The organism is Pigmentiphaga sp. NML030171, assembly GCF_002188635.1.
GTDB lineage: Bacteria > Pseudomonadota > Gammaproteobacteria > Burkholderiales > Burkholderiaceae_B > Pigmentiphaga > Pigmentiphaga daeguensis.
On the sequence record NZ_NINX01000018.1, the window covers coordinates 1 to 85153 of the forward strand.

General features: G+C 67.6%; 73 protein-coding genes and 1 pseudogene. 29 read left to right on the forward strand and 45 right to left on the reverse strand.

The features are described 5' to 3' along the window. Together CDO46_RS27900 and CDO46_RS04465 are read left to right on the forward strand one after the other, a co-directional pair. A partial coding sequence (locus CDO46_RS27900; RefSeq protein ID WP_140416819.1) for an IS3 family transposase occupies positions 1-91 on the forward strand: 91 nt, incomplete at its 5' end. A 220-nt stretch (positions 92-311) separates the two neighbouring features. Next, on the forward strand, positions 312-2924 hold the full coding sequence (locus tag CDO46_RS04465; protein ID WP_087837364.1) for a hypothetical protein: 2613 nt from the start codon (positions 312-314) through the stop codon (positions 2922-2924). A 291-nt stretch (positions 2925-3215) separates the two neighbouring features. Here CDO46_RS04465 and radC read toward each other — a convergent pair whose 3' ends face one another. Next, complete coding sequence (gene radC, locus CDO46_RS04470) at positions 3216-3725, reverse strand: DNA repair protein RadC (protein ID WP_087837365.1); 510 nt, start codon at positions 3723-3725, stop codon at positions 3216-3218. A 406-nt stretch (positions 3726-4131) separates the two neighbouring features. Between radC and CDO46_RS04475 the strand changes: the two genes are divergently transcribed. Next, positions 4132-4494, forward strand: coding sequence for an AlpA family transcriptional regulator (locus CDO46_RS04475; RefSeq protein WP_087837366.1), 363 nt, complete (start codon positions 4132-4134; stop codon positions 4492-4494). Positions 4495-4519: 25 nt separating this feature from the next. On the opposite strand, the gene CDO46_RS04480 is transcribed toward CDO46_RS04475, so the two are convergent. The 8 genes from CDO46_RS04480 to CDO46_RS04515 form a co-directional block, all read right to left on the reverse strand. Beyond that, positions 4520-4762 (reverse strand): transcriptional regulator, encoded by a 243-nt coding sequence (locus CDO46_RS04480; RefSeq protein WP_087837367.1) that lies wholly within the window; start codon positions 4760-4762, stop codon positions 4520-4522. Between the two features lie 35 nt (positions 4763-4797). Next, the gene (locus CDO46_RS04485; RefSeq protein WP_087837368.1) at positions 4798-5742 is read right to left on the reverse strand and encodes a nucleotidyl transferase AbiEii/AbiGii toxin family protein; all 945 of its coding nucleotides are present in this window, start codon (positions 5740-5742) and stop codon (positions 4798-4800) included. Further along, complete coding sequence (locus CDO46_RS04490) at positions 5726-6547, reverse strand: type IV toxin-antitoxin system AbiEi family antitoxin domain-containing protein (protein ID WP_087837369.1); 822 nt, start codon at positions 6545-6547, stop codon at positions 5726-5728. The genes CDO46_RS04485 and CDO46_RS04490 overlap by 17 nt, the downstream gene beginning before the upstream one ends. A gap of 155 nt (positions 6548-6702) precedes the next feature. Beyond that, on the reverse strand, positions 6703-7962 hold the full coding sequence (locus tag CDO46_RS04495; protein WP_087837370.1) for a site-specific integrase: 1260 nt from the start codon (positions 7960-7962) through the stop codon (positions 6703-6705). A gap of 302 nt (positions 7963-8264) precedes the next feature. Beyond that, positions 8265-9893 carry a glutamine-hydrolyzing GMP synthase gene (gene guaA / locus CDO46_RS04500; protein WP_087837371.1) on the reverse strand — a complete coding sequence of 543 codons (1629 nt, stop codon included), beginning with the start codon at positions 9891-9893 and terminating at the stop codon, positions 8265-8267. Positions 9894-9896: 3 nt separating this feature from the next. Next, on the reverse strand, positions 9897-11357 hold the full coding sequence (gene guaB / locus CDO46_RS04505) for an IMP dehydrogenase (RefSeq protein WP_087837372.1): 1461 nt from the start codon (positions 11355-11357) through the stop codon (positions 9897-9899). A 122-nt stretch (positions 11358-11479) separates the two neighbouring features. Beyond that, positions 11480-11818: an RnfH family protein gene (locus CDO46_RS04510; protein WP_087837373.1), complete on the reverse strand. Its 339-nt coding sequence runs from the start codon at positions 11816-11818 to the stop codon at positions 11480-11482. Then, on the reverse strand, positions 11811-12242 hold the full coding sequence (locus CDO46_RS04515) for a type II toxin-antitoxin system RatA family toxin (RefSeq protein WP_087837374.1): 432 nt from the start codon (positions 12240-12242) through the stop codon (positions 11811-11813). Before CDO46_RS04515 ends, CDO46_RS04510 begins: the two co-directional genes overlap by 8 nt. A gap of 57 nt (positions 12243-12299) precedes the next feature. Here CDO46_RS04515 and smpB point away from each other — a divergent pair, with 57 nt between their 5' ends. The 4 genes from smpB to CDO46_RS04535 all read left to right on the forward strand — a co-directional run bounded on the left by smpB (position 12300) and on the right by CDO46_RS04535 (position 17733). Continuing rightward, the gene (gene smpB, locus CDO46_RS04520) at positions 12300-12761 is read left to right on the forward strand and encodes an SsrA-binding protein SmpB (RefSeq protein WP_087837375.1); all 462 of its coding nucleotides are present in this window, start codon (positions 12300-12302) and stop codon (positions 12759-12761) included. A gap of 186 nt (positions 12762-12947) precedes the next feature. Then, on the forward strand, positions 12948-14180 hold the full coding sequence (locus CDO46_RS04525; RefSeq protein ID WP_087837376.1) for a CaiB/BaiF CoA-transferase family protein: 1233 nt from the start codon (positions 12948-12950) through the stop codon (positions 14178-14180). Beyond that, positions 14177-15388, forward strand: coding sequence for a CaiB/BaiF CoA-transferase family protein (locus CDO46_RS04530; protein ID WP_087837377.1), 1212 nt, complete (start codon positions 14177-14179; stop codon positions 15386-15388). The genes CDO46_RS04525 and CDO46_RS04530 overlap by 4 nt, the downstream gene beginning before the upstream one ends. A gap of 23 nt (positions 15389-15411) precedes the next feature. Further along, the gene (locus CDO46_RS04535) at positions 15412-17733 is read left to right on the forward strand and encodes an acyl-CoA dehydrogenase (RefSeq protein ID WP_087837378.1); all 2322 of its coding nucleotides are present in this window, start codon (positions 15412-15414) and stop codon (positions 17731-17733) included. Between the two features lie 12 nt (positions 17734-17745). Here CDO46_RS04535 and CDO46_RS04540 read toward each other — a convergent pair whose 3' ends face one another. Both CDO46_RS04540 and CDO46_RS04545 read right to left on the reverse strand, forming a co-directional pair. Beyond that, positions 17746-18675, reverse strand: coding sequence for an SPFH domain-containing protein (locus CDO46_RS04540; RefSeq protein WP_087837379.1), 930 nt, complete (start codon positions 18673-18675; stop codon positions 17746-17748). A gap of 53 nt (positions 18676-18728) precedes the next feature. Further along, positions 18729-19157 (reverse strand): NfeD family protein, encoded by a 429-nt coding sequence (locus CDO46_RS04545; RefSeq protein WP_087837380.1) that lies wholly within the window; start codon positions 19155-19157, stop codon positions 18729-18731. Between the two features lie 146 nt (positions 19158-19303). Between CDO46_RS04545 and CDO46_RS04550 the strand changes: the two genes are divergently transcribed. Then, complete coding sequence (locus CDO46_RS04550; RefSeq protein ID WP_087837381.1) at positions 19304-21232, forward strand: serine hydrolase; 1929 nt, start codon at positions 19304-19306, stop codon at positions 21230-21232. A gap of 295 nt (positions 21233-21527) precedes the next feature. Here CDO46_RS04550 and ppsA read toward each other — a convergent pair whose 3' ends face one another. After that, entirely contained in the window at positions 21528-23891 is a 2364-nt protein-coding gene (gene ppsA / locus CDO46_RS04555; protein WP_087837382.1) for a phosphoenolpyruvate synthase, read from the reverse strand. Between the two features lie 248 nt (positions 23892-24139). Here ppsA and CDO46_RS04560 point away from each other — a divergent pair, with 248 nt between their 5' ends. Continuing rightward, the gene (locus CDO46_RS04560) at positions 24140-24988 is read left to right on the forward strand and encodes a pyruvate, water dikinase regulatory protein (protein ID WP_087837383.1); all 849 of its coding nucleotides are present in this window, start codon (positions 24140-24142) and stop codon (positions 24986-24988) included. A 1-nt stretch (position 24989) separates the two neighbouring features. Here CDO46_RS04560 and CDO46_RS04565 read toward each other — a convergent pair whose 3' ends face one another. Continuing rightward, on the reverse strand, positions 24990-25904 hold the full coding sequence (locus CDO46_RS04565) for a LysR substrate-binding domain-containing protein (protein ID WP_243724336.1): 915 nt from the start codon (positions 25902-25904) through the stop codon (positions 24990-24992). Between the two features lie 306 nt (positions 25905-26210). Here CDO46_RS04565 and CDO46_RS04570 point away from each other — a divergent pair, with 306 nt between their 5' ends. The 8 genes from CDO46_RS04570 to CDO46_RS04605 are packed head-to-tail and all read left to right on the forward strand — an operon-like array spanning position 26211 to position 33307. After that, positions 26211-27161 carry a tripartite tricarboxylate transporter substrate binding protein gene (locus CDO46_RS04570; RefSeq protein WP_087837385.1) on the forward strand — a complete coding sequence of 317 codons (951 nt, stop codon included), beginning with the start codon at positions 26211-26213 and terminating at the stop codon, positions 27159-27161. 38 nt (positions 27162-27199) lie between these two features. Beyond that, positions 27200-28156 (forward strand): tripartite tricarboxylate transporter substrate binding protein, encoded by a 957-nt coding sequence (locus CDO46_RS04575; protein ID WP_087837428.1) that lies wholly within the window; start codon positions 27200-27202, stop codon positions 28154-28156. A gap of 53 nt (positions 28157-28209) precedes the next feature. After that, positions 28210-28989: a creatininase family protein gene (locus CDO46_RS04580; protein WP_087837386.1), complete on the forward strand. Its 780-nt coding sequence runs from the start codon at positions 28210-28212 to the stop codon at positions 28987-28989. Between the two features lie 9 nt (positions 28990-28998). Continuing rightward, positions 28999-29781, forward strand: coding sequence for an HpcH/HpaI aldolase/citrate lyase family protein (locus CDO46_RS04585; RefSeq protein WP_087837387.1), 783 nt, complete (start codon positions 28999-29001; stop codon positions 29779-29781). A gap of 32 nt (positions 29782-29813) precedes the next feature. Next, positions 29814-30602 carry an aspartate/glutamate racemase family protein gene (locus tag CDO46_RS04590; protein ID WP_087837388.1) on the forward strand — a complete coding sequence of 263 codons (789 nt, stop codon included), beginning with the start codon at positions 29814-29816 and terminating at the stop codon, positions 30600-30602. Beyond that, a complete protein-coding gene (locus CDO46_RS04595) occupies positions 30599-31849 on the forward strand; it encodes a Zn-dependent hydrolase (protein ID WP_087837389.1) in 1251 nt (416 codons plus the stop codon). Before CDO46_RS04590 ends, CDO46_RS04595 begins: the two co-directional genes overlap by 4 nt. 21 nt (positions 31850-31870) lie before the next feature. Further along, positions 31871-32863: a hydroxyacid dehydrogenase gene (locus tag CDO46_RS04600; protein WP_087837390.1), complete on the forward strand. Its 993-nt coding sequence runs from the start codon at positions 31871-31873 to the stop codon at positions 32861-32863. Between the two features lie 30 nt (positions 32864-32893). Continuing rightward, a complete protein-coding gene (locus tag CDO46_RS04605) occupies positions 32894-33307 on the forward strand; it encodes a VOC family protein (protein WP_087837391.1) in 414 nt (137 codons plus the stop codon). Between the two features lie 3 nt (positions 33308-33310). Here CDO46_RS04605 and CDO46_RS04610 read toward each other — a convergent pair whose 3' ends face one another. The 17 genes from CDO46_RS04610 to rpsB all read right to left on the reverse strand — a co-directional run bounded on the left by CDO46_RS04610 (position 33311) and on the right by rpsB (position 51673). After that, a complete protein-coding gene (locus tag CDO46_RS04610; RefSeq protein WP_087837392.1) occupies positions 33311-35431 on the reverse strand; it encodes a LamG-like jellyroll fold domain-containing protein in 2121 nt (706 codons plus the stop codon). A 117-nt stretch (positions 35432-35548) separates the two neighbouring features. Then, on the reverse strand, positions 35549-36343 hold the full coding sequence (locus tag CDO46_RS04615) for an RNA methyltransferase (protein ID WP_087837393.1): 795 nt from the start codon (positions 36341-36343) through the stop codon (positions 35549-35551). 30 nt (positions 36344-36373) lie between these two features. Then, positions 36374-37102 (reverse strand): ribonuclease HII, encoded by a 729-nt coding sequence (gene rnhB, locus CDO46_RS04620; protein ID WP_243724362.1) that lies wholly within the window; start codon positions 37100-37102, stop codon positions 36374-36376. Between the two features lie 37 nt (positions 37103-37139). Further along, positions 37140-38264, reverse strand: a complete 1125-nt coding sequence (gene lpxB, locus CDO46_RS04625; RefSeq protein ID WP_087837429.1) for a lipid-A-disaccharide synthase — start codon at positions 38262-38264, stop codon at positions 37140-37142. A 41-nt stretch (positions 38265-38305) separates the two neighbouring features. Beyond that, positions 38306-39094, reverse strand: coding sequence for an acyl-ACP--UDP-N-acetylglucosamine O-acyltransferase (gene lpxA, locus CDO46_RS04630; protein ID WP_087837395.1), 789 nt, complete (start codon positions 39092-39094; stop codon positions 38306-38308). Between the two features lie 12 nt (positions 39095-39106). Continuing rightward, positions 39107-39553, reverse strand: coding sequence for a 3-hydroxyacyl-ACP dehydratase FabZ (gene fabZ, locus CDO46_RS04635; RefSeq protein ID WP_087837396.1), 447 nt, complete (start codon positions 39551-39553; stop codon positions 39107-39109). Between the two features lie 52 nt (positions 39554-39605). Then, positions 39606-40727: a UDP-3-O-(3-hydroxymyristoyl)glucosamine N-acyltransferase gene (lpxD, locus tag CDO46_RS04640; RefSeq protein WP_087837397.1), complete on the reverse strand. Its 1122-nt coding sequence runs from the start codon at positions 40725-40727 to the stop codon at positions 39606-39608. Positions 40728-40770: 43 nt separating this feature from the next. Next, positions 40771-41334 (reverse strand): OmpH family outer membrane protein, encoded by a 564-nt coding sequence (locus CDO46_RS04645; protein WP_087837430.1) that lies wholly within the window; start codon positions 41332-41334, stop codon positions 40771-40773. 157 nt (positions 41335-41491) lie between these two features. Next, positions 41492-43765: an outer membrane protein assembly factor BamA gene (gene bamA / locus CDO46_RS04650; RefSeq protein ID WP_243724361.1), complete on the reverse strand. Its 2274-nt coding sequence runs from the start codon at positions 43763-43765 to the stop codon at positions 41492-41494. Positions 43766-43906: 141 nt separating this feature from the next. After that, entirely contained in the window at positions 43907-45241 is a 1335-nt protein-coding gene (gene rseP, locus CDO46_RS04655) for an RIP metalloprotease RseP (RefSeq protein WP_087837399.1), read from the reverse strand. A 167-nt stretch (positions 45242-45408) separates the two neighbouring features. Further along, on the reverse strand, positions 45409-46617 hold the full coding sequence (locus tag CDO46_RS04660; protein WP_087837400.1) for a 1-deoxy-D-xylulose-5-phosphate reductoisomerase: 1209 nt from the start codon (positions 46615-46617) through the stop codon (positions 45409-45411). Next, on the reverse strand, positions 46614-47465 hold the full coding sequence (locus tag CDO46_RS04665; protein ID WP_087837401.1) for a phosphatidate cytidylyltransferase: 852 nt from the start codon (positions 47463-47465) through the stop codon (positions 46614-46616). The genes CDO46_RS04660 and CDO46_RS04665 overlap by 4 nt, the downstream gene beginning before the upstream one ends. A 4-nt stretch (positions 47466-47469) precedes the next feature. Continuing rightward, positions 47470-48249 (reverse strand): polyprenyl diphosphate synthase, encoded by a 780-nt coding sequence (gene uppS / locus CDO46_RS04670; protein ID WP_087837402.1) that lies wholly within the window; start codon positions 48247-48249, stop codon positions 47470-47472. A gap of 36 nt (positions 48250-48285) precedes the next feature. Further along, positions 48286-48846 carry a ribosome recycling factor gene (frr, locus tag CDO46_RS04675; protein ID WP_087837403.1) on the reverse strand — a complete coding sequence of 187 codons (561 nt, stop codon included), beginning with the start codon at positions 48844-48846 and terminating at the stop codon, positions 48286-48288. A 28-nt stretch (positions 48847-48874) separates the two neighbouring features. Further along, entirely contained in the window at positions 48875-49606 is a 732-nt protein-coding gene (pyrH, locus tag CDO46_RS04680) for a UMP kinase (RefSeq protein WP_087837431.1), read from the reverse strand. A 197-nt stretch (positions 49607-49803) separates the two neighbouring features. Continuing rightward, positions 49804-50685, reverse strand: coding sequence for a translation elongation factor Ts (gene tsf, locus CDO46_RS04685; RefSeq protein ID WP_087837404.1), 882 nt, complete (start codon positions 50683-50685; stop codon positions 49804-49806). A gap of 238 nt (positions 50686-50923) precedes the next feature. Beyond that, entirely contained in the window at positions 50924-51673 is a 750-nt protein-coding gene (gene rpsB / locus CDO46_RS04690; protein ID WP_087837405.1) for a 30S ribosomal protein S2, read from the reverse strand. Between the two features lie 421 nt (positions 51674-52094). Here rpsB and map point away from each other — a divergent pair, with 421 nt between their 5' ends. The 4 genes from map (at position 52095) to gstA (ending at position 58837) form a co-directional block, all read left to right on the forward strand. Next, entirely contained in the window at positions 52095-52907 is an 813-nt protein-coding gene (gene map, locus CDO46_RS04695; protein WP_087837406.1) for a type I methionyl aminopeptidase, read from the forward strand. 16 nt (positions 52908-52923) lie between these two features. Further along, positions 52924-55524 (forward strand): [protein-PII] uridylyltransferase, encoded by a 2601-nt coding sequence (locus CDO46_RS04700; protein WP_087837432.1) that lies wholly within the window; start codon positions 52924-52926, stop codon positions 55522-55524. A gap of 135 nt (positions 55525-55659) precedes the next feature. Further along, positions 55660-58176, forward strand: a complete 2517-nt coding sequence (locus CDO46_RS04705) for a glycogen/starch/alpha-glucan phosphorylase (RefSeq protein ID WP_243724335.1) — start codon at positions 55660-55662, stop codon at positions 58174-58176. A 55-nt stretch (positions 58177-58231) separates the two neighbouring features. Then, the gene (gene gstA, locus CDO46_RS04710) at positions 58232-58837 is read left to right on the forward strand and encodes a glutathione transferase GstA (protein WP_087837408.1); all 606 of its coding nucleotides are present in this window, start codon (positions 58232-58234) and stop codon (positions 58835-58837) included. 89 nt (positions 58838-58926) lie between these two features. Here gstA and CDO46_RS04715 read toward each other — a convergent pair whose 3' ends face one another. The 4 genes from CDO46_RS04715 to smc form a co-directional block, all read right to left on the reverse strand. Next, positions 58927-59688, reverse strand: coding sequence for an S-methyl-5'-thioinosine phosphorylase (locus CDO46_RS04715; protein WP_087837409.1), 762 nt, complete (start codon positions 59686-59688; stop codon positions 58927-58929). Positions 59689-59722: 34 nt separating this feature from the next. Further along, positions 59723-61780: an NAD-dependent DNA ligase LigA gene (ligA, locus tag CDO46_RS04720; protein ID WP_087837410.1), complete on the reverse strand. Its 2058-nt coding sequence runs from the start codon at positions 61778-61780 to the stop codon at positions 59723-59725. A gap of 20 nt (positions 61781-61800) precedes the next feature. Next, complete coding sequence (locus tag CDO46_RS04725) at positions 61801-62892, reverse strand: cell division protein ZipA C-terminal FtsZ-binding domain-containing protein (RefSeq protein WP_087837411.1); 1092 nt, start codon at positions 62890-62892, stop codon at positions 61801-61803. A gap of 61 nt (positions 62893-62953) precedes the next feature. Continuing rightward, a complete protein-coding gene (smc, locus tag CDO46_RS04730; protein ID WP_087837412.1) occupies positions 62954-66484 on the reverse strand; it encodes a chromosome segregation protein SMC in 3531 nt (1176 codons plus the stop codon). A gap of 275 nt (positions 66485-66759) precedes the next feature. Between smc and queF the strand changes: the two genes are divergently transcribed. Together queF and lplT are read left to right on the forward strand one after the other, a co-directional pair. After that, positions 66760-67179, forward strand: coding sequence for a preQ(1) synthase (gene queF / locus CDO46_RS04735; protein ID WP_087837413.1), 420 nt, complete (start codon positions 66760-66762; stop codon positions 67177-67179). Positions 67180-67307: 128 nt separating this feature from the next. Continuing rightward, positions 67308-68627, forward strand: a complete 1320-nt coding sequence (gene lplT / locus CDO46_RS04740) for a lysophospholipid transporter LplT (protein ID WP_087837414.1) — start codon at positions 67308-67310, stop codon at positions 68625-68627. Between the two features lie 18 nt (positions 68628-68645). Here the strand turns inward: lplT and CDO46_RS04745 are convergent, their stop codons facing one another. From CDO46_RS04745 to CDO46_RS04760, 4 genes are read right to left on the reverse strand one after another with little or no spacing between them, the layout of a single operon-like run. After that, positions 68646-69509, reverse strand: coding sequence for a uracil-DNA glycosylase (locus CDO46_RS04745; RefSeq protein ID WP_243724334.1), 864 nt, complete (start codon positions 69507-69509; stop codon positions 68646-68648). Then, positions 69499-70032, reverse strand: a complete 534-nt coding sequence (gene rimI / locus CDO46_RS28785) for a ribosomal protein S18-alanine N-acetyltransferase (protein WP_243724333.1) — start codon at positions 70030-70032, stop codon at positions 69499-69501. Before rimI ends, CDO46_RS04745 begins: the two co-directional genes overlap by 11 nt. After that, positions 70029-70808 carry a tRNA (adenosine(37)-N6)-threonylcarbamoyltransferase complex dimerization subunit type 1 TsaB gene (gene tsaB, locus CDO46_RS28790; protein WP_087837415.1) on the reverse strand — a complete coding sequence of 260 codons (780 nt, stop codon included), beginning with the start codon at positions 70806-70808 and terminating at the stop codon, positions 70029-70031. Before tsaB ends, rimI begins: the two co-directional genes overlap by 4 nt. A gap of 54 nt (positions 70809-70862) precedes the next feature. Further along, the gene (locus tag CDO46_RS04760; protein WP_132978780.1) at positions 70863-71288 is read right to left on the reverse strand and encodes a hypothetical protein; all 426 of its coding nucleotides are present in this window, start codon (positions 71286-71288) and stop codon (positions 70863-70865) included. 121 nt (positions 71289-71409) lie between these two features. Between CDO46_RS04760 and ompR the strand changes: the two genes are divergently transcribed. Genes ompR through CDO46_RS04780 form a run of 4 tightly spaced genes read left to right on the forward strand, consistent with a single transcriptional unit; the run spans position 71410 to position 74564 of the window. Further along, complete coding sequence (gene ompR, locus CDO46_RS04765; protein ID WP_087779290.1) at positions 71410-72138, forward strand: two-component system response regulator OmpR; 729 nt, start codon at positions 71410-71412, stop codon at positions 72136-72138. 17 nt (positions 72139-72155) lie between these two features. Continuing rightward, positions 72156-73517 carry an ATP-binding protein gene (locus CDO46_RS04770; protein ID WP_087837417.1) on the forward strand — a complete coding sequence of 454 codons (1362 nt, stop codon included), beginning with the start codon at positions 72156-72158 and terminating at the stop codon, positions 73515-73517. A gap of 49 nt (positions 73518-73566) precedes the next feature. Next, positions 73567-74124 (forward strand): redoxin domain-containing protein, encoded by a 558-nt coding sequence (locus tag CDO46_RS04775; RefSeq protein WP_087837418.1) that lies wholly within the window; start codon positions 73567-73569, stop codon positions 74122-74124. 2 nt (positions 74125-74126) lie between these two features. Continuing rightward, entirely contained in the window at positions 74127-74564 is a 438-nt protein-coding gene (locus CDO46_RS04780; protein ID WP_087837419.1) for a gamma-glutamylcyclotransferase, read from the forward strand. Positions 74565-74579: 15 nt separating this feature from the next. Here the strand turns inward: CDO46_RS04780 and CDO46_RS04785 are convergent, their stop codons facing one another. Next, on the reverse strand, positions 74580-76814 hold the full coding sequence (locus tag CDO46_RS04785) for a bifunctional (p)ppGpp synthetase/guanosine-3',5'-bis(diphosphate) 3'-pyrophosphohydrolase (RefSeq protein ID WP_087837420.1): 2235 nt from the start codon (positions 76812-76814) through the stop codon (positions 74580-74582). Between the two features lie 83 nt (positions 76815-76897). On the opposite strand from CDO46_RS04785, the gene CDO46_RS04790 reads away from it, so the two are divergent. Next, complete coding sequence (locus CDO46_RS04790) at positions 76898-77752, forward strand: zinc-dependent peptidase (RefSeq protein ID WP_087837421.1); 855 nt, start codon at positions 76898-76900, stop codon at positions 77750-77752. A gap of 29 nt (positions 77753-77781) precedes the next feature. On the opposite strand, the gene CDO46_RS04795 is transcribed toward CDO46_RS04790, so the two are convergent. The 6 genes from CDO46_RS04795 to CDO46_RS04820 form a co-directional block, all read right to left on the reverse strand. Beyond that, positions 77782-78129 (reverse strand): RidA family protein, encoded by a 348-nt coding sequence (locus CDO46_RS04795; RefSeq protein WP_087837422.1) that lies wholly within the window; start codon positions 78127-78129, stop codon positions 77782-77784. A gap of 60 nt (positions 78130-78189) precedes the next feature. Further along, positions 78190-79086, reverse strand: coding sequence for an alpha/beta fold hydrolase (locus tag CDO46_RS04800; RefSeq protein ID WP_087837423.1), 897 nt, complete (start codon positions 79084-79086; stop codon positions 78190-78192). 46 nt (positions 79087-79132) lie between these two features. After that, positions 79133-81568 (reverse strand): DNA internalization-related competence protein ComEC/Rec2, encoded by a 2436-nt coding sequence (locus tag CDO46_RS04805; protein WP_243724331.1) that lies wholly within the window; start codon positions 81566-81568, stop codon positions 79133-79135. Positions 81569-81644: 76 nt separating this feature from the next. Further along, positions 81645-82454, reverse strand: coding sequence for a TatD family hydrolase (locus CDO46_RS04810; protein WP_087837425.1), 810 nt, complete (start codon positions 82452-82454; stop codon positions 81645-81647). Positions 82455-82526: 72 nt separating this feature from the next. Further along, positions 82527-83222 carry an ABC transporter ATP-binding protein gene (locus CDO46_RS04815; RefSeq protein WP_087837426.1) on the reverse strand — a complete coding sequence of 232 codons (696 nt, stop codon included), beginning with the start codon at positions 83220-83222 and terminating at the stop codon, positions 82527-82529. Further along, positions 83215-84483 carry a lipoprotein-releasing ABC transporter permease subunit gene (locus tag CDO46_RS04820; RefSeq protein WP_165962978.1) on the reverse strand — a complete coding sequence of 423 codons (1269 nt, stop codon included), beginning with the start codon at positions 84481-84483 and terminating at the stop codon, positions 83215-83217. Before CDO46_RS04820 ends, CDO46_RS04815 begins: the two co-directional genes overlap by 8 nt. 109 nt (positions 84484-84592) lie before the next feature. Between CDO46_RS04820 and CDO46_RS04825 the strand changes: the two are divergent. After that, a pseudogene (locus CDO46_RS04825) lies at positions 84593-85153 on the forward strand (hypothetical protein); the annotation flags it as partial.

The window sequence follows — 85153 nt, forward strand, 5'->3', positions numbered from 1 at the left end:
CGACTACATCGAGCGGTTCTACAACACAAGGCGCCAGCACTCAACGCTGGGATACGTCAGCCCCATGCAGTTCGAGGCGGCGGTTTGTTAGGTTAAACAACCTGTCCGGAGAGGCGGGGCAAGCCCATTCCTTTCTGACGTCGAAGACTACTTACTATCGCAAGCAGTCAATGAGAGCATATATGGAGGCATAGCTGCTCCGCGCGAAACCGCTATCGTCTAGGCCATTAGCCTGACATAACCTCGTCAATAGAGCACTGCAGAGCGGGACGCCCCTTCCTTAGCCGGTGCTACACACAAATAGGGAAATCATGGAAAAGTCAGAGTTCGACGTTGCCATCGCCATAGCACAGACGCTAAGGGTCAGCCTTGATGATTTTGCACCGGGCGCCCGGGCCATCGAGTGGGAGGGGGAGCTATGGATTTTCGTCAACGATCCATCGATCTCGACACCTGAAGATCTGAAGCGAACGCCGAGCATCACCCAGGCATCCCTGAAGGAAAGCGTCGTTGCAATCCACTACGTACTGGTCGACTGGATTCCCACCGGCCAGGAACGGGTCACACTGGGACTAGGCCGCACTGCTGAAACAGTAAGGATGGCGCTTCGCAAACTTCTCGACCTTCCTTCCACGTTTGACGCTTCACAGGAAGGGCTGATCAAAGAGGCGCTCGAACCCATCAGCGCGCTGGGAATCGCACCGGTACAAATGACCTTGGTAGACCAGAGCGGCGAACGGAAGCCTAACGCTGCGGATACGTTAGCGCAGCACGTTGGCTCCGATGCAGGTATGGTCTTCATTGAGGCCGAGGCAGGAAAGGGCAAGACTGTATTGCTAGCATCCGCAGCCCAGACGCTGCGGACGGATAAACGAGGAAAGCTTCCAGTCTTCATCCCGCTGAGAAGACTGCCTCTCACTGCTGGTATTGGGTGGGACAGCATTACTCAATTGATCGGCATCGTCGGCGAGGGCTCGGACCGATTAGTCCGAGCCATCAAATCTGGACTGGTCTCGGTATTCCTGGACGGTATTGACGAGGTTGCCGGCCGATATGATAAGAATCTCATTCGTGACTTGCTCGAGTTGATCACCCAACGCCTAGGTTCCCAGGACTCGATGGTCATCCTCTCTGGCCGACGGACCGAGGCTCGTCATCTCGATAGCAGTGACTGGACGATCCTCAGCGTGGATTTGCCCGAGGCCGCGAGTGCCGACTTCAAAGCTTACGTAGGCGCCGTGTTCGATGGCCTCGTATCGCAGAGCAAAGCCACCGGCGCAATCGAACTGCCACAGGAGTACGAAGATCTGATCGGCACTAGGCCGGCTGACGAGCAAGTCGTCCGAGAGAGGGATGACATTGTAGATTGGATCCTCGGAGTCTTCCCCGACGTGGCAAAGGAGCCATCGCTATTCTTCGTCCAGGGCCTAGCAGCGATAGCCATCGGCCGTCGAGCCGGCAACCGTGCGCCACTGCGTAACGACAATGGGATTTTTGTTCCGAGAGTCTGGGACGTTTGCCTCAGCGCAGCTGTATTCGCTTGCATTCGAGAAGCATCAAAGGTAGACAGCATCGCCGCTCAAGAGTATTCGGTTAAGAATCAAATGCGGGTGCTGCAGGGCTTGGCTGCGCTCTCATCATCCCCACCCGGGACCATCGCGCCGACACCGAATGAGCTCGTTCCGGGCGCGTTCGAAGTTGACCCTGTCAATTCGCCCGAAGTTCTTGTCGCCATCACGCGGCAAAACGCAAAACACGCACTTCTTTACGCTACGGAGGCGGCGGGAGGATATCGCCCGCAGTTCCTTAGCGATTGGATACGCTGCGCCCTTCTGGCCCAGACATTTAGGGCCAACAGTTCGCTGGGGCACATGGGTCCTGAGGAAACCTTGGAGCTTGCCGCCTCGGCAGAGCAAGCAAAGTACACATTCGAGTCGCTCCTGCCATCTGCTCTCAATGACGACGACGTGGTTGATCGGTGGCGCCAAGCGTTCGACCGTGCAATCGCAGCCGGACGTGAGTCAGCAAGTGCAAATCTATGGTTCCTTCGGGCAGGAGTGGGTGATGAGCGCTTGTCAGCCCCAGTGCACCCTCCACTGCCCCTAGCAGAGATTACAGACGTCGAGTTCTCAGGTTTTGTTATCAATGACGAATTGAGCGGCAGCGACTTTCTCCTCGACGGTACACGATTCGTGAATTCCTCCATTTCCAATGTACGTCTCAAAGACGTCTCCCTGCGTGACGTCTCGTTTGAGAACTGCGTAATCACGAACATTGAGCTGCTCGACTGCGAAGGTCCAATTTCTTTCGAAGGCTGTAACCTGAACGAAGTAAAGATCACGAACACTAGGTCTAAGAAGAAACCAGCGCTGAAGTTTTCTGACTGCACATTCATCGGCAATAAGAACTCGCTCACCCAAGACGTGGCGACCTATGGCGAGTCCGACTATGGGCCGCCCGCCGTGTTCGAAGAGTGCGTGTCGGATGTTGACATCGACCAATTGATCTATGGTGAGTGGTCTGCCAAGGAAAACGCTGCGAGGGGCATCAGCACAAGGAGCGTGAAGACCTCTAGTGACGCGGAAGCTTGCTTGCGACGCGCGCTGCGTGCCTTTTTTCCGTCGCATATTGGAGACAGCAAAGCTTTGCAGGCGCGTCGCTACATACGGCTATCTGCACTTGGTCGAGGAAGCATGCCTGCTGGTGCCCCCGGTCAAGAAGAACTGCAGCAAATCTTTGAGAGCGTTGGCTTCACGACCGGTGGCAGGTCTAACCACCTGTATGCCCCATGGTCGAGCGTGGTCGGAGCAAGTAAATCTGGCATGGAGCTCAGGACCGAACTGATTGATTTCCTTCGCGATGGAACCCAGCGCGGCCCGGCTGTCGATCAAATGATTTCTCGGCTTGAAGGCCATTTCTCATGACGTTCTGCGTTTCGTTGGCATTGCGCTATTCGGGAGACTGCCATCGCGCCGTTCAACCCGATGCAATGACCCGTTCCGTATCGGTTAATGAAAGAAGGCAGTTCTGTTGTAAGGGGCGCCCCCGCTGAGGAAGCAAGGGGCTCGACAGAAGTCCGGAACAAGGCTTCGCGCGCGAAACAGACGATCGGGGCCACTACCCTAGGCCTCCGCATCATGCAAAACGAGGACCAAAGCTGCATCACCTAGCGCAACAAAAAGAGCGCAGCAAAAAGGGGGCCGAAGCCCCCGAAGTCAGAGCAGACCGCGCTCTGCAAATGATGTAGTAGCACCGCCGGCAACGATGATGTGGTCCAGCGTGCGCACATCCACCAGTTCCAACGCTGCCTTGAGCTGCCGCGTCAGCGCCCTGTCCGCAGTGCTGGGCTCTGGATGCCCACTGGGGTGGTTGTGTGCCAGGATCACTGCCGCCGCATTGGCCCGCAGCGCCTCCTTAACGACCTCGCGCGGATGCACGGATGCGCTGTCGATGGTGCCGCGGAACATCTCGGTGTACTCGATCAAGCGATGCTGTGTGTCGAGGAACAGGACGGCGAACACCTCATGCTCAAAGCCTGCCAGTTTGGCGCGCAGGTACTCCTTCACCACGGCTGGTGAACTGAACTCGGTACCGCGCTGCATCTTCTGGTCGATGGCCTCGCGTGCCGCTTCAAGGATCTGTTCGACAGAGGCCAGCCGATAGCGGCCTTGGGTATCGCGCACGTGCAGCAGCGAATCGAAAGAGGAAAAGGACAGTTGCGACATGATCGTGCTCCGGTTGCTCGGGCGGAATTGCCCGGAACCGGCGCCTCACGGCGCAGCGCAAGCAGTCAGGGATCACAGACGGCCGACAGGCCGCAAGCGTGCGAGCACGCGCAGTCATTGACGGCGAGAACGCCGTGATACGGTGAAGGGAACAGCAAGCCCGCCCCCTCCATCTCCAACGAAGAATTGGAAAGCAAGCGCAGCGCGCAGGCCCGGATCAGCGATCCAGGCCGGAGGCATCAGGGATCAAAGCCGGATGGCCGCGACTCGCAGAGGCGCGGGGCGCAGCCCGCGAGCCCGACGGCGGGATGCTCCTTTCCTACGCCCGGCCTTGCTCCAGCAAGTTGTCCCAATCGCCACCGATAGCCACCATGACGTTCATTGCGAACTCCATGGAATCTGGACGATGGCTGCCGACTCAGAACCGCTCAGGATCTCAGCACAACCCACTGCTTCCCTGCCCCGCCCCGGCACCGAGCAGTACGCCGAGCTTCCGCAGTTCCCGAAGGGCTCGCCGCTGCCTTTTCGCCGCACGATCCGCCGCCGCGAACTGCATCAGATCGTGCCGTTGGCGGAAACCACCATCTACGAGATGGAGCAGCGCGGCGAGTTTCCCCGGCGCTTCCGGCTGACGCCGCGCTGCGTGGCCTGGGATCTGGAAGAAGTCGAAGCCTGGATAGAAGGCCGCAAGCAAGCCTCGCGATCATCAGAGACCGACATATCGCCAGGCCCGGACGTGAGGCTGCGTCGGCATCGCCCTGTTCGATGAAATCGCCGTCTAGCGTCCACGGCGACTACCCGACATCCACCCTGACCAGTTCTGCCCCGGGCAGCACCTGTGCCATCTGAGCCGCGGCAAGCGCGACCGCAGCATCGCGGCCCATTGCCTCCCGGCTGAAGGCCAGCGCAACGTGCCCAGGCCGACCCCAACCCACCGTGGCATCGGCACAGTCGCTGCCCGCCAGCCGGCGCAGGATCTCATCCTGCAAATCCAGTTCAGGATTCAACGCATAGACCAGTGTGAAATCGTGAACCACCGCGATCTCTCCATCCGCTTGTATTACCCCCTGTGTCAGCGCGCCTTGATGCGTGCCAGCACGTCCGCCAACTGCCCACGATCCGCCGCACGTTTGGCGGCCGTGCGCTGTGCCAGGTTGTGCAGCTTGCGCCGCACGCCGGGCAGATCGGCCGCATGGGTAAGGCCGATCAACCCGAAGTCCGGCTGCTCATCCTCAACCGATTCCAGAAAGGCGCGCGATGGCTCGTCCAACCAATGCGCCACGCGCGCCAACAGGCGCTCGCGGCTTTCCAACAAGGCTGTCGCTTCAATGGGCTCAGCCGTCATGCCCTTGAAGTGAGCGTCGAAGGTGGCCTCGAAATCCGCAGGTACGCGCGGCGCCAGCATTTCCCATGCTGGCTTAGGACTGCACGTCAGGTACACGAGAAAGGTCCGCCAAAGACCTGCATCCGCCCGCTCATCCTCCAGCAGCAAGCCCACGTCGAACAGATCGCGCGGATGCTGCCGCGACAATGCCGCCGCCAGCTTTCCGGCATACAGGTCGGCGAAGTCCAGTACCTGCACTTCGGCGAAGCCGAACGCCTCCTCCACCTTCGGGCGCACGACCATGGCCCGCACCGGATGCACCGTCCCGCGCATCACCGGCGTCGTCTCAATCTGCACACGCGCTCGGCCGCGACTGGCTACCAGCCGGGTGACCGCCCCGCCTTCGCCCGCTGAAGCTTGCACCTGCAATTGCAAAGGCCGGGCGCGCATCGCGTCGGCCAGTCGTCCGAGTGCTTCGGCGATCAGCTTCGCATCCTCGGCATAGTCGTGCACCGGCAGCCAGGCCAGGTCGATGTCCACCGACAAGCGCGGCAGGTCATGCTCGAACAGGTTGATGGCGGTGCCGCCCTTGAGCGCGAAGCGCGGCTCTTGGGCCAGCACCGGCAGGATCTCGACCAGCAGCCGCACACGGTCCGTGTAGCGCCGATCCCCTCGATCAAGCCAGGTGCTCATCGAGGTCTCCCGGCAAGGTGATCTGGTAGGTCGGATGCAGGCGCCCGCCGGGCACCAGCGCGCGCTTGCCCCGGCCCAGATCGACATCTTCCAACAACACATGCGACAACCACGCATGCCGATGACGATCGGCCAGCGCCAGGAACAGCCGCTTGGTCTTGATGCTGCGGCAGTGACGCAGCAGCAGGCCGACGCGCTGCGGGCGCAGCGTGGTCATGGCCTGCATCAGCGCATCGGCCTCGTAGACCCCCGCCGCATCCGACACGCCATCGCACAGCTCCAGCATGGCCCGCTCGGGGGTCGAGCAGACCAAGGCATCGACACCAGGTGCGGCAGAGTGCAAGGCCAGACCTACCTTGGATAGCGCCGTCTCGGAGACTTCCGCAGTGAAGGACACGGCCGGCAGATCGAACGGCCCTTTGCCCTGGTACTCGAAGCGCTGCTCCATGGACAGCTTGCCGACCCAGCCCGGCGGAGGCTTCGATCCGTAAAGCGTGATCGTCCCAGCATCGCCCAGGCGCAAGTAGTGCTCGTGCCCTTGCAAGGCCAGCGCAAAGCGTCCCCCGACATGCAGTGGCATGCCCTCCCCGACCTGCAGGCTGCGGACCACCCCATCCCATTGCAGCCGCCCGCCGGCGCGCATGTACACGCCACGCGCCGGCGACACCAGCCAGCCGCTGTCCACATAGCGCGCGACCAGGCTGTTGGAGTAGTCATGCGCGCGCAGCCAGCGGCTGGACACCAGGCGGGTATCGCCGAGTTCGGCCAACAAACGGTTCAATTTTCCTGAATTTTGAGTATCCATAGTGCTCAAAATATCAGTTTTATAAACCTCCGCCAAGGACCATGAGTTTGAAACTTCAGTAAAAGGATCATCCAGAGTGATCTCTTTCTGACAAATGCAAACCCCGGTCTGCCAACCAGAAGGGGTTCCAGTTAAGGTCATCATGCGCTCCTCCCTCACAAAGCCGGGCTGAGCACCGGGACCGACACGTCCTCCGGCACCAGCTTCGGCACATGCGTGCGCCCATCGACCCACGCCTCCACCATGTCGGCCCACTCTTGGAGCATGTGCCGTCGCGGCCCGGCGTACTCAGCCTTGTTGTAGACCGAGCGCGACGTCCGGCTGCCTTCTTCGTGCGCCAGGCACTTCTCGATCCAGTCCCCGTTGAAGCCCACCTCGTTGAGCAGTGTGGAAGCGGTGCGCCGCAGGTCATGCACCGTGAATGGCTCCAGCGGCAACCCGGCTTCCTTCGCGCGGGAGCCAATGAGCTGGGTCACCCGGTTAAGCGTTGCATGCGACATGCACCGGTCGGGGTCATAGCGCGACGGCAGCACGAATCGCGAGCCAGCCGCGCAGGTGTGTAGGGCCACGAAGATGTCCATCGCCTGTCGCGACAGATAGACCACATGCGGCTTGCGTCCCTTCATCCGCACCTTCGGGATCGTCCAGGTGGCGTTCTCGAAATCCACCTCGTTCCAGGTGGCCTCGACCAACTCGCTTTTGCGCACCATCGTCAGCAGGATCAGGCGCAAGGCCAACCGGATGGTCGGATAGGACGCGATGGTCTCCAGTTGGTGGAAGGCCAGCCGGATCTCCGCCGGCGACAGCGCCCGGTCCTTGGGAACGAAGGTCGCAATCGAGGCCGCCTTCACGTCGTCGGCCGGGTTGGCGAGCCGTTCGCCATGCAGGATGGCGAAGGCATAAACCTGCTTCACGATGTCTCGGACGTGGATGGCGGTGGCCGGTGCGCCGCGCGCCTTCACCTTGTTGCACAACGCCCGCAGGTCGTCGGGGGTGACTTCCTTCAGCTTCCGATTCTGGAAGACCGGCAAGATGTCGCGGTCGATGATGTGCTTGCGCATTGCCCGGGTACTGTCGGCCATGCGGGCGTCGGCCAGCCAGCGTTCCGTCATCTCGCCGAAGGTCCTGGCGGCCGTCAGCCGCCGCTTGGCCCGCTGCTTCTCCAGCGCAGGGGAAAGGCCCTGATCGACCGAGCGCTTGGCGTCGAGCAGCCGCTCCCGCGCCATGGCCAGCGACATGCCGGCCGGTCCGTACCGTCCGAGCGTGAGCGTCTCGCGGCGCCCGTTGAGACGGTAGTCGTAACGGAAGGTGATGGTACCGGCGGTCGATACCGCCACGTACATGCCATCGCGGTCAAAAACCTTATAAATCTTGGACTTAGGCTTGAGGTTACGCAGTGCTGTGTCGGTGAGCATTGAGGGTGTTCCTCCTGTTCGTGACGGCTTTTACCGTCAGGGACCTGGAGACCCGTTGATGCTCGGAAAGCCGCATGAAATAAGCTTTCCTGAAGAGTTTTTTACCGTCAAAGACCGGTTCGGTCTCAATAGTAAACAGGAAGGTCTGGATCCGACCTTCGGGGGCTTACCGTCAGTTCTGTCGCCGACCCGTTCTGCTGGCCGGCGATAGCCACCGATAGAAAACGCAACTTATACATTTAAAATCAACAAGTTAAGTCACTTCTACCGATACCTGGCGATAGCCTTCGAAAGACGCTCCGTCATTCCCACTCGATCGTCGCCGGCGGCTTTCCCGACACGTCATAAACCACCCGATTCAACCCCCGAACCTCATTGATGATCCGGTTCGAAGTCCTTCCCAGCAACGCATACGGCAAATGCGCCCAATGCGCCGTCATGAAGTCGGTGGTCTGCACCGCGCGTAGCGCGACGACGTAGTCGTACGTCCGCCCGTCCCCCATCACGCCCACGGACTTCACGGGCAGGAACACGGCGAACGCCTGGCTGGTCAGGTCGTACCAGTTCTTCCCGACCTCCTCGGCCGCGCACAGGCCCGCTGCGGCATCCTGTTCGGTTGCCCGGGTGCCTCGCAGTTCTTCGATGAAGATCGCGTCCGCGCGGCGCAGCAGGTCGGCGTATTCCTTCTTCACCTCGCCCAGGATCCGCACGCCCAGGCCCGGCCCGGGGAACGGATGCCGGTAGACCATGCCGTGCGGCAGGCCGAGCGCGATGCCGAGCTTGCGCACTTCGTCCTTGAACAGCTCGCGCAGCGGCTCGAGCAGTTTCAGGTGCAGGGTATCGGGCAGGCCGCCGACGTTGTGGTGCGACTTGATGGTGACGGCCTTGCCGGTCTTGGCGCCGGCCGATTCGATCACGTCGGGGTAGATGGTGCCTTGCGCCAGCCACTTGGCGCCCTTGAGCTTGGCGGCTTCGCGCTGGAAGACTTCGACGAATTCCTTGCCGATGATCTTGCGCTTGGCCTCGGGGTCGGTTTCGCCGGCCAGCTTGCCCATGAAGTCGTCGGTGGCGTCGACGTGGATGATCTTCAGGCCCATGTTTTCGGCGAAGGTCTGCATGACCTGCTCGCCTTCGTTCAGGCGCAGCAGGCCGTGGTCGACGAAGACGCAGGTGAGCTGGTCGCCGATGGCCTTGTGGATCAGTGCGGCCGCCACGGAGGAATCGACGCCGCCGGACAGGCCCAGGATGACTTCGTCGCTGCCGACCTGTTTGCGGATGGCCTCGACGGCTTCGCTGACGTAGTCGGGCATGTTCCAGTCGGTGCCGCAGCCGCAGATGTCGTGCACGAAGCGCGACAGCAGGGCCTGGCCCTGGACGGTGTGGGTGACTTCGGGGTGGAACTGGACGGCGTAGTAGCCGCGGTCGACGTCGGCCATGCCGGCGATGGGACACGAGGCGGTGGAGGCCATGAGCTTGAAGCCGGGCGGCAGTTCGGTGACCTTGTCGCCGTGGCTCATCCAGACCTTGAGCATGCCGTGGCCTTCGGGGGTGGCGAAGTCCTGGATGCCGTTCAGGAACGGGGTGTGGCCGTGGGCGCGGACTTCGGCGTAGCCGAATTCGCGGTGGTCGCTGAAGCTGACCTTGCCGCCCAGTTGCATGGCCATGGTCTGCATGCCGTAGCAGATGCCGAGCACGGGCACGCCGGATTCGAACACGGCCTGGGGGGCGCGCATGGAGGCTTCGTCGTAGGCCGAGGCGTGGCTGCCGGACAGGATGACGCCTTTGAGGCCCTTGGCGAGCTCGCCGCGGACGAAGTCGTCCGAGACGTCGTAGGGGTGGATTTCGCAGTAAACCTGCGCTTCGCGCACGCGGCGGGCGATGAGTTGGGTGACTTGCGAGCCGAAGTCGAGAATCAGGATGCGGTCGTGCACGCTTCAGTCCATCCGGTAGTTGGGAGCTTCTTTGGTGATCTGCACGTCGTGGACGTGCGATTCGCGGATGCCGGCGGCGGTGATCTGGACGAATTCGCTCTTGGTGCGCATTTCGTCGATGGTGGCGCAGCCGCAGTAGCCCATGGAGGCCCGCACGCCGCCCACCAGTTGGTAGATGATGGCGATGACGCTGCCCTTGTAGGGCACGCGGCCTTCGATGCCTTCGGGCACGAACTTGTCGGAGTTGTTGGCCGGGTCCTGGAAGTAGCGGTCGGCCGAGCCGTCGGCCATGGCGCCCAGGCTGCCCATGCCGCGGTAGGACTTGTACGAGCGGCCCTGGTACAGGACGATTTCGCCCGGAGCTTCGTCGGTACCGGCGAACATGCCGCCCATCATGACGGTGTAGGCGCCGGCCGACAGGGCCTTGGCGATGTCGCCGGAGTAGCGCACACCGCCGTCGGCGATCAGCGGGACGCCGGTGCCTTCCAGGGCCTCGGCCACGTTGGAGATGGCGGTGATCTGGGGCACGCCCACGCCGGCCACGATGCGGGTGGTGCAGATGGAGCCGGGGCCGATGCCGACCTTGACGCCGTCGGCGCCGGCCTCGACCAGTGCGCGGGCCGCGGCGCCGGTGGCGATGTTGCCGCCGATGACCTGCAGTTGCGGGTAGTGTTTCTTGATCCAGCGGACGCGGTCGAGCACGCCGGCGGTGTGGCCGTGGGCGGTGTCGACGATGAGGACGTCGACGCCGGCGGCGACGAGCTTCTCGACCCGTTCGTCGGTGCCCTCGCCCACCCCGACGGCGGCGCCGACGCGCAGCTTGCCGTGCTCGTCCTTGCTGGCGTTGGGGTTCTCGGTGGTCTTGATGATGTCCTTGACGGTGATCAGGCCGCGCAGCTCGAAGCTGTCGTTGACGACCAGCACGCGCTCCAGGCGGTGCTTGTGCATCAGGGCCTGGGCCTCGTCCAGCGAGGCGCCTTCGCGCACGGTGATGAGGCGCTCGCGCGGCGTCATGACGGTGCGGATGGGCTCGTCGTAGCGGTCTTCGAAGCGCAGGTCGCGGTTGGTGACGATGCCGACCACCTGGCGGCCCTCGACCACGGGCAGGCCGGAGATGCCGTGCTGGCGCTGCAGCTCGATGACTTCGCGCACCTTCATGTGGGGCGCGATGGTGATGGGATCGAGCACGACCCCGGCCTCGTAGCGCTTGACCTTGGCGACTTCGCGCGCCTGCTCGTCGGCGGTGAGGTTCTTGTGGATGATCCCGATCCCGCCTTCCTTGGCCATGGCGATGGCCAGGCGCGATTCCGTGACGGTGTCCATGGCGGCGGACACCAGGGGAATGTTCAGCGAGATTTCACGGGTCAGACGGGTTCGAAGACTGGTGTCGCGGGGCAACACCGCAGAGTATGCGGGCACCAACAACACGTCATCGAAAGTAAGCGCATTTTGTACGAGACGCATCGAGTAACCCCTGGCCGCAATAAACCTAGTATTGTAAATCAGAGCGGGGGGCTGCGCTGTTCAGCCTTGCTGTCAAGAGGGTTTATATGCGGGAAAACCCACGGTCCACACGCCGGGCCCGTCTAGCGGCCCGGTCCGCCCCGCCTGGCGCCTGCCGACGCCGCCTTGTGCGCGGCTCGCCGGCGGCGGGATTCCTTGGGGTCGAAGACCAGCGGGCGGTAGATCTCGACCCGGTCGTGGTCGTGCAGCACATGGTCCAGCGGCCGGCGGCGGCCATGGACGCCGGTGCCGGCCTGGGCGGGGTCCACGCCCGGGTAGGCCTGGCGAAAACCGCTGGCCAGGATGGCGTCGGCCAGGGTCGCGCCCCGGGGCAGGACGAGTTCCCGCATCCAGGTTTCCGACGCATCCGCATAACAGACGCTGACGGCCACGGTGCCGCCCCGCCCCGCCTGGCTATCCATAGCAGGCTTCGGCCCGCTGGGTGAAGGCGTCGATGAAGCTGGTGGCGATGCGGTTGAACACGGGGCCGACCAGGGTTTCCAGCGCACGGCTGGAGAACTGGTACTGCATGGTGAAGACCACCTTGCAGGCGTCGTCGGCCAGGGCGTGGAATTCCCAGACGCCTTCCAGCAGCGAGAACGGCCCGTCCACCAGGTCGAGCTGGATGCGGTCGGGATAGTGGTGGGTGTTGCGGGTGGTGAAGCGCTGGCGCAGGCCCGCGAACTGGATCACGACCGAGGCGCGCATGCCGTTCTCGTCGCGCTCGTGCACCTCGGTTCCGCCGCACCAGGGCATGAATTTGGGGTAGTCCTCGACCTTGGCCACCAGGTCGAACATCTGGGCGGCGCTATAGGGGACCAACACCGAACGTTGCACTTTATGCATGCGTAGATGATCCGATTGGGCAAATTGCTAGAATGACCCATTTTAACGGCGTGACGAATGAGCATCATTGAGAACCGCAAGGCATTCCACGACTACTTCATCGACGAGCGTTTCGAGGCCGGCCTGGTACTCGAAGGCTGGGAGGTGAAGGCGATTCGTGCCGGGCGTGTCCAGCTCAAGGAAAGCTACGTCATCGTCCGCGATGCCGAACTGTACCTGCTGGGCATGCACGTCAGCCCCCTGGAGACGGCCTCCACCCACGTCCATCCCGACCCGACCCGCACGCGCAAGCTGCTGCTCAAGGCCGAGGAGATCCACAAGCTGATCGGCAAGGTGGAACAGCGCGGCTTCGCGCTGGTGCCGCTGAACCTGCATTTCAAGAACTCGCTGATCAAGCTGGAATTCGGGCTGGCGCGGGGCAAGAAGCAGTTCGACAAGCGCGACACCGAGCGCGAGCGCGACTGGCTGCGCGAGAAGGCGCAGATCATGAAGCACGACACGCGCAAGCACTCCTCCTGATCCCTCAGGCATATCAGCTTTGGCGCCGCGGTGATGAACAGCCGCGCGGCGGCTACCTATACTCGTGCCAGCCATCCATCGCACGAGACCGGACCCGGATCCGGCCAGGAGACGCCTCATGCCGCGCCGCATCGCCCCTTTCCCCACTGACCTCCCCTGCCGCCCCGCCCACGGCGCGAGCCGGCCATGAGCAGCCTGGCGGGCGTGAAGGTCCTGGACCTGAGCCGGGTGTTCTCGGGCCCCTGGGCCGCGCAGATGCTGGCCGATTTCGGGGCCGACGTGATCAAGGTGGAGCGGCCCGGACGCGGCGACGACGTGCGCCACCAGGGCCTGCGAGCGCGCGGCGAGGACGGCGGCGAGGTGGGCGAGACCTCGTCCTTCATGTCCATGAACCGCGGCAAGCGTTCGGTGGCCATCGACCTGTCCAGGCCGGCCGGCCAGGCGCTGGTGCGCGAGCTGGCCATGCGCTCGGACATCCTGATCGAGAACTTCAAGGCCGGCGACCTGGCGCGCTACGGGCTGGACTACGCGTCGCTGTCGGCGCTGAACCCCCGGCTGGTGTATTGCTCGATCAGCGGGTTCGGGCAGACCGGTCCGTACAGCCACCTGCCGGGCTACGACCCGCTGTTCCAGTCCATGAGCGGGCTGATGAGCATCACCGGCCACGCCGACGGCGAGCCGGGCGGCGGGCCGCTGCGCGTGGGCTATTCGGTGGGGGACATCACCGCCGGCTTCTATGCCGTCAGCGCCATCCTGGCCGCGCTGCGCCACCGCGACGTGGTGTCCGGCACGGGACAGCACATCGACCTGGCCCTGCTGGATGCCCAGGTGGCGTCGATCTCGCACGTGGCCATGATGTACCTGGTGTCGGGACGGCAGCCGGAGCGGCTGGGCAATGCCTCGCCCATCACCTGCCCCTGGCAGTCCTTCGACTGCGCCGATGGCCAGATCGTGGTCGCGGTAGGCAACGACACGCAGTTCGCCGCCATGTGCGAAGTGCTGGGGCTGCCCGGGCTGCCGGGCGATCCGCGCTATGCCACCAACCCCATGCGGGCGCGGCACCGGCTGGAGCTGGTGCCGCTGCTGGAGCGGGCCATCGTCCGGCATCCCGTGGCGCAATTGCGCGCGGCCTTCGACGCCGCCGGCGTGCCCTGCGGACCCATCAACGACTTCGCGCAGGTGTTCGACGATCCGCAGATACGCCATCGGGAAATGCTGCTGCGCATGCCCGCGGACGCGGGGCGCGATATTCCCCAGGTGGCCAATCCGGTCCGCTTCTCGGACACGCCGGTCGAATACCGGCGCGCCCCGCCCGCCCTGGGCCAGCACACGGACGAGGTGCTGCGCGAGGTGCTGGGCCTGGAGGCGGCCGAGCTTGACGCCCTGCGGCGCGACCGCATCATCCAGGCCGCCCCATGACCGCCCCGCTGCACGGCATCCGCGTACTGGACCTGAGCCGGGTGTTCTCGGGCCCGTTCGCCACCCAGATGCTGGCGGACCTGGGGGCGGACGTGATCAAGGTCGAACGGCCGGGTGTGGGCGACGAAGCGCGCTACCAGGGTGCGCCCCTGCGGGACGCCGACGGCAGGCCGCTGGACTGGACCTCATCTTTCCTGGCGATGAACCGCGGCAAGCGGTCCATCGCCATCGACGTCGCCAATCCCGAGGGGCAGGCACTGGTGCGCGGCCTGGCGCGGCAAAGCGACGTCTTCATCGAGAACTTCAAGGCCGGCGACCTGGCCCGCCACGGGCTGGACTACGCGTCGCTGCGTGCGGTCAATCCGCGCCTGGTCTATTGCTCGATCACGGGTTTCGGCCAGGATGGGCCGCGTGCCCGCCAGCCCGGCTATGACCTGGTGTTCCAGGCCATGAGCGGCATCATGAGCATGACGGGCGAACCCGACGGCCCGCCGCAGCGCGTGGGTTATTCGGTGTCGGACATCACCGCCGCCTACCATGCGGTGATCGGCATCCTGTCGGCGCTGCACGCGCGCCAGGCGGGTCTGTGCGAAGGGCAGCACATCGACATCGCGCTGCTGGACTGTCAGCTGGCCGCCGCCTCGCATGTCGCGATGGGCTATCTGCTGTCGGGTTCGCAGCCGGCGCGCATAGGCACGCGTTCGCACTTCATGGTGCCTTACCAGGCTTTCGACTGCGCGGACCAGCCGCTGGTGGTGATGTGCGGCAACGACGACCAGTTCCGCCGCCTGGCCGCCGCGCTCGGACTGCCGGGGCTGGCGGACGATGCGCGCTACGCCGCCAATCTCCAGCGCATGCGGCACCAGGACACGCTGGTGCCCCTGCTGGAAGATGCACTGCGCGCCCGCCCGCGCGCCCATTGGCTGGAAGCGCTGGACCGGGCCGGCGTCCCGTGCGCGCCCATCCAGGACTTCCAGCAGGCCTTCGACGACCCGCAGGTACGGCACCGGCAAGTGGTCACGCGCCTGCCCTTCGCGCCCACCGGCACGCTGCCCATGGTGGCCAATCCCGTGCGCCTGTCGGAGACCCCGGTCGAGTACCGGCGCCCGCCACCGGCCCTGGGCGAGCACACCGAGGAAATCTGCGCGCAGCTGCTGCAAGTGCCGGTGGAGCGGCTGCGGGCCTTGCGCGAGCAAGGCATTCTTTGACGGGGCATGCCCCAGGGAACTTCATGGACGATACTCTGCGGGAATTTCGCGACAGCGCCGCCGACTACCTGGGCGCGAACGACCAGCGGCAGCGCATGCGTGCGCTGGACGACAGCGCGGGCGGACACGATCGCGAGGAATGGCGCCGCATCGCCGAACTGGGCTGGCTGGCGGTGCTGGTGGCCGAGGACGACGGCGGACTGGGCCTGGGTCTGCCCGAGCTGTGCGCGATCGCCCAGGAAGCCGGCCGCCATCTGCTGCCCGAACCGCTGGCCGCGGCGGGCGTGCATACGATGGCGCTGCTGGCCGGCCTGCCCGCCACGCCGCCGCGCGCATCGCTGCTGGAGAAGGCCATGTCGGGCGCCCTGCTGCTGGGCGTAGCCTGGCAGGAACGCGCGGGCCAGCTCGATCCCGACGCCCGGCCCGGTTCATGCGCCACGCGCGGGGCCGGCGGCCTGCGGCTGGCCGGCCGCAAGCGCTTCGTCCAGCCCGGCGCCGACGTCGATGGCTGGCTGCTGGCCGCCACGCTGGACGAAGAAGCCGCGCTGCTGTGGCTGCCCCGCGAACGTCTGGCCCGCGCTCCCATCACCCGGCGCCTGGTGGACGGCAGCGCGCAGGCGGACCTGGACCTGGACGGTACCGTGCTGGATGCGGAGCACGTGCTGGCCACCGGCCCGGCGGCCAGCGAGGCCCTGGCGCGCGCCAACGACGTGGCGCGCCTGGCCCAGGGCGCGGAGCTGGCGGGCATCGCCCGGCGGGCGCTGGAACTGACGCGCGACTACCTGGCGACGCGGGAGCAGTTCGGTCGCCCGATCGGCAGCTTCCAGGCCTTGCAGCACCGCATGGTCGACGGGCTGATACAGGTGGAACTGGCCGAGGCCTGCCTGCGCGAGGTGCTGGCGCAGGCGGCGCCGGATGCTCCCGCCACGCGCCTGGGGCGCCTGGCCAGCCGGGCCAAGGCCCGCTGCGCCCACGCGGCGCTGGAGATGACCCGCATGGCGATCCAGTTGCACGGCGCCATCGGCACGACCTACGAATACGACATCGGCCTGTATTTCCGCCGCGCGATGGCGCTGTCCGCGCACCTGGGAAATGCCGAGGCGCACCGCGTGCGCTACGCCACGCTGGCCGCTCCGGAAGCGGACGATCCCGAAGCCGGGCCGGCCCCCGCGCCCATCACCGCGTTTCCCGCCGACGCGGACTGGGGGGCGATGCCGGAAGCCGAATTCCGCCGCCTGGTCCGCGCACTGTTCGACACGCACTACCCGCAGGACCGGCGGCACATGCCCTACCGCCAGACCTGGGCCGAGACGCGCGACTGGTACCTGACGCTGGCCCGCCTGGGCTGGCTGGCGCCGGCCTGGCCCCGCGAGCATGGCGGCATGGGCCTGCCGCCCGACAAGCTGATCGCCTACATCGAAGAAGCCGAGGCCTACGGCGTCGCGCGGCCGCCCGACCAGGGGCTGAACATGGTGGGGCCGATCCTGATGCGCTTCGGCACCGAGGCGCAGCGCGCCCGCTTCCTGCCGGCCATCCTGAAAGGCGAGCACGTCTGGATTCAGGGCTATTCAGAACCCAACGCCGGCTCGGACCTGGCCGCCGTGCGCACGGAAGCCGTGCCCGACGGCGACCACTTCGTCGTCAACGGCCAGAAAACCTGGACCACCTGGGGTTCGGACGGCACGCACATGTTCATGCTCGTGCGCACCGACAAGACGGCCAAGAAGCAGGCCGGCATCAGCTTCCTGCTGGTGGACCTGAAGACACCCGGCATCACCGTTCGCCCCATCCGCAACATCGCCGACGAGCGGGAATTCTGCGAGGTGTTCTTCGACAACGTCCGCGTGCCGCGCGAGAACCTGGTGGGAGGCCTGAACGAGGGCTGGACGGTGGCCAAGGCGCTGCTGGGCTTCGAGCGCCTGTTCACCGGCAGCCCCAAGCATTCCCAGCACACGCTGCGGCAGGTGGAGAAGCTGGCGCGCCAGCGCGGGCTGTTCGACGACCCGGCCTTCGTCGCGCGCCATACCGCCTTGCAACTCGACACGCTGGACCTGGGGGCGGCGTACGGCGGCTTTGCCGACCTGGCCAAGCGCGGGGCGGCCATTCCGCCCACCGTGTCGATCCTGAAGATCTGGTCCACCGAGACCTACGAGCGGCTGGCCCTGCTGCTGATCGAGGCCGCCGGCGAATACGGCGCGGTGCGCGACCACGCCGGCACCGACGAGATCGACCTGCACGTGGTGGCGCCGCTGTTCAACGCGCTGGGCGCGAAGATCTTCGCCGGCAGCAACGAGATCCAGCGCAACATCCTGGCCAAGGCCGTGCTGGAGCTGCCCTCGGGCTGAAGGCGGCGGCGTTCAGCCCTGGCCGGCCTGGGTGCCCTTGACCACGGTCAGCGCCGAGGCGATCAGGCCGCTGATGTCGCTGACGTTGGCGGGCACGATCAGGGTGTTGTTGGTCTTGGCCAGGTTGCCGAAGGCGTCGACGTAGCGCTCGGCCACCTTGAGGTTGACCGCTTCCATGCCGCCGGGGTGCTTGATGGCCTCGGCCACCTGGATGATGGCCTTGGCGGTAGCATCCGCCACGGTCACCACGGCGGTGGCCTCGCCCTGGGCCTGGTTGATCTGGGCCTGCTTCTCGCCCTCGGAACGCGCGATGGCGGCCTCGCGCTCGCCGGTGGCGATGTTGATCTGTTCCTGGCGGCGGCCTTCGGAGGCCGCGATCAGGGCCCGCTTCTCGCGCTCGGCGGTGATCTGGGCCTGCATGGCGCGCAGGATCTCGGCCGGCGGCGTCAGGTCCTTGATCTCGTAGCGCAGCACCTTCACGCCCCAGTTCAGCGCAGCCTCGTCCAGCGCGCTGACGATGCTGCTGTTGATCTGCTCGCGCTCCTCGAAGGTGCGGTCCAGTTCCAGCTTGCCGATGACCGAGCGCAGCGTGGTCTGGGCCAGCTGGGTGATGGCGACGATGTAGTTGGACGAACCGTACGAGGCGCGCATCGCGTCGGTGACCTGGAAATACAGGATGCCGTCCACCTGCAGCTGGGTGTTGTCGCGCGTGATGCAGACCTGGCTGGGCACGTCCAGCGGGATTTCCTTGAGCGAATGCTTGTAGGCCACGCGCTCGATGAAGGGGATGACGAAGCCGGCGCCGGGCGACAGCACGCGGTCGAACTTGCCCAGGCGCTCGACCACCCACGCATGCTGCTGCGGAACGATGGCAATGGCCTTGACGACGATGAGGATGGCCAGGAAAACGATGACCAGCAGGACGATGGTGGATGCGCTCATGGTGCTTCCTTATGAGTGATGCCAGCGATACGGGAAGGCCGTCCGCAACGGCCTTAGCGAGTGGGCGAAAGAACGAGGCTGTTGCCGCGCATCTCGGTAATCACGAACTGCCCGGCGACCGGCTCGGCCCCGGGAGCGAGCTCGGCCTGCCAGTGCGCCCCACGATACCAGACACGTGCGGTGCGGTCTTCGTTCCAGGCGTCGACCTTGACGGTCTGGCCGATGTCCATGTTGACGTTGGCGTTGGAAGACGGCGGTCCTCCCCGTTTCTTCAGCACGTTCAGGCGCTTGAGCAGCAGCGTGCAAAGCACCACCGCCGCCGCGCACAGCACCAGTTGCCAGGCGATGTCCACGCCCAGCCAGGCCGCGATGCCGGCCACGGCGAAGCCCACGGCCACCATGAGCAGATAGAAGGTGCCGGTCATGACTTCGCCGATCAGGGCCAGGGCCATCAGACCGAACCATACCCAGGCGGGGTTCATTGCTGCCTCCTTCGAGCGAGAGCGGACGCGGCCCGCCGGCTCGGCCGCGCGGCACGAAACGTGCCACAGTGACGTATCTGCCTCTATTATGCCTGCCTGGGGGAAATGCCGCCCGGCCCCGCCCCCCGGCCACCGGAGGAACCCCCATGCGCATACCGCCCGCCCCCACTCCCGCCTATCCGTCATCCGCCAGCCGGCGGCAGTTCCTGGGCTATGGCGGTGCCGGCATGCTGGCCGCGGTCCTGCCCGGCTGCGGAGGGGGCGACGGCCCGACGCCCGCCGCCTATGCGCAAACGATCGAGTGGGGCCGGCAGGAAATCGCGCGCGCCCTGGCCGGCGATCCCGGCAACGTGGCCGCGGTCTCGATTGCCCTGCTCAAGAACGACACCGTAGTCTGGCAGCAGGCCTTCGGCCGCGCCTCGGTCCAGGACAACGTGGCGGCCACCGTCCTGACCCGCTTCAACATCGGTTCGGTCAGCAAGGTGCTGGCGGCGCTGGCCGCCATGATCCTGCGGGACCGCGGACTGCTGGACCTGGACGCACCCGTGGCGCGCTACCTGCCGGGCTTCGCCATGCTGTCGCCCGAGTATGCGCTGATCACGACCCGGCACCTGCTTTCGCATTCCTCGGGCCTGCCGGGCACCAGCATGCGCGATGCCTTTGCCTTCGAACCCATACCGGGCTACGCGGCCCATGCCGAAGCGGCCCTGGCCGATCAGCACCTGAAGCACCTGCCGGGCGAACTGGCGGTCTATTGCAACGACGGCTTCACGATGATCGAACGGGTGGTGGCGGCCCTGGCCCGGCAGGACTACGCCAGCTTCGTCCAGGCCAACATCCTGACGCCGCTGGGCATGGCCGACTCCGGCTTTCTGACGAAGAAGCCCACGGGCGGCTCGTTCGCGCTGCCTTATTCGGGCGGCAGGCAATATCCCCAGGAGTTCGTCAATCCGCTGGCCACGGGCGGCCTGGCCGCCACGCCCGGCGACATGATGAAGCTCGCCCGCATGCTGCTCGAACGCGGCACCTACCAGTCGCGGCGCATCGTGTCGGCCGACGGCATCGCGCAGATGGGCACCGACCAGACCACGGGCCTGGCCATCAATCCCTCGCCGGAATGGGTGTGGGGGCTGGGCTGGGACAGCGTGCGGCATCCCGGGCTGGCCGCGGCAGGCGTCCGGGCCTGGCAGAAGAATGGCGGCACGACCTTTTTCTCGAGCGACTTCTACGTCCTGCCGGACCAGCGGCTGGCCCTGATGGTGACCGGCAACACGGGCAACGCGCAACGCCCCGATACGTATCGCGCCGGCGCGCTGGCCGAAGGCGTGCTGCTGCGCGCCCTGGTCGAGGACGGCACGATACGCGCCCTGCCGCCGCTGGTCGCCCATGCCGCGCCGCCCGCGGCGGCATCGCCCGGGCTGGCCGACGCCGTGGGCGTGTACGCCAACTACAACCAGCCCACCCGGGTCACCGCCAACCAGGACGGCAGCTTCTCGCTGTCGTCCTGGAACGGCACCGCCTGGCAGCCGATGAACGGCGGTGCCAGATACAGTTATCGCAGCGACGGCTGGTGGTGGGGCAACGACGCCCCCATCAGCTACCGCTTCGAGGTCGTGTCCGGCACCGACGCGAACGGCCAGCCCTACCGCTATCGCTACCTGATGCTGCGCGGCCCCCTGTTCGGCGCCGGCTACAGCGAAACGACGCTGCCCGTGGGCCAGCAACTGCTTCCGCTGGCGCCGCTGGGCGCCGCCTGGCAGGCGCGGCTCGGCAAGACCTGGACGGTCATCAACGAATCCCCCACGACCATGCCGTCCACCCTGGGCGGCACACCCTATGCCACACTGGGCAGCCTGCCCGAGCTGCCGGGCTACATCCTGGTGCGCAACAGCAGCTACGACGACGGCTCGCCCGAATACCAGCTCCTGGCCCCGCTGGCCGCCGACCGCGCCGGCATGACCGTCAAGATCCCCGCCAACGCCGGCCGCGACCTGTACGAACTGCACTTCGCCACGGCTGGCGGCAAGGAAACGCTGACCATAGGCAGTTGGACCTACGAAGCAGCCACGGGCTGACCTCAAAAAATGCTCCCACGCTAGGCCTTCGGGCCGTCGCTGCCCCCCGAGGGGGCGTTTTTGCCTTGGGGCGGCCCGGCGGAAAAAATGCCCCCACGCTAGGCCCTTCGGGCCGTCGCTGCCCCCCGAGGGGGCGTTTTTGCCTTGGGGCGGCCCGACGGCAAAAAAAACGGCGCTCCAAAAGGAACGCCGCTCTCCACGAGCCCGGTTTTACCCCAGGATGCGGTGGATCCGGCTTTGCCGGTCCACCCGCATCGCCCCCTGGGGGGCGCGCGTCAGCGCGTAGGGGGGGATCCTATTCAGCCAACTTCTTCCAAGTATCGACCACCGTATCCGGATTCAGCGAGATCGACTTGATGCCCTGGTCCTTCAGCCAGACCGCGAAGTCTGGATGATCCGAAGGACCTTGGCCGCAGATGCCGACGTACTTGCCCGCCTTCAGGCAAGCCTCGATGGCACGCTGCAGCAGCGCCTGGACGGCCGGATCGCGCTCGTCGAAGTCTGCGGCCAGCAGTTCCAGGCCCGAGTCGCGGTCCAGGCCCAGGGTGAGCTGGGTCAGGTCGTTCGAACCGATCGAGAAGCCGTCGAAGTATTCGAGGAACTGCTCGGCCAGCACGGCGTTGGACGGGACTTCGCACATCATGATCAGGCGCAGGCCGTTCTCGCCGCGCTTGAGCTGGTTGTCGGCCAGGAGGCCGACCACGCGCTCGGCCTGCTTGAGCGTGCGCACGAAGGGAACCATGATCTCGACGTTGGTCAGGCCCATGTCCTGGCGCACGCGGCGCAGCGCCTCGCATTCCATGCGGAAGCACTCGGCGAACTCCTCAGCGATGTAGCGCGAGGCGCCGCGGAAGCCCAGCATGGGGTTCTCTTCCTCGGGCTCGTAGCGCGAGCCGCCGATGAGCTTGCGGTATTCGTTCGACTTGAAGTCGGACATGCGCACGATGACCGGCTTGGGATAGAAGGCCGCCGCGATCGTGGCGATGCCCTCGGCCAGCTTGTCGACGAAGAACGCGCGCGGGCTGGCGTAGCCCCGGGCCACCGATTCCACCGCCTTCTTCAGGTCGCCGTCGACATTCGGATAGTCGAGGATGGCCTTGGGGTGGATGCCGATGTTGTTGTTGATGATGAATTCCAGGCGGGCCAGGCCCACGCCGCCGTTCGGGATCTGCGCGAAGTCGTAGGCGAGCTGCGGGTTGCCCACGTTCATCATGATCTTGACGTCGATGGCGGGCATTTCGCCGCGTCGGACTTCCTCGACCTCGGTTTCCAGCAGGCCGTCGTAGATCCGGCCCTCGTCGCCTTCGGCGCAGGACACGGTGACCATGGCGCCGTCGGCCAGCACGCTGGTGGCGTCGCCGCTACCGACGACCGCCGGGATGCCCAGTTCGCGCGCGATGATGGCCGCGTGGCAGGTCCGGCCGCCACGGTTGGTGACGATGGCCGAGGCGCGCTTCATGACCGGTTCCCAGTTGGGATCGGTCATGTCGGTGACCAGCACGTCGCCAGGCTGGACCTTGTCCATGTCGGCGATGTCGGCCACCAGGCGCACCGGGCCCGAGCCGATCTTCTGGCCGATGGCGCGGCCCGTGACCAGCACGTTGCCGGTGGCCTTCAGGCGGTAGCGCTGCTGCACGTCGTTGCCGGACTGCTGCGACTTCACGGTTTCCGGGCGGGCCTGCAGGATGTAGATCTTGCCGTCGTTGCCGTCGCGGCCCCATTCGATGTCCATGGGACGGCCGTAGTGCTTTTCGATGATGACGGCGTAGCGCGCCAGCTCGATCACGTCGTCATCGGACAGCGAGAAGCGGTTGCGCTGTTCGGGCGCGACGTCGACCGTGCGCACGGCGCGGCCTTCGGTGCGGGCCGGGTCGAATTCCATCTTGATCAGCTTGGAGCCGATGCGGCGGCTGACGATGGGATACTTGCCGGCTTCCAGCGTGGGCTTGAAGACGTAGAACTCGTCGGGGTTGACCGCGCCCTGCACCACCGTCTCGCCCAGGCCGTAGGACGAGGTGATGAAGACGACGTCGGGGAAGCCCGATTCGGTGTCGATGGTGAACATGACGCCGGCCGCGCCGGTGTCGGAGCGGACCATGCGCTGGATGCCGGCGGACAAGGCCACGTCGGCATGGGCGAAGCCCTTGTGCACGCGATACGAGATGGCGCGGTCGTTGTACAGCGACGCGAACACGTGGCGGATCTTGTCCAACACGTCGTCGATGCCGACCACGTTCAGGAAGGTTTCCTGCTGGCCGGCGAACGAGGCGTCGGGCAGGTCTTCGGCGGTGGCGGACGAACGGACGGCGAACGAACCCTTGCCGTCGGCGTCGAGCTTGGCGAACGCTTCACGGATGTCCTTCTCGAACTTGGCCGAGAACGGAGCATCGACGATCCATTGCCGGATTTCCGCGCCGGTTTCGGCGAGCGCGCGCACGTCTTCCGGATTCAGGGAAGACAGGCGTTCGTTGATCCGGGTATCCAGGCCCGAATCCTTCAGGAAATCGCGGAAAGCCTCTGCCGTCGTGGCAAAGCCCCCGGGCACGCGGACTCCGGCGCCGGTGAGCTGGCTGATCATCTCTCCAAGTGAGGCGTTCTTTCCTCCTACCGAGTCAACATCCGTCATCCGGAGTTGCTCGAACGGCACAACATAAGACATGAAAGTCCCCTATTACAATGGCAAGAAAGCTTGTTTGGCGAGCACACGCGCCGGGCGATTCCGCGCCGCAATGCATGGTGTGCTGGCCAAACCCGCCTCCGCCGCGGCCCAGGGCTCCGTAAGCCTGGGCGTGCGCCATGCGTAACCGGGGTAATCCCCGGATTGTACGCCGGCCGCCGGCCTTTCTGCACATTGCTTGCTTCGTTTGCCTTTCCCATCCCCGGAAACCCTGTTTTTGCGAGATATCCATGCCTCAACCCGCCCCCGCCGCGAATTCGTACCTGCGCACCGTATTCGTGGTCTCCGACGGCACCGGCATCACCGCCGAGACCTTCGCCCACTCGGTCCTGGCGCAGTTCGAGAACGCCCGCTTCCGCCATATCAGGCTTCCTTTCATTGATTCGGTGGACAAGGCCGCCGACGTGGCCGCGCGGATCGACGCCGCCTTCACGGCGGACGGGCAGCGCCCCATCGTCTTCAGCACCCTGGTCAATTCCGAGATCAATACCCGCGTGCGCCAGGCCAACGGCCTGTTCCTGGACCTGTTCTCGACCTTCGTCGAGCCCATCGAGCAGGAACTGAACATCAAGTCCAGCCATTCGATCGGCCGCTCGCACAACATGGCCAACACCAAGCAGTACCAGAGCCGGATCGAGGCCATCAACTTCAGCCTGGCGCACGACGACGGACAGTTCATCAAGGGCCTGGAACAGGCCGACGTGATCCTGGTGGGCGTGTCGCGCTGCGGCAAGACGCCCACCAGCCTGTACCTGGCCATGCAGTACGGGATCAAGGCCGCCAACGTGCCGCTGATTCCCGACGACTTCGAGCGCGACGCCCTGCCCTCGGCCATCCTGCCTCACCGCAACAAGCTGTTCGGGCTGACCATCCAGCCCGAGCGCCTGGCCGAGGTCCGCAACGAGCGCCGCCCCGACAGCCGCTATGCCTCGCTGGAGCAGTGCCGCTACGAGGTGGCCGAGGCCGAGAAGCTGATGCGCCGCGAAAGCATCCGCTGGCTGTCGACCACCACCAAGTCGATAGAGGAAATCTCGACCACCGTGCTGCAGAAGATCGGGCTGGAAGGCCGGTTCTATTAAGTCAGGAAGCAGGCCGCGGCGGGCGCGCCAGCGCCTCGCTTTCGGCCGCATGGGGCCGGGCCGCGACCTCCAGGCACTCGCGCAGCACGTTCAGCAGTTCGCGCCGCCTGGGTTCGCGGGGCATGACCAGGCCCAGCTCGCGGTGGAAGACGTCCTTGCCCAGCGAGACCGCCCGGACGCCCGGCGGCAGGCTGTTGCTGCGCGTGATGGGCACCAGCGACACGCCCAGCCCGGCCGCCACCATCGCCACCATGGCATCCACGTCCTCGATGTCCAGCATGGCCTCGACATGCAGGTCGTGCCGGCGCAGGAAATGCTCGACCCCCCGCCCGCCGAACGAGGCACGGTCGTAGCGGATGAAGGGGTGGGCGGCCAGCAACTGGCGCCAGTCCTCGCCCGGGACGCCCTCCGGCACCGCCAGCACGAAGGGTTCGCGCACCAGCGGCTGCCATAGCAGCTCGCGCGGCAGCATGAAGGGCGGCGCGATCATCAGCGCGGCGTCCAGCTCGCCGCTGTCGACCTGGCCGATCAGGAACAGCGACGAACCGTGCACCAGCCGCACCGATACCAGGGGATGGCGGCCCCGCAGGATGCCCAGCGCCGTGGGCAGCATGCCCACCTGGGCGGTCTGGATCGCCCCCATCCTGACCGTGCCGCGCAGTTCGCGGCTGGTCACCCGCACGGCCAGCTCGTCGAACAACCCGACGATCTGGCGAGCCATTTCCACCGCTTCCTCTCCCGCCTCGTTCAGCGTGGCCGAGCGTCCGGTCCGGGTGAACAGGGGCGCGCCCAGCGCCTCCTCCAGGCGTTGCATCTGGGCGCTGACGGCCGACTGCGTCAGGCCGATGCGGGCCCCCGCCGCGGCGAACGTGCCCCAGCGCACGACCGCAAGAAACGTCTTCAGCTCGCGCAGCACGACGGCCTTCTCCAAATGATCAAAAAAATTTGACCTCAGACGAAAAACAAAGCGTTTTAGTTTAAGGATTTTTGTTTATACCATGGCTGTCATGGATGCCTGCCTTGGCGTCGCTTCCCACTTCGAACCCCTGGACACTGCCCTCCCCGCAGCGGGGCTAACTTCGCCCAAAAACAATTAAATCAACTAAAAACCAAATAAATACATCAAACTTCTTTCAACTTCATGGCACAGCACTTGCTTGATAACCCAGGAGACGGCGCGCAATCCCGCGTTCGCCCCTCTCTCTTGAATGGAACAGCAGGTATGAAGATCCCCTCCTTTCTAGCGGCCGCCGCGCTGGCCCTGACCCTGGCCCTGCCGGCCCATGCCTACCCGGACCGGCCGATCACCATCGTGGTGCCGTTCTCGGCCGGCGCCGGCACCGATCTGACCGCCCGCCTCCTCGCGCGCACCATGGAGAAGCACGCGGGCCGCAGCGTCGTGGTGGTGAACCGCGCCGGCGCCGGCGGCGAGATCGGCATGGCGTCGGTGGCCAACGCGGCGCCCGACGGTTACACGCTGTCCATCCTGAACACGCCCAACGTGCTGACCATTCCCATCGAACGCCGGGCGCAGTTCAGCCTGTCCAGCTTCGACGTGATCGCCAATATCGTGGACGACCCCGGCACCCTGAGCGTGCGCGGCGACAGTCCGCTGCGCGGTATCCAGGAACTGGTGGACGCGGCTCGCAAGGCACCGGGAACGCTGACCTACGGGACGGCCGGCGTCGGCTCGGCCGGCCATATTTCCATGCTGCTGCTGGAGCAGGCCGCCGGCATACGGCTGCGCCACGTGCCCTTCAAGGGCACGGCGGACGTGGCAACGGCCTTGCTGGGCGGCCACATCGACATCGCCACCGCCAACCTGGGCGAGGCCCTGGGTTTTTCCAAGGGCAAGCAGTGGCGCATCCTGGGCCAGATGGCGTCCAGCCGGTCCCCCATGGCGACGGACCTGCCCACCTTCGCCGAGGCCGGCTATCCCATCGAAAGCGGTTCGCTGCGCGGGCTGGGCGCGCCGCGCGGCACGCCGCCGGAAACGCTCAGGGCGCTCTCGGCGCTGGTGGACAAGGCCATCAACGACCCCGACTTCCGCCAGGCGGCCCGGGGGGCCGAGCAGAACGTCCGCTACCTGCCGCGCGACGACTACGCGCTCCTGCTGACGGGCATGCAGGGCCAGTTCGAGAAACTGTGGGCGGCCTCGCCCTGGAATCAATGATGCCGAGCCCCTCGTTCCCCCCGCACCGGACCGCCACCATGAAAACCGCCCTTCGCTTCCTTCTTTCCGCCCTCGCGCTGGCCGGCGCCTGCGCCGCGCACGCCGCCTATCCCGACCGCCCCATCACCATGATCGTGCCGTTCAGCGCGGGCGCCGGCACCGACCTGACCGCGCGCACCGTCGCCCAGTGCATGGAAGGCCAGATCAAGGGTGCCACCATCGTCGTCACCAACCGCCCCGGCGCCAGCGGCGACATCGGCCTGGCGGCGCTGGCCACGGCCGCGCCCGACGGCTATACCCTGGGCATCGTCAACACGCCCGGCGTGGTCAGCATCCCGATCGAGCGCCAGACGCGCTACACCGTCGCCAGCTTCGACTTCCTGGGCGCCGTGGCCGATGCGCCGGGCACGATCAGCGTGCACGCCGACAGCGGCATCCACTCCATCCAGGACCTGGTGCGCGCGGCCAAGGCGAAACCGGGCGGGATCACCGTGGGTACGCAAGGCGTGGGCTCGGCCGGCCACATCGCGCTCCTGCTGCTGGAGCAGTCGGCAGGCATCGAACTGACCCCGGTGCCGTTCCAGGGTGCGGCGCCCGCGCGCACCGCGCTGCTGGGCAAGGTGATCGACTCCACCATGGCCAACGTGGACGAGGCCGTGGGTTTCCGCAACGGATCGCCGTGGCGCATCCTGGGCGTGATGAGCGATACCCGCTCGCCCGTGGCCGCCGACCTGCCCACGTTCAAGGAAGCCGGCTACGACATCGTGGCGGGCTCCATGCGCGGCTTCGCCGGCCCCAAGGGCATGCCGCGCGAGGTGGTCAAGACACTATCCGACGCCATCCGCACCTGCGCCGCCGACCCGGTGTTCCTGGACCGCGCGCAGAAAGCCTTCCTGCCCGTGCGCTATCTGCCGCCGCAGGAACACCTGGACAGCCTGCGGCGCCTGGACACCTCGCTGCGCGAGCTGTGGAAGGCCAAGCCCTGGAACCAATGACCCCTTCACCCCAACGGCGGACCTTCCGCCATCCTGAACGAGACGAACGCTTCATGAGAACCGACCACAGCACCTATGCGGACATCCGCGCCTACCTGAAGAATCACGACACCCTGCTGGTCCCGGTGGGCGCCACCGAGCAATACGGCTCGCACCTGGCCACGGGCACGGAACTGCGGCTGTGCGAGATGATCGCCACCGAGGTCGGTGCGCTGACGGGCTTTGCCGTGACGCCCATCATCCCGGTCAACTACTCCGCCATGTTCCTGGATTACCCCGGCACGCTGTCGGTGTCCATGGCCACGCTGGAACGCTACCTGGACGAGATGTGCGACGGCCTGGCCGGCCAGGGCTTTCGCCATTTCATGTTCGTCAACATCCATGCCGGCTCGCTCGGTCCGATCGAAAGCGTCTGCCGCAATCTGCGCCGGCGCCATGGCGCGGTGGGCGGCACCATCGATGTCTTCACGGTGATGCGCGACGTCGGCGGCGTCGAATTCAAGACCAGGAAATCGCCCTCGGGCCATGCCTCGGAAATGGTGACCTCGGTGGCGCTGGCCAAGTGCCCGGAGCTGGTCTTCATGGACCGCGCCCAGGCCACCGAATCGCTGCGCCCCTTCGTGGACGGCGTCAAGACAGTGTCCAGCGGCAAGGTCAGCCTGGGCAAGTCCAGCTTCTCGGTATTCAGCGACATCAGCGACTATGCTCCCATCGGCACCCAGGGCGACCCGACCGGCGCCACCGCCGAGCAGGGGCACCAGGTATGGAACGCCGCGGTGGACTACCTGGCCGAGGCCGCCAGGAAGTTCAGCCAGATGTCGTTCCAGGCATAGGGAGCGGCCATGCGCAACAATCCGCTGAAAGCGCTCTGGCGGGCCGGCAAGCCGGCCTTCGGCACCTGGGCCACGCTGGTGCACCATCCGCGCTTCATGAAGCTCCTGGCCGTGACGGGCCTGGACTTCGTGCTGATCGAGATGGAGCACAGCGACTTCACCATCGCCGAGGTCGGCACGCTGTGCCTGGTCGCGCGTGAAGCCGGCATCGTGCCCATCGTGCGGCCCGCGGGCACGCAGCCGCACGACTACACGCGGCCGCTGGACGCCGGCGCCATGGGCCTGCTGCTGCCCAACGTGGAGACGGCCGGGCAGCTCGAATCCATCCTGCGCGCCACCAAGTACCACCCGCGCGGCGAACGCATCCTGAACATGCGCGGCCCGCACACCGACTACGTCCGGCTGACCCAGCCGCTGGAGCAGATCCAGGCCATGAACGAGCACACCCTGACGGTGGCGATGATGGAGTCGCAACGCGGCCTGGACAACCTGGACGCCATCTGCCGCGTGCCGGGACTGGACGCCGTCATGATCGGGCCCGACGACCTGTCGCAGGCGCTGGGCGTGCCCGGCGACATGAAGCATGCGCGCATGGTCGAGGCCACCGAGCACGTCATCGCCACCTGCCAGCGCCACGACGTGCCCTGGGGCTTCAGTTGCCAGGACCCGGCCAGCGCCGCCGAATGGATAGGCCGCGGCATCCGGTGGATGCCCTATGCCAACGACGCCGCGGCGCTGTTCAACACCTTCAGCTCGGCCGCGCAGCAGCTCAAGCGCGCGGCGGGCCGCTAGCCCCCCATTCCTTCATAGACCAGGAGTCTTCGATGAAAGCAGTCGCCATGTACAGCCCCTACGGCTGGAAAGCCAAGATCGGCCTGATCGTGCCGTCCACCAACACCGTCAACGAACCCGAGTTCTGGCGCCTCGCGCCCGAGGGCGTGACCATCCATACCGCCCGCGCCATGCTGCTGGGCCCCGCCACCGAGGAGTCCTACTACAAGATGGCCGAGGCGGTGAACGGCGCCGCCGACGAACTGGCCACGGCCGAGGTCGACGTGGTGGCCTACGGCTGCACCTCGGGCTCGATCATCTGCCCGCTGCCGGAACTGATCCGCAACATGAGCCAGCGCACCGGCACCCCCGCCATCGCCACCGCCGGCGCCGTCGTGGCGGCGCTGCGCGCGCTGGGCGCCCGCAGGATCGCCGTGGGCACGCCCTACGTCGATTTCGTCAACGAGAGCGAGGACAAATTCCTGCGCGACTACGGCTTCGACGTACTGACCCTGCAAGGCCTGCGCCTGGGCGAAACCCAGGAGGAACGCCGCGGCATCGGCCGCGTGCCGCCCGAGATGGTGTTCCGCCTGGCCCGCGCGATCGACCGGCCCGAGGCCGATGCCATCTTCATCTCGTGCACCAACCTCGCCACCTTCGACGTCATCGCCGAGATCGAAAGCGAGCTGGGCAAGCCGGTCGTGACCAGCAACCAGGCGTGCTTCTGGGCCTGCCTGCGCCTGCTGGGCCTGCGCACGTCCATTACCGGCCACGGCACGCTGCTGGAGCACCAGCTCGATCCCATCGACGAATCCAGCTACGCGCTGCCGTCCGCGCGATGAACGTCCCGCCGCCCGACCTCGCGCTGGCCAAGACGCTGTTCGCGCAGTTGCGCCGCGATGGCCACGACGGCGTGGGCATCACGCGCGATGCCTACGGCCCGGGGGAACAGCGCGCGCATGACGAGGCCACGCGCCTTGCCCGCGCGCTGGACCTGGAGATCGCGCGCGACGCCGCGCTGAACCTGTACCTGACGCTGCCCGGCCGGGACCGGCAGGCACCCCGCGTCATGACGGGGTCGCACCTGGACTCGGTGCCGGCCGGCGGCAACTACGACGGCGCCGCCGGCGTGGTGGCCGGGCTGGCGGTGCTGGCGGGTTGGCGGGCGGCCGGATTCGTGCCTCCGGCGGACGTGACGGTGATGGCCGTGCGCGCCGAGGAAAGCACCTGGTTTCCCTATTCCTACCTGGGCAGCAAGGCCGCCTTCGGCCTGGTCGGCCGCGACGCGCTGCAATTGCGGCGCGCCGACACCGGCCGCCCGCTGGCCGAGCACCTGGCCGAATGCGGCGGCGACCCGGCCGCGTTCGGCAGTGCCTGGCTGGATCCGGCGCGCATCGCCCGCTTCGTCGAGCTGCACATCGAGCAAGGTCCCGTGCTGGTGGACGACGCGCTGCCGGTGGGCATCGTCACCGGCATACGGGGCAGCCTGCGCCATCGCGATGCCCGCGTCCTGGGCAGCTATGCCCATTCGGGCGCCGTACCGCGCGCCGGACGGCGCGATGCCGTGCGCGCCGCCGCCCTGCTGGTGGCCGCCATCGACGACGACTGGGAACGGCTGGAGGCGCAAGGCCGCGACCTGGTCGTGACCTTCGGCAAGTTCTGCACCAATCCCGCCCAGCACGCCTTCAGCAAGGTGGCCGGCGAAGTGGACCTGTGCGTGGACGTACGCAGCCAGGACCGCGCGGTGCTGGACGAGGTCGACGCCCTGCTGGACGCCCATGCGCGCCGGCTGGAACAGGCGACCGGCACGCGCATCGAACTGGGCCCGCGCACCGGCTCGGAACCGGCGCTGATGGATGCGGGCATCCAGCGGTCGCTGGAAGCCGCCGCCGCCCGCCACGGCATCGCCGCGCGCCGCATGGCCAGCGGCGCGGGACACGACGCGGCGGTGTTCGCCCAGCGCGGCGTACCCACCGGCATGGTGTTCGTGCGCAACGACCACGGTTCGCACAATCCCGACGAACACATGGACATGGACGACTTCGCGCTGGGCACGCGCCTGCTGGCCGACGTTCTGGCCGCTCCCTGACTCTCTTTTCCTAGGAACACGATGAAGCCACCCGTCTGCCTGGTTGTCCAGCCCATCCACCCCGCCGGCATCGCCCGCCTGCGGGCCGCCGGTATCGAAGCCCGCATGGCCAGTTCGGCCGACATGGCCACCGTGGCCCGCGAGATCGCTCCCTGCCAGGCCGTGATCACGCGCAACGCCGGACTGGATACTGCCGCCGTCGAGGCCGGCGCGCAACTGGCCGTGATCGCCAACCACGGCATAGGCACCAACAAGATCGACGTGGCGCGCGCCACGGCGCTGTCGATACCCATCGTCTACACCCCCACCGCGAACGCCCGCTCGGTGGCCGAGCACGCCGTCATGCAGATGCTGGCGGTGGCCAAGCGGCTGGCCGCCTGCGACCACGCGGTGCGCGCCGGCGACTGGGACTACCGCTATCGGCCCGGCCTGCAGGAACTGCACGGCAAGACCCTGGGCATCGTCGGCTTCGGCATCATCGGCCGGCTGACCGCGGCCATTGCCCTGCATGGCCTGGGCATGCGGGTCATCGTGTATTCGCCGGCCGTGCCCGCCGGCGAGATCACCGCCCAGGGGGCGCAGCCCTGCCCGGCGCTGGACGAGCTGCTGGCGCAGGCCGACGTGGTGTCGCTGCACCGTCCTTCCCGGGCCGATACCCGGCACATGATCGACGCGCGCGCGCTGGCGCGCATGAAGCCGACGGCCATCCTGGTCAACACCGCGCGCGCCGACCTGATCGACACCGACGCGCTGGCTGCGGCGCTGCGCGACCGCCGCATCGCCGGCGCCGCGCTGGACGTATTCGAGCAGGAGCCCCTGCCCGCCGGCCATCCGCTGTGCGGACTGGACAACGCGCTGCTGACGCCCCACACTGCCGGCAGCACGGACGAGGCCCTGCGCGCCGCCGCCGAACAGTGCGCCGACCAGATCATCGAGGTCCTGGCGGCACGCCGGCCGGCCCACCTGGTCAACCCGCAGGTCTGGGAAACCCGGCGCCTGCCCGTTCCGGCCTGACCCGTCATCTTTCATGCACCGACCGTCATCATGCAATCGATCTTCCACCTGGCCTATAACGTCACCGACCTCGCCCAGGCGCGCCGCTTCTATGGCGACGTCCTGGGCTGCGCCGAGGGGCGCAGCACCGACACCTGGGTCGATTTCGACTTCTTCGGACACCAGATCTCGCTGCACCTGGGCACGCCGTTCAAGACCGAGCGCACCGGCCACGTGGGCGACAAGCTCGTGCCCATGCCGCACCTGGGCGTGATCCTGCTGCTGGACGACTGGCAGGCGCTGGCGCGGCGCCTGCGGGAGGCCGGCACGGAATTCGTGCTGGAGCCGCAGGTCCGCTTCCAGGGCCAGCCCGGCGAACAATGGACCATGTTCTTCACCGACCCGTTCGGCAACCCCATCGAGGTGAAGGGGTTCAAGTCCTTCGAGTCGGTGTACGCCGCCTGAGGATCAGGCGCGGCGCGCCGTCAGCCATTTGGCCGGGGGCAGCGGCTCGGCGCAGATGCGGATCTCGCCGATGTTGCCCAGGAAGCCGTTGGTGCGCTCGCCGGCATACGCGCCGCCGCCGATCACCATGCGGTCGGTGGACTTGCGGTAGGCGATGCCCGGCGCGTTGGCCGCGTTGCGCAGCACCGGCGCCCCTTCCACGTACATGATGGTCTCGTTCAAGGCCGGATCGTTGACGATGGCGATGTGCACCCATTTGCCGGCGATGATCTCGCCCGACCAGTTGGCCGCGGGAGACTTGCTGCCCGGGCTGTTGGGCAGCACTTCCCATTGCACTTCCCGCAGGCTCGAGATCGAGAAGATGATGGGGCATTCGTCGCCGTCTCCGCCCGCGAAACCGGGGATCTGGCCACGCCGGCCGTCGCGCTCCATGATGTTCATCCACGCGTTCTGGCTGGCGGTCCAGCTGCTGTCGACCTTGATGAAGGCCTCGACGGTGTAGCCGGCATCCAGGGTGGCCGTGTTGACCTGGGCATCCGCGCGCGTCGTGAAATAGCTCATGCGCAGCGGACTCGTGGTCGTATTGGCGAAGCGCACGCTGCCGGGCGCCGCGGACAGGTAATGACGGTCGTCGGTCCAGGTCAGGTCGCCCTCCTGCCCTATCGTGGCGCCGTTAAAGGTCAGGGCCTCGCGATACACCGGATTCCTGCCGGTCGTGTCCGCCACCACCTGGCCCACCGGCACCACGCTGCCGGGCGTTCCGCCGAAGAAGCGCCAGTGCGCCACCGTGGACGCCACCAGCGGGTAGTCGTTCTCGTCGGCGGCGGGCTTCTTCTCCACCGTTTCCGGTTCCTCATAGGTCGCCAGGATGGCGGCCTTGGCACGATCGTTGATCGGCTCGTTGCCCGCCTCGGGCGTCTTGAAACCGGGGTTGAAGCGGGCGAAGCGCTTCTTGAAATCGAAGTCGATCTCGAATTGCTGGTTGGCCTCGGTCAGCACCGCCACGTCGAAGTCGTTCAGCGTATCGGCGGGCTTCTGCGGCACCCACGGCGAGAACGACAGGACCTTGATCTTGTTGCGGGTCAGGTCGAACTCGTACAGGCGCATCAGCCCGTTGCCGCCCATGTAGGCCATCTGGTAGTCGACCACCATTTCCTCGACCGCGTTGCCATAGTCGTTGGTCTTGGTCAGGCGCGAGGCGCCGTGATAGTGGCCGTTCAGCGTCATGAAGATCTGGTCGTTGTCCCGGATCAGCTTCTCCCACAGCATCTTGCCGTACGGAACCTCCAGCGGGCTCGCGCCGTCCGCGGCGATGTTCAGCAACTGGTGGTTGACCAGGATGGCGGGCAGGGTCGGATGATCCGCCAGCACCTTGCGCGCCCAGGCGATGGCCGCGTCCGACGCGCGCCACGACAGCGACAGCACCAGGAACCGGTTGCCGTCGGCCTCGAAGATGTGGAACTCGTGGAACCCGGACGCATCGCGGCCGCCGAACGTCGCCTGCTGCTTCGCGCGTTCGGTCGGGAACCACTTCAGGTACGGCTCGGCGGCCAGGTTGCGCTGGGCGTCGGTGTTCGAGGCCTGGCTGCTCTCGTCGACATAGTCCACGTCGCGGATCACGTCGTGGTTGCCCGCCAGGATGGAGTACGGCAGCCTGGCTTCCTCCAGCACCTTCATCGCGTCGTCGGCGACCTGCCACTGGGCCGGCTTGCCCTGCTGGTCCACCACGTCGCCCAGATGGATGGTGAACGGGATCTTCAGGCTCTTGGCGTTTTGCGCGATCCAGTTCGTCTGCGCGCGGAACGGCGTCGATCCGTACTTGCGCTGGAACTGCGTGTTCTCGGCCTCGGTCGCATAGCGCGCATAGAACTGGGTATCGGGCAGCACCGCCAGCGCGAAGCTGGACACCAGGGTGGATGGCTGCTCGCCGTCTCCGCCGTTGCCGTCCCCGGGATTGCCCGTCTGCGGCGGCGCGTCATCGCCGCCGCAGGCCGACAGCAGCAATGCCGTGCCGCCCAGCGACAATCCGAAGCCCGCCTTCATCAGCAAGCGGCGCTGCCGGTCGGGCAGTCCTTCCAGCTTGCGGAGCGTGTCCGGGGCGAGAATGTTGTCCTTCTTGTTCATGTCCTGCTTGTTTCCATGCCACGAAAGCCGCACAGCGTAGCGATGGAACATGACAGGAGTACGCGGTCCGCATGCCGCGTTGAAACGCGCATGCAACCTTGGAGCCGCGGCTGGGCCCTAACCCGGAACGAACCGGCGCCGATGCTCGAACAGGCACACCGCCACCGCCGCCCCGACGTTCAGCGACTCGGCCGCCGGCTCCTGCGGAATGCGCACCCGCAGCGCCGCGGCGGCCTGAAGTTCGGCGCGCACGCCCTGCCCTTCATTGCCGAATACCCAGGCGCAGTGCCGCGGCAGCGCGGCCTGGTAAAGGCCCACGGCATCGTCCAGCGTGGTGGCCACCAGCGGCAGGTCCAGGCGCGCCAGCAGGGCCCGCAGATCGACCCGCTCATGGATGGTCAGCGAGAAATGCGCCCCCTGCCCCGAACGCAGCACCTTGGGCGACCAGGCGAAGGCGGTCTCGTCCGACAGGAAGACGTGGCGCACGCCGGCCGCCGCGCAGGTGCGCAGGATGGCGCCGACGTTGCCGGGGTCCTGGACGCGGTCGAGCAGCACGCAGCCTTGCGTGACGCGCTCGGGCAGCGGCGGCGCCGGCGTCTCGACCACGAACACCACGCCCTGGCCGGCCTGCACGTGCTCCAGGTCGTCGATCAGGTTGCCGTCCAGCCAGACCTGGCGGTCGGCCGGCACCTGGTCGCGCAAGGCCATGACTTCGGCGCTGGCCCGCTCGCCTTCCAGCCGCCGCGCGTCGAACACCGCATGCCGGGGCAGGCCCCGCCATTGCAGGTAGGCCTGGCACAGGTGCACGCCTTCCAGCACGGACAGGCCGGCCTCGCGCCGTGCCTGCGAGGCCTGCGTCAGCTTGCGCAGCGACTTGAATAGCGGATTGTCGCGCGAGGCGATGCGTTTCATGGTCGGTCTTCCAGGCGGCGATCCGCGCGGCTAGGCGCGCTTGGCATGGCGGCGGCGCGGGGCCGGCGCCTCGGGTTCGGGCAGGTCGTCCCAGGGCAGCAGGCTGTCCATTACCCGGGCCAGCGGCGTTTCCGGCTCGGGTATGCCCAGGGCCCGGCGCACGGGCTCGAAACTGCGGCGGTGTTCCGGGCACGGGCCGTGTTCCAGCAGGCAACGCAGGTGGTCTGGCGTGCCGTAGCCCTTGTGCCGGTCGAAGCCGTACATGGGGTAGCTGGCGTGCAGCCGGACCAGTTCGGCATCGCGCGCGGTCTTGGCCAGGATGGACGCCGCCGAGATCGCCTGTACCTGCGCATCGCCGCCGATCACGGTCTGCACCCGGCAGGCCAGCGCCGGCGCACGGTTGCCGTCCACCTGCACCAGGTCGGGCACGCAGCCCAGCCCCTCGACGGCCCGCCGCATGGCCAGCATGGTGGCGTTCAGGATGTTCAGCGCGTCGATCTCGGCCACGCTGACGCTGGCCACGCACCAGGCCAGCGCGCGCTCCTGGATCAGCGGGGCGAGTTCGTCGCGGGCGCGCTCGCTCAGCATCTTGGAATCGTTCAGGCCGTCGACCGGACGGGCCGGATCGAGGATGACGGCCGCCGCGTAGACCGGCCCGGCCAAGGGCCCCCGGCCGGCTTCGTCCACGCCCGCCACGCGCAGGGTCAGCAGCGTGTGGGCATCGAAGGCCGACAACAGGTCCGCTCCCGGCGATTCCACCGCGGTCCAGCCCAGCTCGGTCTGCACCCAGCCCTTCTCAGCCATGGCCCGCCACCTCCAGGATCGCCTGGCTGGCCAGGGCGGGCGTGTCGCGCACGAGGTCGTCATGCAAGGCGGTGAAGCGCTCTTCCAGCCGGCGGGTGGCGGCCTCGTCGGTCAGCGCCTTCCAGGCCGCGTCGGCCAGCGCGCGCGGCGTGGCCTCGTCCTGCAGCAGCTCGGGCACGACCGTGTCGCGGCACAGCACGTTGGGCAGTCCCACCCAGGGCAGATAGGCCTGGCGCCGCATGATCCACCATGACAAGCGCGGCAGCACGTAGGAAATCACCATGGGGCGCTTGAACAGCGCGGCCTCCAGCGTGGCGGTGCCGCTGGCAACCAGGACGGCGTTGCAGGCGGCCAGGATGTCGTGCGTGCCGCCTATGACGGTATGCAGGTTGGCCAGCCCCCCCACGGCCGCGGCGTGCGCCAGGAACTCGCGCTCGCGCTCGGCGTTGGCCATGGGCGCCCACAGATGCAGGCCCGGATCGCGCGCCTGCAGCAGCTTGGCCGCGGCCAGGAAGCGCGGAGCCAGGTGTCGAACCTCGCCGGCCCGGCTGCCGGGCATCAGCGCCAGCACCCGCGCGCCGGCGGCTATGCCGTGGCGGGCCCTGGCCGCGGCGCGGTCGGGCACGCGCTGGACGAGGCGCGCCAGCGGGTGGCCCACGTAGGTCACGGGAACGCCGGCGTCGCGATAGATCTGCTCCTCGAACGGGAACACCACCAGCATGTGGGAGACGGCGTCGCGGATCTTGTTGATGCGTTCCCCCCGCCAGGCCCACAGCGAGGGGCCGATGAAATGCACGGTGGGGATGCCGCCCTCGCGCAGGGCATGCTCCAGGCCGAAATTGAAATCGGGCGCGTCGACCCCGACGAAGGCCGCCGGCCGTTCGGCCAGCCAGCGCTCGCGCAGGCTGCGGCGGATGTTGAGCAGCTCGGGCAGGTGCATCAGGACGTCGGCGTAGCCGTTCACGGCCAGCTTGTGCATGGGATACCAGGCATCGAAACCCTGGGCCTGCATGTTGGGGCCGCCTATGCCCGCCAGCGCCAGTTGCGGCGCCCGCTCGTGCAGGGCCTCGACCACCGTGGCCGCCAGCAGGTCGCCCGAAGGCTCTCCCGCCACCATGCCGATGGACGCCCTGCCCTCATCCGGCACGCCGGCCTCCGTCAGCGCACGATACCGCGCGTGGCGGTATCGAGGAAGGCCAGCAAGGTGGACAGCGGAGCATCGAGCTCGGGATCCTCGGCACGCCTGGCCTGGAGCGCCGCGCGCGCCTCGTCCAGCGTCAGGCCCTGGCGGTACAGCGTCTTGTAGGCGGCCCGCAGTCCGGAGATCTGCGCCGGCGTGAAACCGCGCCGCTTCAGGCCCTCGACGTTGATGCCGACGGCCCTGGCCGGACTGCCCGAGGACGTGACGAAGGGCGGCAGGTCCTGCAGCAGCGTGGAATGGACGCTGGTCATGGCATGCGCGCCGATCTTGACGAACTGGTGCACGCCGGTCATGCCGCCCAGGAATACGTGGTCGCCGATGTGCACATGGCCGGCCAGCTGCGTGCCGTTGGCCAGGATGATGTGGCTGCCCAGCTGGCAATCATGGGCCACGTGCACGTAGGCCATGATCCAGTTGTCGTTGCCCAGGCGCGTCGCACCCGCGTCCTGCACCGTGCCGGTGTTGATGGTGCAGCATTCGCGTATCGTGTTGCCGTCGCCGATCTCCAGGCGGGTGGGCTCGCCGGCGTACTTCTTGTCCTGCGGCTCGGCACCGATCGAGCACGACGGGAAGAAGCGGTTGCCGCGCCCTATCGTCGTATGGCCGTCGATGACGCAATGCGGTCCGATCTCGGTGTCGGCGCCGATGCGCACGTTCGGCCCGATCATGCTGAAGGGGCCGACCGTCACGCTGTCGTCCAGCCGGGCGGCCGGATCGACGATAGCGGTGGGATGTATCCTCGCCACGAAAACCTTCCGTCAGGGTTCAAGGATGCGCATGGTGCACATCAGGTCCGCCTCGGCCGCGACCTGTCCGTCCACCAGCGCCTTGCCGTTGTACTTCCAGATGCCGCGCGACGAACGCTCGACGTTGACCTCCAGGCGCAGCTGGTCCCCCGGGACCACGGGCCGCTTGAAGCGGGCGCCGTCGATGCCGACGAAGTAGTACACCGTGTTGTCGTCGGGCTTCTTGCCGGCCGCGGTGAACGACGTGATGGCGGCCGCCTGGGCCATGGCCTCGAGGATCAGCACGCCCGGCATGACGGGATGGTGCGGGAAATGGCCGGTGAAGAACGGCTCGTTGATCGACACGTTCTTGATCGCGAGGATGGATTCCCCGGGCTTGACGTCGATGACCCGATCGATCAGCAGCATCGGATAGCGATGCGGCAAATGGTCGAGTATCCCCTTGATGTCCATTTCCATACAGATTCCAGTATTTGATGCGCGGCGGGCCGCTGCGGCGCCCGCCCGCCTTTTACTTCTTTTCCAGCGCCTTGATCCGCTTGGCCATGGTGGCCAGGTGCCTGACAGCGACCGCGTTGCGCTCCCACTGGGCGTGCTCGGTCATCGGGAAGAAACCAGTGTACTGCCCCGGCTTGTCGATGTTGCTGTGCACCGGGGTTGCCGCCGAGATGAAGACGTCGTCGCCGATCTTCAGGTGGCCCCCTATCATCGCGGCCCCGCCGATGGAACAGCGCTGGCCGATGGTGGTCGATCCGGCGATGCCCACGCAGGCCGCCATCGCGGTGTGGTCGCCGATGCGGCAGTTGTGGCCGATCATGATCTGGTTGTCGATCTTGACGCCGTTGCCGATCACGGTGTCGTCCAGCGCGCCGCGATCGATGGTGGTGTTGGCGCCGATCTCGACGTCATCGCCGATACGCACGCCCCCGAACTGCGGGATCTTGGTCCAGGCTCCCTTGGCCCGGGACGGATCGGGCGCGAACCCGAAGCCGTCATCGCCGATGACCGCTCCCGACAAGACGACGCAACGCGCGCCCATGCTGACCCCCCGGTACAGCGTGACACGCGGATGCAGCACCGTATCGGCGCCGACGCGGCAGCCCTCGCCCACGACGCAACCCGCACCGATGCGGGCGCGCGGCCCGATCTGCGCGCCGGCCTCGATGACCGCGAGCGGCCCCACGTGGGCGCTGGGATCGACGCTGGCGTCGGGCGCGACGACGGCCGACGGATGGATGGAGCCGGCGGGCTGGGGATGCAATTGCCGGTCGAACCATTGCCCGATCCGCGCGAACAGCAGATAGGGCGAATTGCAGACCACCAGCGGCAGCGCCTGCTCGGCGCGGCCTGCCTGCGAGAGGCTTTCGCGATAGGCTTGCGCCACCTCGGCCGTGACCAGCACGACCGCTGCGCGCGCATCGATCAGTTGCGACTGGTAACGGGGATTGGCGACGAAACTCAGTTCCTGCGGCCCCGCGTGCTCGAGATTCGCGATGCCCGCGACCACGACTTCGGCGCTGGGGAGCGCTTGCGCCCCCCCCGGCTCGATCGTCCACGTCAACCCGCTGGTATCGGTTTCGTCGAGCAGCCTTTGCAGTACCGGCGCCTTGGTCGTGTCAAGCAGGATGGGCATGCGAAGCTCGCGCGGACGACAGGAACATGCGAGAGCGGCGCAATTACTTGGCGCCGCTGTTCAGGGCCTTCAGGACCTTGTCGGTGATGTCGACACGCGGGCTGACCACGACGGCTTCCTGGAAGATCAGGTCGTAGTTTTCCTGCTCGGCGATCTGCTTGATCACGCGGTTGGCGCGCTCGAGGATCTGCGAGAGCTCCTCGTTGCGGCGCTGGTTCAGGTCCTCCTGGAACTCGCGGCGCTTGCGCTGGAAGTCCTTGTCGAGGTCGCTCAGGTCGCGCTGGCGGCGGGTGCGATCGGATTCGGACAGTACGGCGCTGTCCTTGTCCAGCTGCTCGGACTGGGTGCGCAGGCGATTGGCCATGTCTTGCAGCTCGGCATCGCGCTTCTTGAAGTCGGCTTCGATCTTGGCCTGGGCGGCCTTGGCCGGCGCGGCGTCGCGGAAGATCCGCTCGGTATTGACGAAGCCGATCTTGACCGGGGCCTGGGATGCCTGGGCATGAGCCGCGCCGACAGCGGCACTAGAAAGCACCAGCGCCGCCAGCACCCGGCCGGCACCCTTGACTGCAGAGGAGGCGGTCAGACTGGTGGCAGATGTCGAAAACATGCGGATCATTTATTTCTCGCTAGGAAGGTAGTCGTGTATTTTGCCACTAATGGCGCCGGGCCGGGCAAGCGCCCGGGGCCGCGCCCTGGTAATTGGTTGTAGCAGAAAAATTCCCGGGCGGGCATAGGCCTTGCGGCCGCCCGCCTCGTTCGCCTCGTCAGAACCCCGTGCCGATCTGGAACTGGAAGCTCTGGGTCCGGTCCTGCGGCTTGGCGTTGAGCGCCTTGCCGAAGGAGATCTTCAGAGGACCGATGGGCGATTGCCAGCTCAGGCCGATACCGGCCGAGTAGCGCAGCTGGCCCAGGTTGATGTTCTCCTCGTCGGCGTAGACGTTACCCGCGTCGGCGAACAGGAACCAGCGCAGCGTGCGGTCCTGCTGGGTGCCGGGGAACGGCAGCAGCAGCTCGGCGTTGGCGATGACCCGCTTGGCGCCGCCCAGGCTGTCGCCGTTCTTGCTGTCGCGCGGACCCAGCGAACCGCCGTCGAAGCCGCGCACCGATCCGATACCGCCGGCGTACACGTTCTTGAGCAGCGGGTACGGCCGGCCGCCGAAGCCCTTGCCGTAGTCGACCTGGCCGTTCAACGCCAGCGTCATGCTGCGCGTGATGGGCCAGTAGTACTGGTGCTGGTAGCTGGCCTTGTAGTAGCGCAGGTCGCCGAACAGCGAGGTTTCGCCGGCCGCGCGCTGGTAGGTGCCGCGCGTGGGCGCCAGCGCGCTGTCGCGCCGGTCGTTGCTCCAGCCCACCGAGAAGATGACGGCGTTGCTGCGAGCCCCGAAGGTATTGACGTAGTCGATGAAGCGCTGGGGGCTGCTGTCGTAGATGTCGATGTCGTTGGCTTCCAGCGCGGTGCCGAAGAACACGCGCTGGGTTTCCGTGAACGGCACGCCGAACGTCAGGCTCGCCCCCATGGTCTTGATGCGGTAGTCGCCGGTGTTGATCGACAGCGGACGCAGCGTACGGTAGTACAGGCTGGTCGAGCGGCTGATGCCATCCTGCGTGAAGTACGGATTGGTCTGGCTGATCGCGATCGTGCGGTAGGTCTTGCCGGTGTTCAGCTCCAGGCCGGCGGTGGTGCCGCTGCCGAAGATGTTGTCCTGGCTGATGCCCGCCGACAGCACCACCTTGTCGGTACTGCTGAAGCCCGCGCCCAGGTTGATCATGCCGGTCGGCTTTTCCTGGACGTTCACGTTGACGTCGATCTGGTCGGGCGTGCCCGGCACCGGCGGCGTCTCGATGTTGATGTTCTGGAAGTAGCCCAGGCGGTCGATCCGGTCGCGCGACAGCTGGATCTTGCCGGCGTCGTACCAGGCGCTCTCGAGCTGGCGCATCTCGCGGCGGATCACGACGTCGCGGGTGCGGGTGTTGCCGCCGATGTTCACGCGGCGCACGTACACGCGGCGGTTGGGATCGACGAAGAAGGTGATGGCCGCCGTTTTTTTCTCGCGATCGACCTGGGGCGTGGCGTTGACGTTACTGAAGGCATAGCCCAGCTTGCCCAGGTAGTCGGTGATGGCCTTGCTGGAGGCGTTGACCTTCTCGGCCGAGAAGGTCTCGCCCGGCTTGACCGTGATCAGCTTGTTGAGCTCGTCGTCCAGGCCCAGCAGGTCGCCCGCCAGCTTGACGTCGCTGACCGAGTATTTGTCGCCTTCGGTGATGGACAGGGTGATGAAGATGTCCTTGCGGTCGGGCGAGATCGTGACCTGCGGCGAATCGACGTTGAATTCCAGGTAGCCCCGGTTCATGTAGTACGAACGCAGCGTTTCGATGTCGCCCTGCAGCTTCTGCCGCGAATACTGGTCGGCCTTGGTGTACCAGGTCAGCCAGCCCGGCGTGGTCAGCTGCAGCAGGTCCAGCAGTTCGCTTTCGCGGATGGCCTTGGCGCCGATGATCTTGATGCCCGCGATGCGCGCGACGTCGCCCTCGAAGATGTCGAAGGTGATGCCGACGCGGTTGCGCTCGAGCGGCGTGATCGTGGGCACGATCTCGACCGAGTACTTGCCGCGCGCCAGGTACTGGCGCTTGAGTTCCTGCACGGCGCGATCGAGCAAGGCGCGGTCGAAGATGCGGGCCTCGGCGAAGCCCACTTCGGCCAGCGACTTGAGCACGTTGGCGGACTCGAATTCGCGCATGCCGTTGAAGGAGATCGCGGCGATCGCCGGGCGTTCGTCGACGATGACCACCACCACGTCGTTCTCGACCTCGATGCGCACGTCGCGGAAGAAGCCGGTACCGTACAGCGCCCGCACCGCCTGCGTGGCCTGCTCTTCGGTGAAGCGTTCGCCCACCTTGACCGGCAGGTATCCGAACACCGTACCGGCCTCGGTACGCTGGATGCCTTCCACCCGGATATCGCGGACGACGAAGGGATCGAAGGCGTAGGCCAGGGGGGTGGCCGCCATGGCCAGCAAAATGGACAGCAGACGCGGCATGCGCCGGGTGCGATTGGTCATGCGTAATCCCGGAGTTTTCTTAATTGAGTGATATGCGAAAGCGCGGCGTGCGGCTCGACCCGGCCCGGGCGGTCGAGGCACGGTCCGCTAAGGCGGCAGGCAAGGCGGCGCGCATGGGTTCTAGGTCAGCAGTCGCGTAAAGTCGTTGAACAAGGCAACGGCCATCAGCACCATCAGGATGCCGAACCCGGCGCGCTGCCCCATTTCCATCCAGCGTTCCGGCGGCGGACTGCCCCGGATGATCTCGACGAGATAATACAGCAGGTGCCCCCCGTCCAGCATGGGAATGGGCAGGAGATTCAGCACGCCCAGGCTGACGCTGACCAGCGCCAGGAAGGCGATGTAGGCCTCCAGGCCCATCCTGGCCGTCTGGCCGGCGTAGTCGGCGATGGTCACCGGCCCGCTGAGGTTGCTCAGGGCCACGTCCCCCACCAGCATCTTGCCCAGCATCCGCAGCGAGAACCAGGACACCTCGGCGGTGCGGCGGGCGCCCATGGCCAGGCTTTCGACCGGACCATGGCGCACGGTGATGAGCTGGATGTCGCCGCCGATCTGGGCGCCGATGCGGCCCACCAGCGTACCGTCCGCCTGGCGCTCCTCGCGCGGCAGGACGTCGATCGCCAGCGCCGCCCCGTCGCGTATCACGGACAGGCGCAGCGGCTGGCCGGCATGCGCCTGGATCAGCGTGATCAGTTCGGTGGCCGAGGGATCCTTCTTGTCGCCTGCCGCCACCACCCTGTCGCCGGCCAGCAGGCCCGCCTGGGCGGCGGCGCTCTCGGGCACGATGCCGCGGATCACGGGTTTCGGGCTGGCCAGGCCGAAGCCCTCGCGGCCCAGCACGTCGCCTTCCATCTGGCCCAGCGCGGCGCGGGAGAAGTCGACCGTGCGCACGCGGCGCTCGCCGCTGGCCGTCTGCACCTCGACGGCGGGACGGGCCTTGTCGGTCAGGCTCTTGAGCAGCATCCACCGCGCGTCGCCCCAGGTACCCACCTGGGCGCCGTCGATGGCGAGGATGCGGTCGCCCGCCTGGACGCCCGCCGCGAAGGCCGGCGTGCCGGCCGCCGGCGCGCCCAGCACGGCCGCCGGTTCCTTGACGCCGGCCATGTTCAGCGCCGCGTACAGCAGCGCCGCGAGCACCAGGTTGAACACCGGCCCGGCCGCGACGATGGCGATGCGCTTGCCCACCGGCTGGGCATTGAACGCGCGGCCCCGCTCGGCGGCGGGCACCTCGCCCTCGCGCTCGTCCAGCATCTTCACGTAACCGCCCAGCGGGATCGCCGACAGGGCCCATTCGGTGCCGTGGCGGTCGGTGCGCTTGCACAGCACCTTGCCGAATCCCACCGAGAACCTCAGGATGCGCACCCCGCACGCGCGGGCCACGAGGTAGTGCCCCAGTTCGTGGATCACCACCAGCACGCCCAGCGCGACGGCGAAGGCCGCCAACGTCAACAACATGGAAATCTCCTTGCTCCGGCATCCTGGCCTGGACGCCGAACCGACGATTTAACACGGAAATGCACGCCGGCTCCGGCAATACACGGGGAATCTCGGTAAGCGAACATGACAGGATCATCGGCCAAAGGCCGGTGGCCGCCAACCCGGGTGCGCGGCAAGCGCGCTTCCTAGGGCCCGGCGCTCCGGGCCAGGGCCTCGCCGGCCCGGGCGCGCGCCTCGCGGTCCAGGTCGAGCAGGGCTTCCAGGCTGCCCAGCCGGTCCGCGGCCCGGACCCAGGCGCCATCCAGCACGGTCTCGATGATAGCCGCGATTGCCGGATAGGGGGCGGCGCCCCGCAGGAAGGCCTCGACGGCCACTTCGTTGGCGGCGTTCAGGGCCACGCAGGCGCCCTGCCCGCCCCGCAACGCCTCGAACGCCAGGCGCAGGCACGGAAAGCGGGCCAGGTCGGGGGCCTCGAAGTCCAGGCGGCCCAGCCGGGCCAGGTCCAGCGGGCCGACGCCCGTGGCGATGCGCTCGGGGAATGCGAGGCCGTACGCGATGGGGGTCCGCATGTCGGGATGCCCGAGCTGCGCCAGCACCGACCCGTCGTCGTACTCGACCATGGAGTGGATCACGCTTTGCGGATGCACCACGACGTCGATGCGCTCCGGCGGCATCGCGAACAGCCAGTGCGCCTCGATGACCTCCAGCCCCTTGTTCAGCATCGTGGCCGAATCGACCGAGATCTTGCGCCCCATGGACCAATTGGGATGGGCACAGGCCTGGTCTGGGGTGACGTCCGCCAGGCTGTCCAGCGGCCGGGTACGGAATGGTCCGCCCGAGGCGGTCAACAGCAGCCGGCGCACGCCCGGCGCGGGCGCCTGGGCCGCCGACGCCCGGGCGCCATGGGGCAGGCACTGGAAGATGGCGTTGTGTTCGCTGTCGATAGGCAGGAGTTCGGCGCCGTTGTCGCGCACCGCGTCCATGAACAGGCGCCCCGCCACCACCAGGGCCTCTTTGTTCGCCAGCAGCACCCGCTTGCCGGCGCTGGCGGCCGCCAGCGCCGAAGGCAGGCCCGCGGCGCCCACGATGGCGGCCATGACCGTGTCGCTGGCCTCGTCGGCGGCGGTATCGGCCAGCGCCTGCGCGCCCACGCGGATCTCCGGCAACCGTGCCCTGCCCCGCCACGCATCGACGAAACGCTGGCGCGCCGCATCATCGGGCACCACCACGACGGCAGCCTGGCTGGCCTCCGCCTGGGCGGCGAGCTGTTCCATGCGGCTGTGGGCGCTCAGGGCATGGACGCGGTAGCGCTGCGGGTGGCGCGCGATCACGTCCAGCGTGCTGGCGCCGATGGAGCCGGTGGCGCCCAGTATGGTGACGGTACGGAAGGTCATGACAGCAGGACGGCCAGCGGCAGGACGGGAATCAGGGCATCGATGCGATCCAGCACGCCGCCGTGGCCCGGCAGCAGGTTGCTGGAATCCTTGATGCCGGCGCGCCGCTTGATGAGCGATTCGAACAGGTCGCCCGCGATGGACAGCGCCGCCAGCACCACGGCCAGGGCCAGGGCTCCGGCCCATCCCCAGCGCTCGACCAGGGCGGCGCCGAAGGTGCCGGGGAAGAAGCCGCAGGCCAGCACGAAGACGACCACGCACACGACGCCGCCCAGCGCGCCCTCGCGGGTCTTGCCCGGGCTGATGTGGGGTGCGAGCTTGTTGCGCCCCAGCGCGCGGCCGACGAAATACGCCGAGATGTCGGCGATCCAGACCACCGCCATCAGGGTGAGCAGGAAGGGCACGCCGCGTCCGAACGCCGCGGTCAGCGCCGACCAGGCGGCCAGCAGCGCGAACGGCGCCAGCGCGGTCAGCCAGGGGTTGCGAGGCTCGGCATCCGGACTGGCGCGAAACAGCATGGGGACCAGCAGGCCCACCCAGACCGCCGAGACGGCGATCCACAGGCCGCGCCAGAAGCTGCCGGCGGGACCGGCCGAGAGGTCGGCGCCGCCGCTGTTCCAGCGCCAGGCGACCAGGGCGGCGCCCAGTACCACGCCCGCCGCGATGGCGGGCAGATGGGCGCGGCCGGTGCCGCCGCGGGGCGAAAGCGTCAGGCGCCACCACTCCCACAGCGCGCAGCCCACGAACACCGCCATCAGGATCTCGAAGGGGCGCGGATCGGCCACCGCCAGCACGGCGACCAGGACGATCAGCAGGACGATGGCGGTGACGACGCGCTGCCCGAGCATGGGTCTAGCCGCCGTTCGAGGAAACCGCCGCCGGCGCCTTCAGCTGGGCGCTGGTGCGGCCGAAGCGGCGCTCGCGGCTGCGATAGGACTTGCACGCCAGATCCAGTTGATCGGCGTCGAAATCGGGCCAGAAGCAGTCGGTGAAATACAGCTCGGTATAGGCCAGTTGCCAGACCAGGAAGTTGGAGATGCGCTGCTCGCCGCCCGTGCGGATGAACAGGTCCGGCTCCGGCGCGTACGCCATCGACAGATGCGGCGTCAGCATGGCCTCGTCCAGTTGCTCGGGATGGGCAGCCAGGTCCGGACGCGCAGCCAGCAGGCGGCGCGTCGCTTCCAGGATGTCCCAGCGGCCGCCATAGTTGGCGGCGATCGTCAGCGTCAGGCGGTCGTTGTCGCGGGTGCGGGCTTCCACGTCGGCGATCAGCTCGCGCAGCCGGGGCTCGAACGCGCTGATGTCCCCCACGACCTTGAGCTTGATGCCGTTGCGGGCCAGCCTGGCGACCTCGCGCTCCAGCGCGTGGACGAACAGCCGCATCAGCAGGGACACCTCGTCGGGCGGACGGCGCCAGTTCTCGGAACTGAAGGCGAACAGGGTCAGGTATTCGATGCCGCGAACGGCGCAGGCCTCCACCACCGCCCTGACGGCATCCACGCCCTTCTTGTGGCCCGCCACGCGGGGCAGGAAGCGCTGCGTGGCCCATCGGCCGTTGCCGTCCATGATGATCGCCACGTGCCTGGGCACGGCGTCGGTACGGGGAATGCCGAGGGTTGAACTCAGGACCATGTCAGCTCCGCTGGGACCGAATGTACATGGCGGAACTCAAACCGTCATGATCTCCGCTTCTTTCTGCGCGACCACCTTGTCGATCTCGGCGACGAAACGATCGGTCAGCTTCTGGACGTCGTCCTGCGCGCGGCGTTCTTCGTCCTCGGAGATTTCCTTGTCCTTGACCAGGCGCTTGAGCTGCTCGTTGGCGTCGCGCCGCAGGTTGCGCACGGCGACCTTGGCATCCTCGCCCTCGCTCTTGACCACCTTGGTCAGCTCGCGGCGGCGCTCTTCGGTCAGCGCCGGCATCGGCACGCGGATCAGGTCGCCCATGGACTGGGGGTTGAGACCCAGGTCGGATTCCCGGATGGCCTTCTCGACCACCTGGGCCATCTTCTTTTCCCACGCCTGGACGCTCAGGGTACGCGCATCCAGCACGCTGACGTTGGCGACCTGGCTCAGCGGAACCATGGAACCGTAGTACTCGACCTGGACATGGTCCAGTATGCCGGCATGGGCACGACCCGTACGGATCTTCGCGAGACTGCCCTTCAGGGTCTCGATGGACTTGCCCATCTTGGTCTCGGCGTTTTTCTTGACGTCGGAAGCGCTCATTGCGGTCTCCTAAATGCTGAACAATCGATCAAACGTGCACCAGCGTGCCTTCGTCGTCGCCCGAGACGACGCGCTTCAGGGCGCCAGGCTTGTTGATCGAAAAAACCTTGATCGGCAGTTTCTGGTCGCGGCACAGCGCGAACGCCGTCGCATCCATCACTTCCAGGCGGCGCACGATGGCCTCGTCGAAACTGATGCGGCTGTAGCGCGTAGCCGTGGGATCCTTCTTGGGATCGGCCGAATAGATGCCGTCGACCTTGGTTGCCTTCAATACGATTTCGGCACCGACCTCGGCGCCGCGCAGGGCGGCGGCGGTGTCGGTGGTGAAGAACGGGTTGCCCGTGCCGGCCGCGAAGATCACGACCTTGCCCTCTTCCAGGTAGCGCAGGGCCTTGGGGCGGATGTAGGGCTCGACCACCTGCTCGATGGTCAGCGCCGATTGCACGCGCGCATCGACGCCGCGGCGCTTGAGCGCGTCCTGCAGCGCCAGGGAGTTCATGATGGTGGCCATCATGCCCATGTAGTCGGCGGTGGCGCGGTCCATGCCCTGGGCACCCGGCGCCACGCCGCGGAAGATGTTGCCGCCGCCGATGACCAGCGCCAGCTCGACGCCCAGCTCGGCCACCTCGGCAATTTCCTCGACCATGCGGCCGATGGTCGCCCGGTTGATACCGAACGCATCGTCACCCATCAGGGCTTCGCCCGACAGCTTGAGCAGGACGCGCTTGTACGCCCCCGTTTTCGTTCCAGATGCGTTCATTTCCACCGTCATACATGCTCCCGCGCAATCGCCGACATCCGGCCCATCTCCGCCCACAGAGGCCCACCCTTCTGCGCTGCGTTACGTCTACATCTTTACAACAGCCCCACTTCCCCCAGACGAGGCACGAGGGATCCGGCTCCGCCGGTCCCTCGAGGCCGCCCCCGGGGGGCGCGCGTAAGCGCGTAGGGGGGGGACTAACTCTTTGCAGCAGCAGCCTGGGCAGCGACTTCTGCGGCGAAGTCGGTGACCTTCTTCTCGATGCCTTCGCCCACCACGTACAGCACGAACTGCTGGACGGCGGAGTTCTTGGCCTTGAGCACCTGCTGGACGGTCTGCTTGTCGTCCTTGACGAACGGTTGCGACAACAGCGTAACCTCTTTCAGGAACTTCTGGACCGAACCTTCGACCATCTTGGCGACGATGTCGGCGGGCTTGCCCGATTCGGCGGCCTTCTGCTCGGCAACCGAACGCTCGCGCTGGATGTCGTCCTGCGACACGCCGGCGGCGTCCAGCGCCTTCGGCTTGGTGGCCGCGACGTGCATGGCGATGTCCTTGCCCAGCGTTTCGTCGCCGGAGTACTCGACCAGCACGCCGATGCGGCCGCCGTGCACGTACTGGGCCAGCTTGTTCTCGGTGGCGATGCGGGTGAAGCGGCGGATGGAGATGTTCTCGCCGATCTTGCCGATCAGGGCGGTACGCACGCTTTCCACGGTGCCGTCACGGAACGCCAGCTCGGACAGGGCGGCGACGTCGGCCGGGTTGGCCTTGGCGATCAGCTCGGCGATTTCGTTGGCGAACTGGACGAAATCGTCGTTCTTGGCCACGAAGTCGGTTTCGCTGTTGACCTCGACGGCGACGCCGGTCTTGGCATCGGCCGAGACATACAGGGCCACCAGGCCTTCGGCGGTCACGCGGGCGGCGGCCTTGCTGGCCTTGCTGCCCAGCTTGACGCGCAGGATTTCCTCGGCCTTGGCCAGATCGCCACCGGCTTCGGTCAACGCCTTCTTGCACTCCATCATGGGCGCGTCGGTCTTCTCGCGCAGTTCCTTGACCATTGCTGCGGTAATTTCGGCCATGATTACTCCTGACATCTTCCGCCCCTGACAAAGGCGGAAATATAGTTTGACTAAAAAGAAGGGGCACAAGGCCCCTTCAAGCATTACTAGCGGCAGAGAAGCCCACTCCCGCATCCAGGCAAGAATGCGGCGCTTCGCGCCGAGACATCCCCACCCAGACCCAGGATGCGGTGGATCCGGCTCCGCCGGTCCACCCGCATCGCCCCCTGGGGGGCGCGCGCAAGCGCGTAGGGGGACCTTACTCCTCGCCTTCGACTTCCACGAACTCGTCGCCGCCTTCGGTCACGGCATCGACCACGCCCTGCAGGGCCTGTTCGCGGCCTTCCAGCACGGCATCGGCCACGCCGCGGGCGTACAGGGCGATCGCCTTGGACGAATCGTCGTTGCCCGGGATGACGTGGGCCACGCCGTCCGGCGAGTGGTTAGTATCCACCACGGCGACGACCGGAATGTTAAGCGCCTTGGCTTCGGTGACGGTAATTTTGTGATACCCGACGTCGATGATGAAGATCGCGTCCGGCAGGCCGTTCATGTCCTTGATGCCGCCGATGGACTTGTTCAGCTTCTCGAGCTCGCGCTGGAACATCAGCGCTTCCTTCTTGCTCATGCGCTCGGTCGCGCCCTCGGCCTGCATGGCTTCCATGTCCTTCAGGCGCTTGATCGAGGTCTTGACCGTCTTGAAGTTGGTCAGCATGCCGCCCAGCCAGCGGCTGTCGACGTAGGGCATGCCGCAGCGCTGCGCTTCCTCGGCGATGATCTCGCGAGCCGCGCGCTTGGTGCTGACGAACAGGATCGTGCCGCCGCGGGCCGACAGTTGACGCACGAACTTCAGAGCGTCCTGGTACAGGGCCAGGGTCTTCTCGAGGTTGATGATGTGGATCTTGTTGCGATGGCCGAAGATATAGGGGGCCATCTTGGGGTTCCAGAAGCGGGTTTGGTGGCCGAAGTGGACACCGGCTTCCAGCATTTCGCGCATGCTAACGGACATATTGACTCCGAGGGTTGGGTCTTGCACCGCATCAGCACCCGCCAGGCACACTAGGCCCGGCCGGCACCCTGGACGACACGGCGCGCGGTTGAAAAATCCAGGCCGAAGACGGGCGACATCCCTGGAGAAACTCCAGGCTTTCTGGCATGATGGACGCGCCACGCGGCGCCCCGCCACCCCAGGATCGCCCTGATCCGATCCGGCCTTTGGCTTCCTGAAATCACAGGAAGCCTATAATTCTACTATTTTCCGGACCACCTGCTCAAGCGATCCCTCGGCCCCGGCGCCGGCCCTCGTCGCTTCTTGTTACAAGAAAGCCTCGACGCCTGCCTTTCGGGCGCCGTCCGGGCCGGCTGCGGGCGCGACGGGCGGTCCGGCGCCATAACATAATGTGGAGCGCACACAGCGCGGGAAGCAGATCATGAGCATCACCATCAAGTCGGCCGAGGAAATCGGGAAAATGCGCGAGGCCTGCCAGGCGGCGGCCAGCGTGCTCGATTTCATCGCGCCCTACGTCAAGCCGGGCGTGACCACCGGCGAACTGGACCGGCTGTGCCTGGAATTCATGACCGACGAACTGAAGGTGAAGTCGGCCACCATCGGCTATGCGCCGCCGGGCTACCCGCCCTTCACCGGGGCCATCTGCACCTCGGTCAACCACCAGGTCTGCCACGGCATCCCCGGCGACAAGGTCCTGAAGAACGGCGACTCGCTCAACATCGACGTCACCATCATCAAGGACGGCTGGCACGGCGACACGAGCCGCATGTTCTTCGCCGGCGAGCCCTCCATCCTGGCGCGCCGCCTGGCGCAGGTCACGTACGAGTGCATGTGGCTGGGCATCGAGCAGGTCCGCCCCGGCGCCCACCTGGGCGACATCGGCCACGCCATCCAGAAGCACGCCGAGGCGCACGGCTACAGCGTGGTCCGGGAGTTCTGCGGCCACGGCATCGGCCAGGTGTTCCACGAAGACCCGCAGGTGCTGCACTACGGCAAGCCCGGCACCGGCATCGAACTGCTGCCGGGCATGATCTTCACCGTGGAACCCATGATCAACGCCGGACGCCGGGAAATCCGTGAACTGGCCGATGGATGGACCATCGTGACCCGGGACCACAGCCTGTCGGCCCAATGGGAACACACGGTGGTGGTGACGGACTCGGGCTACGAGACCCTGACCGTCTCGCCCGGCATGCCCGCCCCGCCCAGCTTCGTCACCGCCAAGGCCGCCTGATCCTGCTCCCATGTCCATGTCCACCGCCACGCTGGCCTCGCCCGGCCTGAACGAACTGCAGGGCCTGCGCAACACCATGCGAGCAGCGCGCGAGCGCGCGATCGCCACCTACCGCGAGAACCTGCGCGCCGATGGACTGCTGACCGAGCTGCGGCGCATCGTCGACCGCACGCTGGTGGCGCTGCTCGAGCGCCATCCGCTGCCCGAGGGCGCGACACTGGCGGCCGTGGGCGGCTACGGCCGCGGCGAGCTGTATCCCTATTCCGACGTGGACGTGCTGGTGCTGCTGCACCAGCCCCCCGGCGCCGAGGACGAGGCCAGAATAGGCGCGCTGATCACGGCGCTGTGGGACATCGGGCTGGAGCCCGGCCACAGCGTCCGCACGGTGGACGAATGCATGGCCGAGGCGGCCCGGGACATCACCGTGGAAACGGCGCTGCTGGAGGCCCGCTACCTGGCCGGCAGCCGGACGCTGATGCGCCAGTTCGAGACCGCGATGCGCGGCCGGCTGGACAAGCGTGCCTTCTTCCACGACAAGCAGCTGGAGATGCAGCAGCGGCACACCAAGTACAACTACACGCCGTACGCGCTGGAACCCAATTGCAAGGAATCGCCGGGCGGCCTGCGCGACCTGCAGGTCATCCTGTGGATGGCGCGGGCGGCAGGCTTCGGTAAGACCTGGGCACAGGTCGCCCGCGCGGGACTGCTGACGGCCGACGAGGCCCGCCACCTGCGGCGCGCCGAACAGGCCTTCAAGCGCCTGCGCATCGAGCTGCACCTGCTGACCGGCCGGCGCGAGGACAGACTGGTGTTCGACATCCAGCCGGCGATGGCCAAGGTCTACGGCATCGAGGCCGGCGGCGCGCGCCGCCCCAGCGAAATGCTGATGCAGCGCTACTACTGGGCGGCCAAGCTGGTGACCCAGCTCAACACCATCCTGGTCCAGAACCTGGAAGAGCGCCTGTTCGCGCGGCCGGGCGAAGAAGCCCAGCCCATCGACGAGGACTTCCGCAGCCTGCACGAACGGCTGGACATGTACCGGGACGACGCGTTCGAGCGCAACCCCACGCTGTTGCTGCGCGCCTTCCTGGTCATGCAGCAGCAACCCTCGCTCAAGGGCATGTCGGCCCGCATGCTGCGCGCCATCTGGCACGCGCGCCGGCGCATCGACGCCCAGTTCCGGCGCAATCCGGTCAACCGCCACCTGTTCCTGTCCATCCTGCAACAGCAGCGCGGCATCGTGCACGAGCTGCGCCGGATGAACGAACTCAGCATCCTGCCGCGCTACCTGCTGCCCTTTCGCCGCATCGTCGGCCAGATGCAGCACGACCTGTTCCACGCCTACACCGTGGACCAGCACATCCTGATGGTGGTGCGCAACCTGCGCCGCTTCACCATGCCGGAACACGCGCACGAGTACCCCCTGTGCAGCCAGTTGATCGCGAACTTCGACGGCCACTGGATCCTGTACGCGGCGGCCCTGTTCCACGACATCGCCAAGGGCCGCGGCGGCGATCACTCCGAGCTGGGCGCCGTGGAAGCGCGCAAGTTCGCGCGCGAGCACGGGCTGGCCAAGGACGACGCGGCACTGCTGGAATTCCTGGTGCGCCAGCACCTCACGCTGTCCTCGGTCGCGCAGAAAAAGGACCTGTCCGATCCGCAGGTCATCCAGGAGTTCGCGGCGCTGGTGGGCGACACGCGGCACCTGACCGCGCTCTACCTGCTGACCGTGGCCGACATACGCGGCACCAGCCCCAAGGTCTGGAACGCCTGGAAAGGCAAGCTGCTCGAAGACCTGTTCGTCAAGACGCGGCGGGCGCTGGGCGGAGAGATCCCCGACTCCAAGGCCATCCTGGAAAATCGCAAGGAAGAAGCGCTGGGCGCGCTGCGGCTGGCAGGGCTGACCGAGGACGCCCACGAAGCGCTGTGGAAGCAGCTGGACGTGGCCTATTTCCTGCGCCACGAGGCGCCCGAGATCGCCTGGCAGACCCGGCACCTGTACAACAAGGTCAACAGCGAGGCGCCCATCGTGCGCGCCCGCCTGGCGCCCATCGGCGAAGGCCTGCAGATCGTCGTCTACGTCAAGGACCAGCCCGACCTGTTCGCCCGCATCTGCGGCTATTTCGACGAGCGCCACCTCAGCATCCAGGACGCCCGCATCCACACTACGCGCCATGGCTGGGCGCTGGACAGCTTCATCGTGCTGGCCCAGGGCACGCCCAGCGAACAGCGTTCGCTGCTGAGCCTGGTCGAACACGAACTGACCCAGCGGCTGGCCACGCCCAACGCCGCCGGACCGGCCTCGGCGGGCGACGCCGTCCCGCTGGGGCCCCGGCAGTCGCGGCAGTCGCGCATGTTCCCGATCACCCCCGCGATCGAACTGCGGCCCGACGAGCGCGGACAATCGTGGATACTGAGCGTGACCGCCTCCGACCGGACCGGCCTGCTGCACGCGCTGGCGCGCACCTTCGTCAAGCACGGCATCAACCTCAAGACCGCCAAGGTCATGACCCTGGGCGAACGGGTCGAGGACACTTTCCTGATCGACGGCGACGCGCTCAACAACGCGCGCAGCCAGATCCAGTTCGAACAGGACTTGCTGGAAGCCCTGCAGTAAGCAGCGCCAGTTCCTTTCACGGCGCTGTCGCATGCTTAACCAATTGAAAACGCGGCTTGCGCCGCACGGATCCCAAAAGCAACAATAGCCGGGTTGCCCCGCCCCTGGGGCGGCGTACCGATGGGAGCTCCGCACGTGTCCGCACCTGTTCCCCTGCCGGCCGATGACGACGACGATCGCACGTCGTTCTCCAAGGAAAGCCTGAAGCGCGCCTTTTTCGACCACCTGTTCTACACGATAGGCAAGTTTCCGAAGATCTCGGGCAAGAACGACCTCTACCTGGCCCTGGCCCACGCGATACGCGACCGCAGCCTGCAGCGCTGGATCAGCAGTACCGCCCAGTACAACCAGACCGCGCCGCGCACCGTCGCCTACCTGTCGGCCGAATTCCTGATGGGCCCGCACCTGGGCAACCACCTGATCAACCTGGGCATCGCCGACAGCGTGCGCGAAGCCATGGCCGAGCTGAAACTCGACTTCAACGAGATCCTGCGCCAGGAAGAAGAGCCGGGCCTGGGCAACGGCGGCCTGGGCCGCCTGGCCGCCTGCTTCCTGGATTCCCTGGCCACCGGGCAGATCCCGGCCTTCGGCTACGGCATCCGCTACGAGTACGGTATCTTCTTCCAGACCATCATCGATGGCTGGCAGGTCGAGAACACCGACAAGTGGCTGCGCTACGGCAATCCATGGGAAATCCAGCGCGCCGAATGGGCGGTCGAGATCAAGCTGGGCGGCCACACCGAACAGTACACCGACGATGCCGGCTACCTGCGCGTGCGCTGGGCCCCCGAGAAGACCGTGGTGGGCGTGCCGTTCGATTCGCCCATCCCCGGCTACCGCGTCAACACCACCAACACGCTGAGGCTGTGGCGGGCGGAGGCCACCGAGTCCTTCGATTTCTCGGTCTTCAACCAGGGTGACTACCTGGGCGCGGTCAGCAAGAAGGTGACGTCCGAGAACCTGACCAAGGTGCTCTACCCCAACGACGAAACCACCCAAGGCAAGGAACTGCGGCTGGAGCAGCAATACTTTTTCGTGTCGTGTTCGCTGCAGGACATGATACGCATCCATCTTGCCCGCGGCGGCGCCATCGGCGATTTCGACAAGAAGTTCGCGATCCAGCTCAACGACACGCATCCGGCCATCGCCATCGCCGAACTGATGCGGCTGCTGGTGGACGAACACCTGTTGCCGTGGGACCAGGCCTGGGGCATCACCACGCGCAGCTTCTCGTACACCAACCACACGCTGCTGCCCGAAGCCCTGGAGCGCTGGCCGCTGGACCTGTTCCAGCGCATCCTGCCGCGCCACCTGGAACTCATCTATGAGATCAACGCGCGCTTCCTGAACGACGTGCGCATTCATTTCCTGGGAGACGAATCCCGCATCTCCCGCCTCTCGCTGATCGACGAAAGCGGCGAGCGCTACGTACGCATGGCGCACCTGGCCTGCGTGGGCAGCCACGCCATCAACGGCGTGGCCGAACTGCACTCGGACCTGCTCAAGCACGGGCTGCTGAAGGACTTCTACGAAATGTGGCCCGAGAAGTTCACCAACGTCACCAACGGCGTCACGCCGCGCCGCTGGCTGGTCCTGAGCAATCCGCGCCTGACCTCGCTGGTGACCAACGCCATCGGCGACGCCTGGGTGACCGACCTGCCCCGCATCCGCCTGATCGAGGACTACATCGACGATGCGGCGTTCCGGCAGGAATGGCGCGCGGTCAAGCGCGCCAACAAGGTGGACCTGGCGGCGCTGATCCTGCGGCGCACGGGGGTCAAGGTCGACCCCGATTCGATGTTCGACGTGCTGGTCAAGCGCATCCACGAATACAAGCGCCAGCACCTGGCGGTCCTGCATATCGTCACGCTGTACCACCGCTTGAAGTCCGGCCGGGCACGCGACCCCCTGCCCCGCACCTTCATCTTCGGCGGCAAGGCCGCCCCCGGCTATCACACCGCCAAGCTGATGATCAAGCTCATCACCTCGGTAGGCGATGTGGTCAACAACGATCCCGACGTGCGCGACCTGCTCAAGGTGGTGTTCATCCCCAATTTCAACGTCACGCAGGGCCAGTGCATCTATCCGGCCGCCGAGCTGTCCGAGCAGATATCGCTGGCGGGCAAGGAGGCCTCGGGAACCGGCAACATGAAATTCGCGATGAACGGGGCGCTGACCATAGGCACCATGGACGGCGCCAACATCGAACTGCGCGACCAAGTCGGGGCCGAGAACTTCTTCCTGTTCGGCCATACCGCCGCGGAAGTGCGCCACATCAAGACCGCCGGCTATCATCCCGGCGACTACTACCACAGCCACAGCGAGCTGCGCACCTGCCTCGACCTGATCCAGAGCGGTTTTTTCTCGCGCGGCGACACCGAACTGTTCCGGCCGCTGGTCGACAACCTGCTGCGGCACGACCCCTATCTGCTGCTGGCGGACTACCAGTCCTACATCGAGTGCCAGGATCTCGTCAGCCAGGCCTATCGCGACCATGAAGGCTGGACGCGCATGTCCATCCTCAATACCGCCCGATCCGGCAAGTTCTCGTCGGACCGCAGCATCCGCGAATACGCCGAACAGATCTGGAACGTCAAGCCGGTGCCGGTCGAACTGTATGACGAGGCCGAGATGGAGCACACGCTGCGGTGAAAGCTTGCCAAGCAGTGAGAGAATAGGCGCTTTCCACCCCCTTCATCGAGGCCCCATGAAGCTCTACTACTCCCCCGGCGCCTGCTCCCAGGCCCCCCACATCGTCCTGCGCGAGGCAGGCATCGACTTCACCTGGGAAAAGGTCGACCTCAAGGCCAAGACCACCGAGACCGGGCAGGATTTCCGCAAGATCAATCCCAAGGGCTACGTGCCGGCGCTGGAAGTGTCCACTGGCGTGGTGATGACCGAGCTGGCCGTGCTGCTGCAATACATCGCCGATCTCGTGCCGGCGCGCAAGCTGGCGCCCCCGCCCGACAGCGCCGAGCGCTACGCGCTGCAAACCTGGCTGGTGTTCATCGCCACCGAGATCCACAAGGGCTTCTCGCCCATGTTCAAGCCCACGCTGAGCGAGGAAGGCAAGGACGTCTTCCGCCAGATCCTGGCCACGCGCCTGGACTACGTGCAAAGCGAGCTGTCGCAGCGCGAATACCTGATGCCCGGTGGCTTTTCCGTGGCCGATATCTACCTGTTCGTGACCACCGGCTGGGCCACGCGCCTGAACTACGACCTGTCGCGCTGGCCCGCCATCGTGGCCTTCCGCGAACGCATCGCGCAGCGCCCCGCCGTGCAGGCGGCGCTCAAGGCCGAAGGCCTGCAGTAAATCCCCCCCTACGCGCTGACGCGCGCCCCCAGGGGCGGCACTGGCGGACCGGCAAAGCCGGATCCGCTGTGCCCTGGATCACTGACGAATCAGGTGGCTCCGTCGCCGCAGGTGGTGCCCACCAGTTGGCCCAGGATGCGGTGGACGTTCTGCATGCTGTCGTCCACCACCACGCGCATGCCCTGCATGGAAATCTCGTCCACGCTCGCGCGCTGGCCCGCGGCATCGTTGGTGACGAGGCACAGGGCCGCATAGTCCAGGTCGAGCTCCCGCGCCAGGGCGGCCTCGGGCATGCCGGTCATGCCCACCATGTCGCAGCCGTCCCGCCCCATCCGGCGGATTTCCGCGGCGGTTTCCAGCCGCGGACCCTGTGTGCAGCCATAGACCCCGCCGTCGACGACGTCTATCCCGCAGGTCCGCGCCGATTCCAGCAGATCGTGCCGCATGGCGGCGCCATAGGGCTGGGTCATGTCCACATGGGCGACGGGCTGGTCGCCTCCCTCGAAGAAGGTGCGGGGCCGTTCGGTGGTGTAGTCGATGATCTGATCGGGCACGACGATGACCCCGGGCACGAGGGGACCCGCGATGCCGCCCACCGTCGCCACCGAGACGATGCGCCGCACCCCCACCTCATGCAGCGCCCACAGGTTGGCGCGATAGTTGATGCGGTGCGGGGCCAGCGTGTGGCCGTATCCATGGCGGGCCAGGAAGACGATTTCGGCGCCGTCGCCGATGCGCCCGTAGGTCAGCGCGCCCGAAGGCTCGCCGTAGGGCGTGCGCACGACCTGGCGGCGCGTCACGACGAGCCCGGTCAAATGGTAGAGGCCGGTGCCTCCGATGATTGCCTGCATGGTTTTCCTTCCTGCGAAGCGGCGCTTCGCCCTGTCAAGACTGCAGCAAGGCTTTCAGGCCGTCTTCGTCGAGCACGGCGATGCCGAGCTCCTGGGCCTTGGCGAGCTTGCTGCCGGCGTCGGCGCCGGCGACGACGTAGTGGGTCTTCTTGGACACCGAGCCGGTCACCTTGCCGCCGGCGGCGCGTATGAGCTCGGCCGCGTCCTCGCGGGTGAGCGTGGGCAACGTGCCGGTCAGCACGAAAGTCTTGCCGCCGATGGGGCCGGCGGTGCGATCGACCACGGTTTCCGTGCCGGGGGTCACCCCGTTGCGCAGCAGGTCGGCCACGACCTCGCGGTTGTGCGGTTCGGCGAAGAAGCGAAAGATGGACGCGGCCACCACGGGCCCGACGTCGGGCACCGCCAGCAGCTCGGCCTCGGTGGCGTTCATCACCGCATCCAGGTTGCCGAAATGGCGCGCCAGGTCGCGGGCCGTGGACTCGCCCACGTGCCGTATCCCCAGCGCGAAAAGAAATCTTCCCAACGGCGGCGTGCGTGTCGCGGCGATGGACTCGACCAGGTTGCGTGCCGACTTCTCGCCCATGCGGTCCAGGCCGGCCAGCTCTTCCTCGTTCAGCGTATAGAGATCCGCCAGCGTGTGCACGCGGCCGCGCTCGACCAGTTGATCGATCAGCTTCTCGCCCAGCCCCTCGATGTCCAGCGCGCGGCGCTGGGCGGCATGCCACAACGCCTGCTTGCGCTGTGCGGCGCAGAACAGGCCCCCGGTACAGCGCGCGATGATCTCGTCCTCGGGCCGCTCGATGGCCGATCCGCACACCGGACACTGGGTGGGCATGACGAACTTGCGGGCATCGGCCGGGCGCTTGTCCAGCACGGGTGTCACGACCTCGGGAATGACATCGCCGGCCCGGCGGACCACCACGGTGTCGCCGATGCGCACGTCCTTGCGCTCGATCTCGTCTTCGTTGTGCAGCGTCGCGTTGGTGACCGTGACGCCGCCCACGAACACCGGCTTGAGCCGCGCCACGGGTGTGATGGCGCCTGTGCGGCCGACCTGTACTTCGATGCCGAGCAGCTCGGTGGTGGCTTCCTCGGCCGGGAACTTGTGCGCGACGGCGAAGCGGGGCGCGCGCGAGACGTATCCCAGCGTGCGCTGCGCCTCGAGCGCGTTGACCTTGTAGACCACGCCGTCGATGTCATAGGGAAGCGAGGCCCGCAGCCCCTCGACCCGCCGGTAGAACGCCAGCAGGCCGGCCGCGTCCGACGCCAGCTGGCGCTCGCGGTTGACCGGCATGCCCAGTTCCTGCAGCCAGTCCAGCATGCCCATGTGGGTATCGAACGGCGGCGCGTCGGCGCGGGATTCCTTGCCCGGCAGGCTGCCGCGTATCTCGCCCCAGCCATAGGCGAAGAATCGCAGCGGACGGCGGGCCGTGATACGCGGATCGAGCTGCCTCAGGCTGCCCGCCGCGGCATTGCGGGGATTGATGAAGACTTTCTCGCCGGCTTCGCGCTGGGCGTCGTTCAGGCGCTCGAAATCCCTGCGGAACAGCAGCACCTCGCCGCGAACCTCCAGCACCTCGGGCACGGGTCCCGCCAAGGTCAGCGGGATGGATCGTATGGTCCGGATGTTGGCGGTGATGTCCTCGCCCGTCTGGCCGTCGCCGCGGGTAGCGGCCCGCGCAAACCTGCCGCCCTCGTAGCGCAGGCTGACGGCCAGTCCGTCCAGCTTCAGCTCACAGGCGTACTCGACGGCGGACGCCGTTTCCAGGCCGTCGCGCACCCGTTTGTCGAAGGCCTGGATGTCCTCGTCGTCGAAGGCATTGTTCAGGGACAGCATGGGCACCGCGTGGCGCACCGAACCGAAGGCGGACAGCGGCGCACCGCCCACCCGCTGGGTGGGGGAATCGGGCGTGGCCAGCAGCGGGAATTCCTGCTCCAGCTTGACCAGTTCCGCGAACAGCGCGTCGTACTCGGCGTCGCTGATCAGCGGGTCGTCCATCACGTAGTAGCGGGCGTTGTGCAAGGCCAGCTCCTGGCGCAGCTGCGCCGCCCTCTGCATGGCCTGGTTTTCCCGATCGACCTCCGACACCATATCCGCTCCGCCTGCGCGCCTTATCCGAATACCCGCAGGGCACGCACCGAACCGGCCTTCAGGCCGGACTGTTCAAGGCGCGCATACAGCGCCAGCAATTGCTTGTCGATGGCGGCCTCGGCGCCATCCGCCAGGGGCCGGCCGTTGTCGTCGACCACGGTGGCTTCCAGCCGCGTGGCCAGCCCACGGGCGACCTGAGCCATCTGGGCGAAGGCGTGCTCGTGGGCGGGCGCCCGGGGCACGTCCAGGACCAGGCTGAGTTGGCCGATGGTGGCCGGGCCCGCCGAGCCCAGCGATACGCCATCGCCGCGCCCCAGCGTGAAGCGGACCGCGCCGTCCTGGTCCACCCATGGCAGGCGGCCGTCGTGGATGGACGAGAATCCGGCCTCGCGCGCGGCGGTCAGCACGTCGCCGGATGACCAGCGGCGGCTGCTGGCCACCAGGGTCAGGCCCACCTGGGCGTCGAGCGCGGCGCAGACGGCATCGAGCTTGTTGGCGCGATCCAGCACCGCTTGCGTATCGCTGGCCTCCACCGTGCCGTCGAACCGATCGGCCAACACGCGCGAGCGCGACAGTGCCTCGGCCCATTCGCCGGCGCTGAGCGGGCCGCTGCGATTGGCCAGCAGCACGGCCACCTGAACGGACGCATAGTTCTCGCCGCTGCGGATGGCCGAGCGGTGCACCCCCTCGGCCGTTTCGGCGAACACGCGCAGCGATTTCTGGCCGGCGTGGCGGATGCCCTGGGTGAAGGCCGCCAGCTCGTCGCCCGGCACGGGTTCGAGAAAGGAGACGTCGATGACGGTCTCGCAGGCCTCGTCGGCTTCGTCCGCATCATGCTGCTGCGGCACGGCCGCGCCTTCGGCCGGCGCCTCCATGCCTCCGACGATGTTGGGCTCGGCGATTTCGCCCGCGCCCAGCCCCGGCTCGCGGCGTACGCCGTCCGCCTTGGGCAGGCCGGTTTCGACCCCATGCAGCAAGGGATCCTTGCCCGAGTCCGGGAAGCCGTCCTGTATCTGCTTGCGAGCGCGGCGGTCCTGCCACCAGTTCAGTCCAAGCACGACGACGATGGCCAGAACGCCAAGGGCGATGAGCCCGGTTTGTAGATCACTCATTGGTGTGTTCCCGATGGCGGGGCATGGTGGAAAGAGTGCCGGTTCGCGGACTGCCGGCTCATCAGGCGGCCTCGACGGCGAGTTGCATGGCCGAGTCGATGTCGACGGCCACGATGCGGGAGACGCCCTGCTCCTGCATGGTCACGCCGACCAGCTGGTGTGCCATTTCCATCGCGATCTTGTTGTGCGAGATGAACAGGAACTGCGTCTGCTCGCTCATCCGGCGCACCAGGTTCGCGTAGCGCTCGGTGTTGGCATCGTCCAGCGGCGCGTCGACCTCGTCCAGCAGGCAGAACGGCGCCGGATTGAGCTTGAACATGGCGAACACCAGCGCGGTGGCCGTCAGTGCCTTCTCGCCGCCCGACAGCAGATGGATGGTGCTGTTGCGCTTGCCCGGAGGCTGGGCCATGACCTGCACGCCGGCATCCAGGATTTCCTCGCCGGTCATGACGAGCTTCGCTTCGCCACCCCCGAACAGCGACGGGAAGAGTTCGCCGAAGTTGCGGTTGACGGTGTCGAAGGTCTCCTGCAGCAACTGGCGAGTCTCGCGGTCGATCTTGCGGATGGCGTCCTCGAGCGTATCGATGGCGGCCTGCAGGTCGGACTGCTGGGCATCCAGGTAGGTCTTGCGCTCGCGCGAGGCGTTGAGTTCGTCCAGCGCGGCCAGGTTGACCGCGCCCAGCGCGGCAACCTCGCGGGCCAGGCGCTGCACTTCGGCCTGCAGCCAGTTGGGACGCTGCCACTCCTTGGGCAGCGCGTCGAGTTGCTCGCCCAGCGCCGCCAGGTCCAGCTCCTGGCCGGCCAGTTGCTCGGCATATTGTTCCTGGGCCAGGCGGGCCGCCTGTTCCTTCAGCTGCAGCTCGGTGATGCGGCTGCGCAGCGGCTCGAGCGAACGCTCGATGCCCAGGCGCTGCTCGTCGGCGGCGCGCAGTTGCGCGGCCAGGGTATCCATTTCGATGCGGGCGCGGTTCAGCACCTGCTCGCGCTCGCTGCGCAGCTCGAGCGCCGACTGCAGGCCGGCCTGGGCCGCGGCGTCGTCCAGGACCCGCAATTCCTGCTGGACCCGTTCGGCCTCGGCGGCGGCGCGCTGGCTCTGCTCGCCCGCCAGTTGCAGGCTGCGGCGCAGCTCGTCGATGCGCGCGCGCAGGCCCCGCTCGGCGAAGCTGGCTTCCTGGGCCGACCGCTCGAGTTCACGCAGGCGATCGCGCGCCCGCTGGACGTCCGCTTCACGCTGCTCCTGGGCCATCTGCGCGTCTTCGAACGCGGACTGCTTGTCGCCCAGCTGGCCATCCAGGATCTCGAAGCGGCCCTCGGCCTCTTCCTTGCGGATGCGGGCCTCTTCTTCCTGCGCCTCGAGTTCGGCATGCTCTTCGCGGATGCGCGCGGCGCGCTCCTCGGACTGCGCGGCCTGCTGCGACAGCTTGGAATGCTCGAGCTGGATGGCGTGCAGGCGCTGGGTAACCTCGGCCAGGCGCTGGCGCGAGGCGGGCAAGGCCTGCGCCACCTGCTGGTAGCCGGCCTCGGCGCGCGCCACGGCGGACCGTGCCTCGTCGGCGATGAGCTGCTGGGCCTTGAGCTGGCGTTGCAGGTTCTCGATTTCCTGCTGGCGCGCCAGCATGCCGGCCTGTTCGGAATCGGGGGCGTAGAAACGGACGCTGTTGTGCCCGATCAGGTGCCCTTCCTTGACCACGAACTGGCCGCCTTCGGGCAACTGGGCGCGCGCGGCCAGCGCCTGGGTGGCGTCGGTGGCCGTATAGACATCGCGCAGCCAGTCGGCCATGAGCGAACGCAGGCCCGGATCGGTGATGCGCAGCAGCGACACCAGCGGCGTCAGCGCGGCCGGCGCGGGAGCCGGCGCCGTGGCCGGCGGCATCTGGTAGAAGGCCAGCCGCGCGGGCGGCGCGTCGCCGAAGAAGGCCTTGGCCCATTCGAGATTGCTGACTTCCAGCGCGGCCAGCCGCTCGCGCAGCACGGCCTCCAGCGCCGTTTCCCAGCCTGGCTCGATATGCAGCTTCTGCCACAGCCGGCCGAGCTGCGTCAGTTCGTGTTTCTCCAGCCAGGGATGCAGCGCGCCCTGCTTCTGCACATCCTGCTGCAGGCGGGTCAGGGCCGAGAGCCGGGCTTCGATCTGCGAAACGGAGGCGGCCTCCTTCTGCACCAGTTCCTGGGCCTGCCGGCGGCCGGCGTCGACCTGCGGCAACTGGGCCTCGAGCGTGGACAGCTCCTGCTGGGCATGCTGGACACGCTGCTCGGTGTCGGCCAGGTCGCCCGTCAACTGCTCGAGCCGGGCCGGGTCGGGGCGCTGCAGGTTCCGTTCTTCCTGTTCCAGGCGCTCGCGGCGCTGCGCCAGGGCCTGCAACTGGCGGTCGGCCTCGCGCTGCTCCTGGGCGGTCAAGGCCAGGTTCTGTTCGACCTGGGACAGCGCGGCGCGCAGCTCGGACAGGCCGGATGCGGCATCGCGCACCTTGGCCTCGATGTCCGGCAACTGGGCCTGCGCTTCTTCGGCCACGACGCGCGCTTCCTCGGCGCGGGCCTCGCCCACGGCCAGGTCTTCCTCGGCCTGCGCCAACTGGTCGCTGCCGGTCTCGTGCTGCTCGTTCCACTGGGCGATCTGCTGCTGCAGTTGCGCCAGCTGGGCCTGCATCCGGTTGCGCGCCTCGACCACGTACTTGATCTCGGCCTCGAGCCGGCTGACCTCGGCATTGGCCTCGTACAGGCCGCCCTGCGCGGCATGGACGGCATCGCTGGCGGCATAGTGCGCCTGGCGCGTGCCTTCCAGGTCGGACTCGAGCTTGCGCAGGCCCGCCATGGCGGCCTCGAGGTCGGTCTGGGCCTGTTCGATGGCCAGCGCGTGCTTCATGCGGTCGGCGTCGGCCTCGCGTTTCTTCAGCAGCCACAGGAAGCGCTGCTTCTGCTCGCTTTCCGCCTGGAACCCCTGGTAGCGCTGGGCGACCTCGGCCTGTGCCTCGAGCTTCTCGAGCTGGGTGGCCAGCTCGCGCAGGATGTCCTCCACGCGCGTCATGTTCTCGCGCGTGTCGGCCAGGCGGTTTTCGGTCTCGCGGCGGCGCTCCTTGTAGCGCGACACGCCCGCCGCCTCTTCCAGGAATACGCGCAGTTCATCGGGCCGGGCCTCGATGATGCGCGAGATCATGCCTTGCCCGATGATGGCGTAGCCCCGCGCGCCCAGGCCGGTACCCAGGAAGATGTCGTGGATGTCGCGGCGGCGGACCTGCTGGTTGTTGACGAAATAGCTGCTGGTGCCGTCGCGGGTCAGCACGCGCTTGACGGCGATTTCGCCGTACTGGCTCCATTGCCCGGACGCCCTGCCCTCGGAGTTGTCGAACACCAGTTCGACCGACGAGCGCGCCGCCGGCTTGCGGTTGACCGATCCGTTGAAGATCACGTCCTGCATGGACTCGCCGCGCAGCTCGGAAGCCTTGGATTCGCCCAGGACCCAGCGCACGGCGTCGATGATGTTGGACTTTCCGCAGCCATTGGGTCCGACCACGCCGACCAGCTGGCTCGGCACCTGGATGGAAGTGGGGTCGACGAACGACTTGAAACCTGCGAGTTTGATCTGGGTAAGTCGCACCGGAAACGAAGCTTCGCTTAAAAAAGGCTGGAAAAGGAACCGACCTGCACCCAAGCCGGTCCGATATGGCGGAACACTCCCCACCCCCGACCCAGGGCACCGGGATCCGGCTCCGCCGGTCCTCCGGTGCCGCCCCCTTCAGGGGTCGCGCGAAGCGCGGAGGGAGGGGGGCCAACACAGCTTCGTATAATACCAAAGGGTCATCGGCAAGGTTACGCCAGGAGCCGCCGCCCAGTCTGTTTTTTCATTTTCGTTACGTATAGATCGCAAGAGACATGCCCTCTCAACCCAGCAAGAGCCTAGACACCTTCGCCAACCCCAGCCCGGGGCGCGACTTCCAGATCCACATCGAGGTGCCGGAATTCACCTGCCTGTGCCCGATGACCGGACAGCCGGACTTCGCCCTGCTGGTCATCGACTACATCCCCGACCAGTTGTGCGTCGAGCTCAAGAGCCTCAAGCTCTACGCCTGGAGCTTCCGCAACGAAGGCAAGTTCCACGAAGCGGTCACCAACGAGATCCTGGACGATCTCGTACGCGCGCTGTCCCCCCGCTTCATGCGGATCACCGCCAAGTGGTACGTGCGCGGCGGCATCTTCACCAACGTCGTCGCCGAGCACCGCCAGCCCGGCTGGACGCCGCAGCCCGCCGTGCAACTGCAGGAATTCGCGCCCGGCAGCAATATCCGCGGGTAACTACCACCGGATCGGCCGGGACGCGGCCTCGGAACCTGCGCTACGATGCGCGGCACGCATTCCTGCCGTAGTGCCCCGAGTGCGGCACTTTCCGATCCACTCAAAGGCACACGAGTCCACGCCTACCGATGAAACGCGGCTTTTACCTGATCATGGCGGCGCAGTTCTTTTCCTCGCTGGCCGACAATGCGCTTTTCATCGCCGCGATCGCGTTGATCCAGCAGTTGGACGGTCCGGACTGGATGACGCCCATGATCAAGTGGTCGTTCGCCCTGGCCTATGTCCTGCTGGCCGCCTTCGTGGGTGCCTTCGCCGACTCCTTTCCCAAGGGCCGCGTGATGTTCGCCACCAACGCGGTGAAGATCATCGGCTGCCTGACCATGTTCGCCCACGCCAGCTTCGGGCTGGCCGACCACCACCAGGTCTATACGGTGTGCGCGGCCTATGCGCTGGTGGGCATCGGCGCGGCGGCCTATTCGCCTGCCAAGTACGGCATCATCACCGAACTGCTGCCGCCCGAGCAGCTCGTCAAGGGCAACAGCTGGATCGAAGGACTGACGGTGGTGTCCATCATCCTGGGCGTGGTCCTGGGCGGCGCGCTCATCAGCCCCAAGGTGTCGACCTGGCTGCTGTCCCTGGATCTCAGCCCGGGCTTCGGCCCCGACATCCAGACGCCGGCCGAGGCCGCGATCATGGTCATCGCGCTGGTCTACCTGGTAGCCGCCTTCTTCAACCTGCTCATCCCGTCCACGGGCGTGTGCTACCCGCGCCAGCAGCGCAACCCCATCAGGCTGATGAGGACGTTCGGCTGTTTCGTGGCCACGCTGTGGCGCGACAAGCTGGGCCAGATCTCGCTGGCGGTGACCACCCTGTTCTGGGGGGCCGGCGCGACGCTGCAACTGATCGTGATCGAATGGGGGCGCGTACAGCTCGGACTGCCGCTGAACAAGGCCTCCATCCTGATGGGCGTGGCCTCCGTCGGCACCATCCTGGGCGCCACGCTGGCCGGCAAGGTGCCCCTGCATCACGCGCTGGCCGTGCTTCCGATGGGCGTGGTGATGGGGCTGGTCGTGATGCTGATGCCGCTGGCCTACGAACCCTGGTTCGTCTATGCGCTGCTGATCGCCATCGGCGGCCTGGGGGGGTTTTTCGTCGTACCCATGAACGCCCTGCTCCAGCACCGGGGCCACGTGCTGCTGTCGGCCGGCCACTCGATCGCCGTCCAGAACTTCAACGAGCAGCTCAACATCCTGCTGATGGTGGCGGTCTATTCGCTGATGCTGGGCATGCAGATTCCCATCAACACCATCATCATCATCTTCGGCACGCTGGTCGCCTGCCTCATGCTGCTGATCATGGGCTGGAACCGGCACAACCACCGCACCCACCCGGATCTCGACCTGGTGATAGGCAGCCGCGCGCACGGCACGGCGCTGCGCGGGGAATGACCCCGCGCGGGGCCGCGCTCAGTTGCGGGCCCGCCCCACCGACAGGGCCAGCTGCAGGTCCTGCCAGGCCTTGACCTTCTCGGCCGGGCTGCGCAGCAGATAGGCCGGGTGGTAGCTCACCACGACCGGCACCGGCCTCCCCGCCACCGACAGGCTGTGCACCTTGCCCCGCAGGCTGCCTATGCGCGCATCGGTCTCGAGCAGGGTCTGCGCCGCGAACCGCCCCAGCACCAGGATCATTTCCGGATTGATGAGGGAGATCTGCCGCATCAGGTACGGGCTGCACCGCGCCACCTCCTCGGGCAGCGGGTCCCGGTTGCCGGGCGGACGGCACTTGATGACGTTGGCGATGAAGACGTCCTGCTGGCGCGAGCGCGCGATGGAAGCCAGCATGCTGTCCAGCAGCTTGCCCGACCGCCCGACGAAGGGCGCGCCCTGCTTGTCTTCCTGCTCGCCTGGCGCCTCGCCCACCAGCAGCCAGCGCGCCTTGGGCGATCCGGTGCCGAACACGGTCTGGGTACGCCCCTTGCACAAGCCACAGGCCATGCAGTCGCGCACCTCGTCCTGCAAGGCGGCCCAGGCCTGCCCGGGGTCGGCGGGCGTGGCGGCCGGCACCGGAATCTCCTGCGCCGGGATTTCCTGCACGAAGGCCACGGATTCGACCCTCTCGGACCCGGCGGCCACGGGTGCCGGCACCGGGCCCGGGGACGGCGCCACGGGCTCTTCCTGCGCCGCCGGCGATGCATCGGGTTCGGGTGCCGCGGGTGGGGCCGCGGACGCCACCGCGCCGGGCAGGTTCCACAGCCGCTCCACACCCAGTTCGCGCAGCCAGGCGCGCCGGACCGCGCTCATGCCCTCGGCGCCGTTGCGTTCAGTTGCCATGGAGGCCTCCGGGAATCGGATGGACTGCCAGCATCTTGCGCATGACGATCGCGTCTTCCCGCCCGCGCACCGACGGATAGTAGCCACGGCGCAGGCCGATGCGCTCGTAGCCCGAGCGTTCGTACAGGCCCTTGGCCACCAGATTCGAGGGACGCACCTCCAGCAGCAGGCTCTGCGCCTGGCGCGCGGCGGCGCACTGCTCGACCCAGGCCAGCAACCTGCGGCCCAGCCCCAGGCCCTGCGCCTGGGGCGCCACGCTGATGTTCAGCAAGTGCGCCTCGTCCAGCGCCACCATCACGATGCAGTATCCCAGCAGCCGCTCGCCGTCGCTCACCACCCAGGCGTCATAGCCAGAGCGCAGCGAATCGGCGAAATTGCCGCGCGTCCAGGGAAACGAATAGATCTGGCGCTCGACCGCGTCCACCTGGTCGAGATCCCGTTCGGTCATGGGACGGCAGGCCTGCCCCCATGTCGCCAGGATGCGCGCCGCGTCGATCGGCGCCCGGCCCTGCACCGCAGTCATGATTGCGCTCCCGATGTGGCGACGCGCGGGTTGCCCCCCGCGCCGGCTTCCCGTTCCGCGGTGGTAAACGCCACCTTGTCCCTGACGTACAACGGCGCGGCGAGTTCCGCCGCGACGGCTTCGCCACGCAGGTAGGCGTCGTGAGCCAGGCGGGCGACCGCGGCCGCCGTGGGCCGCGCAATGTCCGACCGCTCGTCCGCGCCGAAACCCGCGAATACCTCCGGATAGGCGGCCGCCGCATCACCGCACAGCAAGGGCCTCTGCGGCACCGGATCGCCCAGGTCTTCCAGGCGCCGGCGCACCCAGGACTCCAGCCCCTCGCCCGCCATCAGTTGCGGTTCGATCACGCAGGCAAGCCGGCCGGACGGCTCGCGGCGATAGGCGGCCAGGTAGATTTCCTGCATGCGCGCGTCCATGGCGACCACCAGCGTCCGGGATCCGGGATCCCGGACCTGCTGCGCCACGGCCGCATGCGAGACCACCGGTACCACCGGACGATCGAGGGCAAACCCCAGCCCCTGCGCCACGCCGCAGGCGACCCGCAGTCCGGTGAAGCCTCCGGGCCCCTGCCCGAAGGCGATGGCGTCGAGTTGCGTCCGGGCGATGCCGGCCTCGTCCAGCACTTCCTGCACCATGGGCAGCAGCCGGGCCGAATGCTCCTGCACGCCCTGGTGCTCGCGCGCGAACAGGTCGGCGGCGCCCGTGTCCGTGGCGCGCAACAAGGCAACGCCGCACCAGGCGGAGGAAGTTTCTAGAGAAAGGATATGCAGCGACATGGGCTGCGATTGTAAGACCAGACGGGAGGAAATACCGGGATGACCTCCCGGTTTTCAGTGCTTGTGCTTGCGATAGGGCTCGTACACTTCCTCGCTGGCGCGGCGGATTTCCTGCCGCAGCAGGACGCGTTCCTCGGAAGAGAGTTTGCGCGGCCCCACCCGCCGCTCGTCCGGACTGACCGGCCCGGCCCAGGGGTCCATGGCGGCGCGGATCACGCCGGACTGCCCGGGTTGCGGCACGGCCGCCGTGTTGGCCTGCGCATCGGCCTGTGAAACCGCGCTTTCGACCTGGACAGCCAGCCCGCCGGCGACGGGAGGCGCGGGGCGAGCGGCCTCGGCGCGGGAAAGCGGTGCACGAGGATCCCTGACCTGGCCGATCGCCGCGCCACCGGCCAATACCGTTATCATCACGAACAGCCCACCCAGCATGATCGCTGCGCTGGAGCCTGCCGTACGAGTGGAGTCGAATACTTTGTTCACGTTTCAATCATACGATGTACCCATGACAGCGTCATAGATGCCTGCGTGACCAAACGGGCATTTATGTAACAACCAATGTCCCTCGCTGGATTGATACAAACTCCTCCGTTACATTCGCGCCATGTCACTAGCCAACGCCCCCAAGAAAATCCTCGTCGTCGACGACGACGTGCGGCTGCGCGATCTGCTGCGCCGCTACCTCGCCGAGCAAGGTTTCTCCGTCTGGGTCGCGGAAAACGCCCAGACCATGAACAAGCTCTGGCAGCGCGAGCGTTTCGACCTGCTCGTGCTCGACCTGATGCTGCCGGGCGAGGATGGCCTGTCGATCTGTCGCCGCCTGCGCGGCGCCCGCGACAGCACCCCCATCATCATGCTGACGGCCAAGGCCGAGGACGTCGACCGCATCGTCGGGCTGGAGATGGGCGCGGACGACTACCTGCCCAAGCCCTTCAACCCCCGGGAACTGCTGGCCCGCGTCAACGCGGTGCTGCGCCGCCGGGGCCCCGAAGAGCATCCGGGCGCGCCCAGCCAGGACAATGAATCGGTTACGTTCGGCCCCTATGTGCTGAACCTGGCGACCCGCACCCTCACGCGCGACAACGAGCCGGTGGCGCTGACCACGGGCGAATTCTCCGTGCTCAAGGTCTTCGCCCGCCATCCCAAGATCCCGCTGTCGCGGGACAAGCTGATGGAACTGGCGCGCGGCCGGGAATACGAAGCCTTCGATCGCAGCCTGGACGTGCAGATCTCCCGACTGCGCAAGCTGATCGAACCCGATCCGGCCAAACCTGTATTCATCCAGACGGTATGGGGCCTCGGCTACGTATTCGTACCCGATGGGGGCAGTTGATCCGCTCGTAGGCATTCATGTCGGTCGCCCTGCGCGTCGCGTCCAGGCTGGGTCTGTTCAGCCGGACCTTCCTTTTGCTCACCGTCCTGATGACGGCAAGCCTGGCAGCGTGGCTCCAGGCCTTCCGCAGCATGGAGGTCGAGCCGCGCGCGCAGCAGGTGGCCCAGCAGATCGTCACCGTCGTCAACATCACGCGCGCCGCGCTGATCCACTCCGCGCCGCAGGAGCGCCGCTACCTGCTGCTCGATCTGGCCACCAACGAAGGCATCCAGATCTACCCGCACGAAAAGGATGACATCACCGTCCGCCTGCCCGACCGCCAGGTCCTGCAGCGGGTCGAAGAACAGGTGATCGATCGCCTGGGGCCCGAAACCGTCGTGGCCTGGGAAGTCAACCGCATCCCCGGCCTTTGGGTCAGTTTTTCCATAGACGATGACGACTACTGGATGGTGGTCGAACGCGACCGGGCCGAACGCGTGCCCGGGGTCGAGTGGCTGGGCTGGGGCGCGGCCGCCCTGCTGCTGTCGCTGCTGGGCGCGGCGGTCATCGTCGGCTTCGTCAACCGGCCCCTGTCGCGCCTGTCGCGCGCCACGTTGGCCCTGTCGCGCGGCGAAACCCCGCCGCCGCTGCCGGAGAGCGGTCCCGAGGAAATCCGGCGGGTCAACACCAACTTCAACCGCATGGTCGAGGAACTGGACCGCGCCGAGGCGGATCGCGCGCTGATGCTGGCGGGCATCTCGCACGACCTGCGCACCCCGCTGGCCCGGCTGCGGCTGGAAATCGAGCTGAGCGGGGTCTCCGAAGCCAGCCGCGACGCCGTGGACGAGGATCTTGCCCAGATCGACCGCACCATCGGGCAGTTCATGGAATACGCCCGCCCGGCCAGCGCCCCCGACCGCAACACCAACATTTCCGAGCTCGTCTCCGAGATGGTCGAGCGCGAATGCAGCCATACCGAGACGCTGGGCGGCTCGCTGCAGGTCACGATCACGCCCAACCTGTGGGCTCGCATCGCCGCCGCCGACCTGCAGCGGGTCGTGGGCAACCTGCTCGAGAACGCGCGGCGCTACGGCCACAAGCCGGGCGAAGCGCCCCACATCGACCTGACCGTCAGCAGCCAGGGCGCCAACGTCCTGATCGACGTGTCCGACCACGGCCCCGGCGTCAAGGCCGAGGACGTGCCCCGGCTCACGCGCCCGTTCACCCGGGGCTCCGATGCACGCACCAACGCCGGCGGCGCCGGACTGGGCCTGGCCATCGTCAAGCGGCTGCTGCAACGCGCAGGTGGTACCCTAAACCTCCTGAACCGGGATGGCGGGGGCCTGACCGCCCGCATCACCCTGCCGGCCTCCTCGCAGAAATCGGCCGACGCCAAGTAGGCGGCATCGGCCATCGGCGCGCGGAGCCGGCGCTGTCCGAGGAGCGTGCATGAAAACCATCGGAGCCAAGCTCGAACCTTTCAAGGTGCATGGCGTCAAGCCAGGCTTCAACCAAGCCGAGGAAAACGGCGCCTCGGCCTTCGAGACCCTGAGCGAAACCTCGTTTCCAGGCAAGTGGAAGGTCATCTATTTCACTCCCAAGGATTTCTCCGACATCTGCGCCACCGAGATCGAGGGCTACGCGGCACTGGCCGAGCCCCTGGCACAACGCGGCGCCGTGCTGATGGGCGGATCCGTCGACAATGAGTACGCCAAGCTGGCGTGGCGCCGCGCGGTGCCCGCGCTGGCGAACCTGAACCACTACCAATTCGCCGACAGCGCGGGCGCGCTGGTGGATCAACTGGGCATCCGGGACCGCAACGAGGGCGTGGCGCTGCGCGCCACCTTCATCGTCGATCCGGACAACACCATCCAGCACGTGTCGGTGAACAACCTCAAGGTCGGCCGCTGCCCGGAAGAAACGCTGCGGGTGCTCGACGCCCTGCTGACCGGCCAGTTCTGCCCCGCGAACCGCCCCGTCGGCGACCCGCCCTCGAAAAAATCCTGAACATGCCGCACGTATTCGTCTACGGCACGCTGCGTCGCGGCGAGATCAACGACATCGAGCGCCTGGCGCGCCGATTGATGCTGTCCCCGCCCCTGCTGCTGGGCGAGGCGCGCGTGCGCGGCCGCCTGGTCGATTTCGGCGACTGGCCGGGACTGGTCGAGGACGGCGATGCGCGGATACTGGGCGAGGTCTACGTGGTGGACGACCCGCTGCTGGCGGCCATGGACGCGGTCGAGGAATACGATCCGGACGGCGGTTCGCTGTTCGTGCGCCGCCCGGTGGATCTTCAGGTGGCGGGACAGGCGCTGTGCTGCCACTACTATCCGATCGAACCGCGCCTGATGGGGGGCGCCGTCCCCATCGACCATGACGACTGGGTCGCGTACCGCCTGGCGCGCGACACGGGGCGCGCGGACAGGATCCGGCAGGCCGCGGGCTGAGCCCCGTCCGCAAGGTCAGCGCCGGTCGGCTTCCAGGACGCCGGGTACTTCGCGTATGCCCGCCAGCGCCCGCACCAGGTGCTCGCCGTTGCCGACCTCGGCGGTGAAGACCATGCGGGCGATTCCCTGCCGGCTTTGCGTGTTGACGCCGATGACGTTGATGCGCTGGCGTGCGAAGACTTCCGAGATATCGCGCAGGAGTCCGTGGCGGTCGTTCGCCAGCACGACGATGTCAACCGGATACACCGCGTCGCGCGTATCGCCCCAGGTCACGTCGATGACGCGCTCGGGCTCGCGCGCGGCCAGCGAGCGGAAGCTCTTGCAATCGCAGCGGTGGATGGAGACTCCCCTGCCGCGCGTCACGAAGCCCGAGATGAGGTCGGGCGGCGCCGGCCTGCAGCACTTGGCCAGCTGCGTCAGCAGCGCATCCACGCCCACCACCAGCACGCCGCTCTTGCCCGCATGGACCGCGCTTTCCGGCCGGCTGTCGCGCGTGAGTGCGGACAGGTCGGGGCCGGCGTCGGGCGGCGGCGCCTCGAAGGCAGCCGCGACGTGCCGCAGGCTGAATTCGTCCTTGGCCAGCGCGACGTACAGGTCCTCGGTGCACGCGAAGCCCAGTTGCTGGGCCAGCGATTCGAGGTTGGTCGCGGTCTTGCCCAGGCGCTGCAATTCCTTTTCCAGCATGCCCTGGCCCTGGGCAATGCGCTCCTGGATGTCGATGGCGTTGAACCAGGCGCGCACCTTGGCACGCGAACGCTGGCTGGCCAGATAGTTCAGTTGGGGATTGAGCCAGTCGCGCGACGGGCCGCCGGACTTGGTCGCGATGATCTCCACCGTCTGGCCGGTGGCCAGGCGGGTGTTGAGCGGCACCATGACCCCGTCCACCCGCGCGCCGCGACAGCGATGACCGAGATCGGTATGGACCTGGTAGGCGAAGTCCACCGGCGTCGCGCCCGGCGGCAGCTCTATCACCCGCGCCTGCGGCGTCAACACGTAGATGTTGTCGACCAGCGTGTCGAGAGCGGCCTGGCCTATCTGGTCGTCGACCTGGACATCGGCCTTCCAGGCCAGCAATTGACGTATCCAGCTGAGCTTGCGATCGTATTCCGAATCGGCGCTGACCTGCCCGCCCTTGGCGCCCGCTTCCTTGTAGCGCCAATGCGCCGCCATCCCGAATTCGGCGAACTGGTGCATCTCGCGCGTGCGGATCTGCACCTCGAAAGGCCGTCCGTCATGGTCGTAGACCACCGTGTGCAGCGACCGGTAGCCATTGGGCTTGGGCCGCGAGATGTAGTCGTCGAACTCGTCGGGAACGGGCGTCCACAGGTGGTGCACCAGCCCCAGCACCGTGTAGCAGGTACGGATGTCCTCGACGATGATGCGCAGCGCGCGCAGGTCGTACAAACCGGCGAAATCCAGGCGCCGGTTGCGCATCTTGTTCCAGATGCTGTAGATGTGCTTGGGCCGGCCGGTGACGTCGGCCTCGATGCCCGCGCTTGCCAATGCCTGGCGCACCCGGGCGATGGCGTCGGCGATGAAGGCTTCGCGTTCGGCGCGCTTTTCCTCGAGCAGGTGGGCGATTTCCTTGTAGCGGACCGGCTCCAGGAACCGGAAGGCCAGGTCCTCCATTTCCCACTTGACCTGCCAGATGCCCAGGCGGTTGGCCAGGGGCGCGTAGAGTTCCAGCGTCTCGCGCGACAGCGCCTCGGGCAGCGGCACCTTGTGCTGGGCGTGCCAGCGCAGGGTTTGCAGGCGCGACGCCAGCCGCATCAGGACGATGCGCAGGTCGGCCGCCATGGCCAGCAGCATCTTGCGCAGCATCTCGGCCTGCGCGCCGCTGCCGGCCGACGCATCGCTGGCGTCGCGGGTGACCTGGCCCAGGCGGATCAGGGCGCGATAGCCATGCACCAGCTTGCCGATCTCGGGACCGAACTGCAGCGTGACCGGATCCTTGTGCGGATTGGCGCTGACGTCGCGGTCGCCCACGGCGATCGCCAGCAGCGCCGCCATGCGGGTATGGCCATCCACCTGGAGTCCCGCCAGGATCGCGACCACGCCCGCCGCGTGCTCGGCCCAGCCCTCGCCCTCGGGCACGGCCGGCTCGCGCGCATAGCGGGGAAACGACCATTCGAGCGCCTTGCGCAAGTCCAGTCGCGCCGCCTCCGACAGGCCGGCATTGGCCGCCTGTTGCCAGTCGGGGCCGAAGGTCGCCGACAGGTTCGCGGAAGTCTCGGGAGCGGATGAGTTCATGGTCTTACACTTGGGGCGATGCCGGCCCTTCCTGGCCGCCGGCACGGTACTCTAGTCGCTTATCCACCAGGGAAGTTCATTGTATGTTGGGATGGCTGTTTGCCCGCGGCGCATCGAAGCACCGCGTGGCGCAGATGCAGGCTCGCATCAATCCGGAATTATGGACCCAAACGCTGGCCTCGCATGCATTCCTCGCGCGCCTGACCGAGGACGAACGCGACACGCTGCGGGAGCGGGCCGCGTGGTTCCTGGCCAGCAAGACCATGACCGGCGCGGCCGGCCAGGTCCTGACCGACGAGATCCGCCTGTCCATCGCGGTACAGGCCTGCCTGCCCATCCTGTACCTGGATCCGGGCCTGTACGAGGGATGGTCCGAGGTCATCGTCTATCCGGGCGGATTCCTGATCCCCCGCTCCGACGTGGACGAGGACGGCGTGGTGCACGAATATGTCGAGGAAGCCGCCGGCGAAGCCTGGGACGGCGGTCCCATCGTGCTGTCCTGGGAGGATGCCAGTCCCGGCCTCGAACGGCCGGCGGGCTTCAACGTGGTCATCCACGAATTCGCCCACAAGCTCGACCTGCAATACGGCCAGGCCGACGGCATGCCCAGCCTGCACGCGCATGCCGGGATACGGCCCAGGCTGTGGCGCAGCGTGCTGGAGCGCAGCTACGACGCGCTGCTGGCCCGGCTGGAGGAAATCGAGGCGGCCATCCCGGCCGACGTGGATCCGGAATCCGAGGAAGCGGACCACTGGTATGCGCAGCTGCCGCTGGATCCGTACGCGGCCACGGACGAGGCCGAGTTCTTCGCCGTCAGTTCCGAGGCCTTCTTCGTGCATCCCGAGCCGCTGTGGCGCGCGATGCCCGAATGGTATGCGCTGCTGTCGCAGTACTACCGGCAGGACCCGCTGGGCGCCGGGCCCGCGCTGCCCCGCTGAGCGGACGGCGGGCGGCCGGCGGACCGGGATCAGACCGCGGCAGTGACGACGATCTCGACCTTGTATTCAGGCGCGGCCAGCTTGGCCTCGACCGTGGCGCGGGCGGGCGTGTGGCCGGCAGGCACCCAGGCGTCCCAGACCGAGTTCATCGCGGCGAAGTCGGCGATGTCGGCCAGGAAGATCTGTGCGCGCAGGATGCGGGTCTTGTCGGTGCCGGCGGCGGCCAGCAGCTTGTCGATGGCGGCCAGCACCTGGCGGGTCTGGTCCGCCGGATCCTTCGAGGGATCCTCGGCCACCTGGCCGGCCAGGTAGGCCACGCCGCCGTGCACGACCATTTCGGACATGCGCTTGCCGACACTGAAACGCTCGATGCTCATGATGTTTTCCTCTTTGTGGAGCAGATTCGGAGCCGCAAGCATAGCAGGCGGCGATGGCCGCTAGTCGCGCAGGAAACCGTCCACCAGGTCCAGTTGGGCGGACGTCATGAAGGTGGGCGCATGCCCGACGCCGGCGACGTCGACGCGCCGCGCATGGGGATTGCGGGCCAGCATCGCCGCCACGGTATCCTGGGTGAGCAGGTCGGAATGTTCGCCGCGCACGATCAGGATGGGACATTCTATGTTGGTGTAGACGTGCCACAGCGCCGCCTCGGCCGCGATGGCCGTGGCGGGATCCATGGCCGCGAAGGCCTCGGCGATGGCGGGATCGTAGTGCATGGTCCAGGGCCCGGCCGGACCGTCGACCTGCCGCACCACGTGCCGGGTCAGTTCGTCCCACTGTTCCTGGGTATGCGGACCGAACGAGGCCGATACCGTGCTCACGTAGGCCCGCGCCTCCTCGAAGCTGCCAAAGGCCGGCGCCTTGCCCACGTACTGCGCGATGCGCGCCAGCGCGGCGGGATCCAGGTGCGGCCCCACGTCGTTCAGCACCAGCTTGTCGATGGGGGACGCCTCCAGGCCCGCCAGCGCCATGCCGATCAGGCCGCCCAGCGAGGTTCCGAACCAGTGCAGGGTCTCGGCCTGCACGCGGGCCAGCAACGGCATCATGTCCGCCACGTATTGCGGTACGGTGTAATAGGCCGGGTTGGACAGCCAGTCCGAGCGGCCACGGCCCACCACGTCCGGGCAGACCACGCGATAGCGGCCGGCCATGCGCCGCGCCAGCGCGTCGAAATCGCGACCCGAGCGGGTCAGGCCGTGCGCGCAGACCAGCACGTGGTCGTTGGACGGATCGCCCCATTCCCAGTACGCCATGCGATGCAGGCCCGCCGGGCTCAGGCAGGTCACGAACTCCAGGCGGGGCTGGAGGGAATCGGGCGAGGCATCGTGGTTCATGAAGGCATTCCTTGCTGGGCCGGACCCGGGATTGTAGCCACCGCCGTCACGGTGCGGTATGCCAATAGCGCCGTCGGGATTCCCGCTCGCGCGCGACCCGCAGCCCCTCCTGCCGCGAGACGAACACGAGCGCGCCGTGCCTGTCGGTGCGATGGAACACGGCGCCGGCGCGCCGCCACCGCCGTTCCGCGTCGGGATGCGGATGGCGATAGCGGTTCAGGTAGCCCGCCTGGGCCACGACGTGCGAGGCCCGCGTGGCCGCGACCAGCGCCGGGCTGGACGATCCGCGCGAACCGTGGTGGGGCGCGGCCACCACATCGGCGGCAAGGTCCTCGACGGCCGCGAGGCCAGCTTCCTCGGCCGCGCCGATGTCCCCCGCCAGCAAAGCCGCGTGGTGGGTACCGCGTACCCGCAATACGCAACTGTGCGCGTTGCGTGCGCGAGCCGGCACCTCGCCCCTGGGCGAGGCCGGGTGCAGGAACTCGAACGCCACGCCATCCACCGTCCACCGCTGCCCGGCGGCGCAGCGCGAGAAAACCGCCTGCCCGATGTCCGCGGACGCAAGATCGTAGGACGCATGCACCCGCGCCGCGGGCAAGGCCGCCAGCACCGAACGCAGCCCGCCCGCATGGTCCGCATCCGCGTGCGATACCACCACGTCGTCCAGCCGCCGTATGCCCCGCGCCCGCAGATAGGGCCAGACCACCCTGCCACCGGCATCGGCCTTGTCACCATAGGGCGGACCGGTGTCGTACAGCAACGTCGCGCTGGCCGTCTCCACCACGATCGCGGTGCCCTGCCCCACGTCCAGCATCGCCAGGCGCCATTCGCCCGGCGCGGGACGCGCGGGCCGATAGGCCAGCATGGGCACCAGCAGCACGAGCCCCAGCCAGCGGCCGGGCAGGCCGCGCGGCTGCAAGGTCCATACCACCCCGGCCAGCGCCAGCACGAACAGCGGCCAGGGCGGCGCGGCCAGCGAGACGGCCGCCAGTTCGGTATCGGCCAGCCACTGCAACGGCACCATCAGGCCCTCGAACACCGCATGAGCGACGGCGGCCGTGGCGGCGCCCCACTCCTCCAGCCCCGGCACGACAGACAACGCCAGCGCCGCCAGCGCGAGCGGCGTGACCAGCAGGCTGACCACCGGGATGGCCACGGCATTGGCCAGCGGCGATACCAGCGACACCTGCTGGAACAGCAGCGCCAGGGCGGGCAGCAGGCCCACGGTCAGCGCAGCCTGCGCGCGGGCGCCTTCCCGTACCGAAGCGGCCACCCGCGCCGGCCATGCGCTGGCCGGCGCGGGCCCGTCGCGCTGCCGCCAGCGCCCCCCGCCACACAGGATCAGCAGCGCCACCGCGCCGAACGACAGCCAGAACCCGGCCGCCAGCGTCGCCCAAGGATCCAGCGCGCAGACCAGGGCCGCCGCCAGCGCCAGCACCCGCGAGCCGGACACCGGGACTCGCCAGGCCGCCGCGCCCGCCACCACGGCCAGCATGAAAAAGGTCCGGCGGGCCGGCACGCCCCATCCCGCCAGCAGACAGTACAGCCATGCCACCACCAGGGCCGCGCCGGCCGCCGCCACCTGGGCGGGATGCCGCTCGGGCAGCCGGATGCCGTCCCAGCGGCAGCGCTTCCACGCCTGCAGCACCGCCCACCCCGCCAGGGCGGCCAGCATCGTTACGTGCAGGCCGCTGATGGAGACCAGATGGGTGATGCCGGTGCGGTTGAAGATGTCCCAGTCACGCCGGTCCACGCCGGCCTGGTCGCCCATCGCCAGGGCGGCCAGCACGGCGCCGTAACGCTTGCCCTCCAGCGCCCGGCGCAAGGCCTCGCGGCACACGTGGCGGGCACGTTGCACCGCTACATCGAAACTGGCGTAGGCATCGTCCGCCAGCCAGCTCGGCTGGCCGCGCACCGACCCCGTCGCGCGGATACCGTGTTCGAACAGATAGGCCTCGTAGTCGAAACCATGCGGATTCAGCGTGCCGTGGGGCCGCCTGAGCAGCACGGTCCCGCGCCAGCGTTCGCCGGGCACGACCTCCGCGGCCCGGCCCCACCACGATAGTTGCACCTGGCCGGGCACGCCGGCCGGCGGATCCAGCACCGTCGCCTCGAAACGCTGCCCGGCCGCGGTCGCCGTGGACAGGCTGGTGACGAGGTACTCCAACTCCAGCGGCACGTTCTCTTGCGCCGGCGACAAGCCGTCCTGCAGGCGCAGGTCGATGCGCGCCAGCGCCAGCGCGGACCCCGCGGCAAAAGCGGCGACCGCGAGCAGGACAGCCGCGCGGCGATGCCGCCGGCATCCTGGCCGCGCCCGCCCCCACGCCGCGCACGCTGCCGGCACGGCCACGCCCGCCAGCGCCGAGGCCCAGGCCGGCGGCACCGCCGGCAGTCCATGCACCCAGGCCGTGCCCAGCACGAACGCCACCAACGCGAAACGCAGCATGCCCTTCCTCCGGCCCAAGGCCAGCATGGTAGGCATGCCGGGGCCGCCACGCAGCCCCTGCCGGGATGAATCTGTCCATGATGAATCTGTCCGGGCCGCACCCGGCCGGCGCTCAGGCCGCCAGCGCGCCGCTCAGGCGCGGCAGCACGCGACGCACATTGGTCGACGTGGCCGCGGCGATCTCGGCCACCGGCAGGCCGCGCAGTTCGCCCAGCACCGCCGCGATGCGCGGCAGCTCTCCGGGCTCGTTGCGACGGTCGTCGCGCGGCAGCCAGGCGGGCGGTATGTCGGGCGCGTCGGTTTCCAGCACCAGCGCGGCCAGGTCCATCCCGGCCGCCAGCCGGCGGATGTTGCGCGAACGCTCATAGGTCATTTCCCCGCCCAGGCCCAGCGCGAAGCCGCGCGCGACGAACAGGTCGGCTTGCTGCCGGCTGCCGTTGAAGGCATGGGCGATGCCTCCCGGCACGTCCACGCGCCGCAGGTACTTCAGCAGCACGTCCTGCGAGCGGCGCACGTGCAGCAGCACGGGCAGGCCGAACTCGGCGGCCAGCGCGAGCTGCGCGTGGTAGAAGCGCTCCTGGCGCGCGCGCTGTTCGCCCTGGGCGATGTCCTGCACGAAGAAGTCCAGGCCGATCTCGCCCACGGCGACGAAGCGCGGATCGCCCATGGCCTGCGCCACCGCGTCGCGCAGGCGGTCCAGGTCCTCGTCGGCGGCGTGGCGCACGTACATGGGATGGATTCCCAGCGCATACGCGCCGCCCGGAATCGCATGGGCCAGGTCGCGCACGGTGGAAAAATTGTCGCGCGCCACGGCCGGAATGACGATGCCGGCCACGCCGGCGGCGCGGGCCCGCATGGCAACGTCCGGACGGTCGCGGCCGAACTCGGCCGCGTCGAGATGACAATGGGTGTCGATCAGCATCGGACCACTTTACCGCCTTCGCCGTGCCAGGGCCTGTTCACCCTAAAACCTAAAAGGAACCTCGCACAGGCCCTAGCCGGCGGCTTCCTCTGCCAGCAGGCCGTCGGCCATCTTCAACTGCCGGTCGGCCAGCGCCGCCAGTTCGGCATCGTGCGTCACGATGACGAAGGCCATGTCCAGTTCCTGGTTCAGCCGCTTGAGCAGGCCGAATACCTCGCGCGCCGTGTGGCGGTCGAGGTTGCCGGTGGGTTCGTCGGCCAGCACGCACAGCGGCCGCGTCACCAGCGCGCGGGCCAGCGCCACGCGCTGGCGCTCGCCGCCCGACAACTGGCCGGGATGATGGCTGGCCCGCTGGCCCAGCCCCACCTGCTCGAGCATCGCCGCGGCGGCCCGCCGGGCCTGCGCGCGTTCCATGCGGCGCACGATCAGCGGCATCGCGACGTTGTCCAGCGCCGAGAACTCGGCCAGCAGATGATGAAACTGGTAGACGAAGCCCAGGCTGCGGTTGCGCGCCAGGCTGCGCTGCTTTTCATTGAAGCTGGCCGCCGCCTGGCCGTCCAGCAGGACCTCGCCGGCGCTGGGCTGGTCCAGCAGCCCCAGCACGTGCAGCAGCGTGCTCTTGCCCGAGCCCGAGGCCCCCACCAGGGCCACCATCTCGCCCTGGCGCACCCGCAGGTCCACGCCGCGCAGCACGGTGACGCGTTCGCCGCCCTCGGCATAGACCTTGGATATGCCCCGCCCTTCCAGCACCACGCGGCGATCAGTCATGGCGCAGCACCTCCGCCGGTTGCAGGCGCGAGGCGCGCCAGCTGGGATACAGGGTGGCCAGGAACGACAGCACCAGCGACGTCACGCCTATGGTGACGATGTCGGACAGGCGCGGGTCGGACGGCAGCTCGGTGATCAGGTAGATGTCGCGCGGCAGGAACTGGATGCCCAGCGCATGTTCGATGGCGGGCACGATGACGTCGATGTTGTAGGCGATCAGCGTGCCGCCCGCCACGCCCAGCAGCGTACCGATGACGCCGATCAGCGCCCCCTGCACCACGAAGATGCGGGCGATCTCGGCCGGGGTGGCGCCCAGCGTGCGCAGGATGGCGATGTCCGCCTGCTTGTCGTTGACCGCCATGACCAGCGAGGACAGCAGGTTGAAGGCCGCCACGGCGATGATCAGCGCCAGGATCAGGAACATCATGCGTTTTTCGGTCTGCACCGCGGCGAACCAGGTGCGGTTGTTGCGCGACCAGTCCGCGGCGGCGATGTTCGGCGGCAGCAGTTGCGCCAGGTCGCGGGCCACCTGCGGCGCCTTCTGCATGTCGGCGATGCGCAGCCGCACCCCGCCTATGCCGCTGTCGCGGAACAGCCGCGCCGCGTCGTCCACGTTCACGAACGCCAGGCTGGAGTCGTATTCGTAGTGGCCGGCCTCGAACACGCCCACCACGGTGAACTGCCGCATGCGGGGCGTGAAACCGGCGGGCGTGACCGAGCCCTGCGGGGCCAGCATCAGGATCGGATCGCCCAGCCCCACGCCCAGGCCCTGCGCCAGCGCGCGCCCCAGCACCACGCCGTAGCTGCCGGGCTTCAAGTCGTCCAGCGAACCGGCCACCATGTTCTTGGCCACGTCGGACACGTCGCGCTCGGCCTCGGGGTCGATGCCGCGCACCTGCACGCCGCGCAGCACCTGGTCGCGGGCGATCATGGCCTGGGCCGCCACGTAGGGCGCCCCCGCCTGCACTTCGGGATTCTTCCTGGCCAGCGCCGTCAGTTCGCGCCAGTTGGCCAGCGCCGCGCCGCGCTCGCCCCCCACCGGATAGAGTTCGATGTGCGGCAGCACCGACAGCATGCGGTCGCGCACCTCCTTCTGGAAGCCGTTCATGACGGACAGCACGATGATCAGCGCCGCCACGCCCAGGCCTATGCCCGCCATGGAACTGGCGGCAATGAAGGAAATGAAGCGATCGCGTCGCCGCCCGCGGCCGGCGCGCGTATAGCGCCAGCCTATCCAGAATTCGTAGGGTATCTTGAGCACGCGCGTATTATGGCAGAAGGCGGCGGCCGGCACCGCCTCCGCCCCACCCCCTACAATACCGGCCATTCGGCCCGCCGCCCGCGGGCCCTCGTACCCGGATCCTGCCGCCGTGCCCGCCTTGCCGTCCGCCCTGACCCTGCTGCTTCCCGGCCTGCTGACCGACGCCGCCATCGCGCCCGAACTGGCGCGCCAGCTCGCGGACCAGCCCGCCGTGCGCACGCTGGTCTCGTGGCTGGGCGCGGCGCGGCCCGTCCAGCAGGGCTTCGACCCCTTCGAGGCGGGCTGCACCTCGCGCGAGTACTGGTGGCTGCATCGCGCGGGCCACCGGCCCGCGGACGGCAGGATCGGCGCGGGGCTCGCGCCCTTGCTGGTGGACGATGCCCGAGACGGCCGGCCCGTCTGGCTGGCGGACCTGGCCCACGTGCAGGTCGGCCGCGACGGCCTGGTCCTGACCGACTCCACCGAACTGGGCACGACGCAGGCCGAGAGCGACGCGCTGCTGGCCGCGGCGCAGCCCGCGCTGGAGGCGCATGGCGCGGCGGCCCGCGCCGTCGATCCGCGCCGCTGGCGCCTGGACCTGCCCCAGGGCGCGGCCCGGCACACCGGCACGCCGGATGCCGTGACGGGCGCCGCGCTGGATGCCTGGTGGCCGCGCACGCCCGAGGCCCGG

Coding starts and splice junctions, on each gene's coding strand:
- pyrH (WP_087837431.1), bottom strand. CDS start 49,606: ATGAACGCATCTGGAACGAAAACGGGGGCGTACAAGCGCGTCCTGCTC.
- CDO46_RS04810 (WP_087837425.1), bottom strand. CDS start 82,454: ATGCTGATCGACACCCATTGTCATCTCGACGCGGCCGAGTTCGGCCGC.
- smpB (WP_087837375.1), top strand. CDS start 12,300: ATGAGCATCATTGAGAACCGCAAGGCATTCCACGACTACTTCATCGAC.
- lplT (WP_087837414.1), top strand. CDS start 67,308: ATGAAACGCGGCTTTTACCTGATCATGGCGGCGCAGTTCTTTTCCTCG.
- CDO46_RS04780 (WP_087837419.1), top strand. CDS start 74,127: ATGCCGCACGTATTCGTCTACGGCACGCTGCGTCGCGGCGAGATCAAC.
- CDO46_RS04665 (WP_087837401.1), bottom strand. CDS start 47,465: ATGCTCGGGCAGCGCGTCGTCACCGCCATCGTCCTGCTGATCGTCCTG.
- CDO46_RS04775 (WP_087837418.1), top strand. CDS start 73,567: ATGAAAACCATCGGAGCCAAGCTCGAACCTTTCAAGGTGCATGGCGTC.
- CDO46_RS04475 (WP_087837366.1), top strand. CDS start 4,132: ATGGCTGCCGACTCAGAACCGCTCAGGATCTCAGCACAACCCACTGCT.
- CDO46_RS04580 (WP_087837386.1), top strand. CDS start 28,210: ATGAGAACCGACCACAGCACCTATGCGGACATCCGCGCCTACCTGAAG.
- ppsA (WP_087837382.1), bottom strand. CDS start 23,891: ATGTCTTATGTTGTGCCGTTCGAGCAACTCCGGATGACGGATGTTGAC.
- CDO46_RS04465 (WP_087837364.1), top strand. CDS start 312: ATGGAAAAGTCAGAGTTCGACGTTGCCATCGCCATAGCACAGACGCTA.
- CDO46_RS04800 (WP_087837423.1), bottom strand. CDS start 79,086: ATGAACCACGATGCCTCGCCCGATTCCCTCCAGCCCCGCCTGGAGTTC.
- CDO46_RS04525 (WP_087837376.1), top strand. CDS start 12,948: ATGAGCAGCCTGGCGGGCGTGAAGGTCCTGGACCTGAGCCGGGTGTTC.
- queF (WP_087837413.1), top strand. CDS start 66,760: ATGCCCTCTCAACCCAGCAAGAGCCTAGACACCTTCGCCAACCCCAGC.
- CDO46_RS04615 (WP_087837393.1), bottom strand. CDS start 36,343: ATGAAACGCATCGCCTCGCGCGACAATCCGCTATTCAAGTCGCTGCGC.
- CDO46_RS04795 (WP_087837422.1), bottom strand. CDS start 78,129: ATGAGCATCGAGCGTTTCAGTGTCGGCAAGCGCATGTCCGAAATGGTC.
- uppS (WP_087837402.1), bottom strand. CDS start 48,249: ATGGTCCTGAGTTCAACCCTCGGCATTCCCCGTACCGACGCCGTGCCC.
- CDO46_RS04645 (WP_087837430.1), bottom strand. CDS start 41,334: ATGTTTTCGACATCTGCCACCAGTCTGACCGCCTCCTCTGCAGTCAAG.
- ligA (WP_087837410.1), bottom strand. CDS start 61,780: ATGGTGTCGGAGGTCGATCGGGAAAACCAGGCCATGCAGAGGGCGGCG.
- rimI (WP_243724333.1), bottom strand. CDS start 70,032: ATGACTGCGGTGCAGGGCCGGGCGCCGATCGACGCGGCGCGCATCCTG.
- ompR (WP_087779290.1), top strand. CDS start 71,410: ATGTCACTAGCCAACGCCCCCAAGAAAATCCTCGTCGTCGACGACGAC.
- CDO46_RS04540 (WP_087837379.1), bottom strand. CDS start 18,675: ATGAGCGCATCCACCATCGTCCTGCTGGTCATCGTTTTCCTGGCCATC.
- CDO46_RS04805 (WP_243724331.1), bottom strand. CDS start 81,568: ATGCCTACCATGCTGGCCTTGGGCCGGAGGAAGGGCATGCTGCGTTTC.
- lpxD (WP_087837397.1), bottom strand. CDS start 40,727: ATGCCCATCCTGCTTGACACGACCAAGGCGCCGGTACTGCAAAGGCTG.
- CDO46_RS04610 (WP_087837392.1), bottom strand. CDS start 35,431: ATGAACAAGAAGGACAACATTCTCGCCCCGGACACGCTCCGCAAGCTG.
- CDO46_RS04495 (WP_087837370.1), bottom strand. CDS start 7,962: ATGCTCACCGACACAGCACTGCGTAACCTCAAGCCTAAGTCCAAGATT.
- CDO46_RS04785 (WP_087837420.1), bottom strand. CDS start 76,814: ATGAACTCATCCGCTCCCGAGACTTCCGCGAACCTGTCGGCGACCTTC.
- rseP (WP_087837399.1), bottom strand. CDS start 45,241: ATGTTGTTGACGTTGGCGGCCTTCGCCGTCGCGCTGGGCGTGCTGGTG.
- CDO46_RS04575 (WP_087837428.1), top strand. CDS start 27,200: ATGAAAACCGCCCTTCGCTTCCTTCTTTCCGCCCTCGCGCTGGCCGGC.
- CDO46_RS04815 (WP_087837426.1), bottom strand. CDS start 83,222: ATGACTGATCGCCGCGTGGTGCTGGAAGGGCGGGGCATATCCAAGGTC.
- gstA (WP_087837408.1), top strand. CDS start 58,232: ATGAAGCTCTACTACTCCCCCGGCGCCTGCTCCCAGGCCCCCCACATC.
- CDO46_RS04590 (WP_087837388.1), top strand. CDS start 29,814: ATGAAAGCAGTCGCCATGTACAGCCCCTACGGCTGGAAAGCCAAGATC.
- CDO46_RS04595 (WP_087837389.1), top strand. CDS start 30,599: ATGAACGTCCCGCCGCCCGACCTCGCGCTGGCCAAGACGCTGTTCGCG.
- CDO46_RS04510 (WP_087837373.1), bottom strand. CDS start 11,818: ATGGATAGCCAGGCGGGGCGGGGCGGCACCGTGGCCGTCAGCGTCTGT.
- CDO46_RS04725 (WP_087837411.1), bottom strand. CDS start 62,892: ATGAGTGATCTACAAACCGGGCTCATCGCCCTTGGCGTTCTGGCCATC.
- tsaB (WP_087837415.1), bottom strand. CDS start 70,808: ATGTCGCTGCATATCCTTTCTCTAGAAACTTCCTCCGCCTGGTGCGGC.
- CDO46_RS04560 (WP_087837383.1), top strand. CDS start 24,140: ATGCCTCAACCCGCCCCCGCCGCGAATTCGTACCTGCGCACCGTATTC.
- CDO46_RS04745 (WP_243724334.1), bottom strand. CDS start 69,509: ATGGCAACTGAACGCAACGGCGCCGAGGGCATGAGCGCGGTCCGGCGC.
- CDO46_RS04585 (WP_087837387.1), top strand. CDS start 28,999: ATGCGCAACAATCCGCTGAAAGCGCTCTGGCGGGCCGGCAAGCCGGCC.
- CDO46_RS04715 (WP_087837409.1), bottom strand. CDS start 59,688: ATGCAGGCAATCATCGGAGGCACCGGCCTCTACCATTTGACCGGGCTC.
- rpsB (WP_087837405.1), bottom strand. CDS start 51,673: ATGTCCGTTAGCATGCGCGAAATGCTGGAAGCCGGTGTCCACTTCGGC.
- CDO46_RS04535 (WP_087837378.1), top strand. CDS start 15,412: ATGGACGATACTCTGCGGGAATTTCGCGACAGCGCCGCCGACTACCTG.
- CDO46_RS04770 (WP_087837417.1), top strand. CDS start 72,156: ATGTCGGTCGCCCTGCGCGTCGCGTCCAGGCTGGGTCTGTTCAGCCGG.
- frr (WP_087837403.1), bottom strand. CDS start 48,846: ATGAGCGCTTCCGACGTCAAGAAAAACGCCGAGACCAAGATGGGCAAG.
- map (WP_087837406.1), top strand. CDS start 52,095: ATGAGCATCACCATCAAGTCGGCCGAGGAAATCGGGAAAATGCGCGAG.
- CDO46_RS04660 (WP_087837400.1), bottom strand. CDS start 46,617: ATGACCTTCCGTACCGTCACCATACTGGGCGCCACCGGCTCCATCGGC.
- bamA (WP_243724361.1), bottom strand. CDS start 43,765: ATGCCGCGTCTGCTGTCCATTTTGCTGGCCATGGCGGCCACCCCCCTG.
- tsf (WP_087837404.1), bottom strand. CDS start 50,685: ATGGCCGAAATTACCGCAGCAATGGTCAAGGAACTGCGCGAGAAGACC.
- CDO46_RS04790 (WP_087837421.1), top strand. CDS start 76,898: ATGTTGGGATGGCTGTTTGCCCGCGGCGCATCGAAGCACCGCGTGGCG.
- radC (WP_087837365.1), bottom strand. CDS start 3,725: ATGTCGCAACTGTCCTTTTCCTCTTTCGATTCGCTGCTGCACGTGCGC.
- CDO46_RS04515 (WP_087837374.1), bottom strand. CDS start 12,242: ATGCATAAAGTGCAACGTTCGGTGTTGGTCCCCTATAGCGCCGCCCAG.
- fabZ (WP_087837396.1), bottom strand. CDS start 39,553: ATGGAAATGGACATCAAGGGGATACTCGACCATTTGCCGCATCGCTAT.
- CDO46_RS04605 (WP_087837391.1), top strand. CDS start 32,894: ATGCAATCGATCTTCCACCTGGCCTATAACGTCACCGACCTCGCCCAG.
- CDO46_RS04485 (WP_087837368.1), bottom strand. CDS start 5,742: ATGAGCACCTGGCTTGATCGAGGGGATCGGCGCTACACGGACCGTGTG.
- CDO46_RS04700 (WP_087837432.1), top strand. CDS start 52,924: ATGTCCACCGCCACGCTGGCCTCGCCCGGCCTGAACGAACTGCAGGGC.
- CDO46_RS04530 (WP_087837377.1), top strand. CDS start 14,177: ATGACCGCCCCGCTGCACGGCATCCGCGTACTGGACCTGAGCCGGGTG.
- CDO46_RS04600 (WP_087837390.1), top strand. CDS start 31,871: ATGAAGCCACCCGTCTGCCTGGTTGTCCAGCCCATCCACCCCGCCGGC.
- CDO46_RS04545 (WP_087837380.1), bottom strand. CDS start 19,157: ATGAACCCCGCCTGGGTATGGTTCGGTCTGATGGCCCTGGCCCTGATC.
- CDO46_RS04490 (WP_087837369.1), bottom strand. CDS start 6,547: ATGGATACTCAAAATTCAGGAAAATTGAACCGTTTGTTGGCCGAACTC.
- lpxB (WP_087837429.1), bottom strand. CDS start 38,264: ATGGTGGCGGGAGAGCCTTCGGGCGACCTGCTGGCGGCCACGGTGGTC.
- CDO46_RS04550 (WP_087837381.1), top strand. CDS start 19,304: ATGCGCATACCGCCCGCCCCCACTCCCGCCTATCCGTCATCCGCCAGC.
- CDO46_RS04570 (WP_087837385.1), top strand. CDS start 26,211: ATGAAGATCCCCTCCTTTCTAGCGGCCGCCGCGCTGGCCCTGACCCTG.
- guaB (WP_087837372.1), bottom strand. CDS start 11,357: ATGCGTCTCGTACAAAATGCGCTTACTTTCGATGACGTGTTGTTGGTG.